The sequence below is a fragment of the Streptococcus infantis genome, from assembly GCF_047463635.1.
Lineage (GTDB): Bacteria > Bacillota > Bacilli > Lactobacillales > Streptococcaceae > Streptococcus > Streptococcus infantis_W.
On the sequence record NZ_JASHDL010000003.1, the window covers coordinates 1 to 115,343 of the forward strand.

Annotated in this window: 115 protein-coding genes, 1 pseudogene and 1 other annotated feature (1 of these 117 running past the window's edge); of the genes and pseudogenes, 95 read left to right on the forward strand and 21 right to left on the reverse strand. The window is 39.0% G+C overall.

Translation table 11 applies throughout. From position 1 onward, the window contains the following. The 17 genes from QM867_RS02740 to QM867_RS02820 form a co-directional block, all read left to right on the forward strand. Positions 1 to 1,114, forward strand: a 1,114-nt coding sequence (locus tag QM867_RS02740; RefSeq protein WP_414315115.1) for an LPXTG cell wall anchor domain-containing protein, incomplete at its 5' end; no start/stop codon positions are given. Between the two features lie 175 nt (positions 1,115 to 1,289). Beyond that, positions 1,290 to 2,420: a radical SAM family heme chaperone HemW gene (gene hemW / locus QM867_RS02745; RefSeq protein ID WP_414315116.1), complete on the forward strand. Its 1,131-nt coding sequence runs from the start codon at positions 1,290 to 1,292 to the stop codon at positions 2,418 to 2,420. Positions 2,421 to 2,424: 4 nt separating this feature from the next. Then, positions 2,425 to 3,162 carry an acyl-ACP thioesterase domain-containing protein gene (locus QM867_RS02750; RefSeq protein WP_414315117.1) on the forward strand — a complete coding sequence of 246 codons (738 nt, stop codon included), beginning with the start codon at positions 2,425 to 2,427 and terminating at the stop codon, positions 3,160 to 3,162. Between the two features lie 10 nt (positions 3,163 to 3,172). Further along, complete coding sequence (locus QM867_RS02755) at positions 3,173 to 3,946, forward strand: TIGR01457 family HAD-type hydrolase (RefSeq protein WP_414315118.1); 774 nt, start codon at positions 3,173 to 3,175, stop codon at positions 3,944 to 3,946. Beyond that, positions 3,936 to 4,559, forward strand: coding sequence for a TIGR01906 family membrane protein (locus QM867_RS02760; RefSeq protein ID WP_414315119.1), 624 nt, complete (start codon positions 3,936 to 3,938; stop codon positions 4,557 to 4,559). The genes QM867_RS02755 and QM867_RS02760 overlap by 11 nt, the downstream gene beginning before the upstream one ends. Before the next feature lie 210 nt (positions 4,560 to 4,769). Further along, the gene (locus QM867_RS02765) at positions 4,770 to 5,171 is read left to right on the forward strand and encodes a Spx/MgsR family RNA polymerase-binding regulatory protein (RefSeq protein WP_045763368.1); all 402 of its coding nucleotides are present in this window, start codon (positions 4,770 to 4,772) and stop codon (positions 5,169 to 5,171) included. After that, positions 5,172 to 5,450 carry a UPF0223 family protein gene (locus tag QM867_RS02770; protein WP_001041984.1) on the forward strand — a complete coding sequence of 93 codons (279 nt, stop codon included), beginning with the start codon at positions 5,172 to 5,174 and terminating at the stop codon, positions 5,448 to 5,450. Then, positions 5,440 to 6,207, forward strand: coding sequence for an inositol monophosphatase family protein (locus QM867_RS02775; RefSeq protein WP_414315120.1), 768 nt, complete (start codon positions 5,440 to 5,442; stop codon positions 6,205 to 6,207). Before QM867_RS02770 ends, QM867_RS02775 begins: the two co-directional genes overlap by 11 nt. Before the next feature lie 6 nt (positions 6,208 to 6,213). Beyond that, a complete protein-coding gene (locus QM867_RS02780) occupies positions 6,214 to 7,527 on the forward strand; it encodes an RsmF rRNA methyltransferase first C-terminal domain-containing protein (protein ID WP_414315121.1) in 1,314 nt (437 codons plus the stop codon). Positions 7,528 to 7,636: 109 nt separating this feature from the next. Continuing rightward, positions 7,637 to 8,515, forward strand: coding sequence for a phosphate ABC transporter substrate-binding protein PstS (locus QM867_RS02785; RefSeq protein ID WP_414315122.1), 879 nt, complete (start codon positions 7,637 to 7,639; stop codon positions 8,513 to 8,515). Further along, entirely contained in the window at positions 8,515 to 9,432 is a 918-nt protein-coding gene (gene pstC, locus QM867_RS02790) for a phosphate ABC transporter permease subunit PstC (protein ID WP_045763363.1), read from the forward strand. Before QM867_RS02785 ends, pstC begins: the two co-directional genes overlap by 1 nt. Further along, entirely contained in the window at positions 9,422 to 10,306 is an 885-nt protein-coding gene (gene pstA / locus QM867_RS02795) for a phosphate ABC transporter permease PstA (protein ID WP_000543058.1), read from the forward strand. Before pstC ends, pstA begins: the two co-directional genes overlap by 11 nt. A 10-nt stretch (positions 10,307 to 10,316) precedes the next feature. Further along, a complete protein-coding gene (gene pstB / locus QM867_RS02800) occupies positions 10,317 to 11,120 on the forward strand; it encodes a phosphate ABC transporter ATP-binding protein PstB (RefSeq protein WP_316107928.1) in 804 nt (267 codons plus the stop codon). A gap of 12 nt (positions 11,121 to 11,132) precedes the next feature. Next, a complete protein-coding gene (pstB, locus tag QM867_RS02805) occupies positions 11,133 to 11,891 on the forward strand; it encodes a phosphate ABC transporter ATP-binding protein PstB (RefSeq protein WP_045763360.1) in 759 nt (252 codons plus the stop codon). A gap of 11 nt (positions 11,892 to 11,902) precedes the next feature. Then, positions 11,903 to 12,556 (forward strand): phosphate signaling complex protein PhoU, encoded by a 654-nt coding sequence (gene phoU / locus QM867_RS02810; RefSeq protein WP_045763359.1) that lies wholly within the window; start codon positions 11,903 to 11,905, stop codon positions 12,554 to 12,556. 91 nt (positions 12,557 to 12,647) lie between these two features. Then, entirely contained in the window at positions 12,648 to 13,115 is a 468-nt protein-coding gene (locus QM867_RS02815; protein WP_049548248.1) for an NUDIX hydrolase, read from the forward strand. Between the two features lie 117 nt (positions 13,116 to 13,232). Beyond that, complete coding sequence (locus QM867_RS02820; protein WP_315639309.1) at positions 13,233 to 14,048, forward strand: ABC transporter substrate-binding protein; 816 nt, start codon at positions 13,233 to 13,235, stop codon at positions 14,046 to 14,048. 19 nt (positions 14,049 to 14,067) lie between these two features. Here the strand turns inward: QM867_RS02820 and QM867_RS02825 are convergent, their stop codons facing one another. After that, on the reverse strand, positions 14,068 to 15,342 hold the full coding sequence (locus QM867_RS02825) for a PLP-dependent aminotransferase family protein (RefSeq protein ID WP_414315123.1): 1,275 nt from the start codon (positions 15,340 to 15,342) through the stop codon (positions 14,068 to 14,070). Positions 15,343 to 15,626: 284 nt separating this feature from the next. On the opposite strand from QM867_RS02825, the gene budA reads away from it, so the two are divergent. The 12 genes from budA to QM867_RS02885 all read left to right on the forward strand — a co-directional run bounded on the left by budA (position 15,627) and on the right by QM867_RS02885 (position 27,679). Next, the gene (gene budA, locus QM867_RS02830) at positions 15,627 to 16,355 is read left to right on the forward strand and encodes an acetolactate decarboxylase (RefSeq protein ID WP_414315124.1); all 729 of its coding nucleotides are present in this window, start codon (positions 15,627 to 15,629) and stop codon (positions 16,353 to 16,355) included. Between the two features lie 12 nt (positions 16,356 to 16,367). Beyond that, positions 16,368 to 17,120, forward strand: a complete 753-nt coding sequence (locus QM867_RS02835) for a YhfC family intramembrane metalloprotease (RefSeq protein WP_414315125.1) — start codon at positions 16,368 to 16,370, stop codon at positions 17,118 to 17,120. Positions 17,121 to 17,235: 115 nt separating this feature from the next. Next, on the forward strand, positions 17,236 to 18,141 hold the full coding sequence (gene murB / locus QM867_RS02840; protein WP_414315126.1) for a UDP-N-acetylmuramate dehydrogenase: 906 nt from the start codon (positions 17,236 to 17,238) through the stop codon (positions 18,139 to 18,141). Between the two features lie 161 nt (positions 18,142 to 18,302). Then, a complete protein-coding gene (locus tag QM867_RS02845) occupies positions 18,303 to 19,460 on the forward strand; it encodes an ABC transporter ATP-binding protein (protein WP_075230684.1) in 1,158 nt (385 codons plus the stop codon). Continuing rightward, on the forward strand, positions 19,441 to 20,247 hold the full coding sequence (locus QM867_RS02850) for an ABC transporter permease (RefSeq protein WP_000754116.1): 807 nt from the start codon (positions 19,441 to 19,443) through the stop codon (positions 20,245 to 20,247). The genes QM867_RS02845 and QM867_RS02850 overlap by 20 nt, the downstream gene beginning before the upstream one ends. Then, on the forward strand, positions 20,244 to 21,017 hold the full coding sequence (locus QM867_RS02855) for an ABC transporter permease (RefSeq protein ID WP_371560328.1): 774 nt from the start codon (positions 20,244 to 20,246) through the stop codon (positions 21,015 to 21,017). The genes QM867_RS02850 and QM867_RS02855 overlap by 4 nt, the downstream gene beginning before the upstream one ends. Further along, positions 21,014 to 22,084 carry an ABC transporter substrate-binding protein gene (locus QM867_RS02860; protein ID WP_371607639.1) on the forward strand — a complete coding sequence of 357 codons (1,071 nt, stop codon included), beginning with the start codon at positions 21,014 to 21,016 and terminating at the stop codon, positions 22,082 to 22,084. The genes QM867_RS02855 and QM867_RS02860 overlap by 4 nt, the downstream gene beginning before the upstream one ends. Before the next feature lie 140 nt (positions 22,085 to 22,224). Continuing rightward, positions 22,225 to 22,476, forward strand: coding sequence for a hypothetical protein (locus QM867_RS02865; RefSeq protein WP_371607640.1), 252 nt, complete (start codon positions 22,225 to 22,227; stop codon positions 22,474 to 22,476). A gap of 273 nt (positions 22,477 to 22,749) precedes the next feature. Further along, positions 22,750 to 23,235, forward strand: a complete 486-nt coding sequence (locus QM867_RS02870) for an LURP-one-related/scramblase family protein (protein WP_414315127.1) — start codon at positions 22,750 to 22,752, stop codon at positions 23,233 to 23,235. Positions 23,236 to 23,251: 16 nt separating this feature from the next. Next, positions 23,252 to 25,870, forward strand: a complete 2,619-nt coding sequence (alaS, locus tag QM867_RS02875) for an alanine--tRNA ligase (protein ID WP_414315128.1) — start codon at positions 23,252 to 23,254, stop codon at positions 25,868 to 25,870. 142 nt (positions 25,871 to 26,012) lie between these two features. Then, positions 26,013 to 27,017, forward strand: a complete 1,005-nt coding sequence (locus QM867_RS02880; protein ID WP_414315129.1) for an NADP-dependent oxidoreductase — start codon at positions 26,013 to 26,015, stop codon at positions 27,015 to 27,017. Positions 27,018 to 27,034: 17 nt separating this feature from the next. Further along, complete coding sequence (locus QM867_RS02885; RefSeq protein ID WP_414315130.1) at positions 27,035 to 27,679, forward strand: TetR/AcrR family transcriptional regulator; 645 nt, start codon at positions 27,035 to 27,037, stop codon at positions 27,677 to 27,679. Between the two features lie 100 nt (positions 27,680 to 27,779). On the opposite strand, the gene gdhA is transcribed toward QM867_RS02885, so the two are convergent. Then, positions 27,780 to 29,126: an NADP-specific glutamate dehydrogenase gene (gdhA, locus tag QM867_RS02890; protein WP_045763342.1), complete on the reverse strand. Its 1,347-nt coding sequence runs from the start codon at positions 29,124 to 29,126 to the stop codon at positions 27,780 to 27,782. A 229-nt stretch (positions 29,127 to 29,355) separates the two neighbouring features. Between gdhA and QM867_RS02895 the strand changes: the two genes are divergently transcribed. The 6 genes from QM867_RS02895 to QM867_RS02920 all read left to right on the forward strand — a co-directional run bounded on the left by QM867_RS02895 (position 29,356) and on the right by QM867_RS02920 (position 34,439). Further along, entirely contained in the window at positions 29,356 to 30,291 is a 936-nt protein-coding gene (locus QM867_RS02895) for a dihydroorotate oxidase (RefSeq protein WP_315639293.1), read from the forward strand. Positions 30,292 to 30,323: 32 nt separating this feature from the next. Continuing rightward, positions 30,324 to 31,361: a DNA polymerase III subunit delta gene (holA, locus tag QM867_RS02900; protein WP_315639291.1), complete on the forward strand. Its 1,038-nt coding sequence runs from the start codon at positions 30,324 to 30,326 to the stop codon at positions 31,359 to 31,361. Positions 31,362 to 31,430: 69 nt separating this feature from the next. Then, positions 31,431 to 32,036, forward strand: coding sequence for a superoxide dismutase SodA (gene sodA, locus QM867_RS02905; RefSeq protein ID WP_006150800.1), 606 nt, complete (start codon positions 31,431 to 31,433; stop codon positions 32,034 to 32,036). 156 nt (positions 32,037 to 32,192) lie between these two features. After that, complete coding sequence (locus tag QM867_RS02910) at positions 32,193 to 33,101, forward strand: LysR family transcriptional regulator (protein ID WP_414315131.1); 909 nt, start codon at positions 32,193 to 32,195, stop codon at positions 33,099 to 33,101. Further along, positions 33,098 to 33,559: a signal peptidase II gene (gene lspA, locus QM867_RS02915; RefSeq protein WP_414315132.1), complete on the forward strand. Its 462-nt coding sequence runs from the start codon at positions 33,098 to 33,100 to the stop codon at positions 33,557 to 33,559. Before QM867_RS02910 ends, lspA begins: the two co-directional genes overlap by 4 nt. Further along, positions 33,549 to 34,439 carry an RluA family pseudouridine synthase gene (locus tag QM867_RS02920; protein WP_414315133.1) on the forward strand — a complete coding sequence of 297 codons (891 nt, stop codon included), beginning with the start codon at positions 33,549 to 33,551 and terminating at the stop codon, positions 34,437 to 34,439. The genes lspA and QM867_RS02920 overlap by 11 nt, the downstream gene beginning before the upstream one ends. A 23-nt stretch (positions 34,440 to 34,462) precedes the next feature. Here the strand turns inward: QM867_RS02920 and ffh are convergent, their stop codons facing one another. From ffh to QM867_RS02935, 3 genes are read right to left on the reverse strand one after another with little or no spacing between them, the layout of a single operon-like run. Beyond that, on the reverse strand, positions 34,463 to 36,028 hold the full coding sequence (ffh, locus tag QM867_RS02925; protein WP_414315134.1) for a signal recognition particle protein: 1,566 nt from the start codon (positions 36,026 to 36,028) through the stop codon (positions 34,463 to 34,465). A 20-nt stretch (positions 36,029 to 36,048) separates the two neighbouring features. After that, the gene (locus QM867_RS02930) at positions 36,049 to 36,264 is read right to left on the reverse strand and encodes a 2-oxoglutarate:acceptor oxidoreductase (protein WP_414294636.1); all 216 of its coding nucleotides are present in this window, start codon (positions 36,262 to 36,264) and stop codon (positions 36,049 to 36,051) included. A gap of 2 nt (positions 36,265 to 36,266) precedes the next feature. Then, complete coding sequence (locus QM867_RS02935; protein ID WP_049503199.1) at positions 36,267 to 36,599, reverse strand: putative DNA-binding protein; 333 nt, start codon at positions 36,597 to 36,599, stop codon at positions 36,267 to 36,269. A 153-nt stretch (positions 36,600 to 36,752) separates the two neighbouring features. Between QM867_RS02935 and rnc the strand changes: the two genes are divergently transcribed. The 6 genes from rnc (at position 36,753) to ftsY (ending at position 44,942) form a co-directional block, all read left to right on the forward strand. After that, on the forward strand, positions 36,753 to 37,451 hold the full coding sequence (rnc, locus tag QM867_RS02940) for a ribonuclease III (protein WP_315639282.1): 699 nt from the start codon (positions 36,753 to 36,755) through the stop codon (positions 37,449 to 37,451). Further along, on the forward strand, positions 37,442 to 40,981 hold the full coding sequence (gene smc / locus QM867_RS02945) for a chromosome segregation protein SMC (RefSeq protein WP_414315135.1): 3,540 nt from the start codon (positions 37,442 to 37,444) through the stop codon (positions 40,979 to 40,981). The genes rnc and smc overlap by 10 nt, the downstream gene beginning before the upstream one ends. Positions 40,982 to 41,067: 86 nt before the next feature. Next, positions 41,068 to 41,727 carry a trimeric intracellular cation channel family protein gene (locus QM867_RS02950; protein WP_414315136.1) on the forward strand — a complete coding sequence of 220 codons (660 nt, stop codon included), beginning with the start codon at positions 41,068 to 41,070 and terminating at the stop codon, positions 41,725 to 41,727. A gap of 147 nt (positions 41,728 to 41,874) precedes the next feature. Next, positions 41,875 to 42,666 carry a Cof-type HAD-IIB family hydrolase gene (locus QM867_RS02955; protein ID WP_000594105.1) on the forward strand — a complete coding sequence of 264 codons (792 nt, stop codon included), beginning with the start codon at positions 41,875 to 41,877 and terminating at the stop codon, positions 42,664 to 42,666. Next, the gene (locus tag QM867_RS02960) at positions 42,666 to 43,484 is read left to right on the forward strand and encodes a Cof-type HAD-IIB family hydrolase (protein ID WP_248034126.1); all 819 of its coding nucleotides are present in this window, start codon (positions 42,666 to 42,668) and stop codon (positions 43,482 to 43,484) included. Before QM867_RS02955 ends, QM867_RS02960 begins: the two co-directional genes overlap by 1 nt. Before the next feature lie 3 nt (positions 43,485 to 43,487). After that, on the forward strand, positions 43,488 to 44,942 hold the full coding sequence (gene ftsY / locus QM867_RS02965; RefSeq protein WP_414315137.1) for a signal recognition particle-docking protein FtsY: 1,455 nt from the start codon (positions 43,488 to 43,490) through the stop codon (positions 44,940 to 44,942). A gap of 37 nt (positions 44,943 to 44,979) precedes the next feature. Here the strand turns inward: ftsY and zwf are convergent, their stop codons facing one another. The 3 genes from zwf to QM867_RS02980 all read right to left on the reverse strand — a co-directional run bounded on the left by zwf (position 44,980) and on the right by QM867_RS02980 (position 49,740). Next, positions 44,980 to 46,467 carry a glucose-6-phosphate dehydrogenase gene (gene zwf / locus QM867_RS02970; protein ID WP_414315138.1) on the reverse strand — a complete coding sequence of 496 codons (1,488 nt, stop codon included), beginning with the start codon at positions 46,465 to 46,467 and terminating at the stop codon, positions 44,980 to 44,982. Between the two features lie 358 nt (positions 46,468 to 46,825). Then, positions 46,826 to 47,566 carry an amino acid ABC transporter ATP-binding protein gene (locus QM867_RS02975; RefSeq protein ID WP_049503260.1) on the reverse strand — a complete coding sequence of 247 codons (741 nt, stop codon included), beginning with the start codon at positions 47,564 to 47,566 and terminating at the stop codon, positions 46,826 to 46,828. Further along, complete coding sequence (locus QM867_RS02980; protein WP_414315139.1) at positions 47,566 to 49,740, reverse strand: ABC transporter substrate-binding protein/permease; 2,175 nt, start codon at positions 49,738 to 49,740, stop codon at positions 47,566 to 47,568. Before QM867_RS02980 ends, QM867_RS02975 begins: the two co-directional genes overlap by 1 nt. A gap of 180 nt (positions 49,741 to 49,920) precedes the next feature. Between QM867_RS02980 and uvrB the strand changes: the two genes are divergently transcribed. From uvrB to QM867_RS03005, 5 genes are all read left to right on the forward strand, one after another. After that, entirely contained in the window at positions 49,921 to 51,909 is a 1,989-nt protein-coding gene (gene uvrB / locus QM867_RS02985) for an excinuclease ABC subunit UvrB (protein ID WP_414315140.1), read from the forward strand. A gap of 19 nt (positions 51,910 to 51,928) precedes the next feature. Then, on the forward strand, positions 51,929 to 53,752 hold the full coding sequence (locus QM867_RS02990; protein ID WP_414315141.1) for a DUF2971 domain-containing protein: 1,824 nt from the start codon (positions 51,929 to 51,931) through the stop codon (positions 53,750 to 53,752). 65 nt (positions 53,753 to 53,817) lie between these two features. Continuing rightward, the gene (locus QM867_RS02995; protein WP_414285419.1) at positions 53,818 to 54,342 is read left to right on the forward strand and encodes a hypothetical protein; all 525 of its coding nucleotides are present in this window, start codon (positions 53,818 to 53,820) and stop codon (positions 54,340 to 54,342) included. Positions 54,343 to 54,841: 499 nt separating this feature from the next. Beyond that, positions 54,842 to 55,276, forward strand: coding sequence for a hypothetical protein (locus QM867_RS03000; RefSeq protein ID WP_248034141.1), 435 nt, complete (start codon positions 54,842 to 54,844; stop codon positions 55,274 to 55,276). A 22-nt stretch (positions 55,277 to 55,298) separates the two neighbouring features. Beyond that, positions 55,299 to 55,766 (forward strand): 8-oxo-dGTP diphosphatase, encoded by a 468-nt coding sequence (locus tag QM867_RS03005; protein WP_248034144.1) that lies wholly within the window; start codon positions 55,299 to 55,301, stop codon positions 55,764 to 55,766. Here the strand turns inward: QM867_RS03005 and QM867_RS03010 are convergent. Next, positions 55,763 to 56,278, reverse strand: coding sequence for a transcription repressor NadR (locus tag QM867_RS03010; protein ID WP_414315142.1), 516 nt, complete (start codon positions 56,276 to 56,278; stop codon positions 55,763 to 55,765). The genes QM867_RS03005 and QM867_RS03010 overlap by 4 nt on opposite strands. A gap of 18 nt (positions 56,279 to 56,296) precedes the next feature. Beyond that, complete coding sequence (locus QM867_RS03015) at positions 56,297 to 56,824, reverse strand: ECF transporter S component (RefSeq protein WP_414315143.1); 528 nt, start codon at positions 56,822 to 56,824, stop codon at positions 56,297 to 56,299. A 188-nt stretch (positions 56,825 to 57,012) separates the two neighbouring features. After that, positions 57,013 to 57,148: a sequence feature (ribosomal protein L10 leader region), on the forward strand. Positions 57,149 to 57,186: 38 nt separating this feature from the next. On the opposite strand from QM867_RS03015, the gene rplJ reads away from it, so the two are divergent. From rplJ to QM867_RS03040, 5 genes are all read left to right on the forward strand, one after another. Beyond that, a complete protein-coding gene (rplJ, locus tag QM867_RS03020; RefSeq protein ID WP_075231669.1) occupies positions 57,187 to 57,687 on the forward strand; it encodes a 50S ribosomal protein L10 in 501 nt (166 codons plus the stop codon). 73 nt (positions 57,688 to 57,760) lie between these two features. Next, entirely contained in the window at positions 57,761 to 58,126 is a 366-nt protein-coding gene (gene rplL / locus QM867_RS03025; RefSeq protein ID WP_001196968.1) for a 50S ribosomal protein L7/L12, read from the forward strand. Positions 58,127 to 58,703: 577 nt separating this feature from the next. After that, on the forward strand, positions 58,704 to 59,621 hold the full coding sequence (gene glyQ / locus QM867_RS03030; RefSeq protein WP_000038760.1) for a glycine--tRNA ligase subunit alpha: 918 nt from the start codon (positions 58,704 to 58,706) through the stop codon (positions 59,619 to 59,621). Between the two features lie 282 nt (positions 59,622 to 59,903). After that, positions 59,904 to 61,940: a glycine--tRNA ligase subunit beta gene (gene glyS / locus QM867_RS03035; RefSeq protein ID WP_414315144.1), complete on the forward strand. Its 2,037-nt coding sequence runs from the start codon at positions 59,904 to 59,906 to the stop codon at positions 61,938 to 61,940. 29 nt (positions 61,941 to 61,969) lie between these two features. Then, positions 61,970 to 62,227 carry a DUF896 family protein gene (locus tag QM867_RS03040; protein ID WP_000187071.1) on the forward strand — a complete coding sequence of 86 codons (258 nt, stop codon included), beginning with the start codon at positions 61,970 to 61,972 and terminating at the stop codon, positions 62,225 to 62,227. 241 nt (positions 62,228 to 62,468) lie between these two features. On the opposite strand, the gene QM867_RS03045 is transcribed toward QM867_RS03040, so the two are convergent. The 3 genes from QM867_RS03045 to QM867_RS03055 are packed head-to-tail and all read right to left on the reverse strand — an operon-like array spanning position 62,469 to position 65,282. Continuing rightward, positions 62,469 to 63,704, reverse strand: a complete 1,236-nt coding sequence (locus tag QM867_RS03045; RefSeq protein WP_371607672.1) for an NAD(P)H-dependent oxidoreductase — start codon at positions 63,702 to 63,704, stop codon at positions 62,469 to 62,471. 18 nt (positions 63,705 to 63,722) lie between these two features. Beyond that, positions 63,723 to 64,328 carry an NADPH-dependent FMN reductase gene (locus QM867_RS03050; protein ID WP_371607673.1) on the reverse strand — a complete coding sequence of 202 codons (606 nt, stop codon included), beginning with the start codon at positions 64,326 to 64,328 and terminating at the stop codon, positions 63,723 to 63,725. A 33-nt stretch (positions 64,329 to 64,361) separates the two neighbouring features. Continuing rightward, the gene (locus QM867_RS03055; RefSeq protein ID WP_371607674.1) at positions 64,362 to 65,282 is read right to left on the reverse strand and encodes an FAD:protein FMN transferase; all 921 of its coding nucleotides are present in this window, start codon (positions 65,280 to 65,282) and stop codon (positions 64,362 to 64,364) included. 317 nt (positions 65,283 to 65,599) lie between these two features. On the opposite strand from QM867_RS03055, the gene nox reads away from it, so the two are divergent. After that, positions 65,600 to 66,979: a H2O-forming NADH oxidase gene (gene nox, locus QM867_RS03060; protein WP_414315145.1), complete on the forward strand. Its 1,380-nt coding sequence runs from the start codon at positions 65,600 to 65,602 to the stop codon at positions 66,977 to 66,979. A gap of 244 nt (positions 66,980 to 67,223) precedes the next feature. Here nox and QM867_RS03065 read toward each other — a convergent pair whose 3' ends face one another. Next, on the reverse strand, positions 67,224 to 68,081 hold the full coding sequence (locus QM867_RS03065; RefSeq protein ID WP_414315146.1) for a YitT family protein: 858 nt from the start codon (positions 68,079 to 68,081) through the stop codon (positions 67,224 to 67,226). Between the two features lie 62 nt (positions 68,082 to 68,143). Further along, complete coding sequence (locus QM867_RS03070) at positions 68,144 to 69,799, reverse strand: NFACT family protein (RefSeq protein WP_315639239.1); 1,656 nt, start codon at positions 69,797 to 69,799, stop codon at positions 68,144 to 68,146. 104 nt (positions 69,800 to 69,903) lie between these two features. On the opposite strand from QM867_RS03070, the gene ybeY reads away from it, so the two are divergent. The 16 genes from ybeY to prsA all read left to right on the forward strand — a co-directional run bounded on the left by ybeY (position 69,904) and on the right by prsA (position 84,487). Then, positions 69,904 to 70,401, forward strand: a complete 498-nt coding sequence (gene ybeY, locus QM867_RS03075) for an rRNA maturation RNase YbeY (protein ID WP_000275150.1) — start codon at positions 69,904 to 69,906, stop codon at positions 70,399 to 70,401. Then, positions 70,382 to 70,777: a diacylglycerol kinase family protein gene (locus QM867_RS03080; protein ID WP_000378151.1), complete on the forward strand. Its 396-nt coding sequence runs from the start codon at positions 70,382 to 70,384 to the stop codon at positions 70,775 to 70,777. Before ybeY ends, QM867_RS03080 begins: the two co-directional genes overlap by 20 nt. A 16-nt stretch (positions 70,778 to 70,793) precedes the next feature. Continuing rightward, entirely contained in the window at positions 70,794 to 71,693 is a 900-nt protein-coding gene (era, locus tag QM867_RS03085; protein WP_315639237.1) for a GTPase Era, read from the forward strand. A 48-nt stretch (positions 71,694 to 71,741) separates the two neighbouring features. Next, on the forward strand, positions 71,742 to 72,566 hold the full coding sequence (gene mutM, locus QM867_RS03090) for a DNA-formamidopyrimidine glycosylase (RefSeq protein ID WP_414315147.1): 825 nt from the start codon (positions 71,742 to 71,744) through the stop codon (positions 72,564 to 72,566). Beyond that, complete coding sequence (gene coaE, locus QM867_RS03095; protein ID WP_414315148.1) at positions 72,566 to 73,171, forward strand: dephospho-CoA kinase; 606 nt, start codon at positions 72,566 to 72,568, stop codon at positions 73,169 to 73,171. Before mutM ends, coaE begins: the two co-directional genes overlap by 1 nt. Then, the gene (locus QM867_RS03100; protein WP_315639232.1) at positions 73,158 to 74,357 is read left to right on the forward strand and encodes a multidrug efflux MFS transporter; all 1,200 of its coding nucleotides are present in this window, start codon (positions 73,158 to 73,160) and stop codon (positions 74,355 to 74,357) included. Before coaE ends, QM867_RS03100 begins: the two co-directional genes overlap by 14 nt. Continuing rightward, complete coding sequence (rpmG, locus tag QM867_RS03105; protein WP_001809104.1) at positions 74,357 to 74,506, forward strand: 50S ribosomal protein L33; 150 nt, start codon at positions 74,357 to 74,359, stop codon at positions 74,504 to 74,506. The genes QM867_RS03100 and rpmG overlap by 1 nt, the downstream gene beginning before the upstream one ends. Before the next feature lie 39 nt (positions 74,507 to 74,545). Then, on the forward strand, positions 74,546 to 74,779 hold the full coding sequence (secG, locus tag QM867_RS03110; RefSeq protein ID WP_000282514.1) for a preprotein translocase subunit SecG: 234 nt from the start codon (positions 74,546 to 74,548) through the stop codon (positions 74,777 to 74,779). Between the two features lie 102 nt (positions 74,780 to 74,881). Then, on the forward strand, positions 74,882 to 77,224 hold the full coding sequence (gene rnr, locus QM867_RS03115; RefSeq protein ID WP_414315149.1) for a ribonuclease R: 2,343 nt from the start codon (positions 74,882 to 74,884) through the stop codon (positions 77,222 to 77,224). Next, complete coding sequence (smpB, locus tag QM867_RS03120) at positions 77,187 to 77,654, forward strand: SsrA-binding protein SmpB (RefSeq protein WP_153224728.1); 468 nt, start codon at positions 77,187 to 77,189, stop codon at positions 77,652 to 77,654. Before rnr ends, smpB begins: the two co-directional genes overlap by 38 nt. 14 nt (positions 77,655 to 77,668) lie before the next feature. Beyond that, positions 77,669 to 78,529, forward strand: coding sequence for an SAM-dependent methyltransferase TehB (gene tehB, locus QM867_RS03125; RefSeq protein WP_153224727.1), 861 nt, complete (start codon positions 77,669 to 77,671; stop codon positions 78,527 to 78,529). Between the two features lie 203 nt (positions 78,530 to 78,732). After that, a complete protein-coding gene (locus QM867_RS03130; RefSeq protein WP_153224726.1) occupies positions 78,733 to 79,881 on the forward strand; it encodes a DUF1887 family protein in 1,149 nt (382 codons plus the stop codon). 94 nt (positions 79,882 to 79,975) lie between these two features. Next, on the forward strand, positions 79,976 to 80,932 hold the full coding sequence (locus QM867_RS03135) for a competence protein CoiA (RefSeq protein WP_414315150.1): 957 nt from the start codon (positions 79,976 to 79,978) through the stop codon (positions 80,930 to 80,932). A gap of 18 nt (positions 80,933 to 80,950) precedes the next feature. Beyond that, on the forward strand, positions 80,951 to 82,753 hold the full coding sequence (gene pepF, locus QM867_RS03140; RefSeq protein ID WP_414273445.1) for an oligoendopeptidase F: 1,803 nt from the start codon (positions 80,951 to 80,953) through the stop codon (positions 82,751 to 82,753). A 5-nt stretch (positions 82,754 to 82,758) separates the two neighbouring features. Next, complete coding sequence (locus QM867_RS03145; RefSeq protein WP_153224723.1) at positions 82,759 to 83,472, forward strand: O-methyltransferase; 714 nt, start codon at positions 82,759 to 82,761, stop codon at positions 83,470 to 83,472. Positions 83,473 to 83,545: 73 nt separating this feature from the next. Next, entirely contained in the window at positions 83,546 to 84,487 is a 942-nt protein-coding gene (gene prsA / locus QM867_RS03150) for a peptidylprolyl isomerase PrsA (RefSeq protein ID WP_000728085.1), read from the forward strand. A 47-nt stretch (positions 84,488 to 84,534) separates the two neighbouring features. On the opposite strand, the gene QM867_RS03155 is transcribed toward prsA, so the two are convergent. Beyond that, complete coding sequence (locus QM867_RS03155) at positions 84,535 to 84,873, reverse strand: helix-turn-helix domain-containing protein (protein WP_153224722.1); 339 nt, start codon at positions 84,871 to 84,873, stop codon at positions 84,535 to 84,537. 139 nt (positions 84,874 to 85,012) lie between these two features. On the opposite strand from QM867_RS03155, the gene QM867_RS03160 reads away from it, so the two are divergent. The 27 genes and pseudogenes from QM867_RS03160 (at position 85,013) to tnpA (ending at position 109,809) form a co-directional block, all read left to right on the forward strand. Further along, positions 85,013 to 87,709 carry an SEC10/PgrA surface exclusion domain-containing protein gene (locus QM867_RS03160; RefSeq protein WP_414315151.1) on the forward strand — a complete coding sequence of 899 codons (2,697 nt, stop codon included), beginning with the start codon at positions 85,013 to 85,015 and terminating at the stop codon, positions 87,707 to 87,709. Between the two features lie 160 nt (positions 87,710 to 87,869). Next, positions 87,870 to 89,081, forward strand: a complete 1,212-nt coding sequence (gene ftsW / locus QM867_RS03165; RefSeq protein WP_281334969.1) for a cell division peptidoglycan polymerase FtsW — start codon at positions 87,870 to 87,872, stop codon at positions 89,079 to 89,081. A gap of 25 nt (positions 89,082 to 89,106) precedes the next feature. Continuing rightward, positions 89,107 to 91,932, forward strand: coding sequence for a phosphoenolpyruvate carboxylase (gene ppc, locus QM867_RS03170; protein WP_414315152.1), 2,826 nt, complete (start codon positions 89,107 to 89,109; stop codon positions 91,930 to 91,932). 443 nt (positions 91,933 to 92,375) lie between these two features. After that, entirely contained in the window at positions 92,376 to 93,377 is a 1,002-nt protein-coding gene (gene trpX / locus QM867_RS03175) for a tryptophan ABC transporter substrate-binding protein (protein WP_414315153.1), read from the forward strand. Between the two features lie 61 nt (positions 93,378 to 93,438). Beyond that, positions 93,439 to 94,305, forward strand: a complete 867-nt coding sequence (locus QM867_RS03180) for an ABC transporter permease (protein WP_000908764.1) — start codon at positions 93,439 to 93,441, stop codon at positions 94,303 to 94,305. Then, on the forward strand, positions 94,302 to 95,060 hold the full coding sequence (locus QM867_RS03185) for an ABC transporter ATP-binding protein (protein WP_414315154.1): 759 nt from the start codon (positions 94,302 to 94,304) through the stop codon (positions 95,058 to 95,060). Before QM867_RS03180 ends, QM867_RS03185 begins: the two co-directional genes overlap by 4 nt. Positions 95,061 to 95,326: 266 nt before the next feature. After that, positions 95,327 to 96,049, forward strand: coding sequence for a TipC family immunity protein (locus QM867_RS03190; RefSeq protein ID WP_414315155.1), 723 nt, complete (start codon positions 95,327 to 95,329; stop codon positions 96,047 to 96,049). Positions 96,050 to 96,134: 85 nt separating this feature from the next. After that, positions 96,135 to 96,857 (forward strand): TipC family immunity protein, encoded by a 723-nt coding sequence (locus QM867_RS03195; RefSeq protein ID WP_414315156.1) that lies wholly within the window; start codon positions 96,135 to 96,137, stop codon positions 96,855 to 96,857. A gap of 370 nt (positions 96,858 to 97,227) precedes the next feature. After that, a complete protein-coding gene (locus QM867_RS03200; RefSeq protein WP_414315157.1) occupies positions 97,228 to 97,866 on the forward strand; it encodes a TipC family immunity protein in 639 nt (212 codons plus the stop codon). Positions 97,867 to 97,879: 13 nt separating this feature from the next. Continuing rightward, positions 97,880 to 98,407, forward strand: a complete 528-nt coding sequence (locus QM867_RS03205) for a hypothetical protein (RefSeq protein WP_414315158.1) — start codon at positions 97,880 to 97,882, stop codon at positions 98,405 to 98,407. A gap of 31 nt (positions 98,408 to 98,438) precedes the next feature. Then, complete coding sequence (locus QM867_RS03210; RefSeq protein WP_414315159.1) at positions 98,439 to 98,741, forward strand: hypothetical protein; 303 nt, start codon at positions 98,439 to 98,441, stop codon at positions 98,739 to 98,741. 252 nt (positions 98,742 to 98,993) lie between these two features. Beyond that, positions 98,994 to 99,053 (forward strand): annotated as a pseudogene (locus QM867_RS03215) (GH-E family nuclease); the annotation flags it as partial. 8 nt (positions 99,054 to 99,061) lie between these two features. Further along, positions 99,062 to 99,601 (forward strand): ankyrin repeat domain-containing protein, encoded by a 540-nt coding sequence (locus tag QM867_RS03220; RefSeq protein WP_414315160.1) that lies wholly within the window; start codon positions 99,062 to 99,064, stop codon positions 99,599 to 99,601. After that, on the forward strand, positions 99,594 to 99,926 hold the full coding sequence (locus QM867_RS03225) for a DUF2185 domain-containing protein (RefSeq protein WP_414315161.1): 333 nt from the start codon (positions 99,594 to 99,596) through the stop codon (positions 99,924 to 99,926). The genes QM867_RS03220 and QM867_RS03225 overlap by 8 nt, the downstream gene beginning before the upstream one ends. 266 nt (positions 99,927 to 100,192) lie before the next feature. Then, positions 100,193 to 100,501: a hypothetical protein gene (locus QM867_RS03230; RefSeq protein ID WP_414315162.1), complete on the forward strand. Its 309-nt coding sequence runs from the start codon at positions 100,193 to 100,195 to the stop codon at positions 100,499 to 100,501. Positions 100,502 to 100,537: 36 nt separating this feature from the next. Beyond that, positions 100,538 to 100,963: a hypothetical protein gene (locus QM867_RS03235; RefSeq protein ID WP_414315163.1), complete on the forward strand. Its 426-nt coding sequence runs from the start codon at positions 100,538 to 100,540 to the stop codon at positions 100,961 to 100,963. A gap of 69 nt (positions 100,964 to 101,032) precedes the next feature. Beyond that, positions 101,033 to 101,416 carry a hypothetical protein gene (locus QM867_RS03240; protein WP_153224711.1) on the forward strand — a complete coding sequence of 128 codons (384 nt, stop codon included), beginning with the start codon at positions 101,033 to 101,035 and terminating at the stop codon, positions 101,414 to 101,416. Between the two features lie 103 nt (positions 101,417 to 101,519). Next, on the forward strand, positions 101,520 to 103,280 hold the full coding sequence (gene dnaG, locus QM867_RS03245; RefSeq protein ID WP_414315164.1) for a DNA primase: 1,761 nt from the start codon (positions 101,520 to 101,522) through the stop codon (positions 103,278 to 103,280). Positions 103,281 to 103,282: 2 nt separating this feature from the next. Further along, on the forward strand, positions 103,283 to 104,392 hold the full coding sequence (gene rpoD, locus QM867_RS03250; protein WP_414315165.1) for an RNA polymerase sigma factor RpoD: 1,110 nt from the start codon (positions 103,283 to 103,285) through the stop codon (positions 104,390 to 104,392). 17 nt (positions 104,393 to 104,409) lie between these two features. Then, complete coding sequence (locus QM867_RS03255; RefSeq protein WP_000331926.1) at positions 104,410 to 104,739, forward strand: metal-sulfur cluster assembly factor; 330 nt, start codon at positions 104,410 to 104,412, stop codon at positions 104,737 to 104,739. A gap of 99 nt (positions 104,740 to 104,838) precedes the next feature. Next, positions 104,839 to 105,891, forward strand: coding sequence for a glycosyltransferase family 4 protein (locus tag QM867_RS03260; protein ID WP_414315166.1), 1,053 nt, complete (start codon positions 104,839 to 104,841; stop codon positions 105,889 to 105,891). Positions 105,892 to 105,899: 8 nt separating this feature from the next. Further along, positions 105,900 to 107,216, forward strand: coding sequence for a glycosyltransferase family 4 protein (locus QM867_RS03265; protein WP_414315167.1), 1,317 nt, complete (start codon positions 105,900 to 105,902; stop codon positions 107,214 to 107,216). A gap of 26 nt (positions 107,217 to 107,242) precedes the next feature. Beyond that, complete coding sequence (locus QM867_RS03270; RefSeq protein WP_075229473.1) at positions 107,243 to 107,434, forward strand: PspC domain-containing protein; 192 nt, start codon at positions 107,243 to 107,245, stop codon at positions 107,432 to 107,434. A gap of 30 nt (positions 107,435 to 107,464) precedes the next feature. After that, positions 107,465 to 107,599: a DUF4044 domain-containing protein gene (locus QM867_RS03275; RefSeq protein ID WP_049548929.1), complete on the forward strand. Its 135-nt coding sequence runs from the start codon at positions 107,465 to 107,467 to the stop codon at positions 107,597 to 107,599. Positions 107,600 to 107,674: 75 nt separating this feature from the next. After that, positions 107,675 to 108,985, forward strand: a complete 1,311-nt coding sequence (gene obgE, locus QM867_RS03280) for a GTPase ObgE (protein WP_414315168.1) — start codon at positions 107,675 to 107,677, stop codon at positions 108,983 to 108,985. 9 nt (positions 108,986 to 108,994) lie between these two features. Beyond that, entirely contained in the window at positions 108,995 to 109,159 is a 165-nt protein-coding gene (locus QM867_RS03285; protein WP_000502583.1) for a hypothetical protein, read from the forward strand. 185 nt (positions 109,160 to 109,344) lie between these two features. Next, entirely contained in the window at positions 109,345 to 109,809 is a 465-nt protein-coding gene (tnpA, locus tag QM867_RS03290; protein WP_414315169.1) for an IS200/IS605 family transposase, read from the forward strand. A 141-nt stretch (positions 109,810 to 109,950) separates the two neighbouring features. On the opposite strand, the gene QM867_RS03295 is transcribed toward tnpA, so the two are convergent. The 5 genes from QM867_RS03295 to nrdE all read right to left on the reverse strand — a co-directional run. Beyond that, positions 109,951 to 110,421, reverse strand: coding sequence for an arginine repressor (locus tag QM867_RS03295; RefSeq protein ID WP_075231622.1), 471 nt, complete (start codon positions 110,419 to 110,421; stop codon positions 109,951 to 109,953). Beyond that, on the reverse strand, positions 110,372 to 112,711 hold the full coding sequence (locus QM867_RS03300) for a Xaa-Pro dipeptidyl-peptidase (protein WP_315639203.1): 2,340 nt from the start codon (positions 112,709 to 112,711) through the stop codon (positions 110,372 to 110,374). The genes QM867_RS03295 and QM867_RS03300 overlap by 50 nt, the downstream gene beginning before the upstream one ends. A gap of 274 nt (positions 112,712 to 112,985) precedes the next feature. Then, complete coding sequence (locus QM867_RS03305) at positions 112,986 to 113,753, reverse strand: DeoR/GlpR family DNA-binding transcription regulator (RefSeq protein WP_311522327.1); 768 nt, start codon at positions 113,751 to 113,753, stop codon at positions 112,986 to 112,988. A gap of 128 nt (positions 113,754 to 113,881) precedes the next feature. Further along, on the reverse strand, positions 113,882 to 114,844 hold the full coding sequence (gene nrdF / locus QM867_RS03310) for a class 1b ribonucleoside-diphosphate reductase subunit beta (protein ID WP_049526102.1): 963 nt from the start codon (positions 114,842 to 114,844) through the stop codon (positions 113,882 to 113,884). Between the two features lie 173 nt (positions 114,845 to 115,017). Beyond that, positions 115,018 to 115,343, reverse strand: the end of a protein-coding gene (gene nrdE / locus QM867_RS03315; RefSeq protein WP_153225716.1) for a class 1b ribonucleoside-diphosphate reductase subunit alpha. 1,834 nt of this gene lie beyond the right edge of the window; 326 of the gene's 2,160 nt are visible here — the last part of the coding sequence; its start codon lies off the right edge, out of view; it ends in the stop codon at positions 115,018 to 115,020.

Sequence of the window (115,343 nt, forward strand, 5' to 3'; positions counted from 1 at the left end):
AGTACCAAACAGTGAATTACCAGACGGTAAAGTACCAGGTACAGGTAAGATTACAGAACCAGGTCAACCAGCAGTTGAAGTTCCAGTAGAAACTCCAGCTAAGGTAACACCAGAAACACCAGTAACTGAAAAACCAGGTAAGATTGAAATCACTCAACAACCAAATGGAAATGCGATTGTAACGCCTAAGAAACCAGATGGTTCAACATACCCACCAAAAACTACGGTAGAAATTCCAGGTGAAAATGGCACACCAATCACAGTTACAATTGGCGACAATGGTTCAGGTGAAGTACCAAATGACAACCTTCCTAAGAAAGATGTCCCAGGTACAGGAACAGTAACCGAACCTAATAAGAAACCATCCCAACCAGTAGATGTAACAACACCAGCTCGTAAGACACCAACACTAGATGTTGAACAAGATCCTAAGACAGGTGACGTTACAGTAACACCTAAGAAACCAGATGGATCAACATACCCACCAGGAACTACGGTAGAAATCCCAGGTAAAGATGGTAACCCAATCACAGTCACAATCGGTGAAGACGGTAAAGGTAAAGTACCAAACAGTGAATTACCAGACGGTAAAGTACCAGGTACAGGAACAGTAACCGAACCGAACAAGAAACCATCACAACCAGTAGATGTAACAACACCAGCTCGTAAGACACCAACAGTAGATGTTGAACAAGATCCTAAGACAGGTGACGTTACAGTAACACCTAAGAGACCAGATGGCTCAACATTCCCACCAGGAACTAAGGTAGAAATCCCAGGTAAAGATGGAAACCCAATCACCGTAACAATCGGTGAAGACGGTAAAGGTAAAGTACCAAACAGTGAATTACCAGACGGTAAAGTTCCAGGTACAGGTAAGATTACAGAACCAGGTAAACCAGCTGTAGAAGTTCCAGTAACAACACCAGGTAAGGTAACACCAGAAACACCAGTTGCGCCAGTAACACCTGATACTAATGAAGCTAAGCCAAATGATTCTCAAAAAGTATTGCCAAATACTGGTACTGAATCAAATGCGACTCTTGCATCTCTAGGCCTTCTTGGTATTCTAGGTGGTCTCGGACTTGCTGTGGGAAAGAAAAAAGAAGACTAAAAATTTAGTCAAATAAATATTCATTCTTTTGTGTTATAAAGACAAACTAGATTGGTTCTGGGAATCGTGTTAGTCATAAAATAAAAAGAATGTTTAGATAAAGAAAGCGAACAATGCTAGGATTTTGTTAAACGGAATTCTAAGTATTGTTCGCTTTTGTGGTATAATAAATACTATGCATAAGAAACCGACATCAGCCTATGTGCATATTCCGTTTTGCACACAGATTTGTTATTATTGTGACTTTTCAAAAGTCTTTATTAAAAATCAGCCAGTAGACAGCTATCTAGAGCATCTACTGCAAGAATTTCATTCTTATGATATTCGAAAATTGCGTACACTCTATATTGGTGGTGGGACACCGACAGCCTTGTCTGCTTCTCAATTGGAAGTTTTGTTAGATGGATTGACTAAAAATCTGGACTTATCGATGTTGAAAGAGTTAACCATTGAGGCTAATCCTGGTGACCTGGATGCTGATAAGATTGCTGTTTTGAAAAATTCTGCAGTTAATCGTGTATCACTAGGTGTTCAGACCTTTGATGACAAAATGCTGAAAAAGATTGGGCGTAGTCATATGGAAAAGGATATTTATGAGAATATAGATCGTCTCAAACTTGCTGGTTTTGATAATATTTCCATTGACTTAATTTACGCACTTCCTGGTCAGACTATGGACCAGGTTAGGGATAATGTTGCCAAGGCTATTTCCCTTGATATTCCTCATATGAGCCTCTATAGCTTGATTTTGGAAAATCATACGGTCTTTATGAATCGCATGAGACGCGGGAAATTACCACTTCCTAAGGAAGAATTAGAAGCAGAGATGTTTGAGTATATCATTGCAGAACTAGAACGAGCTGGATTTGAGCACTATGAAATTTCTAATTTTTCTAAGCCTGGCTTTGAAAGTCGACATAATCTCATGTACTGGGATAATGCCGAGTATTATGGAATAGGTGCAGGTGCGTCTGGCTATGTAGATAGTGTTCGCTATAAAAATCATGGTCCTATCCGCCATTATTTAAAGGCGGTAGAAGAGGGAAGTGCTCGTATCAATGAGGAACACCTGAGTCAAAGGGAGCAAATGGAAGAAGAGATGTTTCTCGGCCTTCGCAAGAAGTCAGGAGTTTCCATGGCACGCTTTGAAGAAAAATTTGGACGGTCTTTCCAGGAACTGTATGGAGAAATCGTCAAAGACTTGATTCAACAAGGTCTCGTGCAGCTTGATGGTAACCGCGTTCGCATGACCAAGAGAGGTCTCTTTTTAGGAGATACAGTAGCGGAACGATTTATATTGGAGTAAAATTATGGGCTTAACTTATCAAATGAAGATGAAAATTCCTTTTGATATGGCTGACATGAATGGCCATATCAAGCTACCAGACCTTATCTTGTTGTCCCTCCAGGTATCTGGTATGCAGTCAATTGAGCTGGGAGTAAGTGACAAGGATGTTTTAGAGCAGTATAATCTGGTATGGATTATCACAGATTATGATATCGATGTGGTTCGTTTGCCTCGTTTTGCTGATGAAATCACCATTGAAACAGAAACTTTAACTTATAATCGTCTTTTTTGCTACCGACGCTTTATCATTTACGATGGAGCTGGTCAAGAGATCGTTCATATGGCAGCTACCTTTGTCCTTATGGATCGTGAGAGTCGAAAGGTTCATCCTGTAGTAGCAGAAATTGTCGCCCCTTATCAATCTGAGTTTTCTAAGAAACTGGTCCGTGGGCCAAAATATAGAGAGCTGGAAGAAGCGATAAGCAAGGATTATCACGTTCGTTTCTATGACTTAGATATGAATGGTCACGTCAATAACAGCAAATACCTAGATTGGATTTTTGAGGTCATGGGAGCCGATTTCCTGACTAACCATATCCCTAAAAAAATTAACCTTAAATATGTTAAGGAAGTTCGACCAGGCGGAATGATTACTTCTAGTTATGAATTGAATGGACTAGAAAGCCATCACCAGATTACAAGTGATGGTGACACCAATGCTCAGGCAAGGATAACTTGGCAAGAAATTAAAAAAGATTAGAAAGAAAGATATGACTTATAAAGGATATTTAATTGATTTAGACGGAACGATCTATAAGGGGAAAGATAGAATCCCTGCGGGAGAGGCTTTTGTTCATGAGTTACAAAAAAGAGAGATTCCTTATCTTTTTGTAACAAACAACACCACTCGTACACCTGAAAGTGTTCAAGAGATGTTAGCCAATCAGTTTAACATTGACACGCCTGTATCGACGATCTATACTGCAACTTTAGCTACAATTGATTACATGAATGACCTAGGACTTGAAAAGACAGTCTATGTCATCGGAGAAGCAGGCCTAAAGGAGGCCATCCAAGCAGCAGGGTATGACGAAGATAAAGAAAATCCAGCCTATGTGGTTGTTGGCTTGGACTGGCAAGTAGACTATGAAAAATTTGCTACTGCAACCCTAGCTATCCATAAAGGAGCTCATTTTATCGGTACCAACCCTGATTTAAATATTCCAACGGAACGTGGACTTTTGCCTGGTGCCGGTTCACTGATTACTCTTCTTGAAGCAGCAACTCGTGTAAAACCAGTTTATATTGGAAAACCTAATGCGATTATTATGGACAAGGCTGTTGAACACCTAGGACTTGAACGCCAAGAAATTGTCATGGTGGGAGATAATTATCTTACTGATATTCGAGCTGGTATTGACAATGGCATTCCTAGCCTTTTGGTGACGACAGGATTTACAAAACCTGAAGAAGTAGCGGATTTACCAATCGCCCCAACCCATGTCCTCTCAAGTTTAGCGGAGTGGAATTTCGATGAAAACTAAATTTACTTTTGTAGGAAGTATTCTCTTTCTCCTCTCGCTTGCGATTTTATTGACCATTTACCTGGCATGGTTGGTTTACCCTCTGGAGATTTCTTGGTTAAACTTGACAAATCGTGTTCATCTGCAACCTCAGACCATCCAGCATAATTTTAATGTTTTGATGGATTATTTGACCAATCCATTGAGTCAAGTATTGGAAATGCTGGATTTTCCTTCATCTACTTCTGGAATCCATCATTTTGCAGTTGTGAAGGGACTTTTCCATCTTGCTCAAGGAGTAGCAGTAGTAACTCTACCGATTTTCTATCTTTTTTGGAAGCAAGTTATTCAGAAAGGTTTTCTGCCACTTTATCGTAGAGCACTCTTAATCATACTTTCTCTACCTTTGGTTCTTGGTTTAGTTGGTGTCTTCATTGGTTTTGAACAATTCTTTACCTTATTTCATCAAATTCTTTTTGTGGGAGATGATACTTGGCTTTTTGATCCAGCAAAAGATCCAGTCATTCTTATCCTACCAGAGGACTTTTTCCTCCATGCCTTTCTTCTATTTTTCTGCTTGTATGAATTGATTTTTGGATTTCTGTACCTACAGAGTAGAAAAACAAATAGATAAGTGAAGAAAAGTATTACTGATTCCAAATAAAATATAGGAAAAAACTATCGTTTGTAACATGAATATTCCTATATTTAAGCAAAACATTCACATTTGATTCTAAAAAACCTATTTTTCTTGAAAAAGTAGGTTTTTTTACGGAAATAACTAGTCAAGCGCTTTATTTTTTTGTATAATAGGAATAGAAAAGTATGTAAAGAAGAGGAAAGCATGATTACACTATTTTTATCACCGAGTTGTACATCATGTCGTAAAGCAAAGGCCTGGCTCGAGAATCATAAAGTGCCATTCCAAGAGCATAATATTATGACCAGCCCTTTAACGAGAAAAGAACTGCAACACATTCTTTCCTTGACCGAAAATGGTACTGATGACATCATCTCGACTCGTTCAAAGATTTTTCAAAAATTGAATATTGATGTAGAGAGTATCTCAGTATCGGAGTTGCTTCATTTAATTGAGCAGTATCCGAGTCTTTTGCGTCGTCCGATTATTATTGATGCAAAGCGGATGCAAATCGGTTTTAATGAAGATGAGATTCGTGCTTTTCTCCCTCGTAGTTACCGTAAACAAGAACTGAAAGAAGCTACATTGAGAGCTGGTATTAATTAGATGAATAAACAGTATAGTTACCCACTAGATTTGTCGTGGAGCACTGAAGAACTTGCTTCAGTGCTTTCTTTTTTTAATGATGTTGAAGCAGCCTATGAGACTAAGGTAGAAGCAAAGAAACTACTAGATTCCTACAAGGGATTCAAAGCGGTTGTTCCAAGCAAGAGTGAAGAGAAACGCTTGGGCCGTGAATTTGAATCTGCGAGTGGTTATTCCTTCTATCGAGTTGTCCAATTAGCCAAAGAACAAGGGGAAGGGAAGATTTCGCTTGGAAAATAAATTTGTGTTTGCCAAAGAGATTGTCAAGGAAGCAGGAGACTATATTCTAGCTCACATGCAGGAAGAATTGAATATTGAGAGAAAATCATCTCCTACAGACTTGGTGACTCGTTTGGACAAGGAAGTTCAGAATTTTTTGGTTGATAGGATTCGTTCGCATTATCCTGATGACCAATTTTGTGCAGAAGAGGGCTGTCTGCGTGCTTCAGTTGGATATGGATCTGTTTGGGTCATTGATCCCATTGATGGTACTAACAACTTTGTCGCCCAAGGTGAAGATTTCGCCATTATGGTAGCGTATTTTGAAAACGGTGTGGGCCAGTTTGGGATCATTTATGATGTCATGAAAGGTCATTGTTATCATGGAGGAGGTACTTTTCAGGCCTGTCTCAATGAAGAACCCTTGCCTAATTTTAAAGATAAGCCCTTGCGAGATTTTCTAATTGCGAGTAATGCTGGCATGTTGGAAACAAATGCCTGGGGTGTCGCAGAATTGGCTAATGCTTCACTTGGCGTACGAATATATGGAAGTGCGGCTATTAGTTTTGCAAAAATATTATCTGGTCAGCTATTGACCTATATCACCTATCTCCAACCTTGGGACTATGCTGCAGCTGGTATCATTGGAAAAAGTTTAGGTTATCAGATTGTAACCTTAACTGGAGAGCCGGTGGATTTTCAGACACGACAACCAATTATGATGGTTCCAACAGACAAGTTGGCAGAAATTCAATCCTATATCTACGAAAGGAAATAAACTTACATGCAATTTCCAGAAGGATTTGTAAAAAAATATGAAGCAATATTGGGAGATGAGGCAAGAGCTTTTCTTGCCTCTTTTTATGATGAGGCAGTTTCCGCCTTTCGCATCAATCCCTTAAAAGAAAGCCAAGTTTCTTTTTCAGATACTATTCCAAATACACCCTGGGGCTATTATGGCAAGGTTTCAGGGAAATCACCTGAGCATGTAACAGGCTTGGTCTATTCCCAAGAACCTGCTGCACAAATGGTTGCACAAGTAGCTCAACCAAAGGCTGGTATGAAGGTCTTGGACTTGGCAGCGGCTCCCGGTGGTAAATCCACTCAACTGGCAGCCTATCTTGCAGGCGAAGGTCTTCTTGTTTCCAATGAAATCTCTAGCAAGCGAGCAAAGATTTTGGTTGAAAATATGGAACGGTTTGGAGCGTCAAATGTAGTTGTGACCAATGAATCTGCCGATCGTTTGGCTAAAGTGTTTAAGGGATATTTTGACCTAATTGTTCTAGATGCTCCATGTTCTGGAGAAGGAATGTTCCGAAAACAGCCAGATGCTATGGATTATTGGAGTGTAGAATATCCAAGCCAATGTGCTGACTTACAGCGTGAAATTCTAGAGGATGCAGTCACCATGTTGGCTGATGGTGGTCGTTTGGTCTATTCTACCTGTACCTGGGCTCCAGAGGAAAATGAAGAAATTATCCAATGGTTACTGGATAACTATGATTTTGAATTGATCCCAGTTCAACATATCAATGGAATGGTCCCTGGGATTGACTTACCTGAAGCCGCTAGAATGTATCCACATCACTTTAAGGGAGAAGGACAGTTTGTTGCCCATTTACAATTTCGAGGGGAAAATAAAGTCTCTAAGTTCAAGCCTTCTAAATCCAACCTCTCTCGAGAACAGATTTCCTTATGGCAGGATTTTGAGAAGAAACATTTAAAAGAGAAACTGGCTGGAGTCCTACAGGTTTTTGGAGACCAACTGTATTTATTGCCAGAAGGTCTACCAGATTTAGGAAAACTAAGAATTGCTCGAAACGGACTTCATCTTGGAACCTTTAAGAAAAAACGTTTTGAACCAAGTTTTGCACTTGGCCTAGCTTTGAAACCAAGTCTAGTCAATCAAGGAATTGAAATTCATCAAGAGGACTTTGTCAAGTATGTAGCTGGTGAAACAGTTCAATTATCTGAAACTTTGCCAAATGGCTGGTACCAAGTTTTGGTTGCTGGAAATGGTTTAGGTTTTGCAAAAGTGACAGGAAATACATTGAAGAATTATTTCCCTAAGGGCTTGAGGTTTAAGGTGAAAAACTAGTCAAAATCAGTATTCTATGTTATAGTGGAAGTATGGATTTTTTGCATAAAACATAGAAAAATAGGGCGAAATTCCAAGCTATTCATCATTATTTTCAAGGAGACAAATAGTGAAAAAATTTAAAAAACTCACACTCTCTCTTGCGACTCTTTTACTTGCTGGTTCGCTAGTAGGATGTGCAAGTTGGATTGATCGTGGGGAGTCTATGACGGCTGTTGGGTCAACTGCCCTCCAACCTTTAGTCGAGGCGGCTGCAGATGAATTTGCATCAGCTCATATCGGTAAAACGGTCAATGTTCAAGGTGGAGGTTCTGGTACAGGACTATCGCAGGTTCAGTCAGGAGCAGTAGATGTCGGAAACTCGGATGTATTTGCTGAGGAAAAAGACGGTATTGATGCTTCAGCCTTGGTCGATCATAAGGTAGCTGTTGCAGGTTTGGCTGTTATTATCAATAAAGAAGTAGATGTTGATAATCTAACGACAGATCAACTCCGACAAATCTTCACAGGAGAAATTACCAACTGGAAAGAAGTCGGCGGGAAAGATTTAGCCATCTCTATAATCAACCGTGCGGCTAGTTCAGGTTCTCGTGCAACCTTTGATAGTGTGATCATGAATGGTCAATCAGCAATGCAAAGTCAGGAACAAGATTCAAACGGGATGGTCAAATCAATCGTTTCTCAAACTCCTGGAGCTATTTCCTACCTAGCATTTGCTTATGTTGATGATTCTGTTGGGACAATCAAACTCAATGGTTATGAACCAATTTCAGAGAATGTAACCACGAATAATTGGCCTTTGTGGTCTTATGAACATATGTATACACTTGGTGAGCCAAATGAATTGGTTGCCGAATTCTTAAACTTTGTCCTTTCAGACGAAGTTCAGAACGGAATCGTTAAAGGAATGGGCTATATTTCTGTCAAGGAAATGAAGGTTGAAAAAGATGCTGCAGGGACTGTAACAGCGCTAGAAGGGAGTCAATAATGAACCAAGAAGAATTATCTAAAAAATTGCTCTCTCCGTCAAAGAACTCTCGTCTTGAGAAATTAGGGAAAAGTCTGACTTTTGCCTGTCTCTCTTTGATTGTTATCATTGTGGCTATGATTTTAATCTTTGTAGCCCAAAAAGGTTTGTCAACCTTCTTTGTCAATGGTGTGAATATCTTTGATTTTCTCTTTGGTGCAACTTGGAACCCTTCAGGTAAGCAATTTGGTGCTCTTCCAATGATTTTAGGTTCCTTTATCGTTACCATCCTATCAGCTCTTATCGCAACACCATTTGCAATTGGTGCTGCAGTCTTTATGACAGAAGTATCGCCAAAAGGGGCTAAGATTTTGCAACCAGCTATCGAACTTCTAGTTGGGATTCCTTCGGTAGTTTACGGATTTATCGGTTTGCAGGTCGTTGTACCATTTGTACGTAGTGTCTTTGGTGGAACAGGTTTTGGTATTTTATCAGGGATTTTCGTTCTCTTTGTTATGATTCTGCCCACTGTAACTTTTATGACAACTGATAGCTTACGTGCAGTTCCTCGTCACTATCGTGAAGCTAGTTTAGCCATGGGAGCAACTCGTTGGCAAACCATCTGGCGTGTAACCTTGAAGGCTGCTCGTTCAGGTATTTTTACAGCAGTGGTTTTCGGGATGGCGCGTGCTTTTGGTGAAGCCCTTGCAATTCAGATGGTTGTTGGTAACTCAGCAGTTGTTCCAACTTCATTGACGACACCAGCAGCGACTTTAACATCTGTATTGACCATGGGAATTGGTAATACCGTTATGGGAACTGTTGATAATAATGTTCTTTGGTCACTGGCCTTAGTATTGCTCTTGATGAGTTTGGCCTTTAACAGTGTGATTAAATTGATTACGAAAGAAAGAGGAAAGAAAAACTATGCACGCTAAGAAATTAGATAAACTTGCAACAGCTGTCCTCTATACCATCGCAGGAATCATTGTGACCATTCTTGCTTCCTTGATTCTCTATATCTTGGTTCGAGGCTTACCTCATGTTTCTTGGTCCTTCTTGACTGGAAAATCATCTTCTTACCAAGCAGGTGGAGGTATTGGAATTCAGCTTTATAATTCCTTCTTCCTTTTGGTCATCACCTTATTCATTTCTGTACCATTATCCATGGGTGCTGGAATTTACTTGGCTGAGTATGCCAAAAAAGGTCGTGTTACCAACTTCGTTCGTACCTGTATTGAGATTTTGTCTTCTCTACCATCAGTCGTTGTTGGTCTCTTTGGTTACCTCATCTTTGTCGTTCAGTTTGAGTATGGATTTTCAATTATTTCTGGTGCCTTGGCTTTGACCGTCTTTAACCTTCCACAGATGACACGTAATGTTGAAGACAGCTTGAAACACGTTCACCATACGCAACGTGAAGCTGGTTTAGCACTTGGACTTTCTCGTTGGGAAACAGTTCTTCATGTCGTTATCCCCGAAGCCCTACCAGGTATTGTAACAGGTATTGTCCTTGCATCAGGTCGTATCTTTGGTGAAGCTGCGGCTCTTATCTATACGGCAGGACAATCAGCTCCAGCTCTTGACTGGTCAAACTGGAATGTCCTCAGCGTAACCAGTCCAATCTCAATCTTCCGTCAAGCAGAAACCTTGGCTGTTCATATCTGGAAAGTCAACAGTGAAGGAACTATTCCTGATGGAACACTTGTTTCAGCAGGTTCTGCTGCGGTGCTCCTAATCTTTATCTTAATCTTTAATTTTGGAGCTCGCAAACTCGGAAGCTACCTACACAAGAAATTAACCGCTGCCTAAAGGAGAAGCCATGTCAAAATATAATTGGGATGAAAAGCATATCATTACCTTTCCAGAAGAAAAAGTGGCCCTCTCTACTAAGGATTTACATGTTTACTACGGTAAAAATGAATCCATTAAGGGCGTGGATATGCAATTCGAAAAAAATAAAATTACGGCCTTGATTGGTCCGTCTGGATCAGGGAAATCAACCTATCTACGCAGTCTCAATCGTATGAATGATACCATTGATATTGCCAAGGTTACAGGGCAGATTCTCTATCGAGGTATTGACGTTAACCGTCCAGAAATCAATGTTTATGAAATGCGTAAACATATCGGAATGGTCTTCCAACGTCCAAATCCATTTGCTAAATCAATCTATCGCAACATCACCTTTGCACATGAACGTGCAGGTGTAAAGGACAAGAAAGTCCTAGATGAAATTGTAGAAACATCACTTCGTCAGGCTGCCCTCTGGGATCAGGTAAAAGACGACCTCCATAAGTCTGCCTTGATGCTTTCAGGTGGTCAGCAGCAACGTCTCTGCATTGCCCGTGCTATTTCTGTAAAACCAGATATTCTCTTGATGGATGAACCGGCATCAGCTTTAGATCCGATTGCGACAGCTCAACTTGAGGAAACCATGTTGGAGTTGAAGAAGGATTTTACCATTATCATCGTAACCCACAGTATGCAACAGGCTGCGCGTGCCAGTGATTATACAGGATTTTTCTACTTGGGTGACTTGATTGAGTATGATAAGACTGCTAATATTTTCCAAAATGCTAAGCTACAGTCTACTAATGACTATGTAACTGGACACTTTGGTTAGAAAGGGAACAGTATGACAGAACCGATTTTGCAGGTTTCAGACCTGTCAGTCTATTACAATAAAAAGAAGGCCTTGAATAGTGTTTCCTTATCATTCCAACCCAAGGAAATTACGGCCCTTATCGGTCCGTCTGGATCTGGGAAATCAACACTTCTAAAGGCTATTAACCGAATGGGTGACCTTAATCCTGAAGTGACGACAACTGGATCAGTGGTTTATAACGGTCACAACATCTATAGCCCCCGTACCGATACAGTTGAATTGCGTAAGGAAATTGGAATGGTATTCCAACAACCCAATCCTTTTCCTATGTCTATCTATGAAAATGTCGTTTATGGCCTTCGCATAAATGGAGAAAAGGATAAGCAGGTCTTAGATGAAGCAGTGGAGAAGGCTTTACAACGTGCTTCAATCTGGGATGAAGTCAAAGACCGTTTGCATGACTCTGCCATTGGTCTTTCAGGTGGGCAACAGCAACGTGTTTGTGTGGCACGTGTATTGGCGACTAGCCCTAAAATCATTCTCTTGGATGAACCAACTTCAGCCTTGGACCCTATTTCTGCTGGTAAGATTGAGGAAACCTTGTATGGTCTAAAAGACAAGTACACCATGCTCTTGGTCACTCGTTCTATGCAGCAAGCATCTCGAATCTCTGATAAGACAGGATTTTTCCTCAATGGAGATTTGATTGAATTTAACGATACCAAGGATATGTTCCTCTATCCTCAACATAAGGAGACAGAGGACTACATTTCAGGTAAATTTGGATAAGGAGTGAGAAGATGTTACGATCTCAATTTGAAGAAGATTTAGAGAAATTGCATAATCAGTTTTATGCTATGGGACAAGAAGTTCTTTCCCAAATCAATCGTACCGTACGTGCTTTTGTAACGCATGACCGTGACATGGCTAAAGAAGTCATTGAGGAAGATGCAGAAGTAAACGAATACGAAGTGAAACTTGAAAAGAAATCATTTGAAATGATTGCCCTACAACAGCCAGTTTCACAAGACTTACGTACAGTTTTAACAGTTCTAAAAGCTGTGTCAGACTTAGAACGTATGGGGGACCATGCTGTATCTATCGCAAAAGCAACGATTCGTATGAAGGGTGAGCAGCGTATCCCTGCAGTTGAAGAAGAAATTAAAAAAATGGGTCGTGAAGTAAAAAACTTTGTTGAAGCCGCTTTAGAACTTTATTTGAATGGTTCTGTGGATCAAGCCTATGAAGTTGCAACCATGGATGAAAATATCAACCATTACTTTGATAACATTCGAGACCTAGCTACAGAGGAAATCAAAAAACATCCAGAAGCTATCGTCACAGGACGTGATTATTTCCAAGTTATTTCTTACTTGGAACGCATCGGTGACTATGCAAAGAATATCTGTGAATGGGTTGTTTACTTTGAAACAGGTAAGATTGTAGAATTATAAAGTATTCAAATGCTAAAATTATTGTGAAAGCTTACTTTTTACTAGAGTAAGCTTTCATTGTATAGATAATTTACTTTGTCAGAGGTGAATAATGAACTACATACAGAATATAAGAAAAAAAGTTGGAAAAGATAAAATTATTTTAAATTTCACATGTGGAATATTAAGTCAATCAGGAAAAATATTATTACAAAAACGAGCAGATAAAGGAACTTGGGGATTACCAGGCGGAGCTATTGAATTAGGCGAATCGGCTGTAGAAGCGTTAGTTCGAGAGTTTTACGAAGAAACTGGACTGAAAGTGACAGTGAAAAAACTTTTAAATGTTTATACAAAATATTCAGATAGTTATCCAAATGGTGATGAGGCTCAAGTTCTTACAATTTTGTATTTAGTTGCATCTGAAACTTCTATCTCTACAAATGTTTTTACGAGTGACGAAACTTTAGAATTAGGATTTTTTGAACATAGGGACATACAAAATATCACAATTGTAAACCAGCAACATCGAGATATGATAAATGATTTTTTTGAAAACAAGTTCCCAATAGATAGATAAACTAACTACTGAATTTCTATATTTTTTAATTATATTTTATGAAAATGCAAGAAAAACTTGACAAGTATTTCTGAATAAGTTATAATTATACAAAATTAACAGAGAGGTTGTTTATTTATGAATTTTAAAAAATGGATATTTATCTTATGTAGTTTTCTTGCAAGCTTCTTATTGGTAGCTTGCCAATCGTCTAGCTCAAGCTCGCAGTCTGCAGTGGAGGCCATCAAGCAAAAAGGAAAATTAGTGGTCGCAACTAGTCCCGACTATGCACCCTTTGAGTTTCAAGCACTTGTGGATGGTAAAAACCAAGTCGTAGGTGCGGATATTGACATGGCGCAAGCAATCGCTGATGAACTTGGAGTGAAATTGGAAATTTCAAGTATGAGTTTTGATAATGTCTTGACCAGTCTTCAAACAGGAAAAGCAGACTTAGCAATTGCGGGAATCAGTGCAACTGAAGAAAGACAAGAAGTCTTTGATTTCTCAATCCCTTACTATGAAAATAAAATTAGCTTCCTTATCAGAAAATCAGATCTTGAAAAATACAAGGATTTGGATTCTCTAGCAAGTGCTAATATTGCAGCTCAGAAAGGAACTGTTCCTGAATCTATGGTTAAAGAGCAACTTCCAAAGGCACAGTTGACTTCTTTGACAAACATGGGAGAAGCAGTCAACGAGCTCCAATCTGGTAAAGTTGATGCTGTTCATATGGATGAACCAGTTGCTCTAAGCTATGCTGCTAAGAACTCAGATTTGGCAGTAGCTACAGTAAGCTTGACTATGAAAGAAGGCGAAGCAAATGCTGTAGCTATCAAAAAAGGTAACTCAGATTTGAAGGAAGTGGTTGATAAGGTCATCCAAAAACTGAAAGATGACGGAACTTACCAAACTTATCTTGAAAAAGCTGCTAAACTAACAGAAGTAGAACAATAAAAAATAACAGAGTTGGATTTCAGTCCAGCTCTGTTTTTAAATAGCTTAGTGTTTCTTCAATATTTTCTAAAGGAACTTTTGCAAAGTGATAAGGGCAGTTCGCTAGATAGGAAGATTCAAAGAAGTCGAGTTCTAGAGGACTGTGTTTAAGACTAGCGATGCTAGAATAGTTCCTGAGATCAAGCAAAAGCCCATCATGAAGTGGATAGCTCGGTAGGGAAATGGGATAGCTTTGTAAGAGTTGTTGGATGTGCTCCTGACTTTTTTCTTGCAGTGCCAGTCGTGCTAGTCTGTTTTTTTCAAAGAGTTGACTATCAATATAGAGTGACAGGGCCTTTTGCATGATAAGGTTGTTGTCATAGTCGAGAATGTTTTTATAGGTTACAAAAGCTTCCTTGATCGCATTAGGAAGAAGAAGGGCAGTAATCCGGAGGGCAGGAAATAGACTCGTAGAAAAGGACTTGATATAGATGACCAAATCATGTTGGTCCAGATAATGAAAGGTTTGTCCCATTTTAGGATCCAAGTCACCCAGGTAGTCATCCTCAACGATATAAATCTGATATTTTGCAGTTAAGTCAAGGATAGCAAGTTTTTCCTCTTCAGAATAAGAATGGCCCAGAGGATAGTGGAAACGTGGAATGGTATAGAAGAACTTAATCTTTCCGCTTTTAAACTGTTCCTCAAGTTCTTTCAGGTCAATGCCGTCCACTCGACGTTCAATGGTTTGAAAGGGAAGATTTTGAGCTAGTAGCAGCTGGTTCATTCGATGATAGGTCGGTTGTTCGACCAGTATTTCCTGAGCTTGACCTGGAAAATCGATCTGAGAAAGAATAAACAGTGCTTGTTGGGTTCCAGACGTCATGACCAACTGGTCTGCCTTACTATAAATCGCTTGATCAAAGAGTAATGTCTGAACAGACTTTCGTAATTCTTCTAAACCCTCTTGGTGTTCATAGTAGTTGTAGAGATAATTTTCTCGCCCAATCAAGCTCTCATTGACGCACAGACGAAAATCATCATAGGCTGCTGCGTGTTCATCGTTAACTGAGATAATTAAATCTTCATGACTGGTTTGTTGCTCCAATACATAATAACCACTTTGAGGTTTTGAGTAGATATATTTCTCGTATCGGAGTTCTAAGAGTGCGCGCTGTATGGTGTCTTTGCTACAGTGAAAATCTTGACTGAGTTTTCGGATAGATGGTAGGCGACTTCCAGTGGGAAATCTACCTGATTCTATCTCATTTTTTAGATAGTGAACGACTTGTTCATACTTGCTTTCTTGCTTCATCCCAGACCTCTCATGATTTTGTTACATTGTACCTTTTTTTTAGAAGTTTGGCAATGTTATACTCTTCGAAAATCTCTTCAAACCGCGTCAACGTCGCCTTGCCGTATATATGTTACTGACTTCGTCAGTTCTATCCACAACCTCAAAACAGTGTTTTGAGCAACTTGCGGCTAGTTTCCTAGTTTGCTCTTTGATTTTCATTGAATATTAAAAGGCAGTCTAGCATTCAATTCTAATCAGAAATGTGATATACTTAGTAAGTAAAATTTTCAAAGAAGAGTGAGATGATGAAGGTGCAAGAACCAGTTAAATTATTCCAATATAATACTTTGGGAGCCTTGATGGCGGGACTTTACGGTGGAACCATGACCGTTGGTGAATTGCTGCAACATGGTGATTTAGGTTTAGGGACGCTGGACTCTATCGATGGAGAATTGATTGTCTTAAATGGGAAAGCTTATCAGGCTAAGGGATCAGGTGAGAAACCTGAAATTGTGGAAGTTTCACCAGATGCTTTGATCCCCTATGCAGCAGTTGTACCCCACCAGGCAGAAGTTATTTTCCGTCAGCGTTTTGAAATGACTGATCAGGAACTTGAAAAACGTATTGAGTCCTATTATGATGGAGAGAATCTTTTCCGTTCCATCAAGATTCATGGTGATTTTAAACACATGCATGTGCGCATGATTCCTAAGTCAACCTCTGAAACTAAGTTTGCAGAAGTAGCAACGCATCAGCCAGAGTATAGTCGCGAAAATGTTTCAGGAACCATCGTCGGTTTTTGGACACCTGAAATTTTCCATGGAGTTAGTGTTGCTGGTTACCATCTACACTTTATCTCAGATGACCTAACCTTTGGTGGCCACGTTATGGACTTTGTCATCAAGGAAGGTATTGTAGAAGTGGGTGCAGTTGACCAGTTGGATCAACGTTTTCCTGTTCAGGATCGTCAATATCTATTTGCTAAGTTTAATGTTGACGAGATGAAAAAAGATATCGATAAGTCAGAATAAAAGGAGTCAAATATGAAAATTCATGTAATAATAACGATGGTGGCCTTGTTTGCCGTCCTCATTGCAGCAGTTTGGTACGCAAGAAAGAAATACAAGATTAATTTTGCAGTTTTGGGACTTGGGGCAGTTGCATTTTTTGCTTCATCTCAGGTCTTGGAGAAAATCGTTCATCTCTTGGTTCTTCATCCACAAAAGGATGGGACAGTTCCACTCATGACGGAAAATCCCCTTCTATATGTGATTTACGGGATCTGTATGGCTGCTTTGTTTGAAGAAACAGCTCGACTAATCTTTTTCAAATGGTTGAACAAAAAAAGAGAGATGGAAGATTCAGATGCCCTCGCCTATGGTCTTGGTCATGGTGGGCTAGAAATGATCTATATCGGGATTGCAAGTTTACTCAATCTCTTCATCCTCTTTTCAGCAGTAGAATCTCAAAATCCAAACATCATGCAACTCTTGCCTGAAAGCACGCTTGCTACGATTAACAATCTAGCAGCATGGCAGATTTACCTTTTGGGACTTGAGCGAATCCTAGCCTTGCTTCTTCAAGTCGGTTTGACCTTCTGGGTTTTCCAAGCTGTTCGCCAAAAAAAATGGATTTATCTACTAGCAGCTTACGGTCTGCATGCTTTATTTGATCTGGCACCGAGCCTATCTCAAGTTGGCTGGATTTCAAATCCTCTGGTGGTAGAGGGAATCTTAGCAGTAGAAGTTTTGGCTTTCGTTTTCCTAACAAAATCAATCTTTTACAAGAAGCAGTAATATCAAGGAGGCCTAGCCTCTTTTTTATATTGCCTCTGGTAAAAGGTGACATAATCATCGAAAAAAATGGCTAAAAATGGTATAATGGAATGAATTTCATAAAAGGATTAGAAAAATGACTGTATCAGATAAATTAAAAGAAACCCTAGAAGGAATCGATATTCGTTTCGACGAACCTTTAAAATCCTATACTTATACAAAAGTTGGAGGAAAGGCAGATTATTTAGTTTTTCCACGCAATCGCTATGAGATGGCTCGTGTGGTCAAGTTTGCCAATCAGGAAAAGATTCCTTGGATGGTTCTTGGAAATGCAAGTAATATTATCGTTCGTGAGGGTGGAGTCCGTGGCTTTGTAATCATGTGTGACAAGCTTAATAATGTTTCTGTTGATGGCTACACCATTGAGGCTGAAGCTGGAGCTAACTTGATTGAAACCACTCGTATTGCCCTCCGTCATAGCTTGACTGGTTTTGAGTTTGCTTGTGGAATTCCAGGAAGCGTCGGTGGTGCTGTCTTTATGAATGCTGGCGCTTATGGTGGTGAGATTGCTCATGTTCTCCAGTCTTGTCAAATCTTGACTAAGGAAGGTGAAATCGAAACCTTGTCTGCTAAAGACTTGAACTTTGGTTACCGTCATTCAGCTATTCAAGCATCAGGGGCAGTAGTCCTTTCTGCTAAGTTCGCCCTAGCTCCAGGTAATCACCAAGTCATCAAACAGGAGATGGACCGCTTGACTCATCTTCGTGAACTCAAGCAACCTTTGGAGTATCCTTCATGTGGATCAGTTTTTAAACGTCCAGTGGATCATTTTGCAGGGCAATTGATTGCAGAAGCAGGCTTGAAAGGTTATCGTATCGGTGGGGTTGAAGTTTCTGAAAAGCATGCAGGCTTTATGATTAATGTTGCTGATGGAACTGCTAAGGACTATGAGGAATTGATCGAGTCTGTCATTGAAAAAGTTAAAGAACACTCAGGTGTTACTCTTGAGCGAGAAGTTCGTATCTTGGGTGAACATGAGTAAATAGTAGAAATAGCCTAGCTGCTACTAACTAGAAATGTAAAGGGGGTGAAAGCCTATCGGTAGCGAAGATATATGCAGGTGGTCTAACTCCCTGCAAGAGGTAGTAGCGGCCTGACAGAGCCCTGATCTGTTAATCTATGAAAAAGAAGGAATTTATCCAATTGAAAAAACCAATTATCGAATTCAGAAACGTTTCTAAAGTTTTTGAAGATAGCAACACCAAGGTTCTCAAGGATATTAACTTTGAGTTGGAAGAAGGGAAGTTCTATACACTTCTCGGTGCCTCAGGATCTGGTAAATCAACCATCCTCAATATCATTGCAGGTTTGCTGGATGCAACAACTGGTGATATCATGCTAGACGGTGTCCGTATCAATGACATCCCGACCAATAAACGTGATGTTCATACGGTCTTCCAGTCTTATGCCTTGTTCCCACATATGAATGTGTTTGAAAATGTTGCTTTTCCATTGCGATTGCGTAAGGTCGATAAAAAAGAAATCGAAAAACGTGTATTAGAAGTTCTCAAGATGGTTCAGCTAGAAGGATTTGAAAAACGTTCAATCCGTAAGCTATCTGGAGGACAACGTCAGCGTGTGGCCATCGCCCGTGCTATCATTAACCAGCCTCGTGTGGTCTTGTTGGATGAACCTTTGTCAGCCTTGGACTTGAAGTTGCGAACAGACATGCAGTACGAACTGCGTGAACTGCAACAACGCTTGGGCATTACCTTTGTCTTTGTTACCCATGATCAGGAAGAAGCCTTGGCCATGAGTGACTGGATTTTCGTTATGAATGATGGTGAGATTGTTCAGTCTGGAACACCCGTTGACATCTACGATGAGCCCATCAACCACTTTGTTGCAACCTTCATCGGGGAGTCAAATATCTTGCCAGGTACCATGATAGAGGACTACTTGGTTGAGTTCAATGGCAAACGCTTTGAAGCGGTTGACGGTGGGATGAAGCCAAATGAACCAGTCGAAGTCGTGATTCGTCCAGAGGACTTGCGCATTACCCTTCCAGAAGAAGGAAAACTTCAAGTTAAGGTTGATACTCAGCTTTTCCGTGGGGTTCACTATGAGATTATCGCCTATGATGAACTTGGCAATGAATGGATGATCCACTCGACTCGTAAGGCCATCGTTGGGGAGGAAATCGGTCTGGACTTTGAACCAGAAGACATCCACATCATGCGTCTTAATGAAACAGAAGAAGAGTTCGATGCTCGTATCGAGGAATACGTAGAAATCGAAGAGCAAGAAGCAGGTTTGATTAACGCTATCGAGGAGGAAAGAGATGAAGAAAACAACCTCTAAACTCTTTGTAGTGCCCTACATGCTTTGGATTGCACTCTTTGTTTTGGCACCCTTGGTCTTGATTTTTGGGCAATCCTTTTTCAACATTGAAGGTCAGTTCAGTTTAGAAAACTATAAATCTTACTTTGCGTCACAAAACTTGACCTACCTTAAAATGAGCTTCAACTCTGTTCTTTATGCAGGGATTGTGACTCTAGTGACACTCTTGATCAGCTATCCAACAGCCCTCTTTTTGACTCGTCTCAAACACCGTCAACTCTGGCTCATGCTAATCATTTTGCCAACCTGGATTAACCTGCTCCTTAAGGCTTACGCCTTTATCGGGATTTTTGGTCAAAATGGTTCTATCAACCAATTCCTAGAATTTATCGGAATTGGTTCTCAGCAGTTGCTCTTTACAGATTTCTCATTTATATTTGTCGCAAGCTATATCGAGCTTCCCTTTATGATTTTGCCGATTTTCAATGTCTTAGACGATATGGATAACAATCTCATTAATGCTAGCTATGATCTAGGTGCGACCAAGTGGGAAACCTTCCGTCATGTCATCTTCCCTCTGTCTATGAATGGGGTGCGAAGCGGCGTTCAATCTGTCTTTATCCCAAGTTTGAGTCTCTTCATGCTGACTCGTTTGATTGGTGGGAATCGAGTGATTACTTTGGGGACTGCTATCGAGCAAAACTTCCTGACCAATGACAACTACGGTATGGGTTCAACTATCGGTGTTGTTCTTATCCTGACCATGTTTATCACTATGTGGGTGACTAAGGAAAGGAGAGAACGATGAAAAAAATTGCCAATCTCTACCTAGCCTTTGTCTTTATTGTCCTTTATTTGCCAATCTTTTACTTGATCGGCTATGCCTTTAATGCAGGCGATGATATGAATAGCTTTACAGGCTTTAGCTGGACTCACTTTGAAACCATGTTTGGTGATGGGAGACTCATGCTGATTTTGGTTCAGACCTTTTTCTTAGCCTTCCTATCAGCCTTGATTGCGACTGTTATTGGGACTTTCGGTGCTATCTATATCTACCAATCACGCAAAAAATACCAAGAAGCCTTTTTATCGCTCAATAATATTTTGATGGTTGCGCCAGATGTTATGATTGGTGCCAGCTTCTTGATTCTCTTTACACAACTCAAGTTTTCTCTTGGCTTTCTGACTGTTCTGTCTAGTCACGTGGCCTTCTCCATTCCTATCGTAGTGCTTATGGTCTTGCCTCGATTAAAAGAGATGAATGGAGATATGATTCATGCGGCCTATGACCTTGGAGCTAGCCAGTTCCAAATGTTTAAGGAAATCATGCTCCCATACTTAACGCCGTCTATCATCGCAGGTTACTTTATGGCTTTCACCTATTCCTTAGATGACTTTGCCGTGACCTTCTTTGTAACGGGAAATGGTTTTTCAACCTTGTCAGTTGAGATCTACTCTAGAGCTCGTAAGGGAATTTCTCTAGAAATTAATGCTCTTTCAGCCTTGGTCTTTCTCTTTAGTATTATCCTAGTTGTCGGATATTACTTCATTTCACGTGAGAAGGAGGAGCAAGCATGAAACGACTCTATTCATTTTTAGCAGGAATTCTAGCGATTATCCTTGTTTTGTGGGGAATTTCTTATCATCTTGACAGTAAAATCAATAGCCGTGATAGTCAAAAATTGGTTATCTACAACTGGGGAGACTATATCGCCCCTGAACTTCTCGAGAAATTTACAGAAGAAACAGGAATCCAAGTCCAGTATGAGACCTTTGACTCCAACGAAGCCATGTACACGAAAATCAAGCAGGGTGGGACAACCTATGATATTGCCATCCCAAGTGAGTACATGATAAACAAGATGAAGGATGAAGACCTTCTAGTTTCACTGGATTATAGCAAGATTGAGGGCATTGAGAATATCGGTTCTGAATTTCTCAACCAGTCCTTTGATCCCAACAACCAGTACTCTATCCCATACTTCTGGGGGACCTTGGGAATCGTCTACAATGAGACTATGGTGGAAGAAGCGCCTGAACATTGGGACGACCTTTGGAAGCCAGAGTATAAGAACTCCGTTATGCTCTTTGATGGGGCGCGTGAGGTACTTGGACTAGGTCTTAACTCTCTAGGATACAGTCTGAACTCCAAAGATCCTGAACAATTAGAAGAGACAGTAGACAAACTCTACAAGCTAACGCCTAACATCAAGGCCATCGTTGCCGATGAGATGAAGGGTTACATGATTCAGAACAATGCTGCCATCGGTGTGACTTTCTCAGGAGAAGCCAGCCAAATGCTGGAGAAAAATGAAAATCTCCGCTATGTCGTACCGACAGAGGCAAGTAATCTCTGGTTTGACAATATGGTCATTCCTAAGACTGTCAAAAACCAGGATGCTGCCTATGCCTTCATTAACTTTATGTTGAAACCTGACAATGCTCTTAAGAACGCAGAGTATGTCGGTTATTCAACACCAAATAATGCTGCTAAGGAAATGCTCCCTGAGGAGACAAAAGAGGACAAGTCCTTTTATCCAGATGCAGATACTATGAAACATCTAGAAGTTTATGAGAAATTTGACCATAAATGGACTGGAAAATATAGTGACCTCTTCCTACAATTCAAGATGTATCGTAAGTAGGAATAAACAAAAAGAACGAATCAGTCAAACTGGTTCGTTTTTTGAATAGTTGTATAGCTGTATATTTTTACTATCCTATTTGCTTATTTTATAGCCTAGTAGTATACTAAGTTTATAATAATAGAAAGCGGTAACAAATCATGAAAATGTCTACTTTTTTCAAAAAAAGTTATTGGCCAACCTTTTTGATTGTTAACGAAACAATTATACTATTCCATTTAAAGGATGGCTTGGATCGACAATACCTAACAACTGATTCCATACATTTGGTGATAGGTTACTTTATATTTGCAAATATTTTCGTATTTATGTATAGCAATTCGAAAACTTGGAATAAAAGTTGGGATAAAAAGAAAAATGGCAGTAAGAAAAAATATATCCTGAAAAATTAACCAGAGATATAGGGAGTTGGTTATTTAAATGAGGATTATTTCCAGTTGACGCAGACTTAAAAAAACGATATAATAAGAAAGTTGAGAATTGATTTTCTCTCCATCTTAGTTCAGAGAATTGGCGGTGCTGCGAGCCATCTAAGATAGAAAGTCATGCTACTCAATCCAACAATTGCATAAGAACGAAAGAATGACAAGTTCATTGAATGAAGGTGGTACCGCGGTTTTTCGCCCTTCGTGATATGGATTTGTCTTTTATTTTTGGAGGTGCTTATGAGAAGATTTCTTGTCAAACAAAAATTTCGCCTAGGTGGTGAACGTTTTGATATCAAGGATGAGTTGGGCAATGTCGCCTATCAGGTTGAAGGTTCATTTTTTAAGATTCCTAAAACCTTTACCATCTATGATGTTGCTGGTGAACAGGTCAGTGAGATTAGTAAGGAAGTCTTAACTTTCCTACCTCGTTTTGAAATTCAACTGAGTAACGGTGATCATTTTTATATCCGAAAGAAGTTGACTTTCTTCAGAGATAAGTATGAGTTTGATAATCTCGGTCTTCGTATCGAAGGAAATGTCTGGGATTTGAATTTTAAATTGCTGGATGATCGTGACCAAGTGATTGCTGAGATTACCAAGGAACTTTTCCATTTAACCTCTACCTATACCGTAACCGTCTATGACGAATCTTATGCAGACCTAGTCATTTCCCTCTGTGTCGCTATCGACTATGTGGAAATGCTAGAAAGCCAATCAAATTAGTAAAAAGGAGATATATATGAAACAATTATCTAGTGCACAAGTCCGCCAAATGTGGCTTGATTTCTGGGCTACAAAAGGCCACTCAGTAGAACCATCCGTTAGCTTGGTTCCAGTAAACGACCCAACACTTTTGTGGATCAACTCAGGGGTTGCCACTCTTAAAAAATACTTTGATGGAACCATCATTCCTGAAAATCCACGTATTACCAATGCTCAAAAGGCTATCCGTACCAACGATATCGAAAACGTAGGTAAGACTGCCCGTCACCATACTATGTTTGAAATGTTGGGGAACTTCTCAATTGGGGATTACTTCCGTGACGAAGCAATTACATGGGCATATGAGCTTTTGACAAGTCCTGAGTGGTTTGACTTCCCGAAAGACAAACTTTACATGACTTATTATCCAGATGACAAGGATTCATACAACCGCTGGATTGAAGTGGGAGTAGATCCAAGTCATTTGATCCCAATTGAAGACAACTTCTGGGAAATCGGTGCGGGACCTTCTGGACCTGATACAGAAATCTTCTTCGACCGTGGAGAAGCTTTTGACCCAGAAAATATCGGTCTTCGTCTTCTTGCAGAAGATATCGAAAACGACCGTTATATCGAAATCTGGAACATTGTATTGTCACAATTTAACGCTGACCCTGCTGTTCCTCGTAGCGAGTACAAAGAATTGCCACACAAAAACATTGATACGGGCGCTGGTTTAGAGCGTTTGGTAGCAGTGATCCAAGGTGCGAAGACCAACTTTGAAACAGACCTCTTCATGCCAATTATCCGTGAAGTTGAGAAGTTGTCTGGTAAGGTCTACGACCAAGATGGCGACAATATGAGCTTCAAGGTTATTGCGGACCATATTCGTTCTCTTTCATTCGCTATCGGTGATGGTGCCCTTCCTGGAAATGAAGGTCGTGGTTATGTACTCCGTCGTCTTCTCCGCCGTGCCTCTATGCATGGTCAAAAATTGGGTATCAATGAGCCTTTCCTTTACAAACTTGTTCCAACTGTTGGAAAAATCATGGAAAGCTACTACCCAGAAGTTCTTGAAAAACGTGACTTTATTGAAAAAATTGTGAAGAGCGAAGAAGAGTCATTTGCCCGTACCCTTCACTCAGGTCAGCACTTTGCCCAAGGTATCGTAGCAGACTTGAAAGAAAAAGGCCAAACGGTTATCGCTGGACAAGATGTCTTTAAACTCTACGACACTTATGGATTCCCAGTGGAATTGACAGAAGAAATCGCTGAAGAAGCTGGAATGACAGTTGATCGTGAAGGTTTTGAAGCAGCCATGAAGGAACAACAAGAACGTGCGCGTGCCTCTGCTGTTAAAGGTGGATCTATGGGTATGCAAAATGAAACCCTTCAAAACATCACTGTAGAAAGTGTCTTCAACTACAATGCTAGCCAATTGTCTTCTAAGTTGGTGGCTATCGTAGCTGACAATGCTGAAGTAGAAGCTGTATCAGAAGGAACTGCGTCACTTATCTTTGCAGAAACACCATTCTACGCTGAAATGGGTGGACAAGTTTCGGATCATGGTCAAATCTTGGATGCTGCAGGAAATGTTGTAGCGACTGTAACAGACGTTCAAAAAGCACCAAACGGACAAGCATTGCACACCGTTGAAGTTCTTGCTCCTCTTGCTTTGAACCAAGAATACACTTTGGCCATCGATAGCAATCGTCGTCATCGTGTCATGAAGAACCACACAGCCACTCACCTGCTTCATGCAGCTCTTCATAATATCCTTGGCCACCATGCTACTCAAGCAGGTTCACTTAATGAAGTAGAATTCCTTCGCTTTGACTTCACTCACTTCCAAGCCGTGACTCCAGGAGAATTGCGTGCTATTGAGCAACAAGTCAATGAGAAGATTTGGGAAGCCATCGCAGTGGAAACAGTTGAGACTGATATTGACACAGCTAAAGAAATGGGAGCTATGGCCCTCTTTGGTGAGAAATACGGTAAAGAAGTTCGTGTTGTCACTATCGGTGACTACTCAGTGGAGCTTTGTGGTGGTACCCACGTTGGCAATACTTCTGAAATTGGTCTCTTTAAGATTGTCAAAGAAGAAGGTATCGGATCAGGAACTCGTCGTATCTTGGCAGTGACTGGTAAAGAGGCCTTTGAAGCTTATCGTGACCAAGAAGATGCACTGAAAGCAGTCGCAGCAACCTTGAAAGCTCCTCAACTCAAAGAAGTACCTCACAAAGTTGAAGGACTTCAAGAACAACTCCGTCAATTGCAAAAAGAAAATGCAGAATTGAAGGAAAAAGCGGCAGCAGCGGCGGCAGGTGATGTCTTCAAGAATGTTCAAGAAGCAAACGGTCACCGTTACATTGCCAGCCAAGTTTCTGTATCAGATGCAGGTGCGCTTCGTACCTTTGCGGATAACTGGAAACAAAAAGACTACTCTGATGTCCTTGTTCTTGTCGTAGCCATCGGTGACAAAGTGAATGTCCTTGTAGCCAGCAAGACAAAAGAGGTACACGCAGGTAATGTGATCAAAGAATTAGCTCCAATCGTCGATGGACGTGGTGGTGGTAAACCAGACATGGCCATGGCAGGAGGAAGCAACCAAGCGAAAATCCAAGAACTCTTGGATGCAGTAGCAGGTAAATTGTAAGAAAATAAAGATCTATCCATTCGGATAGGTCTTTTTGTTTAAAAATCATAGAGCAGTTGATTTCTTTGAAGAATAAGCGTATAATATATAAAAAATTAATTGAGTACTCACTCAATTCGTTAGGAATTAGGAAAATTAGATAATGGTTATTAAAGAAATACAGTATAATCGTTTTGGTGATGAGAAAGTTCTAGATTTAGTAAATATTACATCTGAACCATTAAAAATGAATCAAGTTAGGGTAGCAGTATTTGCTGTTGGTTTAAATCCTATTGATTATAAAACTTTCGAGGGGGCAAAGCCACTTCGTTTTTTGACTTTCTTAACAAAATTAAAACAACCAAGTCGTTGGTTTGAATCAAAATCATCTTTATTTCCAAGAGGTGTCGCTAGGGATTTTTCTGGTGTTATAACGGAAATTGGTGAACAAGTGAGCCGTTTTTCAGTAGGTGACAAGGTTTTTGGAACAATAATAAGTGATCCTGGACTTGGTACTAAGAGGGGTGCGTTAGCAACAGAAATTTATGTTTATGAATCGGAAATCGCATTGAAACCAGATAAGATTGACATGAATCATGCTGCTACTATGGGGGTAGCCTCTTTAACGGTCGGAGGTGCTTTTAGAAGAATTCATTTAAATTCAAAAGATGTTGTAGTTATTTCAGCAGCTTCAGGTGGCATTGGTAGCATTGCAGTACAGTATGCGGTTGCTAAGGGCGCAACTGTTATTGGTATTGCGAGTAAGAATAATGCAAAATATTTAGAGTCTTTAGGAGCTATACCAGTAACTTATGAAGAGGATATCCCAAAGTCTCTTTTATCAGTAGCTCCAAAACCTATTACAAAATTCTTGGATTGCTATGGTGGCGATTACGTTAAATTAGCTTTCCATCTTGGATTGAACGGAACTGATATTGGAACTTTAGTACCTTCACCATTTGTTATGATAAAAGGGGCTCAGTTCACTGGGCCAAGACATTCTACATATGATGATTTAAGAATTCTAGAGGAGATGGTTTCAGATGGAAAAGTTCAGATAAATATTGAGAAAGAGTATAGTTTTTCTCTGGAGTCTGTTAGAGAGGCTTATCATAGTCTGAAATTAGGGCATACTCGTGGTAAAAGAATTATCAAGATAAAAGAATAGATAGGGAGGAATTAGCAATGGAAACTATAGAATATAAGTTCGCAGAGACATTAAAATCCAGTAGCTTAAGTTTAAAACAACGTCAAGTATTAATGTCAAGTTTAAAATTATTTTCAGAGATTGGTTTTGAAAATACAACTTCTCATCTTATTGCTGAACACGCTGGAGTCTCAGAAGGAACCGTTTTTAGTTATTTTAAAACCAAGGAAGGTATCCTAGATGCTATTTTATCTACATTTCTAGAGCAAGTTATTCCAGAAGTGATTGCTGATTTTTCAGATAAGAGATTTACAATAGAGCAAAAATCTTTTTCACTTTTTCTAAGAAGCATCGTTCGGGATAGGTTAATTTTTATTCATAACAATAAAATGCAAGTTAAAATTCTTTTGAGTCGTTCACTTATTGATAAAGCTATTTCTGAAGAGTTAGGAAATATTATTGTACACTCTATCATTAATCCGATTAGTCCTGTTTTGAATCAATTTAAAGAAAATGGTGTTATCCGAGATTGGTCAAATGAAAGGATCGTTCGCTATATTTTAGCTTTAAGTCTTTCTTATATTGTTCCTATGATTATAAATGACAAAGAAGATATAAACATTGATAAAGTAACAAATGAAATTGTCGAATGTCTTTCTTTTTCCTTAGTTATCGTAAAATAACTCTTAATTTTAAGTTCACTAAAAAATTAAGAGAGCTCTTTTTAAAACCAAAATAAAAATCCCCAATCGAAGTGATTGAGGATTTTTGTGTTGATTTATCTTACACAATCCCTTGTGCAATCATAGCGTTTGCTACATTTTCAAAGGCTGCGATATTTGCACCTGCAAGGTAGTCAGTTCCAAGACCGTAAGTTTCTGCAGTTGTTTTAGCTGTGTTGAAGATGTTAGTCATGATATCTTTCAAACGACCGTCAACTTCTTCACGTGTCCATGAAAGGCGAAGGCTGTTTTGGCTCATTTCAAGAGCAGATACAGCTACACCACCAGCATTAGCAGCTTTGGCAGGTCCGTAAAGGATTCCATTTTCCTTGTAGACTTTGATAGCTTCAAGGTCGCTAGGCATGTTAGCTCCTTCAGATACACAGATAACTCCTTGAGCAACCAAGCGTTTAGCAGCTTCACCATTGATCTCATTTTGAGTCGCACATGGAAGAGCGATATCGTAGTTTCCAGTGTAAGTCCATACAGAACCTTCATAGTAAGTAGCAGTTGGTTTTTCTGCAGCGTACTCAGTCAAACGAGCACGGCGTTTTTCTTTAACGTCTGTAAGAAGGTCAAAGTCGATACCATTTTCATCGATGACATAACCATTTGAGTCAGATACAGAGATAACAGTTGCACCAAGTTCAGTTGCTTTTTGAAGAGCGTATTGAGCTACGTTACCAGAACCTGAAATCACAACTTTCTTACCAGCAAAGCTGTTGCCGTTAGCTTTAAGCATTTCTTCAGTGTAGTAAACCAAACCGTAACCAGTTGCTTCTGGACGAATCAAGCTACCACCAAATCCAAGAGGTTTACCAGTCAAGACACCAGCATCAAACTGGTTAAGGCGTTTGTATTGACCGTAAAGGTAACCAATCTCACGTCCACCAACACCGATATCACCAGCAGGTACGTCAAGAGATGGTCCGATGTATTTTTGCAATTCAGTCATGAAGCTTTGGCAGAAGCGCATCACTTCAGCATCAGTTTTACCTTTAGGATCAAAGTCTGATCCACCTTTACCTCCACCGATTGGAAGTCCAGTCAAAACGTTTTTAAAGATTTGTTCGAATCCGAGGAATTTCAAGATCCCTTGGTTAACAGTTGGGTGGAAACGAAGTCCGCCTTTATATGGTCCAACAGCTGAGTTGAATTGAACACGGTAACCACGGTTAACTTGAACTTTTCCATCACGGTCAACCCATGGAACACGGAAAGAAATTACGCGTTCTGGCTCAGTGATACGTGCCAAGATATTTTCTTCAATATACTCAGGGTGTTTTTCAAAGACAGGCTCCAAAGTGCTGAAGAATTCTTCAACCGCCTGGAGAAATTCAGCCTCATGCCCGTTACGAGCTTTTACAGTTTCAAACACGCTTTGGATATATTCTTTAGCAGATGTCATATCGTTCTCCTTTTTGTTGTCATATTTTATTACATGAGTCATTATAGCAGAAAATTTTTTCAGTGTAAAGAAAAAAACACAAATTTTCTAAAAATTCTTTCAATTTGACACAACTGATTCAAAACTTGCTAAAAAACGAACATTTTCTATGGAAATGGTTTTATTGAAAAGCAAAAGTTAAAGTATGGTATAATAATAGACATAAAAAGGAATCTGGAGGAACAGAATCATGGTATCAACTAAAACACAGATTGCTGGTTTTGAGTTTGACAATTGCTTGATGAATGCGGCAGGAGTTGCTTGTATGACAATTGAGGAGTTAGAAGGTGTTAAAAACTCAGCAGCAGGAACCTTTGTCACTAAGACAGCAACCTTGGAATTTCGTCAGGGAAATCCTGAACCACGTTATCAAGATGTTCCACTTGGCTCTATCAACTCTATGGGTCTACCAAATAATGGTTTAGATTATTACTTAAACTATCTTTTAGAGTTACAAGAAAAGGAACCAAATCGTACCTTCTTTCTATCATTAGTTGGAATGTCTCCAGAGGAAACTCACACCATCTTGAAAAAGGTTCAAGAGAGTGATTTTCGTGGGTTGACTGAGCTCAATCTCTCATGTCCAAATGTTCCAGGTAAACCTCAGATTGCCTATGACTTTGAAACTACAGATCGTATCTTATCAGAAGTCTTTGAGTATTTTACAAAACCTTTAGGAATTAAGCTTCCACCTTATTTTGATATTGTTCATTTTGATCAAGCGGCAGCGATCTTTAACAAATATCCGCTCAAGTTTGTCAACTGTGTTAACTCTATCGGAAATGGTCTTTATATTGAAGATGAGTCAGTCGTGATTCGTCCTAAGAATGGCTTTGGTGGGATTGGCGGAGAATACATCAAACCTACTGCCCTTGCAAATGTTCATGCTTTCTATCAACGCTTAAATCCAGAAATCCAAATCATCGGAACAGGTGGAGTATTAACAGGACGTGATGCCTTTGAACATATCCTATGTGGTGCCAGCATGGTGCAGGTAGGAACTACTCTTCATAAAGAAGGAGTAGGTTCTTTTGAACGTATTACAAAGGAATTCAAAGAAATTATGACGGAAAAAGGTTATGAAAACCTTGAAGATTTCCGTGGGAAATTGAATTATATTGATTAAAGAAAAGCGAAACTAAAAAGAAAGGAGAATAGATGCTAGTCATAGAAGAAAGCCGAAAGCTGTCCTTAGCGAACCTTCCGAGTTTGACCCTGTTTACAGGGGGCGATCAAGGCCAGTATGACGTCATGAAAACACAGGTTCTCAAACAAATCGGCTACGATCCTGCTGATTTGAACTTTGCTTATTTTGATATGAAAGAAGTAGACTACAAAAGCTTGGAACTAGAGCTGGTCAGTCTTCCTTTCTTTGCGGATGAAAAAATTGTTATTTTAGATCATTTTCTCGATATAACAACAGCTAAAAAGCGCTATCTATCTGATGACGAGCTTAAGGCTTTTGAAGAATATTTGGAAAACCCATCTCCGACGAGTAAATTAGTTATTTTTGCTGAAGGGAAGCTGGATAGTAAGAGACGTTTAGTCAAATTACTCAAGAGGGATGCCAAGATTTTTGAAGCCATCGAGCCAAAAGAACAAGAAATACGAGCATATTTTCAAAAGTGGGCTCAGGAACAAGGACTTACCTTTGATGGAAAATCCTTTGAACAGTTACTTATCAAGTCAGGTTTTCAATTCAGTGAAATTCAGAAAAACCTGCTCTTCTTACTGTCTTATAAGGATGGTGGTCTGATAACAGAAGAAGATATTGTTGAAGCCATTCCAAAGACTTTGCAGGATAATATCTTTGACTTAACCCAGCTCATCCTAGCGAAGAAGATAGATCAAGCAAGGGACTTAGTGAAAGATTTGACTTTGCAGGGAGAAGATGAGATTAAACTGATTGCCATTATGTTGGGACAGTTCAGACTCTATACACAAGTGAAAATTTTGCAAGAATCTGGTCAGACAGAGTCCCAGATGGTCAGCAGTTTGGGTCACTATCTTGGTCGCAATCCTAATCCCTATCAAATCAAATTTGCCCTTCGTGATTCTCGAAGACTATCCCTTGATTTTCTCCAGAATTCTATTCGTTATCTCATCCAAGCTGATTATCAAATTAAGACAGGAGTTTATCAGAAAGGCTACCTGTTTGAGAAGGCTCTATTACAGATTGCTAGCCAGTCAAATTGAGCAAATAACTTGAAAAAATAGGATGATTGCGTTATCATCATTATATAGAAAGAAAAAGAGGTATTACAGATGGCTATTATCTTACCAGATCTTCCATACGCTTACGATGCATTAGAACCATACATCGATGCTGAAACAATGCACTTGCACCATGACAAACACCACCAAACTTACGTTAACAATGCAAATGCAGCTCTTGAAAAACACCCTGAAATCGGTGAAGACCTTGAAGCTTTGCTTGCTGACGTAGAATCTATCCCAGCTGATATTCGTCAAGCGCTTATCAACAATGGTGGTGGACACTTGAACCATGCTCTTTTCTGGGAATTGATGACTCCTGAGAAAACAGCTCCATCAGCAGAACTTGCAGCAGCAATCGATGAAACTTTCGGTTCATTCGAAGAATTCCAAGCAGCCTTTACTGCAGCAGCAACAACTCGTTTCGGTTCTGGATGGGCTTGGTTGGTTGTTAACAAAGAAGGTAAACTTGAAGTGACTTCAACAGCAAACCAAGACACACCAATCTCAGAAGGTAAAAAACCAATCTTGGGCTTGGACGTTTGGGAACATGCCTACTACGTGAAATACCGCAACGTTCGTCCTGACTACATCAAAGCTTTCTTCTCAGTTATCAACTGGAATAAAGTAGACGAACTCTACGCAGCAGCTAAATAATCGCATTTGATAACACCCCTTTTTAGTTGGATTTTGGGTCTAGCTTTAAAGGTGTTTTTTGTTTACTTTGCTAAGAAGTCTAGGACACATAATTTTCCTTTGTTGGATAGGCTTGATTTATGGTATAATGATAAGATAGAAATCGAAGGAGAAATCATGAATATTCAACAATTACGCTACGTTGTAGCTATTGCTAATAGTGGTACTTTTCGTGAAGCGGCTGAGAAGATGTACGTTAGCCAACCCAGTCTATCTATTTCTGTAAGAGACTTGGAAAAAGAGCTTGGCTTTAAGATTTTCCGCAGAACCAGTTCAGGAACTTTTCTTACACGTCGTGGGATGGAATTTTATGAAAAGGCACAAGAGTTGGTTAAAGGATTTGATGTTTTCCAAAATCAGTATGCCAATCCTGAAGAGGAGAAAGATGAGTTTTCAATAGCCAGCCAGCACTATGATTTCTTGCCACCAACCATTACAGCTTTTTCGCAACAGTATCCTGACTATAAGAATTTTCGTATTTTTGAATCTACAACTGTTCAGATTTTGGATGAAGTAGCCCAAGGACATAGTGAGATTGGAATTATCTACCTTAATAATCAAAACCAAAAAGGAATCATGCAACGGGTTGAAAAGCTAGGTCTTGAAGTGATTGAGTTGATTTCTTTCCAGACGCATATCTATCTGCGTGAAGGACATCCTTTAGCCAAGAAAAAAGAGTTGGTTATGGAGGATTTGGCAGATTTACCAACAGTTCGATTCACGCAAGAAAAGGATGAATATCTTTATTACTCAGAAAACTTTGTGGATACAAGTGCCAGTTCTCAGATGTTCAATGTGACAGATCGTGCTACCTTGAATGGTATTTTGGAGCGGACGGATGCTTATGCGACAGGTTCTGGATTTTTAGATAGTGACAGTGTTAATGGGATTACAGTCATTCGTCTCAAGGATAATTTGGATAATCGCATGGTCTATGTTAAACGTGAGGAAGTGGAGCTTAGTCAGGCTGGAACTCTTTTCGTAGAAGTCATGCAAGAATATTTTGATCAGAAGAGGAAGTCATGAAAAAAAGAGGAATAGTAGCAGGAGTCATAGCACTCTTAATAGTGTTAGACCAATTGGTAAAATCTTATGTCGTTCAGAATATTGCTCTTGGTGAAATTAAATCATGGATCCCAAATCTGGTCAGTTTGACTTATCTGCAAAATAGGGGGGCAGCCTTCTCTATGCTTCAAGATCAACAGTGGTTTTTTGCAGTGATTACTTTAGTGGTTATGGTTGGAGCTATCTGGTATCTGCATAAGCATATAGAGGATTCCCTCTGGACAGTCTTTGGATTGGTTCTGATTATTGCAGGTGGTCTGGGAAACTTCATTGATCGCATTAGCCAAGGATTTGTCGTGGATATGTTTCACTTAGACTTTATCAATTTTGCCATATTCAATGTGGCTGATAGTTATCTGACGGTCGGAGTGATTGTATTATTGCTTGCAATGCTAAAAGAGGAAATGAATGGAAATTAAAATTGAAACAGGTGGACTACGCTTAGATAAGGCTTTGTCAGATTTAACAGAACTGTCGCGAAGTCTCGCCAATGAACAAATCAAATCAGGTCAAGTCTTGGTAAATGGTCAGGTCAAAAAAGCCAAGTATACGGTCCAAGGGGGTGATGTCGTTACTTATCAGGTGCCAGAACCAGAAGTTTTGGAGTATGTAGCTGAAGATATTCCTCTAGAAATCATTTATCAAGATGAGGATGTAGCAGTAGTCAATAAACCTCAAGGGATGGTTGTTCATCCAAGTGTTGGACATACGAGTGGTACCTTGGTTAACGCCCTTATGTACCACATCAAGGACCTATCGGGCATCAATGGTGTCTTGCGTCCAGGAATTGTCCATCGTATTGATAAAGATACATCTGGTCTCTTGATGATTGCTAAAAATGATGAAGCACACTTAGCACTGGCTCAAGAGCTTAAAGATAAAAAATCCCTTCGCAAATATTGGGCTATTGTTCATGGAAATCTTCCAAATGACCGTGGTGTGATTGAAGCACCAATCGGTCGTAGCGAAAAAGATCGTAAGAAACAAGCTGTGACTGCCAAAGGTAAACCAGCAGTGACACGTTTCCAAGTCTTGGAGCGCTTTGGTGATTATACCTTGCTGGAATTGCAACTGGAAACTGGAAGAACTCACCAAATCCGTGTACACATGGCTTACATCGGTCATCCTGTCGCTGGGGATGAGGTTTATGGTCCTCGTAAAACTCTGAAAGGACATGGGCAATTCCTCCATGCCAAGACACTTGGATTTACCCATCCAAGAACAGGTGAAACTATGGAGTTTACTTCCGATATCCCAGCTATCTTTAAAGAGACTTTAGAGAAACTTCGAAATAACTAAAAAAGGACTCAAGTGAGTCCTTTTTATTTGCGTTTTTTCTTAGCTTTTTTCATTTTATTAGCCATGCGTTTCATGGATTGCTTCATAGCAAATTCCCCGATTTTGCCCTTGAGACCTCCACCAAACATCTGGCTCATATCTGGCATTCCTGCTCCACCAAGAGCTGAAAGGTCAGGCATTCCACCTTGTCCCATCATACCTTCAAGGGCAGACATATCCATACCACCAGGCATATTTTTAGGAAGGTTGTTAGGGTTGATGCCCATTTGCTTCATCATCTTGTTCATGTCACCAGACATGACACCTTGCATGAGTTGTTTAGCTTGGTTGAAGTCCTTGATGAACTTGTTGACTTCGATAAAGGTATTACCAGAACCGGCAGCGATACGACGACGGCGACTTGGAGTAAGCAAGTCTGGGTTTTCACGTTCTTCAGGAGTCATAGAAGAGACGATGGCACGTTTGCGAGCAATTTGTTTTTCATCCACCTTCATATTTTGAAGGGCAGGATTGTTGGCCATGCCAGGAATCATCTTGAGCAAATCTTCCATTGGACCCATATTTTGCACCTGATCCAACTGATCGATGAAATCGTTGAAATCAAAGGTGTTTTCACGCATCTTTTCAGCCATTTCAAGTGCTTTTTGCTCATCGTATTCTTGGGAAGCTTTCTCGATCAGAGTTAGCATATCTCCCATACCGAGAATACGGCTGGCCATACGGTCAGGGTGGAAGGTTTCAATGTCAGTAATCTTTTCACCTGTACCAGTGAATTTGATTGGTTTTCCAGTGATGTGGCGAACAGAAAGGGCAGCACCACCACGAGTATCCCCGTCAATCTTGGTAAGGATGACACCGGTAACTTCTAGTTGAGCGTTAAATTCACGCGCAACGTTTGCAGCTTCCTGACCGATCATGGCATCGATGACCAAGAGAATCTCATTTGGTTGAGCAAGTGCTTTTACATCACGGAGCTCATTCATGAGAAGTTCGTCAATTTGCAAACGACCTGCCGTATCGATCAAAATATAGTCGTTATGGTTGGCTTTGGCTTGCTCCAAACCTTGGCGAACAATCTCAACTGCAGGAACTTCAGTACTAAGAGCAAATACGGGAACATCAATCTGTTGTCCAAGTGTTTTCAACTGGTCAATGGCAGCAGGACGATAGATGTCGGCTGCAATCATCAAAGGACGAGCATCCTCTTCCTTTTTAAGTTTGTTAGCAAGTTTGCCTGCAAAAGTTGTTTTACCAGCCCCCTGCAAACCGACCATCATGATAATGGTTGGGATTTTTGGTGACTTGATAATCTCAGCTGTGTCTGAACCAAGGACTTCTGTCAATTCTTCATTGACAATCTTGATGATTTGTTGGGCTGGATTGAGGGTGTCAATGACTTCATGACCGACCGCACGTTCACGAACCTTTTTGATAAAATCCTTAACCACAGGCAAAGCAACGTCGGCTTCTAAAAGAGCCAGACGAATTTCTTTGGTTGCTTCTTGGATATCGCTCTCTGTAATTTTTCCTTTTTTACGAAGATTTTTAAAGACGTTCTGCAAACGTTCTGTTAAATTTTCAAATGCCATTTTTTTCTCCTATTATTAAATCAATTCGGTGGAAATCGTCCAAAATCTTGTAAAGAGACAAGTTCTTCTGGGGTGACTTCTTTCATTATTTCAGTTGGATAACCCCAACAGCTAAAACCTATTTGCATAGCTTTGGAGATATCATTGGGCGAGATAATCTGTAGTCGAGTAGGAAATGGTTCCTCTGCAGCTAATAGTTTGCAAGGTATTCCTTTATAGACAACAAGATTTTCCATGATTACTCCCTATTATCAATACTGGTCAAAATCTCAATTTGCTCTTGTAGAAAACTGTCTTCTGGGTAGCGCTCCAAAATCTGGTCAAAAATCTGACCGCGAACAATGTAATCAGAGTACATATGGAGCTTCATCTCATAGTCTTCCAGAATCTTTTCAGTTCGTTTGATATTATCATAAACGGCCTGGCGACTGACACCGAATTCTTCAGCGATTTCAGCTAAACTATAGTCGTCTGCATAGTAGAGTTCGATATAGTTCATTTGCTTATCAGTCAAAAGGGCTGCATAAAATTCAAACAGAGCATTCATTCGATTGGTTTTTTCAATTTCCATAAGATTTATTATACCAAAAAAAAGCCCAATCCGCTAGCTGGGGGCTGATTTTAGCTAGAAGTTAGAAAATAAGCTTTTCACTGTTCTTTTCTGACTATGAAGCCTTTTTTTGATATAATGGATAGGATTATAATGATTTAGAAAGAGGTAGTCATGAAAGAATTAGAATCAGTGTTACAAGACCGTTTTGAACTTGTTTTTACAGATAAAAGCTTACTTGAAACAGCTTTTACCCATACCAGTTATGCCAATGAGCACCGCCTCTTAAAAATTTCACACAACGAACGCTTGGAATTTTTAGGAGACGCTGTTCTGCAATTATTGATTTCAGAATATCTGTTTAAAAAATACCCTAAAAAACCAGAAGGGGACCTGTCAAAACTACGAGCTATGATTGTCCGTGAGGAGAGTTTGGCTGGTTTTGCCCGTGATTGTCAGTTTGACCAGTTTATCAAGCTTGGTAAGGGTGAGGAAAAATCGGGAGGCCGTAACCGAGATACGATCTTGGGTGACGCCTTTGAAGCCTTTTTGGGGGCTCTGCTTTTAGACAAGGATATAATGACTGTAAAAAACTTTATCTACCAAGTCATGATTCCAAAGGTTGAAGCTGGCGATTTTGAGATGATCAAGGATTATAAGACTCACCTGCAAGAATTGCTCCAAGTTAATGGAGATGTTGATATTCGTTATCAGGTGATTTCAGAGATTGGGCCAGCCCATGATAAGATGTTTGAGGTTGAAGTCCTTGTTGAGGGACAAAGTCTAGGTTCAGGTAAAGGACGCTCTAAAAAATTGGCCGAGCAGGAAGCCGCTAAAAATGCAGTTGAGAAAGGGCTGGATTCATGTATTTAAAGGAAATTGAGATCCAAGGGTTTAAGTCCTTTGCTGACAAGACCAAGGTTGTTTTTGACCAAGGGGTGACGGCGGTTGTAGGACCAAATGGCTCTGGGAAATCAAATATCACTGAAAGCCTCCGTTGGGCACTTGGTGAATCTAGTGTCAAGAGTCTGCGTGGTGGGAAGATGCCTGATGTCATCTTTGCAGGAACAGAAAGTCGGAAGCCTCTAAACTACGCTTCTGTTATTGTTACTTTGGATAACCAAGATGGCTTTATCAAGGATGCAGGCCAGGAAATCAAAGTTGAACGTCATATCTATCGGAGTGGAGATAGTGAGTACAAGATAGACGGGAAAAAAGTTCGTCTTCGTGATATCCATGATCTTTTCTTAGATACTGGTCTCGGACGTGATTCTTTTTCCATCATTTCCCAAGGGAAGGTCGAAGAAATCTTTAACTCCAAACCTGAAGAACGTCGCGCTATCTTTGAAGAAGCGGCTGGAGTTTTGAAGTATAAAACCCGTCGTAAAGAGACAGAAAGCAAGCTGCAACAAACTCAGGACAATCTAGACCGTTTAGAAGACATCATATATGAGCTGGACAATCAAATCAAGCCTTTGGAGAAGCAAGCAGCTACAGCTCGTAAATTTATGGAGTTGGACGGTCAGCGTAAAGCGATCTACTTGGACGTTTTGGTTGCACAAATTCAAGCCAATAAGGCTGAATTGGATGTGACAGAAGGAGAATTAAACCAAGTTCAGGAACTTCTAACTAGCTATTACCAAAAGCGACAAGAGCTAGAAGAAGAAAATCAAGCTCTCAAAAAGAAACGTCATGATTTGCAGGCTGAGATGGCTAAAGATCAAACTAGTTTGATGGATTTGACTGCTCTAATCAGTGATTTAGAACGGAAATTGGCCTTGTCTAAACTGGAGACAGAGCAGGTTGCTCTCAATCAACAAGAGGCACAGGCTCGTTTGGCTAGTTTAGATGAAAAGAGAAATACTCTTATTCAGGAAAAGGAAGAAAAAGAAAACAGTCTAAATAAGCTAGAAGAAGAATTAGCTGTTAATAATAAAGAACTCAATCGTTTAGAAGCTGAATTGCTAGCTTTTTCTGATGATCCAGACCAAATGATTGAGCAATTGCGTGAGCGCTTTGTTGCTTTCTTGCAGGAAGAAGCGGATGTCTCTAACCAGTTGACACGGATTGAGAATGACCTTGAAAATAGTCGCCAACAGACTCAAAAGCAAGAAGAACAATTAGTATCCTTGAAGGAACAATTAGCTTCTGCCAAGTCTAAGGCTAGTGAGCAAGAAACTGCTCTTAAATCAGCAAAAGAAAAAGTACAGACCTTGCTTGCTGACTATCAGACGCATGCTAAACAGGAAGAAGAACAAAAGCAGGCTTATCAAAGTCAGCAAAATCAACTCTTTGACCGTTTGGATAGCCTGAAAAACAAGCAGGCCAAGGCGCAAAGTCTGGAAAACATTCTAAAAAACCATAGTAATTTCTATGCAGGTGTTAAGAGTGTTCTACAAGAAAAAAATCGCCTGGGCGGTATTGTCGGAGCGGTCAGTGAACATTTAACTTTTGATGTTCGTTATCAAACAGCTCTTGAAATTGCCCTCGGGGCAAGTAGCCAACATATCATCGTTGAAGATGAACAGGCAGCTACTAAGGCAATTGACTTTCTAAAAAGAAACCGAGCTGGTCGTGCTACCTTCCTACCTTTGACAACTATCAAGGCTCGTTGTATTTCTAGTCAGAACCAAGATGTGATTGCCTCAAGTCCTGGTTTTCTTGGCATGGCAGATGAATTGGTTACTTTTGATGCTAAGCATGAAGCTATTTTTAAAAACTTGCTAGCTACAACAGCAATCTTTGATACGGTAGAGCATGCACGTGATGCAGCTCGTAAGGTACGTTATCAGGTTCGTATGGTAACGCTAGATGGTACAGAATTGCGAACAGGTGGTTCTTATGCTGGTGGTGCCAATCGTCAAAATAACAGTATTTTCATCAAGCCTGAATTGGAGCAATTGCAAAAAGAGATTGCTCAAGAAGAAAAACTTCTTGGTCAGGAAGAAGAAAATCTTAAATCACTTCAAGAAAACTTAGCTAGCCTTGCTCAGACTTTGGAAACTATTAAGTCTAATGGAGAGCAAGCTCGTATAGAGGAGCAGGGCTTATATCTTGCTTATCAACAAACTTGCCAGCAAGTCGAAGAACTCGAAACACTTCTAGAACTTCAAGAAAAAGAATTAAACAATCTCAGAGGTGGAGATTGGCAAGCTGAAAAAGAAAAATGCCAAGAACGTCTCGCAGTCATTGCAACTGAAAAGCAAAAGCTTGAATCAGAAATTGAAGAAATCAAGTCCAATAAAAATGCTATCCAGGAACGTTACCAAAACTTGCAGGATAAACTTTCCCAAGAACGTCTGCTCAAAACAGAAATGATAGGACAAAAACGTTACGAAGTTGCAGATATTGAACGGATTAACAAAGAACTTGAGAACCTCAATATCGAGCAAGATGAAATCGAACGTCTTCTCAAAGAAAAGGTAGACAATCTTGAAAAAGTTGATACAGAACTTTTGGCCAAGCAGGAAGCAGAAGCCAAGAGTCAGAAGGAAGAACTTCAACAAGGACTCATTCGTAAGCAGTTTGAACTAGATGATATTGAAGGTCAGTTGGATGATATTGCCAGTCATTTGGATCAAGCTCGTCAGCAAAATGAAGAATGGATTCGTAAGCAAACACGTGCAGAAGCAACTAAAGAGAAGATTACGGACCGCCTTCGCTATCTTCAAGGTCAACTGACTGAAGAATACCAGATTAGTTATACTGAAGCGTTAGAACAAGCCAACCAATTGGAAGACTTGGCTGTCGCTGAACAAAAGGTCAAGGATTTAGAAAAATCTATCCGTTCACTTGGTCCGGTTAACTTGGATGCTATTGAACAGTTTGACGAAGTTCACGAACGCTTGGAATTCTTAAATAGTCAGCGAGATGATATTCTTTCTGCTAAAAACTTACTTCTTGAAACCATTACAGAGATGAATGATGAAGTGAAGGAACGCTTTAAGTCAACTTTCGAAGCTATTCGTGAGTCCTTTAAGGTGACCTTCAAGCAGATGTTTGGTGGTGGCCAAGCAGACCTAATTCTGACAGAAGGTGATTTATTGACAGCAGGTGTCGAAATCTCTGTGCAACCACCGGGCAAGAAAATCCAATCTCTCAACCTCATGAGTGGTGGAGAGAAGGCCTTGTCAGCTCTTGCTTTGCTTTTCTCAATCATTCGTGTCAAGACCATTCCGTTTGTTATTTTGGATGAGGTAGAGGCCGCACTTGATGAGGCTAACGTTAAACGTTTTGGGGATTATCTCAATCGATTTGATAAGGATAGTCAGTTTATCGTTGTTACCCACCGTAAGGGAACCATGGCTGCAGCAGACTCTATCTATGGTGTGACCATGCAAGAATCTGGTGTTTCTAAGATTGTTTCGGTTAAACTAAAAGACTTAGAGAATATGGATGCTTAGTTAGTGCTCGTAACAAATTTTTAATCTAAGCATTTAAATGACCTTCAAGAAGTCGGAAGGGTTACAAAATAATTTGAGGAGCTTATATGGATTTTGATCTATTCCTAATGATCTGTAATTATATTGGGACTATAGCCTTTGCTGCTTCAGGTGCTATCAAAGGATTTGGTAAACGATTAGATATTTTTGGAATTAGTTTATTGGCAATTGTAACGGCAGTAGGCGGAGGGATTTTGAGAGATTCTATTATCAGTCGTTTTCCTTCCTCTCTTGCTGATCCCAGCCCGATTTATGTCTCTATTCTAGTAGCTGTTATTATGTATGCCTTTGTGACATCAAAACAAGCCAACGCTAGTCAAGAAAAAAAATTCTATAAGTGGCTGAGAGAAGCCTATCTCATCTTTGATTCGATTGGGTTAATTATCTTCTCTCTAATCGGAGCCACAGCTTTAGCTGATAGTAAATTGAACTTGATGTCGGCTGGGATTTTGGCCTGTTTAACAGGTGCTGGCGGAGGTATCATCCGAGATCTCTTGATTAACGAAGTTCCAAGTGTTCTAAAAGAGGACATCTATGCCCTACTATCTTTCGTAATTGGAGTTATTTATTACTGGTTGGCCTTTGTCCTTCACTTTCCAAGAATCACTGCTTTTATCATTCTCTCAATTGTCGGTTTTGTGATTCGACTCTGTATTATTAAGTTTAAGCTCTCTTTACCAAATATGGATAAGAGAACCTTGAACTGATGAATGGCTGAAAGTTTGATTCCAAACCCGCAAATAAGTTTAAAATAGTCATTTTATCAGCGTCTAATCTTATATGGATTAGGCGCTATTTACTTTTTCTATGGTATAATAGAAGGTAGATTTATTAATTGGAGTATGAAGAATTTTATGATTAAATTAGTAGCAACGGATATGGACGGTACTTTTTTGGATGGTGCCGGTCAATTTGATATGGAGCGTCTGAAAAAGTTGCTCCATTCTTATCAAGAAAAAGGAATCTACTTTGCTGTTGCATCTGGTCGTGGGCTTTTGTCACTTGAAAAGCATTTTGCGGATGTTAAAGATGAGATTATTTTCATTGCTGAAAATGGGAGTCTCGTTCGTTTCCATGGAGAGGACCTCTATGAAGCAACCATGCCTCGAGATTTTTACCTATCAACATTTGAAAAACTAAAGACTTCACCTTATTTTGATGAGAAAAAGATGCTCTTGACTGGTAAAGAGGCTTGCTATGTATTAGACACAGTAGATGAAACCTATCTTATGTTTAGTCATCATTACAATGAAAATATCAAAAAAGTAGCCAGTCTTGAAGAGATTACCGATGAGATTTTCAAATTCACAACTAACTTCACTGAAGAAACGGTTGACGCTGGAGAATCTTGGGTTAATGAACATGTTCCTGGGGTCAAGGCTATGACGACAGGCTTTGAATCCATTGATATCGTTTTAGACCATGTTGATAAGGGAGTCGCTATTGTCGAATTGGCTAAGAAATTAAATCTGGATATGGATCAAGTGATGGCCTTTGGTGATAATCTAAATGATCTTCACATGATGCAAGTGGTTGGGCATCCAGTAGCACCTGAAAATGCTCGTCCAGAGATTTTAGAACTTGCTGAAACAATTATTGGACACCACAAGGACCAATCAGTTATTGCTTATATGGAGGAATTGTAATGGCAGATATTAAATTAATTGCTTTGGACTTAGATGGAACCTTGCTGACGACAGACAAGAAATTAACTGATCGTACCAAGGCAACTTTAAAGGCTGCGCGTGATCAGGGAGTCAAAGTGGTACTGACAACTGGACGTCCCCTCAAGGCTATGGATTTCTTCCTCAAAGAGCTAGGGACAGACGGTCATGATGATGAATATACCATTACCTTTAATGGTGGATTGGTTCAGAAAAATACGGGTGAAATCCTTGATAAGACAGTATTCTCGATTGATGATGTGACACGTATTTATGAGGAAACTGAAAAACTAGGCATTCCTTTAGATGCTATTTCAGAAGGAACCGTTTACCAAATCCAATCAGATCAAGAGAGTCTGTATGCTAAATTTAATCCTGCTCTGACTTTTGTTCCAATTGACTTTGAAGATTTGTCTAGTCAAATGACCTACAACAAATGTGTGACCGCTTTTGCCCAAGAACCACTGGATGCCGCAATTGCTAATATTTCTCCAGACTTGTTTAACAATTATGAAATTTTTAAATCTCGTGACATGCTTTTGGAATGGTCACCAAAGAACGTTCATAAGGCTACTGGATTAGATAAATTGATTGACCACCTAGGAATTGACCGAAGTCAGGTGATGGCTTGTGGAGATGAGGCCAATGACCTTTCCATGATTGAGTGGGCAGGACTCGGTGTTGCTATGCAAAATGCAGTGCCTGAGGTCAAGGAAGTTGCAAATGTAGTCACCCCTATGACCAATGACGAGGAAGCTGTTGCCTGGGCCATTGAAAAATATGTACTGAAGGAGAACTAAAGTATGGGATTATTTGACCGTTTATTTGGTAGAAAAGAAGAACCAAAAATCGAAGAAGTTGTTAAAGAAGCTTTGGAAAACTTGGATCTGACAGAACCTGGCGAGGAAGTTGAAGCACTTGTAAATGAAGAAGTTGAAGTGAAAACTACTGAAGAAATCGACCAAAGTTCAGAATTTGAGGAAACTTATTTTAAAGAAGATAGTGAGTCGGAAGAACCAGTAGCAGAAACTATTCTAGAGACAGTTGAAGCAGAAACCGCCCCTCAGAAAGAAGAGACTCAGTTTGAAGAGGAAACTGAGTGTCATTGTTGTCAGGAAGAGTCAGAGTCAACAGAAGTTGAAGAAACTGAAGACAGCTCTCAAGAAGTAGTTGAGTTTGTTGCAGAAGAACCTGAGTCACCAGTCGAAGAAGTACCTTCAAGTGATAGCGACGATGAAGAAGCTGATCAAGTTCAACCAGACGAGACGGAGTCAGATACTTCTGAAGAAGAGGAAGAAGATCTAGTAATCGAAGAAATTCCTCAAGTTCAAGAGACTGTACAGGAAAAATATGACCGTAGTCTCAAGAAAACTCGTACGGGCTTTGGAGCTCGTTTGAATGCTTTCTTTGCTAACTTCCGCTCTGTTGATGAAGAATTCTTCGAAGAACTAGAAGAACTGCTCATCATGAGTGACGTTGGTGTACAGGTAGCTTCAAATCTCACTGAAGAATTGCGCTATGAAGCAAAACTTGAAAATGCCAAGAAACCAGATGTCCTCCGTCGTGTCATCATCGAAAAATTGGTAGAGCTTTACGAAAAAGATGGACAGTACAATGAAAGCATTAACTTCCAAGATGGTTTGACAGTCATGCTCTTTGTAGGTGTTAATGGTGTCGGGAAAACAACTTCAATCGGTAAATTAGCGCATCGCTACAAGCAAGCAGGCAAGAAAGTCATGCTTGTTGCTGCGGATACCTTCCGTGCTGGTGCGGTAGCTCAGTTAGCAGAATGGGGCCGTCGTGTAGATGTTCCTGTGGTTACTGGGCCTGAAAAAGCAGATCCAGCCAGTGTGGTCTTTGACGGGATGGAACGAGCAGTAGCAGAAGGTATTGACATTCTCATGATTGATACAGCTGGCCGTTTACAAAACAAGGAAAACTTGATGGCAGAGTTGGAAAAAATTGGTCGCATCATCAAACGAGTTGTGCCAGAAGCTCCGCATGAAACCTTCCTAGCTCTGGATGCCTCAACAGGTCAAAACGCTCTTGTACAAGCCAAAGAATTTTCAAAAATTACTCCTGTTACAGGAATTGTCTTAACCAAAATCGATGGAACTGCTCGAGGTGGTGTCGTTCTGGCTATTCGTGAAGAACTCAATATTCCTGTTAAGTTGATTGGATTTGGTGAAAAAATCGATGATATCGGTGAATTCAATTCTGAGAACTTTATGAAAGGCCTTCTAGAAGGTTTGATTTAAAAGAAAATCCTGCAAGAATTCTTGCAGGATATTTTTTCTATTCTAAACGACCATCTTTACGATAGGCGATATCTGGTTGCCAAGTCCACTCAGCACCGTATTTTTCAAGGAGTTCAAAGCTAGCTTGAGGTCCCATGCTACCAGCCTTGTAGTCATGAAGTGGAGCACCGTTTTCAGCCCAAAGCTTTTCGATACGGTCAATCAATTTCCATGATGCACTCACTTCATCCCAGTGGCTAAAGTTAGTTGAATTATTGTTCAAAACATCATAGATAAGTTTTTCATATGGATCTGGTGAAGCACCCGTTGCAGTTGCATCTGTTCTGTAATCAAGCGAATTAGGTGCAAGCTTAAACTCTTCACCAACCTCTTTACCGTTTAGGCTAAGTGAGAATCCTTCTGTTGGTTGGATGTAGATTGTCAAAATATTTGGTGCTAGAGGTTGATCAAAGATTGAATCCATTTGTTTGAAGACAATGTTCACGTGTGTTCCTTTTTCAGTTAGTCGTTTACCTGTACGGAAGAAGAAAGGTACATCACGGAAGCGGTCGGTATCTACAAAGAAGGCACCTGAAGCAAAGGTTTCTGTCATTGATTCTGGGTTGACATTTGGTTCGCTACGGTAAGAGATGTATTTCATGCCATCAACTTTACCAGAACGATATTGACCACGGATGAAGTGCTCTTTAAGTTCTTCATCTGTAGGGTGGTGAAGGTTCTTGAAGACCTTGATTTTCTCTGCGCGAATGTCATCCTTGGTAAAGCTTGCTGGTTTATCCATAGCTAAGAGCGACAGGAGTTGGAGTGTATGGTTTTGAACCATATCACGAAGGGCACCAGACTCATCATAGTAGCCACCACGCTCTTCAACACCAAGACGTTCTGCAAAGGTAATTTGAACATTATCGATGTGTTCACGATTCCAAACATTTTCAAAAATCATATTAGCAAAACGAATGGCAAATATGCTTTGAATCATTTCCTTGCCAAGATAGTGGTCGATACGATAGATTTGCTCTTCGTTAAAAGTAGCTAGGAGTTCTTCGTTTAATTTGCTAGCAGTCTCATAGTCGGTTCCAAAAGGTTTCTCAACGATCAAACGTTCAAAGCCTTTACCATCAACAATCTGCTCAGATTTGAGGTGTTTGGCGATGGTACCAAAGAACTGAGGTGCCATTGAGAGGAAGAAGAGTTTGTTGTGCTCAGTCTGATATTTTTCGTTTAATTCAGCCTGAAGCTTGCGTAATTCGATGTAGTGCTCAGTGTCATTAACATCGTGGCTTTGATAGTAAAAATGACTCGCAAATGCTTGAGCTTCTTCCACACTATCTGCCAAGTCTAAAATAGATTCGACAACGACAGATTCGAAATACTCCTTACTCCAAGGTCTACGAGCAGTTCCAATAACAGCAAAATGATCAGAAAGATTACCTGATTTATAAAGTCTAAAAAGTGAAGGGTAGAGCTTACGTTTGGCCAAATCCCCACTTGCACCGAAAATTGTAACAATAACTTTTGATGACATCTAGCTACCTAATTTCTATTTTGTTTCCTAGTTAAACTAGGCATGAGGAGTCCCCATTTTTCATATTCTTTATTTTATCATAATTTTCTAAAAAATCCAAAAATCCAATACGTCTATATTAAGAGTCTGGGCAAAAACTTAATTTTATACTCTTCGAAAATCTCTTCAAACCACGTCAGTGTCGCCTTACCGTACTCAAGTACAGCTTTCGGCTAGCTACCTAGTTTGCTCTTTGATTTTCATTGAGTATTAGGAGCAACCGAAGTAAATCTTTCCACAATAAAACGCATAATATCAAGTTTTTAATATCTGATACAATGCGTTTTTTTGATTATAAAGACTTTTTGCCCAATCTCTTCTAGGCGTTTAGAACCTTGTCTAAAAATTCTTTAAGACGCGGATGTTGTGGGTTGTCAAAGATTTGGTCAGGTGTTCCGTCCTCAAGAAATTCACCGTCAGCAGTAAAGATCACACGATTGGCAACCTTGCGGGCGAATCCCATTTCGTGGGTTACGATGATCATGGTCATGCCTTGTTCAGCCAATTCCTTCATAACGTTAAGAACGTCGCCGACCATCTCAGGGTCAAGGGCAGAAGTTGGTTCGTCAAAGAGCATGATATCAGGGTTCATGGCTAGACCGCGAGCGATAGCCACACGCTGTTTTTGACCACCTGATAGGCTTTCAGGATTAGCATTAGCCTTATCAGCCAATCCAACTTTTTCAAGGAGTTCCATTCCCAATTTTTCAGCTTCGGCCTTAGTCATCAACTTATGCTCTACTGGAGCGAAAGTGATATTTTCCAATACCGTCATGTGTGGGAAAAGATTGAAGTGCTGGAACACCATTCCGACATTTTCACGAACGTGGTCCACGTTGGTTGCTTTATCCGTCAAATCATAGCCATTAACTGTGATATGACCTTTTGTACCTTCCTCAAGGAGATTCAAGCTACGCAAGAAAGTTGATTTACCTGAACCAGAAGGTCCAATGATACAAACAACATCTCCTTCATAGAATTTTGCTGAGATTCCTTTTAGGACTTTGTTTTTACCATATTGCTTATGTAAATTATCGACATCGATTTTTAATTTAGCCATTATTGAATCCTCTTTTCTAAGCGTTTTGCAAGTCTAGTAAGAAGAGTGATAATCACAAGATAGAAGACTGCGAGAATTGCATACATTTTGAAACTTTGGTAGTTACGAGCAATGATAATCTTACCAGTCTGGAAGAGTTCGACCAAACCGATTGCAGATACGATAGTTGTATCTTTAAGTGCGATAACAAATTGGTTGACGAAGTTTGGAAGCATAAGTTTGGTTGCTTGTGGCAAGACAATCTTACGCATGGTTTTACTGTAAGAGATACCAAGGCTTCGACTAGCTTCCATTTGTCCGATAGGAACAGCCTTAATACCACCACGAACAATTTCAGCGATATAAGCGGCTGAGTTTAGGGAGAGGGCGATTGTACCAGCGACAAAGTCATTGATTGGACTCTGTTGGCCTGTAAGGGATTCGATAAAGTTAGGAACTCCCCAGAAGATAAAGGCAGCAAGAATCATCAATGGAATACCACGAATCACATCGACAAAGATTTCTGAAATAAGACGAAGTGATTTATAAGGACTAACGCTAAACATACCAAAGATAATCCCGATAACAATCGCAATTGCAAAGGAAATCAAAGCTAGAGAAAGGGTAATTCCAAGTCCACTTAGGAGTTGTTTGTAGTTGTTTTTCAACAAGCCCCAGATAGTAGTTTCGTCAACAGCTGATGATTCACTTGTTGAATCAGTTGCAAGGTATTTATCAAGAATCTTTTGGAATTCACCACTTGCTTTAAGATTTGCAAGACCGTTGTTGAACATTTCAATCAATTCAGGATTGCTTCCCTTTTTAACTGCAAAAGCAGTTTCACCGATTGGAGTACCTTCGATTGGTGTTTTTAATTTTTGTCCTTGGCTAATAGAGTATTTAAGAACTGGTTCGTCATCCATCACGGCGTCAATTGAACCTGTGTTCAAGCTGTCATACATAGATGAACCGTCTGCAAAGGTTTTAATTTTATAACCATATTTGCTTTGATTTTCAGTTAGGAAGGTTTGAGAAGCCGTACCGTTTTTCACACCAACGGTCTTATCCTTGAGGTCCTCATAAGATGCAATCGTGCTTGATTCTTTAACACCTAGAATGGTATTGGCAGTGTAGTAAGAATCCGAGAAATCAAAGGTTTCTTTACGAGCATCCGTAACAGACATACCAGCAATCATACCATCAGCTTGACCAGATTGAACTGCGTTAATAGCAGCGTCAAATCCTGGGTTGGTGATTTCAATTTCAAAACCTTGGTCTTCGGCAATAGCCTTGATCAAGTCCATATCGATACCAGTGTATTGGTTACTTGAGTTCTGGAAGACAAATGGTGCGAATGATGAATCACTAGCGATAACGTATTTTGATTTGACTGGAGTAGCTTTTTGACCTGCGCTTGTAGTTGAAGTGAGAGAAGTCACTTGTGAACTAGTTTTAGAAGAGTTTGTCCATTTATTGATAATTTTGTCCAAGCTACCATCTTTTTTCATCTGAGCTAAAGCTTCGTTAAATTCTGTAACTAGGTATTCGTACTTGCTGCCTTTTTTAACACCGAAAGCAAAGCTTCCAACGGCTTCTCCGTCCATGTTGATACTGAGATCTTGCCCTTGGTTAATAGCGTACTCGATGACTGGTTTGTCATCCATGATGGCATTTACAGCCCCTGTACTGAGACTGTTATTCATCAAATCACCAGTATCAAAGGTTTTGATAGTGAAACCATATTTATCTTTGATGCTTTCTAGGAAACGTTGTGCGGCAGTACCGTTTTTAACACCAACAGTTTTACCACTGAGTTCTTCATACTTAGTGATTTTGTTAGATTTAGTCGTTGCGATGACAACTTTTGTATCATAGTAAGTATCAGACATGGTAAAGACGTTTTCACGTTCTTTGGTTTTTGTCATACCAGCCATGATCGCATCTGCTTGCCCTGCTTGGACCGCATTTACAGCAGCATCAAAGCCTGGATAAGACATTTGGATATTCCATCCTTTTATCTCAGCGACTTTATTGATGATGTCGACATCAATTCCTTTATAAGTCTGGTCTGTATCTTTAAACTCAAAGGGTGCATAAGCAGTATCACTAACAATCTTGATAGTGTCCGCATTAGCATAGCCTAAAGAGAATAAGGGAAATAAAAATAATAAAAATGCAAGGATTTTTTTCTTCATGTTTAGTCTCCTTTTTAGAATATTTACCCATTATAGCAGAAACTAAAAAAGTTGGCAAATATTTAGTATTTTCATGTAAGAAGATGTGACACAAGCTGCTAAATGGCAAGAAGTTGAGAATCAGTAAGTCGATCCTTTTTATGGTAAAATAGAAGGATAGAAAAGGTGTATGAGGCAATTATGATCAATAGAATTACAGATAACAAATTTAAACTAGTATCCAAATACCAACCGTCTGGGGATCAACCGCAGGCTATTGAGCAGTTGGTAGATAACATTGAGGGTGGAGAAAAGGCCCAAATCCTGATGGGGGCGACTGGTACAGGAAAGACCTATACCATGAGCCAGGTGATTTCCAAAGTTAATAAACCAACCCTAGTCATCGCCCACAATAAAACTCTTGCAGGCCAGCTCTACGGGGAGTTTAAGGAATTTTTTCCTGAGAATGCGGTTGAGTATTTCGTTTCTTATTATGATTACTACCAACCAGAAGCCTATGTGCCATCGAGTGATACCTATATCGAAAAAGATAGTTCAGTCAACGATGAGATTGATAAACTTCGTCACTCCGCTACATCAGCGCTCTTGGAGCGTAACGATGTCATCGTTGTAGCATCTGTATCTTGTATTTATGGTTTGGGTTCCCCTAAAGAATATGCTGATAGTGTAGTAAGTTTGCGCCCAGGACTTGAAATTTCTCGTGATAAACTGCTTAATGAATTGGTTGATATTCAGTTCGAACGCAACGACATTGATTTTCAGCGGGGAAGATTTCGCGTACGTGGGGATGTGGTGGAGATTTTCCCAGCCTCTCGTGATGAGCATGCCTTTCGTGTTGAGTTCTTTGGAGATGAGATTGATCGCATCCGGGAGGTTGAAGCTTTAACTGGACAAGTCCTTGGTGAAGTGGACCATTTGGCCATTTTCCCAGCTACCCACTTCGTGACCAATGACAACCACATGGAAGTAGCGATTGCCAAGATTCAGGCCGAGTTGGAAGAACAATTAGCTGTTTTTGAAAAGGAAGGTAAACTCCTCGAAGCGCAACGTTTGAAACAACGGACAGAGTACGATATTGAGATGCTGCGTGAGATGGGTTATACCAATGGTGTCGAAAACTACTCACGTCACATGGATGGACGAAGCGAAGGGGAGCCTCCGTACACCCTTCTTGACTTCTTCCCTGATGATTTTATGATTATGATTGACGAGAGCCACATGACCATGGGGCAAATCAAAGGAATGTATAATGGTGACCGTTCACGTAAGGAAATGTTGGTTAACTACGGTTTCCGTTTGCCGTCTGCTTTGGACAACCGTCCCCTTCGTCGTGAAGAGTTTGAAAGTCATGTCCACCAGATTGTCTACGTTTCAGCGACACCTGGTGATTACGAGATGGAACAAACGGACACCGTGATTGAGCAAATCATCCGTCCCACTGGTCTTTTGGACCCAGAAGTGGAAGTGCGCTCAACAATGGGACAGATTGATGACCTCTTGGGGGAAATCAATGCCCGTGTTGAAAAGAATGAACGTACCTTTATTACAACCTTAACCAAGAAAATGGCAGAAGACTTGACGGATTACTTCAAGGAAATGGGCATCAAAGTCAAGTACATGCACTCGGATATCAAGACTTTAGAGCGGACAGAGATTATCCGAGATTTACGATTAGGAGTCTTTGATGTCTTAGTCGGGATTAATCTTCTTCGCGAAGGGATTGACGTTCCTGAGGTAAGCTTGGTTGCTATTCTCGATGCTGATAAGGAAGGTTTCCTCCGTAATGAACGTGGTCTTATTCAGACCATTGGACGTGCAGCCCGTAATAGTGAAGGGCATGTCATCATGTATGCTGATACTATGACTCAGTCTATGCAAAAAGCCATCGATGAAACAGCGCGTCGTCGGAAAATCCAGATGGCTTATAACGAAGAACACGGTATTATTCCGCAAACCATTAAAAAAGAAATCCGAGACCTTATTTCTGTTACAAAAGTTGTGGCTAAAGAAGAGGACAAGGAAGTTGATATCAATAGCCTCAATAAACAAGAACGCAAAGAACTAGTCAAGAAACTGGAAAAACAAATGCAAGAAGCCGTCGAAGTGCTTGACTTTGAACTTGCTGCCCAGATTCGTGATATGATGTTGGAAGTCAAGGTGTTGGATTAGGGTGTTAGTAGGAGATGAAATGGCAAATTTACATTATTTTACAGGTAAATTTAGTGAATCTGAATTAAAGAATTATTTTTATTCTTTGGATGGAAGAGAACAGAAATCCGAACTTGAAAACTTTATTAATCAATATTTAGACTTATCTAAAGAAGAACAATTAAAATATGTTAAATCTTTTCTTGCAGTTTGTGTAACTTTTGTTGTGCAAATTGATAAAACTGTCAGAAAAAAGATTTTAGAGACCTTAAATAAAATACTATCAAATAATTTACTATTATATAATTGGTATGATTTTTCTAATTATTTATTTATTCTTTATTATTATTTATTTGAACCAAAAGAATATGAAGAATATTCTATATTGTTTGAAGATGGAAGTTGTTTTTTAAGAATTCTTGAATTAGTATTATATGGTGATTTAGATGAACCTGAATTACTAGCTCCTCCAATACTTTCAGTTTTTTATCAATTATTTAATCAGAATACTTTACCAGAAGAAAAAAGAATTTTGTTAAAGAGGGAATTAGAATCATTTATAAGTTTTATATTCCAAGATATTGATTTTGAGAGAATTGACTATTGGTATTTTGAATTAGATGAGATGGTATCTATTTTTAAAAATGAACATCTCGAAAAAATTAATAACTATTATTTCAATAACCCTCAATCTAATTATGTTGAGGAATACTTAGATTTTGTATCAAGGCATTTTGATGATATAATTGAAGATTCGATTGATGTTGTTCGAAAGATAGCAGAAGAAAATGATTCGGATATAATTCGCAACCAAGCTATTAAGTTAATTGAGGAGTATAATCATGATATTTTGAATGAGAAAAGTGATTCAGAATTTATCCTGTCATTTGATGCTAATCAACTTTTAGAACAAGCGGACAAGATTATATACTATATACGTTCTAAATTGACTGTTGATGCAAATGAGTTGAAAGAAATAGGTTCCTTTGGACATTATACTAAGATTGACACATTAACAAATTATCTTATAAAAGCTGACTGGAAAAATGACAATAAAAATGAAAATGATTCTAAAGTAAAATCTCCCTTTTTACGACTGACTAATCTAAAACAGTTAAATGATCCGATGGAAGGAAGAGCAGTATATGATTATTTGGGTATAGATAATACGTTTTTCAAACAATATCAAACTTCCAATGTTTTTATATCTTCTCTAACCACGGTATCTGATAGTTTACCTATGTGGAAGGAATATGCAGATTCATCTCAGGGAGCATTCCTTGAATATGATCTGTCTTATCTTGAAGATATAGTTGCTCATAAATCGATAGAGTTTGTTAAAGTTCATTATTTGGATTTAATGTCAGCGAATAAAGATGAAACAGATGTTGGTAAATCTCTTGATAATTTAAAACAGCTATTTGAAAAATTGCAAGAGCTGAAAGCTGAAAAAGAATTGATAAGTTTTGCTGAGAAATTGAAGAAGATTTCTTACCTTTTCAAAGTTAAAGACTATGAGTATGAAATGGAGTATCGTATTTTAATTAATTTAGATGATACAGCTATACAAAATATTATTAAAAGAGATATCAATGATTCGACAAATGAGAAATACTTTAAGAAAGAAGAAATTGGGTTAGAAATTTTTGATAAAGTTAACTATAATGATTTTAGGAAGTATATTGTATTAAGCCCAAAAGACAATGGCAGATATGATTTATTTGTATACATCAATTTGGCTCCTTTGAAGTACTCAAAAGTAATTCTGGGTCCAAAGGTTACTGATGCAGACTATATTGCTCCTTACCTCAAACTTGCTAATCCAGATATAGAGATAGAAAGTTCGAAAATCCCTTATCGTTGAGTTTAGAGATTCACATTTTTTTTAAATTTTGTTGAAGAATGAGTAATTCCACTCTTGAGTAAAAAATGAAAAATAATAAGAGTAATTCAAATAAAAAAAGGAATCACACAAGAAAAGAAAGTTTTCAGCTTTGGATGGATTCTCATAAATTAGTAGGTTTCTTCTTGGTATTTGGCCTAATATTAGGAATAGGGCTAGGTGTCACTCTTGTTTTTAAATTCCTTCCTATTCCATCACCATACAGAGAATTCAACTATAGTTTTCCAATATATATAAATATTTTTTGTCTGGTGTATCGATTATTTGACTATTGGTTCCTAGACATGTCTAAGACAAGGATGACAATAAAAAGATATGCAGATTTATTTATCTATCTTAATAGTATTGGTTTAATAGTTCATCTCTTTATTGGTATTGGCGGGAAAAATAGTAAAGGAATTTTGCCGTCCCTCTTATCCCTAGATCACCGTTACATTTGGTTTCCAATCGTTACTTACTTAATATTCTTTTTAGTAGCGATTTTGATAGGTTTTCTTTCCAAGTATATTGAAAAGAGGACAAAAGGAAATGGGGAAAATTCACTCAAATGAAAAATCATAAAAGAAAATTAAAAAGGAAAAAGAAATTATCCAGGGTAGAGAAGTTCAATCTGTGGTTAGATTCTCATAAGCTGTTGGCCTTCTTAGTGGATTTTATAGTTTTATTATCAATAACTGGACTAATAGGTATTGTTTTTCAAGTAATTATCCTTATACCAAGCCCATATAACCATAAGGACTACATGTTTCCGCTCCACTGTAATATACTTTTGATATTTGCTAGGTTCTATGCTTATTATTTGCGAGAAATTTGTTCAACTAAGAAAAATTTTAAAGATTATCTGGAACCGTTTCTTTATATCAATAGTTTCTTTTTTCTAATTCACTTGACAATGAGGATTAGAACACGGACTCACAAAGTTTTGCCGTCTCTCTTGTCCCTAGATAACCGTTACATTTGGTTTCCAATAGCAACTTATCTGATCTTTTTCAGTTTGGCGTCTATTATAACTCTAGTAATGAAATATATTGAAAAGAAAAGGAGTCAATCATGATGAAACATCTAACTATATTTAGAATTATTTACCTTTTGTGCCTAGTATTTGTACTGCTTCATTTTATCTTAGGCCTCTTTGGTTTAGCCTTTACACCAGTCTTGTGGAATCTCTGGTTCTTTGGTCTTTGTTTAACCCTATTTATCCATCCGTGGACTATCTTTTATAAATCTAGAATCTTTCAATGGCATCATCTGATTTTTCAAGCTCTCAGTGGATTCGTTGCTCTCATAATCTGGTTTATGATATTTTTATTTTTCTCCACGGTTCCAGATTCATCTATGCCTATCAATTTAGACTACTATGTGATTAGGGAAAAAAATGAAATAAGAATCATCAGAGGATTCTTACTCCATGAAATTCATGAATATCACGATTTAGTTAATCCTTTGATAATGAAGTCTAAAGTTAAGAATAAGATAGAAAATTAAACATTAGAAAGTGAGTCTATGTATGTCTCGAGCACAATTAACCATTCTAACTAATATTTGTCTAATAGAAGATCTTGAAAATCAGTGCGTGGTTATGCAGTATCGATCGCCTGAAAGCAACCGCTGGTCTGGCTATGCCTTCCCAGGAGGCCATGTTGAAAATGGAGAGGCTTTTGCAGAATCTGTTATTCGTGAAATATATGAGGAAACAGGTCTGACGATTCAAAATCCTCAACTGGTCGGCATTAAAAATTGGCCACTAGATACAGGTGGCCGCTATATTGTCGTTTGTTATAAGGCGACTGAGTTCTCTGGTACCCTTCGCTCTTCAGATGAGGGGGAAGTTTCTTGGGTGCAAAAAGACCAGATTCCAAATTTGGATCTGGCCTATGATATGTTACCCTTGATGGAAATGATGGAAGCACCAGATAAGTCTGAATTTTTCTACCCTCGCCGTACAGAAGACGATTGGGAAATGAAAATCTTCTAATCCTTTACCAAATATCCTAATTTGTCCAAGGCCTGCTGGATATAGAGGAGGTCTTGTTCGTTTTCAGCTTCGACTAGGTGATAATGGACGCCATCTGTTAATTCAGAAAGTGGTCTAAAGTCAGACCGTTCGACTTGCTCTAAAAAATGCTGAACGTCACGGCGACAAGAGAGTTTGAGTAAGGTTTCAATTTCTCCGTAGACAGGATGATCAATCAAGGTATTCTGAACACGTCCCCCATTATCGACGATAGCTAGAAGTTCTTGACCAATTTCTTCCATCTCGTGCTTAACTTTAAACAGTTTGTGAACATAAGGATTGGTTTTATTCTCTTTATAAATATAGCCACGATTGGTTGATAAGATCGGAGCACCATCAGCACGTAGAACAGCAATGTCCTGAACGATAATCTGACGGGTTACATGAAAACGGTCTGCTAAAGTTTGACCATTTAGAGGTTTTTGAGACTCCTTTAACAGTTGTAAAAGTGCTTCTTTTCGATTTTTTGTCATATTCTTCTTTCTTAACGCTTAACGGCGTTTTTTTAATGCTTTATAAACAGCTAGTGCTAAGTAATAGTCTACCATACTATGGATAATAGTACCTAATCCAACCAAGACAAACAAGACATAGAACATATTTTTTAAGTCAGTTCCAGTACTAGCATAAAAGATCATACAAGCCAAGACTTCAGCAATAGCATGAACCAAGCCAAGTACAAAGTTAAAAATCAATGAAGATTTCTTATTGTCCAAGGTTTGAGGATGTTTTTGAAGATAGAAAGCACCCAGACTTCCAAAAAAGATATGGGAGAATGCACGAAGTACGATAACAATTGGATATCCAGCCATGAGAAATCCTAAACTAGAAGCTATAATGACAAAGATAGCCATCCAGGGAGAAAGAAACATAGCGATAAAAATAGCAACGTGACTTCCTAGAGTGTAGGAAGCGGGAGGAATGACAATTTTAAAGGGCATCACCAAAGGAATCAAAATAGCGATAGCTGTCAGCAATGCGGTCAAGGTCATGAATTGTGTTTTCTTTTGTGTATTCATAATAACTCCTTTTTATCTGTATATACAGTTGTATAGTACAATAAAAAGTCAAGCAAGTCAAGAAGCAAAATTGATTTTAGAGAAGATTTTTTTAAATGAGGAAAAAGAATGCTAAAAAGAATCAATAAAATTTAAAAAAAATAAGCAAAAAACTCTTGCACTAATCAAAGTAGTGTGGTATACTTATATACGGTTTGAAAAAACTGCCTAAGACAGTAGGGGAGCTCGACTCATAAATATCCTACCGAGGACAAAACGTATCATGTAAAAAGAAGCGTATTGTACTTTCGTGTCTAGGTTTGGGCGCGTTTTTCTTTTGGAAAAATTCCCCAAGCAAAATAATTACGGAGGTGAACACACTAATGAGTGAAGCAATTATTGCTAAAAAAGCAGAACTAGTTGACGTAGTAGCTGAAAAAATGAAAGCTGCTGCATCAATCGTCGTTGTAGACGCTCGTGGTTTGACAGTTGAACAAGATACAGTTCTTCGTCGTGAGCTTCGTGGAAGCGAAGTTGAGTATAAAGTTATTAAAAACTCAATCTTACGTCGTGCAGCTGAAAAAGCTGGCCTTGCAGAACTTGCATCTGTATTTGTTGGACCATCTGCTGTAGCATTTTCTAACGAAGATGTTATCGCTCCAGCGAAAATCTTGAACGACTTTGCTAAAAACGCTGACGCACTTGAAATCAAAGGTGGTGCAATCGAAGGCGCTGTCGCATCAAAAGAAGAAATCGTTGCTCTTGCAACTCTTCCAAACCGCGAAGGACTTCTTTCTATGCTCCTTTCTGTACTTCAAGCGCCAGTGCGCAACGTTGCTCTTGCAGTCAAAGCGGTTGCAGACAGCAAAGAAGACGCAGCTTAATCTTAAGCTACGCAGCGTAGCCTAGCTACAAAAATATAAACATAAAATATAAACTTATTTGGAGGAAATAACAATGGCATTGAACATTGAAAACATTATTGCTGAAATTAAAGAAGCTTCAATCCTTGAATTGAACGACCTTGTAAAAGCTATCGAAGAAGAATTTGGTGTAACTGCAGCTGCTCCTGTAGCTGTAGCTGCTGCTGGTGGTGCTGAAGAAGCTGCTAAAGATTCATTTGACGTTGAATTGACAGCTGCAGGCGACAAGAAAGTCGGCGTTATCAAAGTTGTACGTGAAATCACAGGTCTTGGTCTTAAAGAAGCTAAAGAACTTGTTGATGGTGCACCAGGTGTCATCAAAGAAGGCGTTGCAGCTGCAGAAGCTGAAGAAATCAAAGCTAAATTGGAAGAAGCTGGAGCTTCAGTTACTCTTAAATAATAGAGCAACTACATTCGTAGCTTAAAAACATGATTAAACCGCTAGTCTTAGGATTAGTGGTTTTTCTTTTTGTTCAAAAAGGGACATAAAAGGGGCAGTTAAATTAATTTGGCTAAGAAATATATAGGACTAGTGATAAAATAATTTTACTTTTCAATTCCTTTTTGATATAATAGACAACAAGAAAGAATATCTTATCAGTAAATCCCAAGCGAGCCTGTGATAGTGAGAGTCAGGTGATTGAGAGATGAGTGTGGCGCTTTTGGTATTTTAATAAAGATAATGAAGTAATAAATTAGGGTGGAACCGCGTTTTTGACGCCCCTAGGTCACTTGACTTAGGAGCAGAGACACGGTTCTTTTTGTATCCTGAGTCATAAGAAACTTTATGAATAAGGAGTAAAACATGTCTAAAAAATTGACTTTCCACTGCGTCAGTGGCAGAGACCTCCTTACAGTCGGACTGCCCCACGCTCAGCACTAGGGTGCCTGAGCTAGACGCAGTACTAACTCGTCTTGCCTCGTATAATCGACGAGGCAGACTCATGTCGCAATAATTTATAATAAAGGAGTAAATAATGTCTAAAAAACTAACCTTTCAAGAGATTATCTTGACTTTGCAACAATACTGGAATGATCAGGGTTGTATGCTGATGCAGGCTTATGATAATGAAAAAGGTGCGGGAACTATGAGTCCTTACACTTTCCTTCGTGCTATCGGTCCTGAGCCATGGAATGCAGCTTATGTTGAGCCATCACGTCGTCCAGCAGACGGTCGTTACGGGGAAAATCCAAACCGTCTTTACCAACACCATCAATTCCAAGTGGTTATGAAACCATCACCTTCAAACATCCAAGAGCTCTACCTTGAGTCATTGGAAAAATTGGGAATCAATCCTTTGGAACACGATATTCGTTTCGTTGAAGATAACTGGGAAAACCCATCAACTGGTTCAGCTGGTCTTGGATGGGAAGTGTGGCTTGATGGTATGGAAATCACTCAGTTCACTTACTTCCAACAAGTCGGTGGTTTGGCAACTGGACCTGTTACCGCTGAAGTTACTTATGGTTTAGAGCGTTTAGCTTCTTACATCCAAGAAGTAGATTCTGTTTACGATATTGAGTGGGCTCCAGGTGTTAAATATGGAGAAATCTTCCTTCAACCAGAATACGAGCATTCAAAATACAGTTTTGAAGTTTCTGACCAAGATATGCTTCTTGAAAACTTTGAAAAGTTTGAAAAAGAAGCTGGGCGTGCCTTGGAATTGGGTCTTGTTCACCCAGCCTATGACTACGTTTTGAAATGTTCACATACCTTCAACTTGCTTGATGCTCGTGGAGCAGTATCCGTTACAGAACGTGCTGGTTATATCGCACGTATTCGTAACTTAGCCCGTGTCGTAGCTAAAACATTCGTAGCTGAACGCAAGAAACTTGGTTACCCACTTCTTGACGAAGCTACACGCGCCAAACTCCTAGCAGAAGAGGAAGAATAAAAACAGTTACAAGAATAGAAAAAGGGCGAACAAAGTGAGCCCGTATGGCACTCAGAGGCAAGTCGAAGACTTGCTAAAGGGATAGGCACCGCCGTACTGCTATCTGGGGATTTTTGAAACTTTAGGTTCAAAAATCAGTTGGCTAAATCCACTTTGATGAGACTGTTGGAAATCTTTGTCAAGAAGACAGAAGATTTCCCCACAGACTCACAAAGTTAGTTAGCAACGTCCCCAGTACCTAAGGTGACTATCAAAAAGAAGAAATTTTGTAAAGGAAAAAACATGGCAAAAAATTTATTAGTAGAACTAGGACTCGAAGAGTTACCAGCCTACGTTGTCACACCAAGTGAAAAACAACTAGGTGAAAAAATGGCAGCCTTTTTGGATAATAACCGCCTTTCATACGAAGGAATTCAAACTTTTTCAACTCCACGTCGTTTGGCTGTTCGCGTACTTGGCTTAGCAGACCAACAAACGGATTTGACTGAAGATTTTAAAGGACCTTCTAAAAAAATTGCTTTGGATGCAGAAGGAAATTTCTCTAAAGCAGCGCAAGGGTTTGTCCGTGGTAAAGGCTTGACTGTAGATGATATCGAATTCCGTGAAATCAAAGGTGAAGAATATGTCTACGTAACTAAGCATGAAGCTGGAAAACCAGCTGAGGAAGTTTTGACTGGAATTCCAGAAGTATTGGCTAGCTTAAGCTTCCCAGTAAGTATGCACTGGGCAAACAATACCTTTGAATATATCCGTCCAGTCCATACGTTGACAGTTCTTTTGGATGATGTGGCACTCGATATGGATTTCTTAGATATTCATTCAGGAAGAGTTAGCCGTGGACATCGTTTCCTTGGTCACGAAGTAGAAATTCAGCATGCTGACAGCTATGAAGAAGACCTGCGCAAAGTTTATGTTATTGCAGATAGCATTGAACGCGAAAATATGATTCGTGAGCAAATTAAGGCTATCGAAGCTGCAGAAGGTGTACAGGTACAAATTGATGAAGGACTCTTGAATGAAGTTTTGAATTTGGTTGAATATCCAACTGCCTTCATGGGGAATTTTGATCCTAAGTACCTAGAGGTTCCAGAAGAAGTCTTGGTCACTTCAATGGAAACTCACCAACGCTACTTTGTAGTACGTGACATTGACGGAAATCTAAAACCAAACTTTATTTCTGTTCGTAACGGAAATGCAGAGTATCTGGATAATGTCATCCGAGGAAATGAGAAAGTCTTGGTGGCACGTCTTGAAGATGGTGAATTCTTCTGGCGTGAAGACCAAAAACTCAAGATTGAAGATCTTGTAGCTAAATTATCACACGTAACCTTCCATGAAAAGATTGGTTCACTTCGTGAGCACATGATTCGTACCGGACAAATTGCTATCCTTTTGGCGGAAAAAGCAGGTTTATCGGTAGATGAAACTGTTGACCTTGCTCGTGCTGCAGCTATTTATAAGTTTGACCTCTTGACTGGTATGGTTGGTGAATTTGATGAGCTTCAAGGGATCATGGGTGAGAAATATGCTCTTCTTGCAGGTGAGAATGCTACAGTGGCACAAGCTATCCGTGAACACTACCTTCCAGATTCTGCAGATGGTGCTCTTCCTGAGTCTAAAGTCGGAGCTATCCTTGCACTAGCTGATAAATTGGATACTCTTTTGTCCTTCTTCTCTGTTGGCTTGATTCCATCTGGTTCAAATGACCCTTATGCTCTTCGTCGTGCAACACAAGGGATTGTCCGTATCTTGGAAGACTTCGGCTGGAATATTCCAATGGACGAATTGATTGCTAGCCTTTATGCTTTATCATTTGATAGTCTAACTTACGATAATCAAGAAGAAGTGCTTAACTTCATCAAAGCTCGTGTTGATAAGATGATGGGGTCTACTGCAAAAGATATTAAAGAGGCTGTTCTTGCAAGTTCAAACTTTGTTGTTGCAGATATGATTGAAGCAGCAGAAGCACTGAAAGAAGCATCTCTAAATAGTGACTACAAACCAGCTGTTGAATCCTTATCTCGTGCTTTTAACCTAGCGGAAAAAGCAGAAGTTTCAGTCAAAGTTGATACTAGTCTCTTTGAAAATGAACAGGAAAAAGAACTAGCTCAAGCAGTAGAAAATCTAGAATTGAAAGGTTCAGCTAGTGATAAATTAACGCAGTTATTTGCTCTTAGTCCTGTTATTGATGCATTCTTTGACAATACTATGGTTATGGCAGAGGATGTTGATGTTAAGAATAATCGTCTAGCTATTCTAACTGAACTTGTGAATAAAGCGAAAACAGTCGCTGCTTTTAATCTTCTTAATACAAAATAGAAATTAAAAAGTAGATTGGAGGTCCAAATATGACACCAGAAAAAATCGCTCGTATTAATGAGCTTGCGAAAAAGAAAAAAACAGAAGGCTTGACTGCAGAAGAAAAAGTAGAACAAGCTAAACTTCGTGAGGAATATATCGAAGGCTATCGTCGTTCAGTTCGTCATCACATTGAAGGAATCAAAATCGTAGATGAAGATGGAAATGATGTGACTCCTGAGAAACTTCGTCAGGTACAACGTGAAAAAGGCTTGCATGGTCGTAGTCTTGACGATCCAAATTCATAATTTTGAGATATAGAAAACTCGGTTAGTAAAATCTAACCGAGTTTTTGTTTTAAAAAAAGGAACCTAAAGAGGTTCCTTTAGTATTAAATTTTATACTCATCGAAAATCTCTTCAAACCACGTCAGCTTCACCTTGCCGTATATATGTTACTGACTTCGTCAGTTCTATCTACAACCTCAAAGCAGTACTTTGAGCAACCTGCGGCTATCTTCCTAGTTTGCTCTTTGATTTTCATTGAGTATTAGTTACTTGCACCAGAAGTAGCGTCTGCATCTCCATGGCCGCCATCAGCTGAGTCAGAAGCACCAGAAGTAGCATCTGCGTCACCGTGGCCTCCAGCAGGAGCAAACGGACCGCTTCCTCCTACCAAACGTTGACCAGTTTCTTTCAAGTACCAGTCAAGCCATGGTTGGAAGTTAAAGACAATTTCATTGATACCAGCATATGAACCATCAGGATAGTACATTGCTTGGTAGTTGTGAGTATTGATAACACCAGCAGGTGAACCTGGGACAATTGTACGTACGTATTCTTGGTTACCGTTCCTAAGAGTTCCAATAACCCACTCAACATTTTTCATACGTGCTGGTGGTAGTGAACCGTGAACTGTTGACATACGGCTACCAGATTGAGATGGTACACGTTTAGCAAACATGGTATCTGGATCTTGGTGAGCGTTGTTGTAGTATAGGAATTGGTTGTTATCGTCAGCATATGTCAATTCAAATGGCATAGCTTTCAAGAACATATCAATTTGGTTAACTGTAAGGATACCATGGTCAAGTTTAACGTATGTATCCCCAGATACAGCACCTGTAATTTCTGCAACTTTTTCTACCCATTCTGGATCATCAGGGTCAACTTCTGTAATAGTTGTAGCGATTGGTTTTCCACAATCCAAGTCTTCTGGTTCAATTGGTTTTGGTTTTTTCAATTTAGAAACGACTCCCACGTATTTGACAAAGTTATCTAAGCAAGTTTCAAGGAATTTAACAGTTCCTTCGTTAATAATATCTCCGTTAGCATCAAAAGCTTCTTTAGCTTTTCCAAGAAGGAATTCATTACCTGGTAATGTGTAGGCATTTACTCCTGGTGCATCAAGAATTTTACGAAGGTGAACTTGAGCACGTGAAGTTCCTTGATCGTAGTATGAAGCACCCACAATCATAACTGGTTTGTTTTCAAATGGATGAACTTCGTATGAAAGCCATTCAAGGACTGACTTAAGTGAAGCAGAAATAGTGTGGTTGTGCTCTGGAGTAGCAATAATGACACCATCAGCACGAGTGATTTTGTTGTAAAGAAGACGTAATTGGAAGCTTTCATCCCATTTTTCATCTTGATTAAACATTGGAACTTCATCAATTTCAAGAACTTCTAATTCAAATTTTAGTTTGAAGTTACGACGGATGAATTCCAAGAGTTTGCGGTTATATGATTGATCGTAGTTTGATCCAACAAGTCCAACAAATTTCATTCTATTTTGTCTCCTATCTTACAAGTTTTCCCAGTCAAATTCTTCTGCATCTTTGCGAAGCAATTCTTGCGCGCTACGCAATTTTTCAGTAATCTTGACAAAGATACGGAAGTCATCAAAGATGGCATCTAATTTATTAATAACATCAAGATCTACCAAGTCACCATTCTTATCAAATGCTTGAAGAGAATGAGAAAGCAAGAATTCGTCAGGTAGAACTGTCGCTTTAATCTCTGGCGCATTCAAAATTTGACGAAGTTGCAATTGAGCACGTGAAGAACCAAGAGTACCATATGAAGCACCAGTAATCATGACTGGTTTATTCAAAAGTGGGAATACTCCGTAAGAAATCCAAGCAAGGGCGCTCATAAGTACAGCTGGAATTGAGTGGTCGTATTCTGGAGTACCGATAATAACACCATCAGCTGCTTCGATTTTAGCTACGATTTCTATAGCCTCAGCCGGGATTTGTTTGTCGGCTGGTTTGTTGAAAACTGGAAGATCTTTAATTTCGACCAATTCGATTTCTGCTTTATCAGCAAAGTGTTTTTGCATATATTGTAGCAGTTGGCGGTTTGTGGAACGTTTAGAGTTGGTTCCTACAATAGCAATAAGTTTAAGCATGGGCTTTCCTTTCTCTTTTGCATTATTAATTAATTACCGTTGGATACCAGATGAACAAGCGATGCGTCCATCTTTGTCAATGAGGATGGCTTCGATACCATCAATATTTTCGACTTGCCACATGATTGATGCGCTACGTTGGCCAAACAATCGTGTAGTCCATATCTCGCCGTCGACAGATCGATTTGATATAATGGTCAAACTAGCTAAATCCGTTTCAATAGGATAGCCTGTTTCACTATCGAGAATGTGATGATAATCCTTGCCATTGATTTCAAGATGCCGTTCATAAATACCAGATGTAACAACTGATTTTCCAGTAATAGACAAGGTCATCAGGTGATTACCGCGTGGATTATTTGGATCTTGAATGCCGATTTGCCACGGACGTCCATCTTTTGATTGGTTGGTCCCAATTGTGAGGATGTTTCCTCCAAGATTGATAAGAGCAGAAGTGACACCCTTTTCTTTTAGAAAAGTTGCAACCTTATCTGCGCTATAACCTTTTGCTAAACAACCTAAGTCAATTTTCATCCCTTTTTTTTCTAAAAAAACAGTAGAATCAATTGAATCAAGCTTGATCAAGCGAGGGTCTATCAATGGTAAAACGGAAGCAATTTCTTCAGGACTAGCAACTTTCGCATCGGAAAAACCAATACGCCAAGTTTGAACCAAGGGGCCGATACTAATATTGAGATGACTTCCAGGTGCTAGACTATGGTCTAAACCAAAGGAAATCAGTTCAAATAAATCAGGATGAACCTTGACTGGAGCAATTCCAGCTCGATGGTTGATTTCCATCAATTCCGATTCAGAACTGTTGGCATTGAAGCGAAATTCAAGCTCCCTAAGCAAATCAAAAGCTTGCCTGAGCAGACTATCAGCCTGATCATGTACTAAGGAAATGGTAATCGTAGTTCCCATTAGTCGTTGAGAAGATGAACTAAGAGGCAAAAAACCAACTCCTTTCAAGTCAATTGGAAATAGTTGTAAATCCTATCATGAAAGTGATGTAAAGATTTATATTTTATTCCCATGTAAATAGAATATCATAAAGTCAGCGTTTTCACAAATCATTTTTTACAAAAAGTCAAGAAATATGCTCAAAAAACTAAATTCCCTTAAAATAAAATTTGAAAACGCTGGAAATAAGTTAATATACGTTTTCGATCTTTTCAAAAATAAGTGAAAATGAGTAAAAAGCTTGTAAACGCTCACAGATAATGATATACTAGAGGGGTAAATAAAAATTAAAAGGTAGGAATTATCTAATGAGTAAAATCGTAGTCGTGGGTGCTAACCACGCTGGAACTGCATGTATCAACACTATGTTGGACAACTTTGGAAACGAAAACGAAATCGTTGTATTTGACCAAAACTCAAACATTTCATTCCTTGGATGTGGAATGGCTCTTTGGATTGGTGAGCAAATCGATGGTCCTGAAGGTCTCTTCTACTCAGATAAAGAAAAATTGGAAGCAAAAGGTGCTAAAGTTTACATGAACTCACCAGTTCTTTCAATTGACTATGATAATAAAGTTGTTACTGCTGAAGTTGATGGAAAAGAACACAAAGAATCATACGAAAAATTGATCTTTGCGACTGGTTCAACTCCAATTTTACCACCAATCGAAGGTGTTGAAATTGTTAAAGGTAACCGCGAATTCAAAGCAACTCTTGAAAATGTACAATTCGTTAAATTGTACCAAAACGCTGAAGAAGTGATTAACAAACTTGCTGACAAGAGCAAACACCTTGAACGTATCGCTGTTGTTGGTGGTGGCTATATCGGTGTTGAGCTTGCTGAAGCATTCGAACGTCTTGGAAAAGAAGTTGTCCTTGTTGACATCGTAGACACAGTCTTGAACGGTTACTACGACAAAGACTTCACTCAATTGATGGCTAAAAACTTGGAAGACCACAACATCCGTTTGGCACTTGGTCAAACTGTTAAAGCTATCGAAGGTGATGGTAAAGTTGAACGCTTGATCACTGACAAAGAAAGCTTTGACGTTGATATGGTTATCCTTGCAGTTGGTTTCCGTCCTAACACAGCTCTTGCTGATGGTAAGATTGAACTCTTCCGCAACGGTGCTTTCCTTGTTAACAAAAAACAAGAAACATCTATCCCAGGTGTATTCGCTGTGGGTGACTGTGCGACTGTTTATGATAACGCTCGTAAAGACACTAGCTACATCGCTCTTGCATCAAACGCAGTTCGTACTGGTATCGTAGGTGCTTACAACGCTTGTGGACATGAACTTGAAGGAATCGGTGTTCAAGGATCAAATGGTATCTCTATCTATGGTCTTCACATGGTTTCAACTGGTTTGACACTTGAAAAAGCAAAAGCTGCAGGTTACAATGCAACTGAAACTGGCTTCAACGATCTTCAAAAACCAGAATTTATGAAACATGACAACCATGAAGTAGCTATCAAGATTGTCTTCGACAAAGATAGCCGTGAAATCCTTGGTGCTCAAATGGTATCACGTGATCCAGCAATCAGCATGGGAATTCACATGTTCTCATTGGCTATCCAAGAACATGTTACAATTGAAAAATTGGCATTGACAGACCTATTCTTCTTGCCACACTTCAACAAACCATACAATTACATCACAATGGCTGCACTTACAGCTGAAAAATAATGATTTGTAAAACGGAAGATTTGCTTCTTCCGTTTTTATCATCAAAAAAATGAGAGTGGGACAGAAATCGGTAATTCGTTAGAATTCGATTTCGTCGTCCCACCTCCGCACAGTTGAGTAGGGCTGTAAAAGCTGATGAAATGAGCGAAGTAGAGCCCACTCAACCACTGCGTCTTGCTCGACAATTCAAAGACAATTGAGAGGCTAGGACTTTTGTCCCAGCCTCATTTTTGATATCTAGATGTCATGAATTTTCTTCTTTTACAAAGGTGAAGCCTTCTCCTAGAATTTCGTGAGCTTCAGTGATGGTAATAAAGGCTCTAGGATCGATCGTATGAATCAGTTCTTTCATCTTAATCATTTCATTTCTTGCTACGATACAGTAGATAATTTTTAAATCTTTTTGACTGTAGTAGCCTTGCCCTGATATGAAGGTGACACCTCGACCTAATTCTTCATTGATTTTATCTGCCACTTCCATAGGCTTTTGAGTGATAATCATAAAACCTTTTCCAGCATATCCGCCTTCACCAATCAAGTCAATAACTCTTGAGACGATGAAGTCAAATAGAAGTGTATAAGTAACGAGACGAAGGTCTTGGAAGATAATTAAAATGAGCATTAAGATGAGGAAGTCTAGTGCAAAGAGTAATTTCCCTACGGAGATATTGGTGTACTTGTTCAGGATTCGAGCGACGATATCTGTTCCTCCAGTGGTACCACCAGCATTGAAGATAATACCTAGACCAAGTCCCAAAAGAACACCCGCAACTAAAGCAACGATGACAAGATCTCCCTTAAGATTAAAGCTGAGAGGAATCTTTTCAAAGATTGCTAGCCAAATAGATAAGGAAATAGTACCAAGCAGGCTGCTGTATAGGGTCTTCGCACCAAATATTTTCCAGGCTAGAATGAATAATGGGATATTGATGATGAGGTTCATCACGGAGATAGGGATGTTAAAGAGATAATAGGTAATCAAGGTGATTCCTGTTGCTCCACCCTCGAATAAGTGGTGGGGCACAACAAAATACGTGAGTCCGAAGGCATAAATGGCAGCTCCGAATATAATGGTTAAAATAGATTTGATATGTCGTAGCATTGAACGCACCTCCCATTTTTAATTGAGTCTATAGCAGTAACAGCCCACAAGTATACAAGACTTTATTTGATTTTCATGGACTGAATTTTTTCAGGGTCGGGTGTAACACGGAGGGTCTTTTGTCCAGTATAGGTGACAAAACCAGGTTTTCCACCAGTTGGTTTGTTGAGTTTTTTAACTTCAATCATATCTACCTGAACGAGATTTGAGAGACGTCCCTTAGAGAAGTAGGCTGCAAGTTCTGCAGCGTCTGTTTTTACCTCATCAGTCGGATTGAGATTGCCTGAGATAACAACATGACTTCCAGGGATATCCTTAGCGTGGAACCAGAGTTCTTCTTTACGGGCCATTTTAAAGGTCAATTCCTCGTTTTGTAGGTTATTGCGCCCCACGTAGATGATCGTTTTTCCATCACTAGCTAGATACTGCTCTGGTTTCTGTCGTTTCTGGATTTTTTCCCTTTGTCTTCGACGGATAAAACCTGTTTGGATTAATTCTTCTCTAATTTCAGCAATTTCATCGAGTCCGGCTTGATTGAGGACAGTTTCGACACTTTCTAGATAGAGAATGGTTGCCTTGGTTTCTTCAATCAGGTCAGTCAGGTATTTAACAGCTTCTTTTAATTTCTGATAGCGTTTGAAGTAGCGTTGAGCATTTTGGTTTGGCGTTAATGCCTTATCAAGTGCAATCGTGATAGGCTGGTTGGTGTAGTAGTTTTCTAAAATGACCTGATCTTGGTCATTGGGAACTTGATGGAGGAAAGTGGTTAGTAACTCACCTTTTTGACGAAATTCTTCTGCATTTTCGGTAGCCAGAAGTTCTTTTTCCTGTTTCTTTAGTTTTTGACGATTCTTTTGTAGTTCGTTTTCGACGCGACGTATGAGTTCACTTGCCTGTTGTTTCACACGGTCACGTTCGGCTTTATCCTTGTAATAGACATCAAGTAATTGTGAAAGACTGTCAAAATTCTCCGCTGTTTTACTAGAAAAAGGCACACAAGAAAAGGATTTATCTGTTAGGCAAGGTTTGGTTTCTTGTCCAAAGAAGTGCCGGAAAGTGGCTAGTTTATCATTAAGCAGTTGTCTTTCTAACTCGGTTGCTGTATCTCTTCCCAAACCTTGAAAGAGGTTTTGAAGATTTTTAGCAGTTAACTCTTGGGTTTGCAGAATTTCAAAGAGCTTTTCATCCTTGATAGTAAAAGGATTGAGAGATTCGGTGCTTGGTGGAGCGATATAGGTTGATCCTGGAAGCAAGGTGCGGTAGCTATTTTGAGAGAAACCGATATGCTTGATAACTTCAAGGATTTTGTGACTAGACTTATCTACAAGTAGAATATTACTGTGTTTGCCCATAATCTCGATGATGAGAGTGGCCTGGATATGGTCCCCAATCTCGTTTTTATTGGAAACTGTGATTTCTACAATACGGTCGTTCTCAATCTGCTCGATTGACTCGATAACTGCTCCTTGAAGATACTTTCTCAATACCATAATAAAAGTAGATGGCTGAGCAGGGTTTTCAAATGTTGATTCTGTTAACTGGATGCGTCCAAAAACTGGATGGGCAGACAGGAGCAAACGATGACTTTTACGATTGCTACGGATTTGCAGGACCAATTCTTGGTCAAAGGGTTGATTTATCTTTTGGATGCGACCATTTAGTAGTTCAGTTCGCAATTCCTCAACCATGTGGTGTAAAAAAAATCCATCAAATGACATGGTTCTCTCCTCGTGAATGTATTCCATAGTATTATATCAAAAAGGTAGAATAAAATCATAGAAATGTGATATAATAAAGCCAAGTAAAGAGAATCGAGAAGCACATGTATATTGAAATGGTAGATGAAACTGGACAAGTTTCAAAAGAAATTTTAGAACAAACACAGGAAATTTTAGAATTTGCTGCAAAAAAAATTGGAAAAGAAGACAAGGAAATGGCGGTCACATTTGTGACCAACGAACGAAGCCATGAACTCAATCTAGAGTTTCGTGATACCGATCGTCCAACAGATGTTATCAGTCTTGAATATAAGCCGGAGTTAGAGATTGCCTTTGATGAGGAAGATCTGGAAAATGATCCCGACTTGGCAGATATGATGTCAGAATTTGATGCTTATATCGGTGAGCTTTTCATTTCCATTGATAAGGCACATGAGCAAGCTGAGGAGTACGGTCATAGTTTTGAACGTGAAATGGGCTTCTTGGCAGTGCACGGCTTTTTACACATTAACGGCTATGATCACTACACTCCCGAAGAAGAAGCGGAGATGTTCGGTTTACAAGAAGAAATTTTGACAGCCTATGGACTCACAAGACAATAAACGAAAATGGAAAAATCGTGACCTAATCTCCAGTTTAGAATTTGCCATTACAGGAATTTTTACTGCGATTAAGGAAGAACGTAACATGAGAAAGCATGCAGTGACGGCTCTAATAGTTGTACTTGCAGGTTTTGTTTTTCAGGTGTCACGAATCGAATGGTTATTTCTACTTTTGAGCATTTTCATGGTAGTAGCTTTTGAGATTATTAATTCAGCTATTGAAAATGTAGTAGATTTGGCTAGTCACTATCACTTTTCTATGTTGGCAAAAAAAGCTAAAGACATGGCGGCTGGAGCCGTACTTGTAGTCTCTCTTTTTGCCGCTTTGACAGGTGCACTCATCTTTCTCCCACGGATTTGGGATTTATTATTTTAAACAGTAAGAGGAAATTATGACATTTAAATCAGGATTTGTAGCCATTTTAGGGCGACCAAATGTAGGGAAGTCAACTTTTTTGAATCACGTTATGGGGCAAAAGATTGCTATCATGAGTGATAAGGCGCAGACAACGCGAAATAAGATTATGGGGATTTATACGACGGATAAGGAACAGATCGTCTTTATCGATACCCCAGGAATTCACAAACCAAAGACAGCGCTTGGAGACTTCATGGTAGAGTCGGCCTATAGCACCCTTCGAGAAGTGGATACCGTTCTCTTTATGGTGCCAGCAGATGAGGCTCGAGGTAAGGGTGATGATATGATTATCGAGCGTCTTAAAGCTGCTAAAGTTCCTGTAATTTTGGTGGTCAATAAGATTGACAAGGTTCACCCAGATCAACTTTTGGCTCAAATTGATGATTTCCGTAATCAGATGGACTTTAAGGAAATTGTTCCTATTTCAGCTCTTCAGGGAAATAACGTGTCTCGTCTAGTCGATATTCTAAGTGAAAATCTTGAGGAAGGTTTCCAATATTTCCCTGCGGATCAAATTACTGACCATCCAGAACGATTCTTGGTTTCTGAGATGATTCGTGAAAAGGTCTTACACTTAACTCGTGAAGAAATCCCACACTCAGTTGCAGTAGTGGTGGACTCTATGAAACGAGACGAGGATACAGACAAGGTTCATATCCGAGCAACTATCATGGTCGAACGTGACAGCCAAAAAGGGATTGTCATCGGTAAAGGTGGTGCCATGCTCAAGAAAATTGGGACTATGGCTCGTCGTGATATTGAGCTCATGCTAGGAGACAAGGTCTTCCTAGAAACATGGATCAAAGTTAAGAAAAACTGGCGCGATAAAAAGCTAGATTTGGCTGACTTTGGCTATAACGAAAAAGAATATTAAGAAGAGGTGGGCAGTAGCCTGCTTCTTGTTTTTAGAGAAGGAGGAGCTATGCCTGAATTACCTGAGGTCGAGACAGTTCGTCGTGGCTTGGAAAAATTGATTCTGGGGAAGAAGATTACAAGCATTGATATTCGTTATCCCAAGATGATTAAGACAGATTTGGATCAGTTTCAGAAAGAATTGCCTGGTCAAGTTGTTAAATCTATGGGGCACCGTGGTAAATATTTACTTTTCTATCTAACAGACAAGGTCTTGATTTCTCATCTACGGATGGAAGGCAAGTATTTTTATTATCCAGGTCAAGTCCCTGAACGTAAGCATGCCCATGTTTTGATTCATTTTGAAGATGGTGGAACTCTTGTTTATGAGGATGTCCGCAAGTTTGGAACTATGGAATTGCTTGCTCCTGAACTCTTAGATGCTTACTTTGTATCTAAAAAGCTTGGACCGGAACCTACTGAACAGGATTTTGATTTAGGAAGATTTAAACGAGCCTTGAAAAGGTCAAAAAAACCTATTAAATCTCATTTACTTGACCAGACGCTAGTTGCAGGATTGGGAAACATTTATGTAGACGAAGTACTCTGGAGGGCCAAGGTTCACCCTTCTAGACTTTCTAACAGTTTAACTGCTCAAGAGGCTAGAAAAGTCCATGATCAAACCATTGAAGTCTTGGGGCAGGCTGTCGAGAAAGGCGGTTCAACCATTCGCACCTATACCAATGCTTTTGGTGAAGATGGAACCATGCAGGACTTTCATCAGGTCTATGATAAAGCTGGACAAGCTTGTTCACGTTGTGGATCCATTATCGAAAAAATTCAACTCGGTGGTCGTGGAACCCATTTTTGCCCAAAATGTCAAAGGAGAAAGTGATGGGAAAAATTATTGGAATCACTGGTGGTATTTCGTCAGGTAAGTCCACTGTCACAAATTTTCTAAGACAAAAAGGGTTTGAAGTGGTAGATGCGGATGCAGTCGTCCACAAACTACAAAAATCCGGTGGTCGCCTTTATCAGATTTTAGTAGAGCATTTCGGTGAAAAAGTCCTTCTAGAAGATGGGGAACTGAATCGCCCTATCCTTGCCAGTCTCATCTTTTCAAATCCTGAGGAGAGAGAATGGTCTAAACAGACTCAAGGACAAATTATTCGTGAAGAATTGGGCTCTTTGAGAGACAAGTTATCTCAGACTGATGACGTATTTTTCATGGATATTCCATTGCTTTTTGAACAGGACTATGCTTCATGGTTCGATGAAACTTGGCTAGTTTATGTAAGGCGAGATACCCAGCTGGATCGCTTAATGAACCGTGATCAGTTATCCAAAGAGTCAGCTGAAACTCGTTTAGCTTCACAGTGGCCTTTAGAAGAAAAGAAGAAATTTGCTACTTATATATTAGACAATAATGGCAGTCGAGAGCAGCTTTTGAGTCAAGTAGTGACTTTACTTGAAGGAGGCGATGCTCATGCAAGAGATTAGTTGGAAGGATAATCTTCGTATTGCTTGGTTTGGTTGTTTTTTAACAGGAGCTAGCATTTCTCTCGTTGTTCCTTTCATGCCTATTTTTGTCGAACAGTTAGGAATTGAAGGAGATCAAGTTGCCTTTTATTCAGGTTTAGCTATATCAGTCTCAGCCATTTCTGCAGCCTTTGTATCACCAATTTGGGGTATCTTAGCAGACAAGTATGGTCGAAAACCCATGATGATTCGTGCAGGGCTAGCCATGACTATTACTATGGGAGGTCTGGCCTTTGTTCCAAATGTTTTCTGGCTCTTGTTCTTAAGGTTTCTTAATGGAGTTTTTACAGGATTTGTACCCAATGCGACAGCTTTAATTGCTAGTCAAGTCCCCAAAGATAGGTCAGGATACGCTCTAGGGACTTTATCAACTGGTGTTGTCGCTGGAACTTTGACTGGTCCCTTTGTCGGTGGTTTCATTGCCGAAATTTTTGGCATTCGGAATGTCTTTTTATTGGTTGGTAGTTTCCTGTTCTTGGCAGCTATCTTAACCATTCTTTTTATCAAAGAAAACTTTCAACCAGTGCCAAAAGAAAAAGCACTCCCTACAAGAGAGCTCTTTACTTCTGTTAAATATCCTTTTCTCCTGATAAATTTATTTCTAACTAGCTTTGTGATTCAATTTGCTGCCCAATCTATTGGTCCCATCCTTGCCCTGTATGTACGAGACCTTGGACAGAAAGAGAATCTTCTCTTTGTCTCTGGTTTGATTGTATCCAGCATGGGATTTTCAAGTATGATGAGTGCAGGTATCATGGGTAAATTAGGTGATAAAGTGGGCAATCATCGACTACTTGTCGTAGCTCAGGTATATTCAGTTTTCATATATCTATTATGTGCAAATGCGACTAGCCCATTCCAATTAGGCTTCTATCGTTTTCTATTTGGTCTGGGGACAGGAGCTCTGATCCCTGGTGTCAATGCTCTCCTAAGCAAAATGACTCCTAAAGTTGGCATTTCAAGGGTATTTGCCTTTAATCAAGTCTTCTTTTATCTAGGAGGAGTGATAGGTCCCTTAGCAGGATCAGTAGTAGCGGGACAATTTGGCTATCACTCAGTATTTTATGCAACAGCTCTTTGTGTAGCTCTCAGTTGTTTATTTAATCTTATCCAATTTAGAACATTATTAAAAGTGAAGGAAATCTAGTGCGAGTAAAAATCAATCTCAAATGCTCCTCTTGTGGCAGCATCAATTATCTAACCAGTAAGAACTCCAAAACCCATCCAGACAAGATTGAGGTCTTAAAGTATTGTCCTAAAGAAAGAAAAGTGACTCTACATCTTGAATCTAAGTAGAAATTATGGTAGAATAATAGGGATTTTAAGGAGTTTGATATGTATAACCTATTATTAACCATTCTATTAGTATTATCTGTTGTGATTGTGATTGCAATTTTTATGCAACCAACTAAAAACCAATCTAGCAATGTATTTGATGCCAGTGCAGGTGATTTGTTTGAACGTAGCAAAGCGCGCGGTTTTGAAGCTGTGATGCAACGTTTGACAGGAATTTTAGTCTTTTTCTGGCTAGCCATTGCCTTAGCATTGACGGTATTATCAAGTAGATAAGAAAATAATGGGCGGGACTAGGTCTTTGCCTATTTTTATTTTTAAAAGTGGTCACACCTAAGTTATAGTTCAAAATGAAAATAAAAAATCTAGAAAGAAAACATGAAAGATAGAATAAAAGAATATTTACAAGAAAAGGGGCGGGGCACAGTAAATGATTTGGCTCAAGCTCTCGGAAAGGATGGTTCTAAGGACTTCCGTGAGTTAATCAAAACCCTTTCCTTGATGGAACGTAAGCACCAGATTCGCTTTGAAGAAGATGGTAGTTTAACCCTAGACCAGAAGAAAAAACATGAGATTACCCTAAAAGGAATTTTCCATGCCCATAAAAATGGTTTCGGTTTTGTGAGTCTTGAAGGCGAAGAAGACGATCTTTTTGTTGGAAAAAGTGATGTTAACTATGCCATTGATGGCGATACTGTTGAAATTGTCATTAAGAAGGTTGCAGACCGACAGAAAGGAACTGCTGCAGAAGCAAAGATTATCGATATTTTAGAACACAGTTTCACGACAGTTGTCGGGCAAATTATTCTTGATGAAGAGAAACCAAAGTATGCGGGTTATATCCGTTCTAAAAATCAAAAGATTATACAACCGATTTATGTGAAAAAGCCATCTCTCAAACTGGAAGGGACAGAAGTTCTCAAGGTCTTTATCGATAAGTATCCAAGTAAGAAACACGACTTCTTTGTGGCGAGTGTCTTAGATGTTGTCGGACATTCAACGGATGTAGGGATTGATGTCCTCGAGGTCTTGGAATCAATGGACATTGTATCCGAGTTTCCAGAAGCTGTTCTCAAAGAAGCGGAAAATGTACCAGATGCTCCTTCTCAAAAAGATATGGAAGGACGATTGGACCTGAGAGATGAAATTACCTTTACCATTGATGGAGCTGATGCAAAAGACTTGGATGACGCAGTTCATATCAAACCATTAAAAAATGGAAATATCGAACTAGGAGTTCATATCGCGGATGTTTCATATTATGTAACGGAAGGTTCTGCCCTTGATAAGGAAGCCCTCAATCGTGCGACTTCTGTTTATGTGACAGATCGTGTAGTTCCAATGCTGCCTGAGCGTCTTTCAAACGGCATCTGTTCTCTTAATCCTCAAGTGGACCGCTTGACCCAATCGGCTATTATGGAGATTGATAAAAATGGCCGTGTTCGTAATTATACGATTACGCAGACAGTTATCAAGACAAGTTTCCGAATGACCTATAGTGATGTCAATGACATTTTAGCTGGTGACGAGAAGAAGAGACAAGAGTATAAGAAAATTGTTCCTAGTATCGAACTTATGGCCAAGCTTCATGAAATTCTTGAAGGTATGCGGATTAAGCGTGGAGCTCTTAATTTTGATACCAATGAAGCTAAAATCTTGGTTGACAAGCAAGGGAAACCAGTAGATATTGTTCTTCGTCATCGCGGTACTGCAGAACGTATGATTGAGTCCTTTATGCTGATTGCAAATGAAACAGTTGCTGAGCATTTTAGCAAACTTGATTTACCTTTCATCTATCGTATCCATGAGGAACCTAAAGCTGAAAAAGTTCAAAAGTTTATTGATTACGCTTCTAGCTTTGGATTACGAATCTATGGAACTGCGAGTGAGATTAGCCAGGAAGCACTCCAAGACATCATGCGTGTTGTTGAGGGTGAGCCTTATGCGGATGTTCTCTCTATGATGCTTCTGCGTTCCATGCAGCAGGCTCGTTATTCTGAGCATAACCATGGTCACTATGGCCTAGCATCGGACTATTACACACACTTTACCAGTCCGATTCGCCGTTATCCGGACCTCTTGGTTCACCGTATGATTCGTGACTATGGACGTTCTAAGGAAGTGGCGGAGCATTTTGAACAGGTTATTCCAGAGATTGCGACCCAGTCTTCTAATCGTGAGCGCAGAGCTATTGAGGCAGAGCGTGAAGTTGAAGCCATGAAAAAAGCTGAATACATGGAAGAGTTTGTGGGTGAAGAGTATGATGCAGTCGTTTCAAGTATCGTCAAGTTTGGTCTTTTTGTTGAATTACCAAATACAGTTGAAGGCTTGATTCACATTACAAATCTTCCTGAGTTTTACCATTTCAATGAACGTGATTTGACTCTTCGTGGAGAGAAATCAGGGACAACCTTCCGTGTGGGACAACAGATACGCATTCGTGTCGAAAGAGCCGATAAGATGACTGGCGAGATTGATTTCAGCTTTATTCCAAGCGAATTTGATGTGATTGAGAAGGGGTTGAAACAGTCTGGCCGTAAGGATAGAGGTCGTCGTTCGGATAAGAAAGAAGACAAGAGAAAAACTAGCCGCTCAAATGATAAGCGTAAGCATTCATCAAAAGACAAGAAGAAAAAGAGCAAGAAACCTTTTTATAAGGAAGTAGCAAAGAAAGGAGCTAAGCATGGCAAAGGGCGAGGGAAAGGTCGTCGCACAAAATAAGAAAGCAAGCCACGATTATACAATTGTTGATACCATTGAAGCAGGAATGGTCCTCACTGGTACAGAAATCAAAAGTGTTCGAGCAGCCCGCATCAATCTGAAAGATGGGTTTGCTCAGGTTAAGAATGGGGAAGTTTGGCTGAGCAATGTCCATATCGCTCCTTATGAGGAGGGCAACATCTGGAACCAGGAGCCAGAACGTCGTCGTAAACTTCTCCTTCATAAAAAACAAATCCAGAAATTGGAGCAAGAAACCAAAGGGACAGGGATGACTCTGGTTCCACTTAAAGTCTACATCAAAGACGGCTATGCCAAGCTTCTTTTAGGACTTGCTAAAGGAAAACATGACTACGATAAACGTGAGTCGATTAAACGTCGTGAGCAAGACCGAGACATTGCGCGTGTTATGAAAGCAGTTAACCATCGATAGAAAGAGTGAAGTAAATGGAAAAACTAGTTGCCTATAAACGAATGCCAGTATGGAATAAAGACACCATGCCTGAAGCTGTTCAAAGAAAACACAATACCAAGGTCGGAACCTGGGGGAAGATTACCGTATTAAAAGGGGCTCTTAAGTTTATTGAATTGACTGAGGAGGGGGAAGTTATAGCTGAGCACCTCTTTGAAGCAGGTGCTGATAATCCGATGGCGCAACCTCAAGCTTGGCACAGAGTGGAAGCTGCCACAGATGATGTGGAATGGTACTTGGAATTTTATTGTAAAACAGAGGATTATTTCCCTAAGAAATACAATAGCAATCCAGTTCATTCGGAGGTTTTAGAAGCTATACAGACCGTGAAACCATGTAAAGCACTAGACCTGGGCTGTGGTCAAGGAAGAAACGCCCTCTTTCTCGCTCAACATGGATTCGATGTCACAGCTGTAGATCAAAATGAGTTATCCCTTGAAATCTTGCAAAGTATCGTAGAGCAAGAAGATTTAGAGATGCCTGTAGGTCTCTACGATATTAATTCAGCTAGTATTGGTCAAACTTATGATTTTATCGTATCAACGGTTGTTCTTATGTTTTTACAAGCAGATCGTATTCCAGCTATCATTCAAAACATGCAGGAACAAACCTCAATTGGAGGTTACAATTTGATAGTGTGTGCTATGGATACAGAAGATTATCCATGTTCAGTGAACTTCCCATTCACCTTTAAAGAAGGGGAATTGGCAAATTACTACCAGGACTGGGAGTTAGTGAAGTACAATGAAAATCCTGGTCATTTGCACCGTCGTGACGAAAATGGCAATCGTATCCAACTACGATTTGCGACCATGTTGGCTAAAAAGGTAAAATAAGCTAATAAAACGAATAGAGGATAGAAAAATCTTCTATTCGTTTTTCTATATAAAGATTTGAGAATGAATTATTGTAATTATGCTATACTAGAAGTGTAGAAAATGATTAAGACAATCTCTTAACCCATATTTCTATGAAGTTTATTCTAAGTAATTTTAAATTTTCTATACAACTAGCAAATTTTTAATAGGGAGGTAGCGATATGCCTAGTCTTTTAGTCGAACTTTTTGATCATCACACTATCGAGAAAAATGTTTATCAGACTTTTATTTGTGATTGTGATGAGGTTTTATTTCTCTCCTTGAAAAAAATTACAGAAGATGAAAGATTGGCCTTGAAACATTTTTTGCTGGATCAAGTTTCCCATGTAAAACAAGTGCATTTTCGGCAAATAAGTCTAGATAAGATTACGGATGATTTGAATCTTTTCTTGACTAACTATGATTCAGTGACCATCGATGTTTTTGGCGGAGATAATCTATTAGCAATGGTTCTTTATCAGTATGCTTTGGAGAGAAATATACCACTTCTTGCAATGGATGTTGACCATGGTCTACAGTATGACTGGAAGCTTGGGAAATTGGAGAAAAAGAACCTGGTGGTCCCAACTCTAACCATCCAGCAGTTGATTGCCCTACGTGGTGGTAAACTACTAAAGTCCAAGCAACCTTTCCATACGCCTAAACAGATTGCTGCTATCAAAAAACTGGCAAATTTTGCCCTTACAAATCCTGAAGAGTGGTTAAAAGTAACACAATTTTTTGCGCTGGCAAAGACGAGTAATATTCATTCTGAAACAGGAAAAGTGCTAGAGAATAATGGGAAACGTTATTATTACCCTAAATCTATCATTTCCTTATTAACAGATGCTGGCTTGCTCCATATTGAAGAGGAAACTTCTAAACACGTTAGTTATACTTTTTCTACCCCCGAGGCCCAACTGCTTTGTCGGAGCAAAGGCCATATTTTAGAACTCTATCTTTACCTTCTAGCGCTAGAGTCAGAGTATTTTGATGAATGTATGATTGGGGCTGAAATTGATTGGAATGGTATTTTCCCTGAGGCTGATAATGTACAAAATGAGATTGATGTTGTCCTTCGTAAAGGTAGGTCCATTGTTTTTATTTCCTGTAAAATGACAGACTTATCAGTAGAGGCTATAAATGAATTAAAACTTTATGCCACCCATTTTGCCGGGGAAAGTTGTCTAAAACTAATTGTTTGTTCTGGGAAAATAAATCCAGTATACATCAATCGTTGCCATGAATACGGAGTCTTGGTCATAAAAAATGATCAGATTTCTAACATCATTCCGATGTTGGAAAAGAAACTCAAAAGAAAAAGCAGATAAAAACTCTCTCTTAAGTCGTTAAATAATCTATGAAAAGGCTGTTTTTCTCAGCCTTTTTCTTATCCTTTTCGAATAAAGTAGAAAAGGAGGTTTTATGTTTTTAGCTAGAGATGAAAATGGGCACCTAGTCAATGCCTTAGAGGATGAACTAGTCAAACAAGCTTATTATTGTCCGGCTTGTGGAACGAGTGTCCGCTTGAGGAAAGGAAAAAACGTGCGTGCACATTTTGCCCATGAAAGTCTTAAAAAATGTGATTTTTTCCATGAAAATGAAGGACCAGAGCATCTGGAAAACAAGAAACGTTTATTTTATTGGGTTAAGAAGAATGATGAAGTTGAGATGGAATATCCCATACCTGAACTGAAGCAAATCGCAGATATCTTTATCAATAAGAAAATAGTTTTAGAAATTCAGTGTAGTCCCATTTCTTGTGAACTTTTACGGGAGAGAAGCAATGGTTATCGAAGTTTGAGTCTTCAAGTTCTTTGGCTACTAGGAGAAAAGCTCTGGCTAAGAGAGCGTCTAACTAAACTTCAGAGAGATTTTCTTTACTTTAGTAATAACATGGGCTTTCATATTTGGGAGTTAGACCATAAACAACAGGTTTTGAGACTCAAGTACCTACTCCACCAAGATTTGAAAGGGAAACTCCATTATAAAGTCAAGGAATTTTCTTATGACAAAGGAAATCTTCTAGAAATATTACGGACTCCTTATCAGCAACAAAATCTTATCACTTTTTCGGTCGAACAAGATAAGAACATTTGTCGTTACATTCAAAAACAACTCTATTATCAAAATCCCTATTGGATGAAGCAACAAGCTCAGGCCTACTTGAGAGGGGAGAACCTTTTGAATCGGAAGAATCAGGACTGGTATCCTCAAGTAAGGCCGATAGAAAACGGATCTTTTTGTCAAATTAAACAGGATATTAGTGATTATTATCGCAACTTTAGAATTTATTATCAAAAAAATCCTCAAACAGAGTTACAAAAGCTCTATCCACCTGCCTTTTATCAGCAATATTTCTTAAAAAATGTGGTAAAATAGAAAGGATGGAGGAATCTTATGGTATTACAACGAAATGAAATAAATGAAAAAGACAAATGGGATCTATCAACGATCTTTGCTACTGATCAGGCTTGGGAAGATGCCCTCAACCAACTGTCAGAGGAAGTGGAAACAGTTGACCAATATGTAGGTCATCTTTTAGACAGTGCTCAGAGCTTGCTTGAAATTACTGAACGTTCTCTAGAGTTAGAGCGCCAGTTGGAGAAGCTTTATGTCTATGCGCATATGAAAAATGACCAAGACACCCGCGAAGCTAAGTATCAAGAATACTATGCTAAGGCTATGACGCTTTATAGCCAGCTTGATCAGGCACTTTCTTTCTACGAGCCAGAGTTTATGGAGATTACTGAGGAACAAATGACTGCTTTCTTGTCTGCTGAACCTAAACTTGAGCTCTATAAACACTTTTTTGATCAGCTCTTACAAAAGAAAGATCATGTTCTTTCACAGCGTGAAGAAGAATTGCTTGCAGGAGCCAGTGAAATCTTTGGGTCGGCAAGTGAAACCTTTGCTATCCTAGACAATGCTGACCTTACTTTCCCTTACGTTTTGGATGACGAAGACAATGAAGTGCAACTCTCTCACGGAACTTACATACGTTTGATGGAATCAAAAAATCGTGAGGTACGTCGTTGTGCCTATGAAGCACTTTATGCAACTTACGAGCAGTTCCAACACACCTACGCTAAAACCTTGCAGACCAATGTTAAAGTGCAAAACTATCGTGCTAAGGTTCGTAATTACAAGAGTGCACGTGAAGCAGCTCTTGCGGCTAACTTTGTACCAGAAAGTGTCTATGACAATCTAGTGTCAGCAGTTCGCAAACACTTGCCACTTTTGCATCGTTATCTTGCACTACGTTCAAAAATCTTGGGAATTCCTGACCTCAAAATGTACGATGTCTATACACCATTGTCTTCAGTGGAGTACAGCTTTACTTATGAGGAGGCCTTGAAGAAGGCAGAAGAAGCTTTGGCAGTTCTTGGTGAGGATTACTTGAGCCGAGTTAAACGTGCCTTCAGCGAACGTTGGATTGATGTTTATGAAAACCAAGGCAAGCGTTCAGGTGCATACTCTGGTGGTTCCTACGATACAAATGCCTTCATGCTTCTTAACTGGCAGGACAATCTAGATAATCTCTTTACTCTTGTCCATGAAACTGGTCACAGTATGCACTCTAGCTATACTCGTGAAACCCAGCCATACGTTTATGGAGACTATTCAATTTTCTTAGCAGAAATTGCTTCAACTACTAATGAAAACATCCTGACAGAAAAATTATTGCAAGAAGTTCAAGATGATGCAACACGCTTTGCAATCTTAAACAACTTCCTAGATGGATTCCGTGGTACAGTCTTCCGTCAAACTCAGTTTGCTGAATTTGAGCACGCTATCCACCAAGCTGACCAAAATGGAGAAGTTTTGACTAGTGAGTTCTTAAATGAGCTTTATGCCGACTTGAATGAAGCTTACTATGGTTTGAGTAAGGAAGATAATCCTGAAATTCAATATGAATGGGCTCGTATTCCACATTTCTACTACAACTACTATGTGTATCAATATTCAACAGGCTTTGCAGCAGCTTCAGCCTTGGCTGAAAAGATTGTACATGGTAGCCAAGAAGATCGTGATCGCTACATCGATTACCTCAAGGCAGGGAAGTCAGACTATCCACTTAATGTCATGAGAAAAGCAGGCGTTGATATGGAGAAGGAAGACTACCTCAACGATGCCTTTGCAGTCTTTGAACGTCGTTTAGATGAGTTTGAAGCTCTTGTTGAAAAATTAGGATTGGCATAAGGCAGATGGTAAAGTCTTATAGTAAAAATGCCAATCATAACATGCGACGTCCTGTTGTCAAGCATGAGATTGTCGAGTTCATGCGCCACAGACAAAAGCAGGTGACGGGTTCTCTAAAAGAGCTAGAAAACTTTGCTCGCAAGGAGAATATCCCTATCATTCCTCATGAAACCGTCGCTTATTTTCGTTTCCTTATGGAAACCATTCAACCAAAAAACATTTTAGAGATCGGTACGGCTATTGGATTTTCAGCACTTTTAATGGCAGAGCATTCACCCAAGTCAAAAATCACCACTATTGACCGAAATCCTGAGATGATTGGTTTTGCCAAAGAAAATTTTGCAAAATTTGATAGCCGCAAACAAATCACTCTCTTAGAAGGTGATGCGGTAGATGTCCTGTCAACGTTGACTGAGACCTATGATTTTGTATTTATGGATTCTGCCAAGTCCAAATACATCGTCTTTCTACCAGAAATCCTCAAACACCTCGAAGTAGGTGGAGTCATTGTCTTGGATGATATTTTCCAAGGAGGAGATATTGCGAGGGATATTATGGAAGTCCGACGTGGACAACGGACGATTTATCGTGGCTTGCAAAGATTATTTGATGCGACTTTGGACAATCCAGGATTAACCGCTACTTTGGTTCCTCTTGGAGATGGGATTCTCATGCTAAGAAAGAATCAAGCAGAAGTAGAACTGCCTGATATTGATTGATTTCAGATATTTTTAAGACAATTTGGTAAAATAGATAAGGTAAACCTTTATTTAGTATACAAAAGGAGTAAACATGAAGAAAAAACTAATGGCAGGAGCCATCACATTGTTGTCAGTAGCTACTTTGGCTGCTTGTTCAAACAGTTCTGAAGGAACTGACTTGATTAGCATGAAAGGCGATGTTATTACTGAGCATCAATTCTTTGAAGAAGTCAAAAATAATGCTACTGCTCAACAAGTCTTGCTGAATATGACCATTCAAAAAGTTTTTGAAAAACAATATGGTTCAGAAGTAAGTGATAAAGAAGTAGATGATGCAGTTGCAGAAGAACAAAAGAAATACGGTGATAGCTATCAAACGATTCTCGCCCGTTCAGGTATGACTGCAGAAAGCCGTAAAGCTCAAATTCGTACAAGTAAATTAGTTGAGTATGCTGTTAAGAAAGCTGCTGAAGCTGAATTAACAGATGAAAACTACAAAAAAGCTTTTGAAGAGTATACTCCAGAAGTAACGGCTCAAATTATTAAACTTGACAGTGAAGATAAGGCTAAGGAAGTTCTTGCCAAAGCAAAAGAGTCTGGAGCTGACTTTGCACAACTTGCAAAAGACAATTCTACAGACGAAAAGACAAAAGAAAATGGTGGAGAAATTACTTTTGACTCTGCATCAACAGAATTACCAGATGTAGTTAAGAAAGCAGCTTTTGCTCTTGATGTCAACGGAATTTCAGATGTTATCACTGCTCCAGGAACTCAAGCTTATACAAGTAGTTTCTACATTGTTAAGTTAACGAAGAAGTCAGAAAAATCTTCAAACTTGGATGATTATAAAGAAAAACTTAAAACAATCATTTTGACTCAAAAACAAAATGATGCAACCTTTGTTCAAGGTGTTATTAGTAAAGAATTACAAGATGCCAACATTAAAGTTAAAGACCAGGCCTTCCAAAATATCTTTACACAATACATCAAAGGCGAAACAACTTCTGACAGCAGCAGTAGCGCCTCAAACTAATAAAAAAACTATCTATCTTTCTTTTTTAGAAAGTAGATAGTTTTTTTCTATTGGACTTCTTTCAGAATTAGCAGTAGTGCATCTAGTACACGAGATCTTTGTTCTGTAGGAAGAAGTTTCAATTCGTCAATCAGACGGGATATTTTGGGGTCTTCTTCTTTCAGTTGGATATCAAAGAAAGTGTCTAAATCTACTTCTAATGCTTCCATGACTTTTTCTAGAGTTTGAATCTTTAAGTTTGTTGATAGATTTTCTAATTTGTAAACATAATTTGTTCCTAAGTCAGCCATTTCCTCTAATTGTTCTTGGGTATATCCTCTTTCTATTCTGAGTAAACGGATGCGTTTAGAAATGTAGTCTTGCAAATTACTTTTATTTTTGACCATGTAGTACCTCGCTACTTACATGATACAGTCAAACGACTGCATTTTTTAGACTTTAAATAGTTACATTTTAATAAAATGACTTTAAAAAGTTGTATATTGTGGTATAATGAAGGTATAAAAAAATAAAAAGGGGAAACCTATGAAAAAAGAATTGATTGCTTTGACTGCCATAGCAGCAACGTGCCTTGCAACAACTGTAAGTGCAAATGAGGTAGCTGAACCCAATGTAGATAATGCAGGTGGTGTTCGTACTGCTCAAACTGAGCCAGCGTTTAACATTACTGATGCTAAAACCGAACCAGCTTTGGTAGAGAAAGAAGCGCCTAAGAAAGTGGAAGTGAAAACTCCTACTAAGGAAGACGTTGCTGAACTTGGTGCTACTGCTAAACAAACCCAAGAAGATGCAGATAAGGCAAAAGAAGTCTTGGATCAAGCGAATGACACTTCTGATAAAGCAGAAAAGAAAGTCGCTGACTTGAAGCAAGCTAAAGACGATGCTCAAAAGATTGCTGATAAAGCAACTCCTGAGGTTATCCAAGGTGCTGAGAAGAAAGTGGAAGATGCAAAAGCAAAAGTTCCAACTGCTGAACAAGCGGTATCTTCTGCGCAAACTGAACAAGATGATGCAGACCGTAACGTTGCTATTCAAGGCAAAACTGTAGGTACAAAACAAGCAGAAGTGACTCAAGCGAAAAATGGAGTTACTGATGTTAAAGCTACCGTTAAAAATGCAGAGGACGCTTTGAATGGTGTTGGTCTTGCTGACGCTAAAGAGAAACAAGACGCAGCTATTAAAGAAGAAGCTACAAGCAAACAAACCCAAGCCGATGCACAAGAAGCTCTTGATGCTGCTAAGAAGTTGGACGGTGAGCTTGCTGAACAACTAAACCAAGCAGAAGCAACTGTTAAAACTGCTACAAAAGATGTAGAGCGTATTGAAAACGAAGCTAAAGAAGCGAAAACTAACCGTGATAATGCTCTTGCTACTTATAACCAAGCGGTATCTGTCCTTGATGCCCTTCAAGATAGCTCTAAGAAACAAACCATTACCCTTTCACCAGCTTTCATTCAAGCAGTGAAAGATGAAATGGAGTTCCTTCGTCAAATCCGTTCAGGTGTCGAAATGACTGAGGAAGAACGTAACGCTAAAAACGATGAGATTTATGACCGTATCGTTGGTTCACAAGTAGAACACAAGAAACTCAATAAATACGTTCCAAGCAAAGCAGACCAAGCCGATAAAACTCGCTATGACATCAACAATCTCCCACAAGCGATTAAAGATGAGTTGAACTATTACGTGGTTGACCTTATCAACCAAATGCGCCGCCAACTTGGACTCCCAGATGCGGTTCTTTCAAAAACATCTTTTGAATTTGCAGATAAGGTTGCAAAAGAATATGAGAAAGTAAATTTCTCCTATGCTATGAAGAAAGAGTACCGTGCTAAAGGTGGTGTTGGACACTACGCTATCGGTATTAACAAGGTCGCTAAAGAATATGGCATGCCTACAACAGATGCAGAGGAAGAAAGCAAGGGTCAACAGTATTATGAAAATACTGTGACGACTTATGTTTTCCATAACTTTGATGATGCTGACGGGGTTTACCGTAAGACTCTTGGTGAAATGAAAGAACAGTTATATAACGATCTTATCATGCTTGTGTCAACTAAAGGTGATTATGGACACACCCAAGGTATCCTTCAGTTCGACCATGCTCATGAAACTATCTACTTCGGTGGTGTAGCCCAAAGTAAAACAGACGACTTTTACACTACTCACTTCTTAACTGCTATTCGTAGTGAATATGTAGATGGTTCTAAATGGGACAAAACACCTATTGCTAACCCACTAAGTAACGAAGCGATTGAGCGTAAGTTGAGCGAAGCTCGTCAAACGCTTGCTGATGCTATGACTGCTCGTGATAACACACAAACTACGTTTGAAGCGAAAACAAAAGCAGAGTCAGATGCTAAACTTGCTCTTACAAACGCAGAAGCTAACTTGACTGCCTTGAAGAACGGTGAAAGCCCACTTGCAAACGCACAAAAAAACTTTGATGCAGCAAAAGAACGTCATGATAATGCAGTAGTAACTCTTTCTAACGCTAACGCTCTTGTCAACAATTTGACTGTTACACAGTCTGTTACAGAAGAAGCTCTTAAAGATGCACAAGCAAAATTGAAAGACGCTGAGAAAGCTCTTCAAACTGCACAAGAGGCACTTAAAGCAGAAGAAGATAAGATGGCAAATCTTGAAGTAATCGCTTCAAGCAAAGCCAAAGCGGTATCTAATGCTAAGAAAGCACTTCAAGATGCACAAGAAGAAGTTAAACAAGCCGAAAAAGAGCTTGCAGACCTTAAAGGTGCGCACACTCGCTTGGCAGAAGTGAAAGCAGAGCTTGAGAAAGCCGAAGCAGAGCTTAAAGATGCTTACAAAGCACAAAACAAAGCTAAAGTAGACTATGAGGTTAAGAGCCTTGCAGCAGATCAAGCGAAGATTGCTTATGAAACTGCCAAAGCGAAATATGAAGAAGCAGAAACAAAACGCTTGGCTGAACTTGCAGACGCTAAACGTAAAGAACTTGAAAAAGCAGGTTACCAACCAGTACCAGTTGTAGATGGTCGTGGGAATGTGGTTGATTATACAGCAGAGAAAGTAACGGTAGGAACTAAAGACGACAAAACTTATCAAGCGCCTGCACAAGCTACCAATGCAAAAGTAGAACCTAAGAAACAACTTCCAAATACAGGAACGAAGGAGTCAGGGCTTTTAGCATTGCTTGGAGCAAGTGTTGGACTCCTTGCTTTAGCAGGAAAACGAAAATATAGATAAAATAGAAAGGGCGTTACTGCCCTTTTTATGCTATATTTGAGTAAAATTCGAATGTTTATACTGTAAGAGTTTTTTTCTAGGCTAAAAAATGGTATAATAGCATGTAAAACTAGAAATAATAAGGGAAAATAAAAATATTTTTCCGAAAGATAGGTGACATATGAAAATAAGTAAAAGGCACCTGCTGAATTATTCCATTTTGATTCCTTATTTACTGTTATCCGTTTTAGGATTGATAGTAGTTTATTCGACAACTAGTGCGACCCTTATTCAGGAGGGGAAAAGTGCATTATATCTAGTGCGAAATCAGGGAATTTTCTGGATAGCCAGTTTATTCTTAATAGCCTTAATCTATAAATTAAAATTAGGATTTCTTCGTAATGAGCGGTTGCTCTTTATCGTTATGTTTGTCGAGCTGATACTCCTAGCTCTGGCACGGTTAATAGGTAGTCCCATCAATGGAGCATATGGCTGGATCAAGGTTGGTCCCATCACGATTCAACCAGCAGAGTATCTAAAGATTATTATCATTTGGTACTTGGCTCAGCGTTTTTCAAAACAACAAGATGAGATAGCAGTTTATGACTTCCAAGTTTTAACCCTCAATCAGTGGTTGCCAAGAGCCTTTAATGATTGGCGTTTTGTCCTCTTGGTCATGATTGGTAGTTTGGCAATCTTCCCTGACCTTGGAAATGCAACCATCTTGATTTTAGTATCCTTGCTCATGTATACCATCAGTGGAATAGCTTATCGATGGTTCACAACTATTCTTGGCTTACTAGCTGGTGTCTCTATGATTTCCTTAACAGCCATTCGCTTTATCGGTGTTGAGAAATTCTCTAAAATTCCTGTATTTGGTTATGTTGCCAAGCGTTTCAGTGCTTTTTTCAACCCCTTTAATGACCTAGCAGGATCTGGGCATCAGTTGGCCAATTCTTATTATGCAATGGTTAACGGTGGCTGGTTTGGTCTTGGATTAGGAAATTCCATTGAAAAACGAGGTTATCTACCAGAAGCTCATACAGACTTTGTCTTTTCGATTGTGATAGAGGAGTTTGGATTTGTAGGAGCTAGTCTTATTTTGGCTCTTCTATTCTTCTTAATTCTTCGTATTATTTTAGTCGGTATTCGAGCGAGAGATCCTTTCAACTCAATGGTGGCAATTGGTATTGGTGGAATGATTCTAATACAGGTATTTGTTAACATTGGCGGTATATCAGGCTTGATCCCTTCAACAGGGGTAACCTTCCCCTTCCTATCGCAAGGTGGAAACAGTCTTTTGGTCCTATCAGTAGCTATCGCCTTTGTGTTGAATATTGATGCCAGCGAAAAACGTGCCAAACTCTATCGCGAATTAGAAGCGCAACTCTAAGACATAATATGACAAGGAGAAAAAAATGTCTCTTCAAAAGTTAGAAAATTTTAGTAACAAAGCTGTTGTACAAGAAGAAGTGCAAATCTTGACAGATATGCTGGAAGATATCACAAAAAATATGCTTCCTGCTGAAACCTTTAATAAGATTATGCACTTGAAAGAACTTTCTTCAAAACTTGACTATCAAGGGCTAGATAAAGTAGTAACAGGGCTTTCAAATGATGAGATGGTCTACATTTCTAGATACTTCTCTATTTTGCCTCTTTTAATTAACATCTCTGAAGATGTTGACTTGGCTTATGAGATTAACCACCTAAATAATGTTGATCAAGACTATTTGGGTAAATTGTCAACAACTATTAAAATGGTGGCTGAAAAAGAAAATGCTGCCGAGATTCTTGAACACTTGAATGTGGTACCAGTTTTGACAGCCCATCCAACTCAGGTTCAACGTAAGAGTATGTTGGATTTGACCACTCATATCCATACCCTTTTACGTAAATATCGTGACGTTAGAATGGGACTCATTAACAAGGAAAAATGGCATAATGATCTTCGTCGCTATATTGAGATTATCATGCAGACAGATATGATTCGTGAGAAGAAACTAAAAGTAACCAACGAAATCACCAATGTGATGGAGTACTACAATAGTTCCTTCCTACAGGCTGTCCCTAACTTGATGCTAGAGTACAAACGTCTAGCAAAAGAGCAAGGAATTGATCTTAAACAAGCCAAACCAATTACTATGGGAATGTGGATCGGCGGAGACCGTGATGGAAATCCATTTGTAACTGCTGAGACACTTCTGCGTTCTGCTACCATTCAAAGTGAAGTGGTTTTGAACTATTATATCAGTAAGATTTCTAGTCTGTATCGTACCTTCTCTCTTTCAACGAATTTATCAAAAACTAGTAAAGCTGTTGAAGAAATGGCTGCTCAGTCTGGTGATACATCAGTCTTTCGTGAGAAAGAACCCTATCGTCGCGCCTTTCATTTGATTCAATCCAAATTGATTCAAACTCTCTTGAATTTAAAAGAATGGTCTGTGGTTGGCTCGTCAGCTGATGAACGTCATCCTGTTGAACGTCTTCTTGGTACTCAAGGGCATCAACAAGGAGTGATTACAGATTACATTGGTAATCGTCTTTCAGGAGCTATTCAAGAGCTGGCTGAAGATCGTCCACCATTTTACGAAACAGTTGAAGAGTTCAAAAAAGATCTATATACCATTAAGGATTCATTACTTGAAAACAAGGCAGAGTCTTTACTCACAGGTGAATTTGCAGAACTTTTAGAAGCTGTAGAAGTCTTTGGTTTCTTCCTGGCTTCCATCGACATGCGTCAAGATTCAAGCGTCCATGAAGCCTGTGTAGCAGAATTGTTGGCATCTGCTGGAATCAATGACCATTATAGTGATTTATCAGAAGATGAAAAATGTGACTTGCTATTGCATGAATTATTAGAAGATCCTCGAATTTTGTCAGCGACTCATGCTGAGAAGTCTGAACTTCTTGAAAAGGAATTAGCTATTTTCAAAACGGCACGTGAATTAAAAGACCGTTTAGGAGAAGATGTCATTCGTCAAACGATTATCTCTCATGCAACCAGCGTGTCAGATATGCTTGAGTTGGCTATCATGCTTAAAGAAGTTGGTCTGGTAGATGCTGAAAAAGCGCGTGTTCAGATTGTTCCACTCTTTGAAACAATTGAGGACTTGGACCATTCTGAAGAAACAATGAGAAAGTATTTCTCTCTACCACTTGCTAAGAAATGGATTGCTTCTAAAAACAATTACCAAGAAATCATGCTTGGCTACTCTGATAGTAATAAGGATGGCGGTTATCTATCATCTTGTTGGACACTCTATAAGGCCCAACAACAATTGACTGCTATTGGTGATGAATTTGGAGTCAAAGTAACCTTTTTCCATGGTCGTGGCGGTACCGTTGGCCGTGGTGGTGGCCCTACTTATGATGCCATTGCTTCTCAACCACTCAAGTCCATCAAGGATCGTATCCGTTTGACAGAACAAGGGGAAGTTATTGGAAACAAATACGGAAACAAGGATGCAGCCTACTATAACCTTGAAATGTTGGTTTCAGCAGCTATCAACCGTATGATCACCAAGAAGAAGAGTGATACCAATACGTCAAATCGCTATGAAGCCATCATGGACCAAGTAGTAGAACGTAGTTACGATATCTACCGTGAACTCGTATTCGGAAATGATCATTTCTATGATTATTTCTTTGAATCTAGTCCAATCAAGGCTATTTCAAGTTTCAATATTGGTTCTCGTCCAGCAGCTCGTAAAACGATCACTGAAATCGGTGGTCTACGTGCTATTCCTTGGGTATTCTCATGGTCACAAAGTCGTGTTATGTTCCCAGGTTGGTATGGAGTTGGTTCAAGCTTCAAGGAATTTATTGACCAAGATCCAAAAAATATTGAATTCCTTCGTGATATGTATCAAAATTGGCCATTCTTCCAGTCACTCCTATCTAATGTTGATATGGTCTTGTCCAAATCAAATATGAACATCGCCTTTGAGTACGCTAAACTGTGTGAAAGTGAAGAAGTACAAGCAATCTACTATACTATCTTGGATGAATGGCAGTTGACTAAGGACGTTATCTTGGCTATTGAAGGCCATGAGGAGCTGTTGGCAGAAAATACTTATTTGAAAGACAGTCTCAACTACCGCATGCCTTATTTCAATATCCTTAACTATATTCAGTTGGAATTGATTAAGCGTCAACGTCGTGGTGAGCTATCTTCAGATGAAGAACGATTGATCCATACAACTATCAACGGAATTGCTACAGGATTACGTAATTCAGGTTGATACAAGCTCCATTTTCCAAAAATCGTAGGAATTTTCGTAATTTTTTAAAATATTTTATGAAAACCCTTGACAAGTTTTAGTAAAATGATATAATTTAAGCATTCAGAAAGTAATCATTGAAATTTTTTAGAGAGTCTGTGGTTGGTGGAAACAGATAGGTGGAAGTGATGAAAATTGGGCTGAATGTTATTAAGAATTTGAAATCATAAGAATTCGGTGAGCACACCTTACAGTGCAACTCGTTTTAGCGAGTAAGAGCGATAGGACTAGTTCCTATAATTGAGGTGGCACCGCGCATCGACGTCCTCACACAAGTTTTTTGTGTGAGGACTTTTTCTATGGGGAGGAAAAAATTATGGAAATCAAACGATGGCGACGCTTAGTAAAGTTATATTGAAAGTGAAATGAACATTACTAAGTTTAAAAGAAATAAGGAGAAAATTATGAAAAACAAACGTTTACTTGGTATTATCGCAGCATTAGCACTTGTAGTTGGAGGAAGCTTGGTATATTCTAGCTTAACGAAACAAGAAACTAAAACTGAGACAGCTAATAAAACAGCTAAGGTTGGTGTTCTTCAGTTTGTAAGCCACCCATCGCTTGACTTGATCTACCAAGGTATCCAAGATGGACTTGCTGAAGAAGGCTATAAAGGTGACCAAGTTAAAATCGACTTTATGAACTCAGAAGGTGACCAAAGTAAGGTTGCTACAATGAGTAAGCAATTGGTGGCAAATGGAAATGATGTCGTTGTCGGTATTGCAACACCAGCAGCTCAAGGTCTTGCAAGTGCAACAAAAGACCTTCCTGTTATCATGGCTGCTATCACAGATCCAATTGGTGCTAACCTTGTACAAAACTTGGAAAAACCAGGTGGGAACATCACTGGGGTGTCTGACCACAACCCTGCTGAACAACAGGTTGAATTGATTAAAACATTGACTCCTGACGTCAAGACGGTTGGAGCTCTTTACTCAAGTAGTGAAGATAACTCTAAATCACAAGTCGAAGAGTTCAAAGCTTACGCTGAAAAAGCAGGTTTGAAAGTAGAAACATTTGCAGTTCCATCAACGAACGAAATTGCTTCAACAGTTAACGTTATGACTGGTAAAGTTGATGCAATCTGGGTTCCAATCGATAACACAATCGCATCTGCATTCTCAACTGTAGTATCAAGTAACCAAACAGCTAAAAAACCAATCTACCCAAGTGCGACTGCCATGGTAGAAGCTGGAGGTTTGGCATCAGTCGTTGTTGACCAACACGATCTTGGTGTTGCTACTGGTAAAATGATTGCTAAAGTCTTGAAGGGTGAAAAACCTGCAGATACACCAGTTAATGTCTTCTCAACTGGTAAATCAGTGATCAACAAAAAAGTTGCTCAAGAACTTGGAATCACTATTCCTGAATCAGTTCTCAAAGAAGCTGGTCAAGTAATCGAATAAGAATGAAGGAGGAGTTGGAGACATCTCCTCCAATTTTTAGAATAAAGGAAACGAATCAAACATGCTAATATCAATTATTTCACAGGGATTGGTCTGGGCTATCCTAGGTTTAGGAATCTTTATGACCTTTCGAATCTTGAACTTCCCAGATATGACAACGGAGGGCTCTTTCCCATTGGGAGGAGCGGTAGCAGTGACTCTCATTACCCAAGGGGTTAATCCTTTTCTTGCTACTTTAGCAGCCATAGGAGCAGGTTGTCTTGCTGGTTTAGCAGCTGGACTATTGTATACCAAAGGGAAAATTCCAACTCTTTTATCAGGAATTTTAGTCATGACTTCTTGTCATTCTATCATGCTCATGATTATGGGACGGGCTAACCTTGGGCTCTTAGGAACAAAACAAATCCAGGATGTTCTTCCATTTTCATCAGAGGTTAATCAATTACTGACAGGTTTAATCTTTGTGACTTTGGTTATCCTTCTCATGCTTTTCTTCCTAGATACCAAACTTGGACAGGCCTATATCGCTACAGGGGATAATCCAGACATGGCTCGTAGTTTTGGTATCAATACAGGACGTATGGAGCTTATGGGCTTGGTCTTGTCAAATGGTGTAATCGCACTTGCTGGCGCACTTATCGCTCAACAAGAAGGTTATGCGGATGTCTCTCGTGGTATCGGTGTTATCGTTGTTGGTCTTGCCAGCTTGATTATCGGTGAGGTTCTCTTTAAGAGTCTTACCTTAGCAGAACGCTTGGTTACTATTGTAGTTGGTTCCATCAGCTATCAATTCTTGGTATGGGGAGTCATTGCTCTCGGCTTTAACACTAGCTACCTCCGTCTATACAGTGCCCTTATCCTAGCAACTTGTCTAGTCATTCCAACTCTTAAGGATAAATACTTGAAAGGAGTCAAGTTAAGCAAATGACAGCAATTGTAGAATTAAGAAATGCCACAAAAATTGTGACAAATGGCTTTGACGAAGAAAAGATTATCCTAAACGATGTTTCACTTGATATTTATGAACATGACTTCATCACAATTTTGGGTGGAAATGGTGCAGGGAAATCAACCCTCTTTAATAGCATTGCGGGAACTTTACCTTTAACCAGTGGTAGCATTCGCATCATGGGCGAGGATGTAACTCATTTTAGCCCTGAAAAGCGTGCCAAGTATCTTTCTCGTGTCTTCCAAGATCCTAAGATGGGAACAGCCCCTCGTATGACCGTTGCAGAAAACCTTTTGATTGCTAAGTTCCGTGGGGAAAAACGTGGACTTTTCCCAAGAAAATTGTCATCCTATAAGGAAGAATTTCAAGCGACCATTGAGAAGGTTGGCAATGGTCTAGAGAAGCATTTGGATACACCGATTGAATTTTTGTCAGGTGGACAAAGACAGGCCTTGAGTCTATTGATGGCAACCTTGAAGCGCCCAGAACTACTTTTGTTAGATGAACACACTGCCGCCCTTGACCCTAAAACAAGTGTTGCCTTGATGGAGTTAACTGATGACTTCGTCAGCAAGGACCATCTGACTGCTTTGATGATTACCCACCATATGGAAGATGCTCTCAAGTATGGAAATCGCCTCATTGTCATGAAGGAAGGGCGAATCATCCAAGATTTGAACAAGGATGAAAAAGCCAAGATGAAGATTTCCGATTATTATCAACTGTTTGAGTAGATATTTTTTAAATCAAGTATCCTTAAAAACTTAGAAGTAGGCTTTTGCTTCTAAGTTTTTTGTATTAAAAGGAGATTATCTAAAAATGGTCTGGATTCCACCGTCTAAGATTTTATAGTATAATGATTATAAGGAAAATGTTGCTAAAGATAAAAAACTTATAAAAAAGTGTTTTGTATCTAAATTTTATCTTGTCTCTAAAATAAGGTATTTAAAATGTATTTTTACTTTGTAAAGTATATAAGTTCTAGGTAAGGAAAAAGTCAATGAAAAAATTTTTAAAAATCGTACTCATAATTTTATTAGTTTTTCTAACTTTGTTTGGTCTATATCGTGTCTATCAAAGGTATTATTATAAAGGAGTGTATGAATCTTTAAGTAATGTCTTTCTAGAGATGAACTATGCAGAAACCCATAGTGGTATTTTACCTGGACTTGCTGATTTTAGTAAAGCCGTTGACGGAGGTGCATCATATCGCGATAAGGATATTATAGTTGGTCTGAGTCCTGAAGCAGGCTTATCTGAGAGTGAAACTATATTAGTGTATGTAGGTATTGAAAAAACATTTCTAATTGAGTATAGGCGGGCGTTACCTGATGGTAGATACCTTTTTATTGATTATGATTATAGAGATAAGATGCTCAAACAAACTATTGAAATTTCGGAATCTGACCAATCATTAGCCTACGGGTTAATTGGTTATAATATAGAAGTGAAGAGGGGGAAAGAATCTGATTTAGAGCTACATTTAAAAAGTTCCTATAGTTTTAGCTCGACTAAAGGTTTACCAAGTTTTCAGCTAACAGATCCCAACGAAGTACTAGAGTATTTAAAACTTCATGGGATTGATGAAGCTTGGATTAAAGAAAAATCCCACTTCATGCTCTATGATGTCGTTCTAGAACGCTGGTTCAAAAATGGCAGTCAACGTTACTCAGTTGACAATCTTGGGGATGTAGAGATTGTGCCACTAAGTTTTTCTGAATAGGATGATACCCAAGCAATGGAGCTGTTAAAAGAGAAGAATAATGTTGTTTATCAGTTTCTCCAAGATTTAAGTAAGGAAAAAGTCAATGAAAAAAATTTTAAAAATCATACTCATAACTGTAGTAGGTTTTCTAACTTTGTTTAGTCTAGATCGTGTCTATCAAAAGAATTATTATAAGGGAGTGTATGAATCTTTAAGTAATGTCTTTTTAGAAATGAACTATGCAGAAACCCATAGTGGTATTTTACCTGGTCTCGCTGATTTTAGTAAAGCTGTTGACGGGAGTCAATCGTTTAGAGATCCAGACTGGATAATTTCCATAGGACTTGATGCAGGCTTGTCTGAAAATGAAAGTTTAAAAGTGATTGTAGGTTTTGAAGAAACTTTTATTATTGAATACCAGCAACTATTATCTGACGGGAGGTATCTTTATATAAAATATGACTACAATGATAAGAAACTCAACCAATTAGTCGAAATTTCAGATTCTAAATGGTCGGTAGCGTATGCATTAGCTAGTTACAATATACTACACAAGGATGGGGGAAAACTAGATTTAGAGGCATATAAAGAATTATCACGTCAGTCGAAAACAGGGGACTCGATACCCAATTTTTACTTAACAAGCTCCAACGAAGCACTAGAGTATTTAAAACCTTATGGGATTGATGAAGCTTGGATTAAAGAAAAATCCCACTTCATGCTTTATGATGTTGTTCTGGCACGTTGGTTCAAAAATGGTAGTCAACGTTACTCAGTTGACAATCTTGGGGATGTAGAGATTGTGCCATTGAATTTTTCCAAATAGATTGTCCTACTTATGCAAAAAGTACTTTCTATCAAGTGTAAAATGTATGACTTGGAAAAAGATGTTTATATATATTTTAGGACGATGATTGAAATTTTGTGTTTAAATACGGTAAATAGTTATCTTCCATGTTCTACGGAAAAAATATCGAAGGATATTCCTAATTCAGATTATTGGAGCTAATTATAGATTGGATAAGTAATGTAACTTGATTGAAGGGAGAATATGATTTTGTGTTTAAGGAGTTCTTTTAAGTTTTATGATAGAAGATGATAAAAATGTAGTAGTAGGAGTTATAAGAATTTTTCAAATCTTTTTATATAAAGCTGATTTGCAAGATTATATTGATTAACAAGAAAGAGGTTGCTAAGTGAATAAAAAAATGTTTTATACCTTATCTATAGGAGCATTTGTAATCATGCTACTACCGCTCGCTTTCATTTTTTTAAAGCCACGATATAGTAATGTTTTTGAAGAAATTTATCATGACGAGTACCATCATGCCACAACTTCTTTTTTACGTACGAATTCTACTTTAAATAGAATACCTGAGATGGAAGTAAATAAAACAGGCGGGCTGCTTTACGGTTCAATTTCAGAAAAGTATCGTTCAGAAGTCTTACCTACAGGAGTTGAGAGTATTTCGTACAGTTTTTATTATCCAGATGGTAAACTAGATAGTGGGAGAATGTCTATAGACTTTCTATTCATGCATAGTAGTGGAGTGATTATAGATATATATTATAAGTATAATCACGAATCTGATAAATTGGTTCAGTCTCTAAACATTATTGATGAAAAAAGGTTGACAGACCTCAATCAAATTATGGAGTATGTAAAGGAGAAAAAAATTAATCTTTCACCATACTTTACTAAAAGTGAAGAATTGTTACGAAATAAGATTATTCCAGACTGGCTTTCCGTCTATCCTAGTCAATTTTCAAAGAATAATTGGGGGAATGTAAAAGTCATTACCGAATACAAATGGGATTATAAAACTGCTTACTGATGAGGTGAATCATATGAAAGAACGAAAAGAAGGTGTGATAAACAACATTATTTATGTAAATACAAGTTGCCAAGATTCAAAGTGTCGAATTTATCCGACATTAACAGATTTATTTGGTATTTTGAGAGAAATTATCCAAACAGAAGAAACTACAGGAAGTATTCATATTACACCTTTCTACATCAACGAAAAATTGGATTTTCAGGAAGAATTAGATATTGGAGTTTTCTATCTCGAGTGTGCAGACACTGTAACTGTAGAAGATAAAAAAAACTTTTTAAGAAAACAAATGTATTGGCTACATCCGGATTCTGATTATAAAATCCTTGAGAATTATATATCAATGGAAGATGTAGAACATACGAATTTTTTAGTAGAAAAGAAAGATATTGCTGGTTTTCAAGATAGCATTAATAGATATATGGATTATCTGATGATTCGAGGTATTCCTCAAATGATGGAATGGCTTTACGATATGACCATACTAGATGTGGAATCCCTCCCATATGGGTATTTTTGTTTTGAGATCGTATCAAGTTGAGTTTCTTTGAAATATCTAAATGAGGTATAAATTGAAAAAATCAGATTTTGTTATTTTAACCATCTTACTGTTTACTGTATCCATCCTAACTCTTGTGATCTGTAATATAAACTGGGGAATCATTACTTTAGGTCCAAGTGAAGAGACAAAGGTGCGAGTGAACGGACACTCCGAGAGTTTGGACTCCATAATCCATGTAGAGGTCATTCCAGTTACTACAGATGGGAAGATAAAGCTTTCTCGAGGCGATGATTGGTTTGATCCTGAAAAAGGAATTGGATATAATATTAAGGATTCTCGGATTGAAACCTATCATTACAATGAAAAAACATAAAGCTGGGATGTAACGATATTAGAGAATCCTCATAATGGCATTGGTGTCGATCGCGAAGGTATTATTATGGATCCACCTCAAAATGCACTTTTTTCGTTTGCTTCAAAGAAAGGATTCGAAATCAAAATAAAGAATATATCTGATCAGACAGTTGAATTTAAAGTAAAAGTGACATATGATTAAGATTTGGCAAGTTGATAGTTTAGCAAGCAATAGATCCAAATAGTAGATTGATTAGAATCAAACCGGTCAAATCCTGCTAACTTTCAAATTGAAGTACCAAAATCAAATAGAAGTCATAAATATGAATAGGAGAAGGAATGGTATTACAAGATATATTTGATGCAGCTCAAGAAGGAACGTTTGAAGAGTTTCATTCGCTCTACAAGGGCGATGTGAATCAAATCACACATGAGAAATTGAATTTGTTGAACATGGTTTTAACTAGCAATACTTTGCTAGATGAAAAACTTAAGATTATTCAGTTTCTTATTGATGAAAAAATTGATGTTAATTGTTTAGACTCAGATAATAGAAATGCCTTACATAATTTGTTTCAGTTTAAAGCGAATTGGAGAGTAGATGTTGAGTATGCAACTAAGGTCATGTCAATGTTGTTGAAAGCAGGGATAAATGTTAACCAAGTTGATAAATATGGGGCAATTCCATTGATTGCTGCGATTACAGTCTTGAAATTAACAACCAAGGAAGCCTTGCCTTTATATGAGATGTTGATTGCTAGTGGTTCTGATATTCACCGTAAAGATTTTCAAGGGAAGTCAGCTATAGATTATGCGAGAGAATTCAGTTGGAGACAAGATTTATTATCTGAAAATGGAGGGTTACTTGCTGATGAATAATAGTGATTTTGGTGGATTTATGGTTTCAAATAATGTAATAAATGGCTATCATATTCAGTACACTTATAGAGAGAAATCTTCAATTTCTCAGTTAAATGGATGGACAATATTATCTTCTATTGATGATGAAGAATATATTTCTAATCCTGATAATTTTACAATTCTAGGTGTGACAAGTATACTGCACATTGCTCCGGTTCTACTAGAAATTTTTCCTGCAAAATATGGAACAGATTTGTTTTGGCTATACAAGGACAATGTACATATAGGATTTTATGATTTAAAGTCAGAAAGAGAAGTTACCATTACAGAGATTTTGCAATAATCTTTTCTGAATGACTATGGTATATTTTAAAAAAACCAAATGAATCATTAAGCCAAGTAACTTTAAAAAATTTTAGAAATTCAGATAAAGGCATTGTTTTATAAAAAGCAGGCGATAAAAACATGGCATACACACAAGAAGATTTTCAAGAATGGACTTTCCTCATTTGCTTTTACTAGGGAGTTTGCTGGGGAATAAGGCCTTCATCTAGACTATGGCGGATAATTTGGAGTCTTAGATATTGGCTCACAAGGGAGGAGATTAAAGTGACGATAGAAACAGAGTTGAAAAAAATTGGTAAAAGTTTATCTTTAATAAATGACAGTCAAACCTCTAACAAGATATCTTCTACTAGTTTAGAAAATATAGATGATATTTTAAATGATTATTTACCCCTTCATTTAAAATGGATAGAGAAAGGAAATTCTTGGATTGTTAAGTCATTAAGTGAGAATCGTCAATTAGATAGACAAGCCTTTTCTCAGTTACTTGTAGGAGTTAGAAATCTGTATCTTGATTTAGAGGAACTTCAAGATTTACTGATTGAAGTATCAAATGAAATAGATGAAAATTAGAGGTTTAAAACGTAAAATGGAATAATGGAGGTATATATGACATCAGAGTTAGAAACTAAAAATGAAGAATGGGTAGAAGTCTTTAAAGGTTTGATTCCCAGAGATAACTATAAGATAAAGGTTTTGTTGACTGATTTAGGAGATGGGCAGGAAATTAGGCTGATTGGAGAGCAGAACTGTTTTAAATTATCATGTTTTTGTTATGATGAAGCACGATTTTTTAGCAGGAAATTGTATTTATCTGCAATTCTGGATAAAGAGATGTTTAAAAAATATGAAAAAAATAATTTCCAAAATATCATTTATGAAGTCAAAAATAGTCAATTAGTGAATAAACTCGGATATACAGCCTATGGTAGTGCAGGAACACTGTATTCACAACATTATATCATCATAACTCAAGATAGTGTAGTGGAGATTCTTGTGTCCGCAAATTCTAATTTAAGTATCAGTCAATACTAGAAAATTTGCTAAATAAACATGTACACCGCTGTAGTACAATTATCAGAAAATAGAACTTGGAGAATTGATATGGAAAAATGGACGGAAATTAAACCGGGCTTCATCCCTTTTGGCGACTATGGTATCGAGATAAATATAGACGGGGATACTCTAATTGCCTACTTGGAAGATTCGGAAAAATTTAAATTTACCTTTACAAAAGTTTGGGCTTTCCGTTCAGTCCAGGAAAGTTTAGAATTAATAGATAGTTACTGGGAGCAAGGATTAGCAAAGAACAGACCACGTTATCTGACCAACTATATCTATGAAGTCGAGAATGCAGAATTTGGTGACTTAGTCGCTTCTGCAAATATAGTTAATAAAAAGCTCCATCACTACAAATTAATGTCGACGCATTTTTTAGTGGATATTGTATCTGAAAATGATGTAAAAGTGGAGAAAGTGACTAGCTAGTTTTATGAAATAGTCTCATGTAAAGTGTATGAAATGGTTTACTTTTTTTCAGAAATAAGCTATACTAGTTAGAGTAAACTGTGATAAAATGGAGGTATTGTCTATGGTTGACAAGAGACTCATCGAAGAGATCAAAAACAATACCAATATTGTCGAAATCATAGGAGAAGTGATTTCTTTACAAAAATCTGGACGGAACTTTTTAGGGCTCTGTCCTTTTCATGGTGAAAAGACCCCTTCCTTTAACGTGGTCGAGGATAAGCAGTTTTACCACTGTTTTGGATGTGGTCGTTCTGGGGATGTTTTTAAGTTTATCGAGGAGTATCAGCAAGTAACCTTTGCGGATGCGGTGAGGATATTAGCTGAGAGACTTGGGATTCAGATGGCAGCGCCTGTTCAAGGTTCTGTACAGCCTAGGTCGCCCCATCAAAATCTCTACGATATGCATGACAAGGCTGCTCGGTTTTATCATGCCATCCTCATGACGACTAAGATGGGTGAGGAGGCCAGGAACTACCTATATAAACGTGGTTTAACAGATGATGTTCTAAAGCATTTTATGATTGGTTTGGCTCCAGCAGAACGCTCTTATCTCTATCAACGTTTAGCAGATGATTATAGCGAAAATGACTTGCTGGATTCAGGTTTGTTTTACCTATCTGAGAGTAACCAATTCTTTGATACCTTTCATAATCGCATTATGTTCCCACTATCAAATGATCAAGGAAAGGTGATTGCCTTTTCTGGTCGAATTTGGCAAGAGACTGATTCTCAAACTGGAAAGTATAAAAATAGTCGAGCGACGGCAATTTTTAACAAGAGTTACGAATTATATCATTTGGAGAGGGTAAAAAAAGGATCGGGCAAGGCTCCTGAAATCTACCTGATGGAAGGGTTTATGGATGTCATTGCGGCTTACCGCGCTGGTATTGAAAATGCAGTTGCTTCTATGGGTACCGCGCTGACGAGTGAACATGTGGAGCATCTGAAACGCTTTACTAAAAAGGTTATCGTCACCTATGACGGAGATAAGGCTGGGCAAGCTGCCACAGCTAAGGCATTGGATGAGCTTAAAGATTTACCTGTCCAAGTCGTCCAGATTCCTGACGCTATGGATCCAGATGAATATTTGCAGAAAAACTCTCCTCAAGACTTGGCTTATCTATTAACCAATACACGCATTAGTCCTGTTGAGTTTTACATTCATCATTTCAGACCTGAAAATAGTGAAAATCTACAAGCTCAAATTGAATTTATAGAGAAAATAGCTCCCTTAATCGCCAAGGAACCCTCTATCACAGCTCAGAATTCCTACATTCACATTTTGACGGATCACTTGCCATCTTTTGACTATCAGCAAGTCGAACATATTGTCAATGAAAGTCGTGTTAGACAGAGAAAGGAGAAGGTCAAGGAGACCTATAGTCCTAGTCCTATCACCATGTCTGTCTCCAAGCAGTTGACAGCAGTGATGAGAGCGGAAGCCCATATCCTCTACCGAATGATGGAACATCCCTTGGTGCTTAATGACTATCGCTTAAGAGAGGATTTTATCTTTGAAACTCCAGAGTTTCAGACCTTGTATGGACTCTTGATTGATAATGGAAGTATCTCATCTGAGGATTTGGCTCATCAGACCAGAGAAGTGGAGAGTGCGTGGTATCAAGTTCTAGCCTTGGATTTGCCACCTGAGATGTCCCCTCACGAGTTAGCCGAAGTGGAAGAGTCTCGAAAAAGAGCTCTTTTGAATCAGGAAAATCTGCAAATTAAAAAGAAAGTTCAGGAAGCTAGCCATGTCGGTGATACAGACACTGCATTAGAAGAGCTAGAACGCTTAATTGCCCAAAAAAGAAGAATGGAGTAAGAATGGCAACAAAACAAAAAGAAGTAACAACCTTTGACGTCCAAGTAGCGGAATTTATTCGCAATCATAAAAAAACTGGTACAGCAACTGATGATGAAATCAATAACGTCCTCGTAATTCCCTTCACTTTAGATGTGGAAGGAATTGAGAATCTTTTGCAACGGATTCAAGATGCTGGTATCTCAATTACGGACAACGAAGGAAATCCAAGTGCGCGTGTTTTGAGCACTGAGGAAGAACCAGAGTTGACTGATGAAGATTTGATTGGTTCAACCTCTGCTAAGGTCAATGACCCTGTCCGTATGTATTTGAAAGAAATCGGGGTTGTTCCTCTGCTTACAAATGAAGAGGAAAAAGAATTGGCTCTTGCTGTTGAAGCGGGTGATATCGAAGCTAAACAACGCCTTGCAGAAGCGAACCTTCGTTTGGTAGTATCTATCGCTAAACGTTATGTTGGACGTGGAATGCAGTTCCTTGACTTGATCCAAGAAGGAAACATGGGCTTGATGAAGGCCGTTGATAAATTTGACTACTCTAAAGGATTCAAATTCTCAACTTATGCGACTTGGTGGATTCGTCAAGCCATTACTCGTGCAATTGCTGACCAAGCTCGTACTATACGTATCCCTGTACACATGGTTGAAACCATTAACAAGCTTGTTCGTGAACAACGTAATCTTCTTCAAGAGTTGGGACAAGATCCAACTCCTGAACAAATCGCCGAACGTATGGATATGACACCTGATAAGGTCCGTGAAATCCTCAAGATTGCCCAAGAACCTGTTTCTCTTGAAACACCTATCGGTGAAGAGGACGATAGCCACCTTGGTGATTTTATCGAGGACGAAGTGATTGAAAATCCAGTTGACTATACAACTCGTATCGTCTTGCGTGAACAATTGGATGAAGTTTTGGATACTCTTACAGATCGTGAAGAAAATGTTCTTCGCCTTCGTTTTGGTCTTGATGATGGGAAAATGCGTACCTTGGAAGATGTTGGTAAAGTCTTCAACGTAACGCGTGAACGTATCCGTCAGATTGAGGCCAAAGCTTTGAGAAAACTTCGCCAGCCAAGTCGAAGCAAACCACTTCGTGATTTTATTGAAGATTAAGTTGAGGGAGAGTGAAGATGGCTTACACAGAAGAGCAAATTGAAAATATCAAAACACGTATTTTGACAGCACTAGAAGAAGTGATTGACCCAGAATTGGGGATTGATATTGTCAATCTAGGCTTGATCTACGAGATTCGTTTTGATGGCGATACAGGTGAGACTGAAATTGATATGACCTTGACAACCATGGGTTGTCCCTTGGCAGATCTTTTAACCGACCAAATCTATGATGCTATGACAGATGTTCCAGAGGTTACTAACGTTGAAGTCAAATTAGTATGGTATCCAGCTTGGACAGTTGAGAAAATGAGCCGTTACGCTCGTATCGCTTTAGGTATCAAGTAAGTATATTATGAAAAGAGAAATAGTGTAGACGCCAGGAATTCCCAGCTTTTATGCTATCTCTCTTTTTATTTGCTGATTTTATTTGAAGAAAATGGTATAATGGTTACTATGGAAAAAGAGAAATTACGCATCAACATGCTAAGTTCAAGTGAAAAAGTGGCGGGCCAAGGTGTGTCTGGCGCTTACCGTGAACTGGTACAGCTTTTAAAACGAGATGCGAAAGACCAACTGATCGTAACAGAAAATCTTCCAATTGAAGCGGACGTTACTCATTTTCATACCATTGATTTCCCCTATTATTTATCGACTTTTCAGAAGAAACGTTCTGGTCGTAAGATTGGCTATGTTCACTTCTTACCGGATACCTTGGAAGGTAGTTTGAAGATTCCATTCTTCTTAAAGGGGATTGTCAAACGCTATGTATTTTCTTTTTATGATCGTATGGAGCATCTGGTTGTGGTTAATCCTACTTTCATCGAAGATTTGGTTGCAGCTGGGATTCCACGTGAAAAAGTGACCTATATTCCTAACTTTGTCAATAAAGAAAAATGGCATCCACTTCCTATAGAGCAAGTTGAACAACTTCGTAAAGATATGGAGATTGATGAGAATCAGTTTGTAGTCGTTGGTGCAGGTCAGGTTCAGAAGCGTAAAGGAATCGATGACTTTATCACTCTAGCTGAGGAATTACCTGATATCACTTTTATTTGGGCTGGTGGCTTCTCTTTTGGGGGAATAACCGATGGTTATGAGAGCTATAAAAAGATTATGGATAACCCTCCTGAAAATCTAATTTTCCCAGGGATTGTTGATCCAGAACGGATGAGAGAACTCTATGCCTTGGCTGATCTTTTCTTGCTTCCAAGTTATAACGAGCTCTTTCCAATGACTATTCTAGAAGCTGCGAGTTGTGAAGCACCCATTATGCTTCGTGATCTAGATCTTTACAAGGTCATTCTTGAAGGGAATTACAGGCCAACAAGTGATGTAGAAGAGATGAAAGAGGCTATCTTGGAATATCGCGAGCATCCAGAAGCACTAAAAGAATTAAAAGAAAAGGCTAAGGCCATTTCAAGAGAATATTCAGAAGAGCATCTTCTTGAAATCTGGCTAAAATTCTATAGGGAGCAAGCAGCTTTAGGAAAAAAATGAGGTAGTATATGCGAATTGGATTATTTACAGATACTTATTTCCCACAGGTTTCGGGTGTTGCAACCAGTATTCGAACCTTAAAAACAGAGCTTGAAAAGCAAGGGCATGCAGTCTTTATCTTCACGACAACCGATAAGGATGTCAATCGTTATGAAGACTGGCAGATTATTCGTATTCCTAGTGTTCCTTTCTTTGCCTTTAAAGACCGTCGTTTCGCCTATCGTGGATTTACGAAAGCTCTTGAAATTGCTAAACAATACAAACTCGATATTATTCATACCCAAACGGAGTTTTCTCTTGGTTTATTGGGAATTTGGATTGCTCGAGAACTGAAAATCCCAGTCATTCATACCTATCATACCCAGTACGAGGATTATGTTCACTATATTGTTAAGGGTTTGTTGATTCGTCCGAGCATGGTCAAGTATCTTGTAAGGGGATTTCTTCATGATGTGGATGGTGTGATTTGTCCGAGTGAGATTGTGCGTGATTTGTTATCTGATTATAAGGTCAAAGTTGAAAAGCGTGTCATTCCTACAGGTATTGAGCTTGCCAAGTTTGAACGTCCTGAAATTGGACCAGAGCACATCAGTGATCTACGAGATAAACTAGGTATTAAGAAAGACGAAAAGATGCTTCTTAGTCTTTCCCGGGTGTCTTACGAGAAGAACATTCAAGCCGTTCTGGCAGCATTTCCAGATGTTCTAAAAGAAGAGCAAAATGTTAAATTAGTCGTTGCTGGAGATGGACCTTATCTGGAAAACCTCAAGGAGCAAGCAGAAGATTTGCAGATTCAGGATTCTGTTATCTTTACAGGTATGATCGCTCCAAGCGAGACAGCACTTTACTATAAGGCGGCTGATTTCTTCATTTCAGCTTCAACTAGTGAGACGCAAGGCTTGACCTATCTTGAAAGTCTTGCAAGTAAGACTCCGGTAATAGCTCATGGAAATCCTTATCTAGATAATTTGATTAGCGATAAGATGTTTGGAACTCTTTATTATGAAGAGCGTGACCTATCAGGTGCTATTTTAGAGGCTCTTATTGCTACGCCTGACATGAATGAAAACCTTTTGGCTGATAAATTGTATGAAATTTCAGCTGAGAATTTTGCTAAGAGAGTCCATGAGTTTTATTTGGATGCTATCATCTCAAACAATTTTGAAAAAGAATTAACTCGTGATGAACCGATGACACAACGGATTTTAAAGACAGTATTTTACTTGCCACAGCAGGCAGTTTCAGTTCCAGTAAAAAGTTCTAAACGAATGTTAAAAGCATCCAAGAAACAGTTGAATGACTTGAGAGATTATTGGAATGACTAAGATCTTCGAAGAAAGGAAATGAAGAAATGAAAAAGAAATTTATGAGAAGTAGTCGAGATCAAAAAATTGGTGGAGTATGCGCTGGTCTAGCTAATTATTTTGATATTGATCCTACGATTGTACGTGTAATCTGGGGAGTTCTAGCTTTTTGTTATGGTAGTGGACTGATTGCTTACTTGATCTTGTGGGCAATTGCTCCAGTCTCTGAAGAATATTAAAAATAGGGAATTATAGAAAAGGAGAAAATAATGGCATTTGGTGATAATGGAAAACGTAAAAAAACATTTTTTGAGAAATTGACACTATTCGTCGTTTTGATTATGTTGTTTGTAACCTTAGCAGGTATCTTTGCTACAGCCATTGGTGTATTTAGCAGATTTTAAAATGCTAGATTTTCTAGCAAGTAGTAATAGTTGGTGACTGGGATTTCCCAGCCCTTTTTAGAGTGAGAAAAGAATATGAGTATGTTTTTAGATACAGCCAAGATCAAGGTCAAGGCTGGAAATGGTGGCGATGGGATGGTTGCCTTTCGCCGTGAAAAATACGTCCCTAATGGCGGTCCATGGGGAGGTGATGGAGGACGTGGTGGTAACGTTGTCTTTGTTGTAGATGAAGGTTTACGTACCCTGATGGACTTCCGTTACAATCGTCATTTCAAAGCCCAATCGGGTGAAAAAGGGATGACCAAAGGAATGCACGGACGCGGTGCAGAAGACTTGATTGTTCGAGTACCGCAGGGAACAACTGTGCGTGATGCAGAAACTGGAAAAGTTATCACTGACTTGATTGAGCACGGCCAAGAGTTTATCGTTGCTCACGGTGGTCGAGGTGGCCGTGGGAATATCCGTTTTGCGACACCAAAAAATCCTGCTCCAGAGATCTCTGAGAATGGAGAACCTGGTCAGGAGCGCGAATTACAGTTAGAACTTAAAATTCTTGCTGATGTTGGTTTGGTTGGATTCCCTTCAGTTGGAAAATCAACTCTGCTCAGCGTAATTACCTCTGCAAAACCTAAAATTGGTGCCTACCACTTTACAACAATCGTTCCTAATCTGGGTATGGTCCGTACCCAGTCAGGTGAATCCTTTGCAGTGGCAGACCTCCCTGGTTTGATCGAAGGCGCTAGTCAAGGCGTGGGCTTGGGAACTCAGTTCCTTCGCCATATTGAGCGTACTCGCGTTATCCTTCACATCATCGATATGTCAGCCAGTGAAGGTCGCGATCCTTACGAAGATTATCTAGCTATTAACAAAGAGTTGGAATCTTACAACCTTCGTCTGATGGAGCGTCCCCAAATCATTGTTGCTAATAAGATGGATATGCCAGAAAGCCAAGAAAACCTTGAAGAATTCAAGAAAAAATTGGCAACTAACTTTGATGAGTTCGAGGAATTACCAGCAATCTTCCCAATATCAGGTTTGACCAAGCAAGGTCTTGCACCTTTATTAGATGCAACGGCAGAACTTCTTGATAAGACCCCAGAATTCCTTCTTTATGATGAGTCAGAAATGGAAGAAGAAGCATATTATGGTTTTGATGAAGAAGAAAAACCATTTGAAATTAGTCGTGATGACGATGCAACTTGGGTACTTTCAGGTGAAAAACTCATCAAACTCTTTAACATGACTAACTTTGATCGTGATGAGTCTGTCATGAAGTTTGCTCGTCAGTTGCGTGGTATGGGAGTTGATGAAGCTCTCCGTGCCCGTGGTGCCAAGGATGGAGATCTGGTTCGTATCGGTAAGTTTGAGTTTGAGTTTGTAGACTAGGAGATAGCTATGGGAGATAAACCGATATCTTTCCGTGATGCTGATGGAAATTTTGTTTCTGCAGCAGATGTCTGGAATGAGAAGAAGTTAGAAGAACTGTTTAATCGCCTCAATCCAAATAGAGCGTTGAGACTTGCAAGGACTAAAAAGCAAGCTGAAAATAGCAAATCATAAAATAAACCCGTGATGAGAGTCATCACGGGATTTTATTATGTGACTATTAGTCCGTCTCGCTCCGTGAGGTGCGAGACAAATAAACCACCCGCTATGCGGGTGCGCGTCGAAGGTTATACCAAAAAAACTCCAAACGCGATACAATAAAGGTGTTCAAGCCAATTGTAAAGCGAAAGGAGAAAACCATGGTACAAAAGTCTCATAGTTTATCACACACAAAGTGGCACTGTAAGTATCACATTGTGTTCACCCCTAAGTATAGACGAAAAGTCATCTATAATCAATATCGGAGTAGTTTAGGTAAAATATTTCATCGTTTGTGTAGCTATAAAGGAGTTGAAATTATCGAAGGACACTTGATGCCAGATCATGTACATATGTTAGTAAGTATTCCACCAAGGATAAGTGTTTCTAGTTTCATGGGTTATTTAAAGGGTAAAAGTGCACTCATGATGTTTGACAAACACGCCAATTTGAAATATAAGTTTGGAAATCGGCATTTCTGGGCGGAAGGTTATTATGTGAGTACAGTAGGGCTTAATGAAGCCACGATAAGGAAATACATACAAGATCAGGAAAAGCATGATATAGCACTAGATAAATTAAGTGTGAAAGAATATGAGGATCCCTTTAGGGATAGTGGTAAGTAATACTCACGCCTCTTTAAGAGGCAAGTGACGAGTCAAGAGCAATGAGGCTTGAACAACGTGAAAGCCAGCGTCTTTAGGCGCTGGCTGGTAATTTGGGCTTATAGCCCTGGTGCAAACCACCCGTTAGACGGGTGGTTATGATTAGCGATCAAAGAATAGAGGTGGTGCAAATTGTTTGAGACGTTCAAAGCAAGATTGAGCTTGTTCCTTATCCTCGCAGATAACCAAACAGACATCATTTCCACAGATAGTAGCCACTATTTCAGGGAAGTTTAGGGCGTCCAAGATAGATCCGAAGGATTGTGCCAAACCTGGATAGGTTTTGATAACAACCTGGTGTTGGACGGGTTGCATCATGTAGAGTGCTTCCTCCATATAGACTTCTAGCCGTTTTTCCCACTTGGATGTAGAGTCAGTGTTGATTGAATAATAGGAGTGTTCACCTTCACGAATCTTAGAAAGATTCATCAGGTTAATGTCTCTTGAAAGTGTTGCTTGTGTGACCTGTACTCCGTTTTCAATCAGTAGTTCTTGTAATTCAGTTTGGGTATGAATTTTTTGTTTAGTGATTAAGGCTCGGATGAGCTGGTGTCTTTGCTCGGCTTTGTTCATCTACAGTTACCTCCCTTTGAAAAGGTATCTCAAGATTGGACTGTTCAAGGTCGACAGTCAAGTGATAGTCTGTATTGTCACGTACAGTAATCTCAAAGTCTGTTGTGTAAAGAACGAGACGTACTGTATCGCCTTCTTTTAGTTTGTAAATAGTTGGTTGGAGTTCAAATTGAAATTCCATCCATTCATCAGGCTTAACTTCCTCAATTTTCAGTAAATCATGACGATTTTGAAGATTGAGATAGCCTTTGGTGATAACGCGCTGTGCATTTGGGCTAAACGGTAGCTCGCAAAGATTTTCCAGCATGTGGTAACGACCATTATCAATCGTACGAGCAGACAAGACTCCTGGATACGGTTGTAGGTATTTCTTTTGACCAAGTTCGAGAAGTTGGGCAGATAGTAAGCCTTTGTTTGTACTTGATTTGAGACGGAGGTTTAGTTTAACACGCCCATTGAGATGAAGTTCTTCTGTCACTGGCAGGTCAATCGTAACTTGATTGACTTTCCCTTGATAGAGTTCATTATTAAAGGTTTGGTAAGTTTTTCCAAATCGTTCAAAATCAGAGTCTTCATAGTGGTTTTGAATGACAGCTTCTTCAGTACCTAATGTGAAAGTTTTGTGGTCAGTTTGATTTCCAAAATCTTCAAGAGTCATCCATGTTTGAGGAGCTGTATTGTCTTGCCAAACGATTCTTGGAAGTCGGTAATCAGTTTCATGCCCCAATAATTTCTGTGTCAAAAGAGCATTCATGGATTCACGGAAATCAATAGACTGCCAGTTGTTCATATAAACATGGGCCCCGTTATGATAAAAGAGGTGTTTATTAATATGACTTGGAAGAGCATTAAACATTTGATAGACGTGAAGTGGTTTGACATTCCAGTCTTGCGAACCGTGGGTAAAGACAACTTCAGCCTTAACTTTTTCAGCATTAAGTAGGTAGTTTCTGTCATGCCAGAATTGGTTATAATCTCCAGTTTTACGGTCTAGATTTTTCTTGAGTTCTTCTATAGACTCTTTATGAGCTTCGTTTCCACGAATATAGTCACCAGCTAAGAGATTACGAGAATAAGTTAATTCATCTAATGAATCGAAGTCCTCCCCTGGATAGCCACCAGGGCTTGTTACCAGACCATTTTCTCGATAATAGTTGTACCAAGAAGAAATACCGGCTTCAGCAATAATGACTTCTAAACCATCAACTCCTGTAGTTGCAAGACCATTAGACATTGTTCCTAGATAAGAAAGACCAGTAGTGGCAACTTTTCCATTTGACCAGTCAGCCTTGACCTGACGTTTACGACTGTGGTCTGTGAAGGCACGACAACGACCATTGAGCCAATCAATAACATTTTTATAGGCTTCAACTTGGCGGTAATCTCCGTTGGTCATTTGACCTTGAGAATCCTTGGTTCCAAGACCAGATACGTAGATATTTGCAAATCCTCTTGGAAGGAAGTAGTCGTTAAGTGTGTAGCTGCTATTGATATGAGTCAGTTTTTCTTCAGCTTCTGGAACGAGTTCTGCTTGGCCAACTGGTTCAACCAAGTCTAATGTTGGTTTTTCTAGAGAAATTTCATGCGGTTCCTTGACTTCTAGCTCAACTTCCATTTTGTAAAGAGCTTTATCGCTTGCTTTATCATTGGTTCCTTGATGGTAAGGACTTGCCGTCATAACAGCTGGAATTTTGCCGTGGTAAGATGGACGAATAATGTTTACCTTGATAAGATCTGGCAGTCCATCATTATCAGAATCAACTCGACTTTCCACATAAACAACTTCCCGAATAGCATTGTTTGCAGAGAAGGTTGCCAAGCTCTTACCATTGAAGTAGTGGTAATCATTGTTCTCAGGGATAAGACCATCGCTAACCAATTGATCGATCAAGGTATTTCCCTTTTTAGTGCGCGTGTTAAGGAGTTGATAGAGATTGTCAATCAAATCTCCGTATACAATTGGGAATGCCGTTTCTTTGTGAAAAACAAGACCATCTTCAAAGTCCGTTAAGTAGCTGAAACCAAGCAACTGAAAGGCAACAGTATAGAAAATTTCTGCAGTTAATTCACGATCAGAGTTGAAGAAAGTGAGCAGATCAGTTTCTTTATCAACCGCTAAAGTTGAGAGGGGATAATCCGTATTTTTGTAATTGAAAAAGCAAGTTCTAACAAAAGCTTCAAACAGTTCTTTATCAGAATTTGATTGGTCAAGCTTGAATCCAAGGCTGGATAATTCCCGTAAAGCTTGTTGCTGGCTTACAGGATAGTAACTGAATTGATTAAAACGCATAGATGCCTCCTTTGAAGAATCATTCTAAATTTATTATATCAAAAAAGTAGGGGAAATGATAGAAAATACAAGTAACTGTTATAATAAACTAAAAAGGATGACTTCGTGAAATGGAATATAAAAAGACAGATTCGAGGAATCTATTAAATTAAAAATACAGAAATCATAGATTTGAAAAATAATTGAAATATTTTAGATTGCACGCTTAATATAAAATAAAAAACTAGCCATGGAATTAGTAGTAGCTACTAAATTCTATGACTAGTTGTAGAGTTTAAGGTTTTGACTTGATAATTTTAGTTTGTTTAGACAGTGATTGGAGTGTTTGGTCACTTAATTTTGAATCCGTTATAATGGTGTCGATATCTGAGATATTGTAAAATGTGAAGAAATCAAATTTATCAAATTTGCTATGGTCAGCTAGGAGATATTTTTTGTTGGCGTTTTCAAGTGCTAATTTCTGCGCTTCACCTTCGTCTTCACTAAAAGTAGCGATAGCTTGATCCTTGATACCATTACAACTAACGAAGGCTTTTGAAAATTGCAAACTAGCGATATCTTGAAGAGTGAGAGTACCGACAAAAGCTCCTGTAATTGAACGATAATTACCACCGATTAGAATGAGATCAGTTAGCTTACGCTCGTTTAGAATAAGAAATACAGGCAAACTATTGGTAACAACACGAATGTTATCGATAGGAAGCTCACGCGCAAAGAATTCTAATGTGGTACCTGGACCAATGAAAATAGTTTCTCTTTCTTCAACTAAGTGACCTGCAAAGCGAGCAATTTCTTGTTTTTCTGCTGTTTGTAGCCCTTGTTTTTCAACGTTAGAACGCTCATTATTTAATAAGGAACCTGTTCGAAGTTTTTCAGCTCCTCCATGAACTCGAACCAGTAAATCCTTATCCGCTAACTCTTGTAAATATCGTCTAGCTGTCATATCGGAAATATCAAGGCGATTCATAATCTCTTTAACAGTGATAGTTCCTTTTGTATTAACAATTTCTAAAATAGTATCTAATTTTTCTTGCTTCAGCATTGAACCACCCCCAAATCTAATATTATTTTATCATATTTTAAACAGCTAAGCAACTTAAAGAAAACAAAAATAAACAAAAAAAAACATCTGGTTTGTAATTAAACTTAGATGTTTTTTTAGGTTAGGTATTAATTTAGTCCATAGTTATAGTCATCATCCTGCATAGCTTCAACTTCACCAAGTAGATAGCCATTACCAACTTGAGAGAAGAAGTCGTGGTTTGATGTACCAGTTGAAATCCCGTTCATAACGATTGGGTTGACATCGTCCGCTGAGTCAGGGAAGAGAGGATCTTGCCCCAAATTCATAAGAGCCTTATTTGCATTGTAGCGAAGGAAGGTTTTAACCTCTTCGGTCCATCCGACTTCGTCATAGAGGCTCTCTGTGTAGCCTTCTTCATTCTCATAAAGAGTATAGAGAAGGTCGTACATCCATTCTTTGAGTTTTTCTTGTTCATCTTCTGGCAATTCATTGAAACCAAGTTGGAATTTGTAGCCGATGTAGGTTCCGTGTACAGACTCGTCACGAATAATCAACTTGATGATCTCAGCTACGTTGGCCAACTTGTTGTTTCCAAGATAGTAGAGAGGAGTGAAGAAACCAGAGTAGAAGAGGAAGGTTTCAAGAAAAACACTAGCTACTTTCTTTTCAAGTGGCGTTCCGTTTAGGTAGATTTCATTAATAATTTCAGCTTTTTTCTGAAGATATGGATTGGTATTAGTCCATTCAAAAATTTCTTCAATTTCAGACTTGGTATTTAAGGTTGAGAAGATAGAAGAGTAAGACTTAGCATGAACAGATTCCATAAATTGGATATTGTTAAAAACAGCTTCCTCGTGAGGCGTACGAATATCAGCACGAAGGGCTTGAACACCAGTTTCTGATTGCATGGTATCCAAAAGGGTCAAACCTCCAAAAACTTTACCAACAAGGTCTTTTTCCTTGTTAGAAAGCTTTCTCCAGTCATCTAGGTCATTTGACAAGGGAATACGCGTATCGAGCCAGAATTGCTCAGTCAGCTTTTCCCAGGTCGATTTGTCGATGACATCTTCGATGGCATTCCAGTTAATAGCTTTGTAGTAAGTTTTCATTTGAAATCTCTTTCTGTGTGTAGTAATACGATAACATAATCATTCTTATTTTATCATAATTCTATTCTATAATCGAACAAAAAGTCGGAGGCCCGACTTTTATGTTCTTACATGATTTTATCAGCAAAATACGTTAAATGGATTAAGTAAATGTAATTTTTTTGAGAGTTGAATTAAATCACACAGCTCTCACATTGGTTAGCACCGACTTCTCCACCATCATCTGTAAAGGTACGGACGTAGTAGATAGACTTGATACCTTTGTTGAAGGCATAGTTACGAAGGATAGACAAGTCACGTGTTGTTTGTTTATTTTCTGATTTCCATTCGTAAAGACCTGTTGGGATATCACTGCGCATGAAGAGTGTGAGTGAAAGTCCTTGGTCCACGTGCTCAGTCGCAGCAGCATAAACATCAATTACCTTACGCATATCCATGTCATAAGCAGAAGTGTAGTAAGGAATTGTTTCTGTTGACAAACCAGCAGCAGGATAGTAGA

What these genes read in the sequence shown, in the direction of transcription:
- QM867_RS02750 (WP_414315117.1), top strand. Translation starts at nt 2,425, where the DNA reads ATGGGCTTAACTTATCAAATGAAGATGAAAATTCCTTTTGATATGGCT.
- QM867_RS03135 (WP_414315150.1), top strand. Translation starts at nt 79,976, where the DNA reads ATGTTTTTAGCTAGAGATGAAAATGGGCACCTAGTCAATGCCTTAGAG.
- QM867_RS03130 (WP_153224726.1), top strand. Translation starts at nt 78,733, where the DNA reads ATGCCTAGTCTTTTAGTCGAACTTTTTGATCATCACACTATCGAGAAA.
- QM867_RS03070 (WP_315639239.1), bottom strand. Translation starts at nt 69,799, where the DNA reads ATGTCATTTGATGGATTTTTTTTACACCACATGGTTGAGGAATTGCGA.
- sodA (WP_006150800.1), top strand. Translation starts at nt 31,431, where the DNA reads ATGGCTATTATCTTACCAGATCTTCCATACGCTTACGATGCATTAGAA.
- tehB (WP_153224727.1), top strand. Translation starts at nt 77,669, where the DNA reads ATGGAAAAACTAGTTGCCTATAAACGAATGCCAGTATGGAATAAAGAC.
- QM867_RS02990 (WP_414315141.1), top strand. Translation starts at nt 51,929, where the DNA reads ATGGCAAATTTACATTATTTTACAGGTAAATTTAGTGAATCTGAATTA.
- tnpA (WP_414315169.1), top strand. Translation starts at nt 109,345, where the DNA reads ATGGTACAAAAGTCTCATAGTTTATCACACACAAAGTGGCACTGTAAG.
- QM867_RS02880 (WP_414315129.1), top strand. Translation starts at nt 26,013, where the DNA reads ATGGTTATTAAAGAAATACAGTATAATCGTTTTGGTGATGAGAAAGTT.
- QM867_RS02910 (WP_414315131.1), top strand. Translation starts at nt 32,193, where the DNA reads ATGAATATTCAACAATTACGCTACGTTGTAGCTATTGCTAATAGTGGT.
- QM867_RS03205 (WP_414315158.1), top strand. Translation starts at nt 97,880, where the DNA reads ATGAAAGAACGAAAAGAAGGTGTGATAAACAACATTATTTATGTAAAT.
- QM867_RS03255 (WP_000331926.1), top strand. Translation starts at nt 104,410, where the DNA reads ATGGCTTACACAGAAGAGCAAATTGAAAATATCAAAACACGTATTTTG.
- QM867_RS02865 (WP_371607640.1), top strand. Translation starts at nt 22,225, where the DNA reads ATGAAAATGTCTACTTTTTTCAAAAAAAGTTATTGGCCAACCTTTTTG.
- QM867_RS03050 (WP_371607673.1), bottom strand. Translation starts at nt 64,328, where the DNA reads ATGCTTAAACTTATTGCTATTGTAGGAACCAACTCTAAACGTTCCACA.
- QM867_RS03005 (WP_248034144.1), top strand. Translation starts at nt 55,299, where the DNA reads ATGTCTCGAGCACAATTAACCATTCTAACTAATATTTGTCTAATAGAA.
- QM867_RS03010 (WP_414315142.1), bottom strand. Translation starts at nt 56,278, where the DNA reads ATGACAAAAAATCGAAAAGAAGCACTTTTACAACTGTTAAAGGAGTCT.
- holA (WP_315639291.1), top strand. Translation starts at nt 30,324, where the DNA reads ATGCTAGTCATAGAAGAAAGCCGAAAGCTGTCCTTAGCGAACCTTCCG.
- QM867_RS02760 (WP_414315119.1), top strand. Translation starts at nt 3,936, where the DNA reads ATGAAAACTAAATTTACTTTTGTAGGAAGTATTCTCTTTCTCCTCTCG.
- QM867_RS02770 (WP_001041984.1), top strand. Translation starts at nt 5,172, where the DNA reads ATGAATAAACAGTATAGTTACCCACTAGATTTGTCGTGGAGCACTGAA.
- QM867_RS03295 (WP_075231622.1), bottom strand. Translation starts at nt 110,421, where the DNA reads ATGAACAAAGCCGAGCAAAGACACCAGCTCATCCGAGCCTTAATCACT.
- pstA (WP_000543058.1), top strand. Translation starts at nt 9,422, where the DNA reads ATGCACGCTAAGAAATTAGATAAACTTGCAACAGCTGTCCTCTATACC.
- QM867_RS03065 (WP_414315146.1), bottom strand. Translation starts at nt 68,081, where the DNA reads ATGCTACGACATATCAAATCTATTTTAACCATTATATTCGGAGCTGCC.
- QM867_RS02950 (WP_414315136.1), top strand. Translation starts at nt 41,068, where the DNA reads ATGGATTTTGATCTATTCCTAATGATCTGTAATTATATTGGGACTATA.
- alaS (WP_414315128.1), top strand. Translation starts at nt 23,252, where the DNA reads ATGAAACAATTATCTAGTGCACAAGTCCGCCAAATGTGGCTTGATTTC.
- QM867_RS03015 (WP_414315143.1), bottom strand. Translation starts at nt 56,824, where the DNA reads ATGAATACACAAAAGAAAACACAATTCATGACCTTGACCGCATTGCTG.
- QM867_RS03275 (WP_049548929.1), top strand. Translation starts at nt 107,465, where the DNA reads ATGGCATTTGGTGATAATGGAAAACGTAAAAAAACATTTTTTGAGAAA.
- QM867_RS03040 (WP_000187071.1), top strand. Translation starts at nt 61,970, where the DNA reads ATGACACCAGAAAAAATCGCTCGTATTAATGAGCTTGCGAAAAAGAAA.
- QM867_RS02870 (WP_414315127.1), top strand. Translation starts at nt 22,750, where the DNA reads ATGAGAAGATTTCTTGTCAAACAAAAATTTCGCCTAGGTGGTGAACGT.
- QM867_RS03190 (WP_414315155.1), top strand. Translation starts at nt 95,327, where the DNA reads ATGAAAAAATTTTTAAAAATCGTACTCATAATTTTATTAGTTTTTCTA.
- QM867_RS02780 (WP_414315121.1), top strand. Translation starts at nt 6,214, where the DNA reads ATGCAATTTCCAGAAGGATTTGTAAAAAAATATGAAGCAATATTGGGA.
- smc (WP_414315135.1), top strand. Translation starts at nt 37,442, where the DNA reads ATGTATTTAAAGGAAATTGAGATCCAAGGGTTTAAGTCCTTTGCTGAC.
- obgE (WP_414315168.1), top strand. Translation starts at nt 107,675, where the DNA reads ATGAGTATGTTTTTAGATACAGCCAAGATCAAGGTCAAGGCTGGAAAT.
- QM867_RS03220 (WP_414315160.1), top strand. Translation starts at nt 99,062, where the DNA reads ATGGTATTACAAGATATATTTGATGCAGCTCAAGAAGGAACGTTTGAA.
- QM867_RS03180 (WP_000908764.1), top strand. Translation starts at nt 93,439, where the DNA reads ATGCTAATATCAATTATTTCACAGGGATTGGTCTGGGCTATCCTAGGT.
- QM867_RS03080 (WP_000378151.1), top strand. Translation starts at nt 70,382, where the DNA reads ATGGACTCACAAGACAATAAACGAAAATGGAAAAATCGTGACCTAATC.
- QM867_RS02955 (WP_000594105.1), top strand. Translation starts at nt 41,875, where the DNA reads ATGATTAAATTAGTAGCAACGGATATGGACGGTACTTTTTTGGATGGT.
- QM867_RS03185 (WP_414315154.1), top strand. Translation starts at nt 94,302, where the DNA reads ATGACAGCAATTGTAGAATTAAGAAATGCCACAAAAATTGTGACAAAT.
- mutM (WP_414315147.1), top strand. Translation starts at nt 71,742, where the DNA reads ATGCCTGAATTACCTGAGGTCGAGACAGTTCGTCGTGGCTTGGAAAAA.
- pstB (WP_316107928.1), top strand. Translation starts at nt 10,317, where the DNA reads ATGTCAAAATATAATTGGGATGAAAAGCATATCATTACCTTTCCAGAA.
- QM867_RS03305 (WP_311522327.1), bottom strand. Translation starts at nt 113,753, where the DNA reads ATGCTGAAGCAAGAAAAATTAGATACTATTTTAGAAATTGTTAATACA.
- QM867_RS02850 (WP_000754116.1), top strand. Translation starts at nt 19,441, where the DNA reads ATGAAGAAAACAACCTCTAAACTCTTTGTAGTGCCCTACATGCTTTGG.
- QM867_RS03155 (WP_153224722.1), bottom strand. Translation starts at nt 84,873, where the DNA reads ATGGTCAAAAATAAAAGTAATTTGCAAGACTACATTTCTAAACGCATC.
- QM867_RS02935 (WP_049503199.1), bottom strand. Translation starts at nt 36,599, where the DNA reads ATGGAAATTGAAAAAACCAATCGAATGAATGCTCTGTTTGAATTTTAT.
- pstB (WP_045763360.1), top strand. Translation starts at nt 11,133, where the DNA reads ATGACAGAACCGATTTTGCAGGTTTCAGACCTGTCAGTCTATTACAAT.
- QM867_RS02980 (WP_414315139.1), bottom strand. Translation starts at nt 49,740, where the DNA reads ATGAAGAAAAAAATCCTTGCATTTTTATTATTTTTATTTCCCTTATTC.
- QM867_RS02960 (WP_248034126.1), top strand. Translation starts at nt 42,666, where the DNA reads ATGGCAGATATTAAATTAATTGCTTTGGACTTAGATGGAACCTTGCTG.
- rplL (WP_001196968.1), top strand. Translation starts at nt 57,761, where the DNA reads ATGGCATTGAACATTGAAAACATTATTGCTGAAATTAAAGAAGCTTCA.
- dnaG (WP_414315164.1), top strand. Translation starts at nt 101,520, where the DNA reads ATGGTTGACAAGAGACTCATCGAAGAGATCAAAAACAATACCAATATT.
- QM867_RS03000 (WP_248034141.1), top strand. Translation starts at nt 54,842, where the DNA reads ATGATGAAACATCTAACTATATTTAGAATTATTTACCTTTTGTGCCTA.
- nox (WP_414315145.1), top strand. Translation starts at nt 65,600, where the DNA reads ATGAGTAAAATCGTAGTCGTGGGTGCTAACCACGCTGGAACTGCATGT.
- glyQ (WP_000038760.1), top strand. Translation starts at nt 58,704, where the DNA reads ATGTCTAAAAAACTAACCTTTCAAGAGATTATCTTGACTTTGCAACAA.
- nrdF (WP_049526102.1), bottom strand. Translation starts at nt 114,844, where the DNA reads ATGAAAACTTACTACAAAGCTATTAACTGGAATGCCATCGAAGATGTC.
- hemW (WP_414315116.1), top strand. Translation starts at nt 1,290, where the DNA reads ATGCATAAGAAACCGACATCAGCCTATGTGCATATTCCGTTTTGCACA.
- QM867_RS02920 (WP_414315133.1), top strand. Translation starts at nt 33,549, where the DNA reads ATGGAAATTAAAATTGAAACAGGTGGACTACGCTTAGATAAGGCTTTG.
- secG (WP_000282514.1), top strand. Translation starts at nt 74,546, where the DNA reads ATGTATAACCTATTATTAACCATTCTATTAGTATTATCTGTTGTGATT.
- ffh (WP_414315134.1), bottom strand. Translation starts at nt 36,028, where the DNA reads ATGGCATTTGAAAATTTAACAGAACGTTTGCAGAACGTCTTTAAAAAT.
- ppc (WP_414315152.1), top strand. Translation starts at nt 89,107, where the DNA reads ATGTCTCTTCAAAAGTTAGAAAATTTTAGTAACAAAGCTGTTGTACAA.
- QM867_RS03270 (WP_075229473.1), top strand. Translation starts at nt 107,243, where the DNA reads ATGAAAAAGAAATTTATGAGAAGTAGTCGAGATCAAAAAATTGGTGGA.
- trpX (WP_414315153.1), top strand. Translation starts at nt 92,376, where the DNA reads ATGAAAAACAAACGTTTACTTGGTATTATCGCAGCATTAGCACTTGTA.
- QM867_RS03265 (WP_414315167.1), top strand. Translation starts at nt 105,900, where the DNA reads ATGCGAATTGGATTATTTACAGATACTTATTTCCCACAGGTTTCGGGT.
- budA (WP_414315124.1), top strand. Translation starts at nt 15,627, where the DNA reads ATGATGAAGGTGCAAGAACCAGTTAAATTATTCCAATATAATACTTTG.
- rplJ (WP_075231669.1), top strand. Translation starts at nt 57,187, where the DNA reads ATGAGTGAAGCAATTATTGCTAAAAAAGCAGAACTAGTTGACGTAGTA.
- gdhA (WP_045763342.1), bottom strand. Translation starts at nt 29,126, where the DNA reads ATGACATCTGCTAAAGAATATATCCAAAGCGTGTTTGAAACTGTAAAA.
- QM867_RS02930 (WP_414294636.1), bottom strand. Translation starts at nt 36,264, where the DNA reads ATGGAAAATCTTGTTGTCTATAAAGGAATACCTTGCAAACTATTAGCT.
- QM867_RS02825 (WP_414315123.1), bottom strand. Translation starts at nt 15,342, where the DNA reads ATGAAGCAAGAAAGCAAGTATGAACAAGTCGTTCACTATCTAAAAAAT.
- QM867_RS02860 (WP_371607639.1), top strand. Translation starts at nt 21,014, where the DNA reads ATGAAACGACTCTATTCATTTTTAGCAGGAATTCTAGCGATTATCCTT.
- QM867_RS03240 (WP_153224711.1), top strand. Translation starts at nt 101,033, where the DNA reads ATGGAAAAATGGACGGAAATTAAACCGGGCTTCATCCCTTTTGGCGAC.
- QM867_RS02820 (WP_315639309.1), top strand. Translation starts at nt 13,233, where the DNA reads ATGAATTTTAAAAAATGGATATTTATCTTATGTAGTTTTCTTGCAAGC.
- lspA (WP_414315132.1), top strand. Translation starts at nt 33,098, where the DNA reads ATGAAAAAAAGAGGAATAGTAGCAGGAGTCATAGCACTCTTAATAGTG.
- QM867_RS03225 (WP_414315161.1), top strand. Translation starts at nt 99,594, where the DNA reads ATGAATAATAGTGATTTTGGTGGATTTATGGTTTCAAATAATGTAATA.
- prsA (WP_000728085.1), top strand. Translation starts at nt 83,546, where the DNA reads ATGAAGAAAAAACTAATGGCAGGAGCCATCACATTGTTGTCAGTAGCT.
- uvrB (WP_414315140.1), top strand. Translation starts at nt 49,921, where the DNA reads ATGATCAATAGAATTACAGATAACAAATTTAAACTAGTATCCAAATAC.
- QM867_RS02995 (WP_414285419.1), top strand. Translation starts at nt 53,818, where the DNA reads ATGAAAAATAATAAGAGTAATTCAAATAAAAAAAGGAATCACACAAGA.
- QM867_RS03260 (WP_414315166.1), top strand. Translation starts at nt 104,839, where the DNA reads ATGGTTACTATGGAAAAAGAGAAATTACGCATCAACATGCTAAGTTCA.
- ybeY (WP_000275150.1), top strand. Translation starts at nt 69,904, where the DNA reads ATGTATATTGAAATGGTAGATGAAACTGGACAAGTTTCAAAAGAAATT.
- QM867_RS03285 (WP_000502583.1), top strand. Translation starts at nt 108,995, where the DNA reads ATGGGAGATAAACCGATATCTTTCCGTGATGCTGATGGAAATTTTGTT.
- era (WP_315639237.1), top strand. Translation starts at nt 70,794, where the DNA reads ATGACATTTAAATCAGGATTTGTAGCCATTTTAGGGCGACCAAATGTA.
- QM867_RS02835 (WP_414315125.1), top strand. Translation starts at nt 16,368, where the DNA reads ATGAAAATTCATGTAATAATAACGATGGTGGCCTTGTTTGCCGTCCTC.
- QM867_RS02855 (WP_371560328.1), top strand. Translation starts at nt 20,244, where the DNA reads ATGAAAAAAATTGCCAATCTCTACCTAGCCTTTGTCTTTATTGTCCTT.
- QM867_RS03145 (WP_153224723.1), top strand. Translation starts at nt 82,759, where the DNA reads ATGGTAAAGTCTTATAGTAAAAATGCCAATCATAACATGCGACGTCCT.
- QM867_RS02895 (WP_315639293.1), top strand. Translation starts at nt 29,356, where the DNA reads ATGGTATCAACTAAAACACAGATTGCTGGTTTTGAGTTTGACAATTGC.
- QM867_RS02765 (WP_045763368.1), top strand. Translation starts at nt 4,770, where the DNA reads ATGATTACACTATTTTTATCACCGAGTTGTACATCATGTCGTAAAGCA.
- QM867_RS02885 (WP_414315130.1), top strand. Translation starts at nt 27,035, where the DNA reads ATGGAAACTATAGAATATAAGTTCGCAGAGACATTAAAATCCAGTAGC.
- QM867_RS03300 (WP_315639203.1), bottom strand. Translation starts at nt 112,711, where the DNA reads ATGCGTTTTAATCAATTCAGTTACTATCCTGTAAGCCAGCAACAAGCT.
- QM867_RS03045 (WP_371607672.1), bottom strand. Translation starts at nt 63,704, where the DNA reads ATGAAATTTGTTGGACTTGTTGGATCAAACTACGATCAATCATATAAC.
- glyS (WP_414315144.1), top strand. Translation starts at nt 59,904, where the DNA reads ATGGCAAAAAATTTATTAGTAGAACTAGGACTCGAAGAGTTACCAGCC.
- pepF (WP_414273445.1), top strand. Translation starts at nt 80,951, where the DNA reads ATGGTATTACAACGAAATGAAATAAATGAAAAAGACAAATGGGATCTA.
- zwf (WP_414315138.1), bottom strand. Translation starts at nt 46,467, where the DNA reads ATGTCATCAAAAGTTATTGTTACAATTTTCGGTGCAAGTGGGGATTTG.
- pstC (WP_045763363.1), top strand. Translation starts at nt 8,515, where the DNA reads ATGAACCAAGAAGAATTATCTAAAAAATTGCTCTCTCCGTCAAAGAAC.
- murB (WP_414315126.1), top strand. Translation starts at nt 17,236, where the DNA reads ATGACTGTATCAGATAAATTAAAAGAAACCCTAGAAGGAATCGATATT.
- QM867_RS02975 (WP_049503260.1), bottom strand. Translation starts at nt 47,566, where the DNA reads ATGGCTAAATTAAAAATCGATGTCGATAATTTACATAAGCAATATGGT.
- rpoD (WP_414315165.1), top strand. Translation starts at nt 103,283, where the DNA reads ATGGCAACAAAACAAAAAGAAGTAACAACCTTTGACGTCCAAGTAGCG.
- QM867_RS03100 (WP_315639232.1), top strand. Translation starts at nt 73,158, where the DNA reads ATGCAAGAGATTAGTTGGAAGGATAATCTTCGTATTGCTTGGTTTGGT.
- QM867_RS03160 (WP_414315151.1), top strand. Translation starts at nt 85,013, where the DNA reads ATGAAAAAAGAATTGATTGCTTTGACTGCCATAGCAGCAACGTGCCTT.
- smpB (WP_153224728.1), top strand. Translation starts at nt 77,187, where the DNA reads ATGGCAAAGGGCGAGGGAAAGGTCGTCGCACAAAATAAGAAAGCAAGC.
- ftsY (WP_414315137.1), top strand. Translation starts at nt 43,488, where the DNA reads ATGGGATTATTTGACCGTTTATTTGGTAGAAAAGAAGAACCAAAAATC.
- QM867_RS02815 (WP_049548248.1), top strand. Translation starts at nt 12,648, where the DNA reads ATGAACTACATACAGAATATAAGAAAAAAAGTTGGAAAAGATAAAATT.
- rnc (WP_315639282.1), top strand. Translation starts at nt 36,753, where the DNA reads ATGAAAGAATTAGAATCAGTGTTACAAGACCGTTTTGAACTTGTTTTT.
- QM867_RS02755 (WP_414315118.1), top strand. Translation starts at nt 3,173, where the DNA reads ATGACTTATAAAGGATATTTAATTGATTTAGACGGAACGATCTATAAG.
- phoU (WP_045763359.1), top strand. Translation starts at nt 11,903, where the DNA reads ATGTTACGATCTCAATTTGAAGAAGATTTAGAGAAATTGCATAATCAG.
- QM867_RS03195 (WP_414315156.1), top strand. Translation starts at nt 96,135, where the DNA reads ATGAAAAAAATTTTAAAAATCATACTCATAACTGTAGTAGGTTTTCTA.
- coaE (WP_414315148.1), top strand. Translation starts at nt 72,566, where the DNA reads ATGGGAAAAATTATTGGAATCACTGGTGGTATTTCGTCAGGTAAGTCC.
- QM867_RS03235 (WP_414315163.1), top strand. Translation starts at nt 100,538, where the DNA reads ATGACATCAGAGTTAGAAACTAAAAATGAAGAATGGGTAGAAGTCTTT.
- ftsW (WP_281334969.1), top strand. Translation starts at nt 87,870, where the DNA reads ATGAAAATAAGTAAAAGGCACCTGCTGAATTATTCCATTTTGATTCCT.
- rnr (WP_414315149.1), top strand. Translation starts at nt 74,882, where the DNA reads ATGAAAGATAGAATAAAAGAATATTTACAAGAAAAGGGGCGGGGCACA.